Genomic DNA, 106,657 nt, shown 5'->3' with positions numbered 1-106,657 from the left:
TCGTGCCGCCTTGGCCCAGCACGATCTCAACCTCACGCAGCTTGCCGATGATCTCCTCGGGCTTGTGCTTCTTCGAAGGCATTCGTTGTCCCTTCCTTGGTCCAGACTGTCATAGTCGATGGACCACTCAGAAGGGGGCAGCTCAGGCTGGTGCTGATCTTTCCGCCCAGATTGATCGTCGTCGATGGCGACGGCGTGATCTCGACGTTCAGATAGCCCTGCAGAAAGCGACGCGAGGCATCGTCGTAGAAATAATCGTTGCGCGCGGCAGTCAGCACCAGGCGCGCCTTGAGCAGGCCGTCCAGCCAGACCGGCGAGGAAGCATCCACGACGCTGCGCACCTGGTTGTACGAACCCGCCTGAACCGTCACGTCCACCATCTGGTGGTCCAGCGGTCGCTTCCGTTCCAGGCTGATCGAACCGCCGGGCGACCCCGCGCCGGTGAAGGTGCCCGCCGCCCCGCGCTGGATGGTCACGCTGTCGTAGATCGACAGGTCGTCGAGCACCGAATAGTTGGACGTGAAGTTACCATTGCCGGTAGAGCCGATGAAGATCGGCGATCCCCCGTCGATCTGGACATTGTTGATCTGGAAGCCGCGTGAGAAGAAGTTCGGTCCCTGCGCGGTCTGGACGGAGGAAACGCCAGGCAAGGCGTCGAGGCTGTCGGTAAAGCTGGTGATGACGCGGTCGTCGAGTTGCTGCCGGGTCAGCAGCGACACGGCCTGTGGCGTTTCCTTGAGCGACAGAGGCTGCTTGGACGCGATCGTCGTCGCGTTGGTCGTGTAGCTCCGCGTCCCCTCGGTCGCGATCGGATCGCTGCTGCCATTGGCCCCGGCCGGCGTGCCGCCCGACGACGAACCCGCGCCTGCCGCCGTGACCCGCACCGTCGACAGCATCGTACCGCCGGCCGGACCGGGGATCGGCACGACCAACCACTCGCCCCCGGACGCCACCTTCAGCATCAATCCGGTTCCGTCCAGCGCGATACGGATCGCGGTCTCCGGATCCATCGCGCCGCTGACGGCGGGCGCGGTCTTGCCGCGCACGGACGTCGGATCGAATGTGATGCGCCGCCCGGATTGCGCCGCGATATTGGTCAGCACGCTCTCGAGCGATCCCGACGGCACCCGGAACACGACCCGCGCCGGCGCGGCGATGGCCGGCGCCCCCGCAACAAGCGCCGAGGTCGCGAGACCGAAGACCATTACACGTCGTCTGACATTCCATCTGTCCTGCATCTTGCCCCCCAAGCCGGGGCAGCCGCTCTGACGTTCCGCCCCATATAATCCTTGACGGGCGTCGCCACAAAAGTGTCACCGGTCGGCTAGAATTTATCGGAACGAGCGATGCCATCGCGTTAGGGGCGGGACCCATTGATGTGAGCGTCGCGATCTGATTCAGGCTCCGCAAGGAAACCGTGAATGAGCGACCTGTACGGGTTGACGGATAACCAGATGGCACGTCAGCAGCCGTACTTCCCCAAGAGCCAAGCGCCTATTGGAATGCCCTGATGAACGGGAAGTCTCTGTAGAGCTTCCCGTCCCATGGAGTGCTACAGCAACGTCTGAGGCTATGCCGCATCCAGGTCCACGTTCAGCTCGCGCGACCAGACGCGCAGCGCGCGGCATTGACTGACGAAGGTCTTGGCATCCTTGGCCTTGGCGAGGCCGACAAACCCCTCGTCCCGTTCCGTCACCCCGGCAGCATCGAACAGGCTGTTGGCGGCGTCACTGTGACCGATGAATTTGCAATGGGCGAAGGCATCGGCGACGAAGTCCTTGGCCGTTGCATCCTTGGCCAGCAGGGCTGCGCCAGCCTCGGACGACAGGACCGCAACCGCATCGTACAGCACCGAGGGGCCGCCATCGATCTTCTGCTTGGCGGCGATCTTCGTGCCGTCGTCGAGCGTCACGCCGCCGATCTTGGGCGCGACGACCTCCCACAAGGCACCTTCTGCCTCCAGCGCCTTGGTCAAGGCGGCAAACAGATCGGCGCTGCTGCCGTCCGTCAGCAGGATGCCCATCTTGCGCCCTTTGAAGTCTTTGGGGCCGTTGGACAGGATGCTCAGCTTGGCCGAAGGCGGGAGGTCGAGCGTCGGCTTTGCGGCCTTTGCCGGTTCCGGCAGGTCGAGACCCAGCCCATCTGCGACCGTCGCGGCGAGCCCTTCGTCGATCAGGCGCAGATGGGACACGGCGCGCGCGCGGATGTCCACCCGTTCGACCTTGGACAGCTCGAACACCAGCGCATCGCCGATATGCTTCTGCTCGATGGGCTGCTGGCTAATGAAGAACTGCCGCGCCTGGCTGTAATGATCGGCGAAGGTTTCCGCGCGGATTCGCTGCTTGATGCCCTGCACCTCGGCGGGGAAGCTGCGATAGCCGATGGTCGGGTTCTCGCGCGGGCCGCCATCGGGACCCCAGCTGTTCGGCTCGTAATTGGCGCGCCCCTTGGGATTGCGCATCGCCATATGGCCGTCCTGCTGGAAATTCATCACCGGGCAGCGCGGCGCGTTGACCGGGATATGGGTGAAGTTCGGCCCGCCCAGCCGCTTCAACTGCGTATCCAGATACGAGAAGTTGCGCCCGTGCAGCAGCGGGTCGTCGGAGAAGTCGATGCCGGGCACGACATTCTGGGTGCAGAAGGCGACCTGTTCGGTGGCGGCGAAGAAATTGTCGACATTGCGGTTCAGGGTCAGCGTACCGATGATGCGGACCGGCACCTCTTCCTCGGGGATCAGCTTGGTCGAATCGAGATGGTCGAAGGGCAGGCGGTCGGCGGTTTCCTGATCGAACAGCTGGACGCCCAGATCCCATTGCGGAAAGTCGCCGCCTTCGATCGCAGTCCACAGGTCGCGGCGATGGAAATCGGGATCGGCGCCGTTGATCTTGACCGCTTCGTTCCACAGCACCGATTGCAGACCCTGGCGCGGCTTCCAGTGGAACTTGACGAAGGTCGACTTGCCCTCGGCATTCACCAGCCGGAAGCTGTGGACGCCGAAGCCCTCCATGGTGCGGAAGGAACGCGGGATCGTCCGGTCGGACATCTGCCACATGACCATGTGCCATGCCTCGGGGCTCAGGGACGCGAAGTCCCAGTAATTGTCGTGCGCCGACTGGGCCTGCGGAAAGGCGCGGTCGGGTTCCTGCTTTACGGCATGAACCAGATCGGGGAACTTGATCGGGTCTTGGATGAAGAAGACGGGAATGTTGTTGCCGACAATGTCCCAATTGCCCTGTTTGGTATAGAATTTGACCGCGAAACCGCGCACGTCGCGCGCCAGGTCCATCGACCCCTTGTTGCCCGCGACCGTGGAGAAGCGGACGAACACCTCGGTCTGTTGGCCGACCGTGCTCAGCACGTCGGCGCGGGTGTAATCGGCCAGGCTGTCGGTCAGCTCGAACACGCCGTGCGCGCCATAGCCGCGCGCATGGACCACCCGCTCGGGGATGCGTTCATGGTCGAAATGGAAGATCTTCTCGCGCAGGATGAAGTCTTCGAGCAGTGTCGGTCCGCGCTCGCCTGCGCGCAGGCTGTTCTGGTCATCCGCAATCGGGACGCCCTGTTGGGTCGTCATCGTGCGGTCGGCATCCTGGGTGGTCTGGTGGGTTTCGCCGCCATGGCCCTGGGGCTCGGCATAATGGGTCGGCGTGTCCGATCCGGCAGGAAGAGCAGAGGCGCTGGCAGGCGTCTCTCCCTTTGTCTGCCCCGCGCGGGATTTGGTCTTGTCGGCCATGATGCTGCCTTCCGTCGTTGAGGGATATCAGCCCTCCCAACGCACGGCTCACGCAATCGTCCGCCTGCTAAATGGTTGATATTGATTAAGGCTTATCGGGTGCGCCTGTCGTACGCATGCGGAATTGATCTGGATCGGTCGTGCCAGGTCGCCAAGCATGGGAGAATGATTCTGGACGAGGACATCCCCGTGATCATCTGTGTTCCGGCACGAAACGAGGCCGCCTTGCTCCCCGCGTTGCTGTCGGCGATCGCTGGACAGTCGGTCGACGGAAACGGTCTGCACCTGTGTCTCTATCTAGATGACTGTCGGGACGGCAGCATGGCCATGGTCGACGGGATGCGCGCCGCTTTGCCGTTCGGACTGACCCTGTCGCAGGGCCCCATGGATACCGAGCCTAATGCAGGCGCGGCCCGCCGCACGGCGCTGGCCATGGGCCTGGAGCGTCTGGCGGGCGGCGAGGGGCTGTTGTTCACGACCGACGCCGACAGCATCCCGCATCGGGATTGGATCGCCGCGGGCCGCCGGGCCCTGCAGGAGGCGGATGTGGTGGCGGGGCGTGTCCTTCGCCTCGATGCCGCCCGCGATCCCCGGCAGTGCCGCATCGAGCGCTATTATGATCGGCTCCACCAATATCGGCGCCTTGTCGACCCGGTGCCATGGGAGGCGCGGGATACCCATCATTTCGGTGGTGGCGCCAACATAGCGGCCCATGCCTCTGCCTATCGCGCGATCGGCGGGTTCCTGCCGCTGTCGTCCGGCGAAGATGCCCGGTTTCTCGATGACTCGGCGCGGGCCGGTTTTCGCGTCCGCCGCGACGGGGCGATGGCGGTCGACACATCCTCCCGGCGCGACGGACGGGCCGGCGGGGGCCTTGCCGACATGTTGCGGGCGCTGGATCATGGCGAATTGCCCTGCATGCCCGACCCGCGCGGATCGGCATGGCAATGGCACGCACAGGCGGCCGCGCGACGCAGCTTCATGATGATAGATCAGCGCGATGTCCGCATGACGCTGGGACGAAGTCTGGGGTTGACGGCGGACCATGTGCTGGGCGTTGCGCGCGATTGTCCCAATGGCGAGGCGTTCGCCATGCGTATCGTCCCCGCACCCATGGCCTATGATGCCATGGTGTCGCTGGCGACAGCGGAAGATATTCTGCGTGAACTGGAAAGCCGGTGGTGCGAGGTCGCGGCATGACGACGATGGCCGATCAACTGCGAAGCGCGATCGCTACTTCCGGCTGGGCCGAAAATCCGCCAGGCCATCCGCAGACGGGGGACGAGCTGATCGCGCTGTTGGCGGGTCTATACGCGATCGGCCGCCGCGACCTGCCGCTTGCCCGCCTGGTCGAGGGGCATGTCGATGCCGTGCAGATCGTCCGGCGCTATGGCTCGGCCGCGCAGGTCGACCGGCTGGGTCATGGCTTGGCACGCGGCGCGACGTTGGGGGTGTGGAATGCCGGACTGCCTGGGGACGCGCTGCGGTTGGATGACGGGCGGCTGAGCGGCGGCAAAAGCTATGCCTCGGGGGCGGGCGTGCTGAGCCATGCGCTGGTCACGGCGGATACGTCCAGCGGGGTGCAATTGCTTCTCCTCGACCTTGCCCGCGTGCCACCGGCGATCGACACCGATTGGTGGCGAGTGATCGGGATGCAGCGATCCGAAACGCACCAGGTGCTCTGGAATGATGCCCCCGTTACCGACGCGGATCGGATCGGCCAGCCCGACAGCTATGCGCGTGAGCCCTATTTCAGCGGCGGCGCGCTGCGTTTCGTGGCGGTTCACGCAGGCGGCGTGGCGGGCATCTGCGACCTCAGCCGCGATCATCTGGTGAAGACGGGGCGGGCCGACGATCCCTTCCAGGCCGCCCGAATGGCCGAATTGTTCGCACTGGCCGATGGCGCGGCCGCCATCGTACGGCGGACGGCGCGGCTGTGGTTCGAGGATGCCGAAGGAGGGGACGAGCCGCGCCTGTCACGGGTGGCGGCGGCCCGACTGGCGGTGGCCGATGCGGCCGAACGCGCGATGGTCGTCGCGCGCGAGGCGGTGGGGCTGGCTGGCCAGTTCCACAGCCATCCACTCTCGGCCATGCTCAGCGATCTGGCGGTCTATCTCCGCCAGCCGGCCCCGGACGCCCAAAGGCTCCGTGTCGGTCATGCGGTTCGACAGGGTCTGTTGGTGCCCGGCTTGTGACGTTGGATCTCAAAGCCGTTCGCCGCGCGGTCGTCGTTGCGCCCCATCCCGATGACGAGATCATCGGCGCCGCTGGTCTGATACAGGCCCTACGAAGGCAGGGCAGTATGGTCCGGGTCATCGTGGTCAGCAACGGCGCTGCCTCGCATCCGAATAGTGGGGCATGGCCCCCCGAACGACTGATCGCGGCGCGTCGGCAGGAAAGTCTGTCGGCGCTCCGCCGTCTGGGTGTGACGCGTCAGCATGTGACCTTCCTGGGGCTGCCCGATGGCAATCTTTCCGCCGAAACGCTGCTATGCCGTCGGCGGCTAAGCCAGGCGATCCGTCGGGGCCGTGGTTTGGACATGGTCGTCGGCCCCGCCATGACCGACGCCCATCCCGATCACCGGGCCGTCGCGGCGGCGCTTCGGGATACTCGGTTCGCCGGACGACGCATGACCTATCAGGTCTGGCCGCCACATCGTGCGAGGATTGCCCGATGCCGAACCGTTTCGCTGGCGGGCGGGGTGGCGGCGAAGCGATCGCTGATCCGGATGCATCGCACCCAATTGGGCGCGATCACCGATGATCCTCAGGGCTTTGCGATCGCACGCCATGAACTCGCGGTCTTCGCGCACCCGGTCGAACAGTTCGCCCAGGACGCGCGATGAGGCCTATCGACCTCACCGATTTTGCCGAGAAATTCGCGGCCAACGACGACCCCTGGCGGACCTATTCCGACCGGGACGAGGCCGTGAAGCGTACGGCGATCCTGCACGCGCTTGGCCCAGGCCCCCTCGGCCGGGTTCTGGAATTGGGAAGCGGCAACGGATCGAACAGTCGCGCGATCGCCGCGCGTGCCCTGCGGCTCGATGCGACGGAGGGAACGGCCGAGGGGACGATACTCACGGCCGATGCCATCGCAGGGCGGCGTCGCGCGAGGGCGATCCAACTGGCCCTGCCGGCGCGGCTCCCCCGGAGGGAGTATGACGCGATCGTGATCGCCGAACTCCTCTACTATCTCCCGCCGCAAGCCATGAAGTCCGTCGCCCTGCGTGTTGCCCAGGCGCTGCGATCGGGCGGGCGGCTGGTGCTCGCGCATCACCGCATCGACTATTATGACTTCGTGCAGCATGCCGAGACTATACAGCAACGCTTTCTTGATCTGACCGGCCTGTCCTGGCGGACAGATACGATGCGGCGCAAAAGACGATGGCATGTGATTGTCGCACGTCTGGTTTGCCAGTCCCACCCCGGCGGCTAGCACACCTGTGGCCATCATTATCCTGCATCCGAGCGGTAGAAATTTAAGGGATGCGTCCGATAGCTCCCCTGACCGAGTGGCAGGAATCCGGCATCTATAATTACAGTGTCGAACGGCCGCATATGTTTCAAGTGGAATGTGATTGGACTGATCGTACTTGTTTTCCGGTAATCGCGAGTTCTGTTAAAACATAACGGTGATCAACCTCACATAATCGAGAAGGTTGATGGTCCCGAGGTATGCAGGCATTATTCGGTAGAGTAATGATAAATTCCGACTGCTTAGGCCAGATCGCATATGCGTTCCAAGTGCCATCAGTTAAGGGTCGACAAGGCCTTAGCCAAATAGTCGACGTCGCTCGCCGAGTTGAACAAGGACGGCGTTACCCGGACACATGCTCCGTTGGCTGCCCCTGTTCGATGAACGGTGAAGATGCGATGCTGTTCAAGCAGTCGCTGGGAAATGGCGGCGTTCGCCTGCGAGCTGGTTATCCCCTGGACCCGGAACGACGTGATCGCGCCATGCAAGGTCGGGTCGTCCGGCGTCAGTATCTCGATGCCGGGGATCGCCCGCACCTGTCGGACCCAGCGGTCGCGAAGCGCGCGCAGCCGTGCGGCGCGAGCGGCACGGTCGATCCGATGCTGAAAGGCGAGCGCGGCGGGGACGGTGAGCCAGGAGGCGTAATCGAGCGTGCCGGTATGGATGCGGGCCATGACGGTGTCGGGGCCGCTCGCGTCTTCGGCGGGATCGCGGTCGATGCGGGACAGGGCGCCTTTGCGGATATGGAGGATGCCGATGCCGAGCGGCGCGCCGAGCCATTTGTGGCCGTTCAACCCGACGAAATCGCAATCGAGGTCGGGCAGCGCGAAGTCGAGCTGCTGCCAACTGTGCGCTGCGTCGACGATGACGTCTATGCCGCGGGCGCGGGCCATCGCCGCGATCTCGCGGACCGGGATCACCAGGCCGGTCCGGTGGCTTAGATGGGTAAGAAGGATGAGCTTCAGCCGTGGTTCGTCGGCCATCGCCTGCGCATAGGCGTCGATCAGGCTGGCGCATGTTGCGGGTTCGGGCAGCGCGATGCGGCGAACGCGGACGCCACGCCGCGGCCCCAGGCTCTCCATGCACGCCTGCATGCTGTCATAGTCGAGGTCGGCGTACAGGATCGCATCGCCTGCGGTCAGACGATTGTAGCCGAGGATCAGCGCCTTCAGCGCCTCGGTCGCGTTGCGCGTGAAGGTGATCTCATCCGCTGGCACGCCCAGTTCCGCCGCGACGGCGATACGGGCGGTAGCGAGATCGGCGAGCATGCCGCGGCGCGCATAATAGCTGGTATCGCGGTTCACGCGCGCGACGGCCTGTTCGTATGCGCTGCGGACGGGACGGGGCATCGCGCCCCAATTGCCGTTTTCGAGTTGGATGACGTCCTGTGGCACGTCATACTCCGCCGCGACCGTCGCCCAGAACGCCTCGTCGTCCGGGGCGGGATGCGCGGGCGCGCCGGCGCGCGCAGGCAGGGGGAGGGTAGCGGCCATCCCGCCAGCCAGAAGCGCGCGCCGGTCGATCATCAGAAGCTCAACCCAAGCCGGACATAGTACCGGCCACCGTCGGTGTCATAGGGTGCGTTTCGCGAATAGATCAGGCCACGGTTCGCCTGATTGGTCGCTTTCGCCGGATAGGTATTGAAGACGTTTTCGGTGCCGCCACGGATCGAGATGTTCGGCGTCACGCGATAGGTGAGCGAGGCGTCGAACAGCGCGAGGCCGCCGAAGCGCTGGAACAACTCGCCGGTCGCATTGCCCGTCACGTCGGTCCAGGGCCCGTAATAACGACCGCGCAGCATCACACCGACCCGACCGATATCGTAGCCGAGCGTGCCGGTCGCATTGTGCTGGGGCAGCCGTTCCTGGAAGATGCGGCGTTGCGTGTCGTTGGCGATCGCCGCGCTCGTTCCGCTACGGACGGTGGTGCGGTTGTAGTTATAGGCCAGCGTCGCGCTGGCCCGACCGCCGCCCAGGGTACGGGCATAGCTGACGACGACATCGACACCCCGTGTCCGGGTGTTGAAGTCGTTGGTAAAGTAGCTGATCGAGGTGAAGCGGTTGGGATTGGCGAAGCCCGCCGGGATGGGAATCGTCGCCGACTGGCTGAAGCGGTCGTCAACGTCGATCTGATAGAGATCGACCGTCGCCCCCAGCCCGATATTCGTCTGCGCGACGAGCCCGGCGCTGATGTTGCGCGACGTTTCGGGCCGCAGCGGCTTGGCACCCAGCGCGACCGCGAGCGGGTCGGTGGGCGCCAGGCGGCCCTGGTTGAAGACCTGCAGGGTCCGGGTGTCGAGGCCCTGGCTCACCACCCGCGTGTTGAGCTGGGCCGGGGTCGGCGCCCGGAAGCCGGTGGAATAGGTGCCGCGCAGCGCGAGCCATTCGACCGGCTCGACCCGCCCGGAGAATTTATAGGTGAACTTGTCGCCGAAGCTCGAAAAATCCTCGTAGCGACCTGCCGCGCCGAGGGCGAGCATCGTAACCGGACGCCATGTGAGATCGACATAACCCGCGTTGCTCGTCTGCTTGAAGTTGCCTGCCTGTTGCGGCCCGAAGCCAGGGAATCCGTTGGCGTTCGGGGCAAGACCGGTGGCCGCGCCCGCCCCGATCGCATAGGAGGCCGGATCGCCAACGCCGACCGCGTAGCGCTCGATCCGCCGTTCGCCGCCGAACGCGATGTTGAGCGGTTCGATACCACCGATGGGCAAACGATAGACGAAGTCGGCGTTGAGGTTCGTCTCACGCTGCGTCAGGCGACCGAGGTAGAAGCTGGTCGGGCTGGTCGGCCCCAGGGATGCGTTGAGCGTTTCGGCGATCGTATAGTCGATGCGGCTGCGGCCGGCGGAGGCGCTAAGGTCGTAGCTTAGCGCCTCCGACAGATCGCCGCGCAGGCCGCTGACGAGTTGCAGGTCGGCGAACTGCGTGCCGAAGCGCGGCGTGAAGCCGGCCGGATAGATGCTGCGGAAGCTGAAACCAGGGAAGGCGCTGCTGGCGTTGTAGACGCTGCCGGTATTGCTGGGGTTTCGCCAGTTGAAATCGGTGATCCCTTCGCCCTGCTGCACCGTGCCGAAGGCGTAGATGGTCGCGGTCTCGGCGAGGTCGTAATGCATGTCGACGGCGCCGCGGACGCGCTCTTCGTCGGGTTGTCCCCAGCGCTGCACCGGGTTTCGGACCGCGAGCGTCGGGTTCGCGGCCTGGAACGCGGCGGCGTCGGGACGCTGGCGGGTGCGCGAGGTAGCCTCTCCGTGCTCGAACTGACCGGTGAAGACGATCGCGCCCTTGTCTCCGAGCGCGACGCCACCGCGTGCGCCGGACTGGTAGTTGTTGCCGTCACCGGCATAATATTGGCTGAACTGACCAAATGCCTCCATCCCCGGCTGGTCGTCGAGGATGATGTTGATGACGCCGGCGATCGCGTCCGAGCCATATTGGGCCGACGCGCCGTCGCGAAGCACCTCGATGCGCTTGATCGCGAGGGTGGGGATGCTGGCGAGATCGGGGGCCTGTGCGCCGCGCGTTCCCAGCAGTGCCGAGCGGTGATAGCGCTTGCCGTTGACGAGGACGAGCGTCTGGTCGGCGGACAGGCCGCGCAGCGTCGCCGGACGCACGAACGCTTGTCCGTCGGCGGCGGGCAGGCGCTGGACGTTGAACGACGGCAGGAGCTGCGCCAGCGCGTTGTTGAGATCGCCCGATACGGCAGAGCGCACCAGGGCTTCTGGCAGCACGTCGACTGGGGCCAGCGTATCGAACTGGGTGCGCCCACGTTCCCGCGTGCCGGTCACGACGACATCGTCTCCACCGGCGGCATCCGGTGTCACCTGGCTGACCGGCGAATTGGCTTGGGGCGCGACGGCCTGCGCCGAAACGGCAGGCGCGAACAGAACGTGCAGCGCCGCAACGGCGCTGGCGGTAGCGAATTTCATGATGACACATTCCCTGAAGGGCCGCTCTCTCGGCGCCTGTTGGCCGCGCTAGAGCAGCTTTGTTGCAGTGCCGTTGAGTTTCGAATGCAAGGGCGAGTCAGGTCGATGACCGTTTTGTGTCACCTCCAAACGGTAGCCTAAGTGGCGATGCGAAGATTGGTGACCTTTGGGCCAGCAAATACAGCCAGTCGCTATGGGCCGCCTCATTACTCCCCTTATTGGAAGCGGGCCGTGCGTCCGGCTCCATCGGGACATGAACCAACGTCGGATGTGGTACTGCGGAAAATCGTCTCGAATGACCGCATCTCGGTCGTTCGCGACGGCTTGGACACCTGATGCGTGGCGCTTGAGCAGTTGTCCGCCTGTACCCCTTGCTGCGCAACTTGCCGACAGACGGGTTGCGAAGTGGATCAAGATCAATGGTTTGGAGCGACGAGGAAATAGGTCGGAAATCCTGTCTTCCTGATGCCGACCCTAAAATCTGCAACACTGAAGGTGAAGTGGTCGTAATCTTCCGAGATTGGACGTCATACACAGGAAAGGGTGGCCGTGTCGTCCGGTTCGACATGATTTCAACCGGACTGAAGCTCGAAGCCGTATGAATCAGCCGCTCTGGGCAATTTGCCGTAACGTGCGCCGGTCGCAGGCGCACAACTGTTCGCAAAGCGTCGATCGGACATTGCACTCTTCGACATGATGATCGCCAGCTACGGCGCCATCGGGCCATACCGGCTTGACCGCTGCCGATTAATTGCTGGCGGGCGACGCGTGACAGGCGTGAGGCCGGAAACGGGGTTTGTGCCTGCACGGATTTGGTGTGCTAGAGGCCCGGCTATGTCGAAATCCCACACGAACGCCGGTACCGTCACGATCGATGGCGTTGCCTATGATTGGCACCTGCACAGCGAACCCCACCAGTCGGATGACGAGGGGTGGAAGGGCATGACGATTGCGCTGCTCCAGCAGGACGCCAAGCGCGAAGCCTTGGTCGAATTTCCCCCGCCCAAGCGGCTGTTGAAGGGATTGCCGCGTGGTCGGCTCCAGCTCGATGACGCGACGATCGCGCGCTGCGTGCGCTCCGCGCTGTCGGCGGGATGGGAACCCATGTCGCGCGGCAGGCCGGTCGTGGTCATGGTCGACGCCCAGGGCAACTGATCCGTGCGGCGGCTGTCGGCCCGACAACCGCATTGGCGATTTGCCTTGTCAGAGACGGTGGTGCGGTCCAATTTCGTCTTCAGATGAAGACGTCACCCATTTCCGACGAATATGCCCGCGGACGACGCGATGGATTGCGTCTCGCCCTGTCGATCCTCGAAGCGGAGGAAGCCAAGTGGGAAGCGCTGCTCGGCGAGAGCCCCTCGTGGCGGACGAATGCGATGCGTGTCATCCGCCACAAGGCGTATCAGGTCGCGCGCAAACGCGTGCAGACGGCACTTCATCGCTTGCGGCCGAAATCGGAGTCCGCATTGCCGAGCGAAGTCGCACAGAGGATCGACCAAGCCGGCTTGTAGGCCAATCCGTCATGTTCCTGCGCCGAGACAGGGAAACGACATGAAATTGTACGGCGTACCGGCTTGGGGCTCGGCGATCGTCGAGGCGATGCTGGCGTTGGTCGGTCAGTCCTATCACTTCGTCGATGTCGAAGGCTTTGATCGGCCGGGCGAAGCGCAGGACAGGCTGGCAAGGGTCAATCCGCTGCGGCAGGTTCCGGCGCTGGTGCTGGACGATGGCGACGTGCTGACCGAGACCGCCGCGATCGCCCTGTGGCTGGCGGATCGTCATGCGGGGTTGGCGCCTTCGCCAGGGAGGGTCGAACATCGCCGGTTCCTGCGCCTGCTGATCTGGATCGTGGCGAACGTCTATCCGACCTTCACCTATGGCGATTACCCCGAGCGTTGGGCACCTTCGGCACAGGACGAACTAACCGGTGCCACAAATGTCCATCGCGAGCGCCTCTATCGCTGGCTCGAGGAGCAAATTGTCGGCCCCTATGTGCTGGGGGAGCAGGCGTCCGTCCTGGATTGCTATGCTGCGGTGATGATCGACTGGCGTCCGGGCCGCGAGTGGTTCGCTGGCAACACGCCGAGATTGTTCGCTGCGGCCAGGCTGATGCGGCGGGATCCCAGGCTGGCGGCGGTCATGGCGCGCAACAGGCTGACGGTCGATTGATGGTCGCTTGTCGCCACCCGCTTCGACCGACGCCCTACCGCCCTTCTTTCCGTCTTCGCCCTCGCCGGAACCGGCATCTTCCGGCTGTTTTCGACGAGCCCCGAACCTAGAACACCACCACCGAGCGGATGCTTTCACCGGCATGCATCAGGTCGAAGCCCTTGTTGATATCCTCCAGGTCGAGGACATGGGTGATCATCGGGTCAATCTCGATCTTGTTGTTCATGTACCAGTCGACGATCTTGGGCACGTCGGTCCGGCCCTTGGCGCCGCCAAAGGCCGATCCCCTCCAGACGCGGCCGGTGACCAGCTGGAACGGCCGGGTGCTGACTTCCTTGCCCGCCTCGGCCACGCCGATGACGATCGATTCGCCCCAGCCGCGATGGCACGCCTCCAGGGCGGTGCGCATCACCTGCGTGTTGCCGGTGCAGTCGAAGGTGTAGTCCGCACCGCCATCGGTCAGCGCCACCAGATGCTGGACGAGGTCGCCCTCGACCTTGGACGGATTGACGAAATGGGTCATGCCGAAGCGGCGACCCCATTCCTCCTTGGCGTCGTTCAGGTCGACGCCGACGATCATGTCCGCGCCCACCATCCGCGCGCCCTGGATGACGTTCAGGCCGATGCCGCCAAGGCCGAAGACGATCACGTTCGATCCCGGGGTCACCTTCGCCGTCTTCACCACCGCGCCGACACCCGTCGTCACGCCGCAGCCGATATAGCAGCTCGACTGGAAAGGCGCGTCCTCGCGGATCTTGGCGACCGCGATTTCGGGCAGGACGGTGAAGTTCGAGAAGGTCGAGCAGCCCATATAATGGAAGATCGGCTGGCCCTTATAGCTGAACCGCGTCGTGCCGTCGGGCATCAGCCCTTTCCCTTGCGTCGCGCGGATCGCGGTGCATAGGTTCGTCTTGCCCGACAGGCACGACTTACACTGGCGGCATTCGGGCGTGTAGAGCGGGATGACGTGATCGCCGGGCTTCACGCTCGTCACGCCCGCGCCCACCTCACGCACGATGCCGGCGCCCTCATGGCCGAGCACGCTGGGAAAGATCCCCTCGCTGTCCAGACCGTCGAGCGTATAGGCGTCGGTGTGGCAGATGCCGGTCGCCATGATCTCGACCAGGACCTCGCCCGCCTTTGGGCCTTCCAGATCGAGTTCGACGATTTCGAGCGGCTTCTTCGCTTCGAAGGCGACGGCGGCGCGGGTCTTCACGACAGCAAATACTCCAGTGGTAAAAAATTGGGTCGGCGGGGAAGGGAAGGGACCGCAGTGCGATCCCTTGCCCGGGGTCAGAAGCGAACAGTGCCTTCCACGCCGAACGTCCTGGGCAGGGCCCGGACCAGATAGCCCGCGCCGGTGATCCCTTCATTGGGATAGCCGCCCGGAAAATAGAGCTTGTTCGACAGGTTCTTGCCCCACACCGAAAGGGTGTAGCGATCCGTCACATAGCTGATGCGGCTGTTGAAGACCCAGTAATCGCCTTCGCCGTTGGTGTATTGGCCGGTGCCGAGGTTCTTCAGGACACCGCGGCTATAGTCCTTGAAGGAGTCATAATAGAAGCGTCCCGAATAGGCGGTGTCGCCATGGACCTTGATCTTGCCGTCCCCGAGATCCGCCGCATCCCAGTCGAAGCCCAGATTGATCGAGGATGTCGGTGCGTAGGGGAAGGGGTTGCCGCCCACGCTGACGCTGCCCGCGCCCGACTGGACGCACGACCCTTTCTGTGCCGGATACAAACCGCTGAGGTTCAGGGCCGCGCAGGTCGCCTGATCGAAGTCCGCATATTTGCTGTCCAGCAGGCCGAGCGACGCGCTCAGCGTCAGGCGGTCGGTGGCAGCGAATTCGACAGCCAGTTCCAGGCCCTTCATCGTGCCGTCCAGCGTGATGATATTTGCGGTCACGCTCTGATCGACGACCTGGCTCTGCTGGTTCTTATAGTCGTAATAGAAGAAGCTGCCATTGACCTGTAGCCGGTTGTCGAGGAAGCGGGTCTTGAACCCGACCTCATAGGCGTTCACCTCCTCCGGCTTGACGAAATAGACCTGCGGCGAACTGATATAGGCCAGGCCGTTGAACGTCCCGGCGCGATAGCCGCGACTATAGCTGGCATAGAGCATGACGCCGTCCACCGGCTTCCAGTCCAGGATGGCGCGTCCCGATAGGCGGCTGGTCTTGCCGTCCTTGTTGATGCCGCCGGGCATGGTTCCCCCGGTTGCCGGGATCACCACCGCACCGGCCTCGTTATAGACCGGCGCCAGGAAATAGGGCGCGCCATAGGCCGATACGGGGAGCATCCGTGCATTGCCCGCATCGTCATAATAGGTGGTGATGCCATCGCGATATTTGGTGGTATCGGTGGTGTAGCGCAGGCCTGCGGTGAATTTCACCGTCGGCGTGATTTCATAGCTGCCTTCGCCATAGACCGCCCAGCTTTCGCGTTCCTGCCGGAAATGCTGCTTCCCGAAAATGCCGGTCGGCACCGAACCGGCGGACAGCGCCGTTCCGTTAAAACCGCCCGCCGGGTTGAACCATGTCGCGGGCAGGCCGACGGCCGCACGCACGTCGCTCAGCAGGTTGAAAATGTCGATCGCGTTGTTCGACGTCACCGAATCCCAGCCAAAATAGGCACCGCCGATCATCTTGAACGGGCCGCTGCTATAGTCGAGCCGCAGATCCTGATTGAAGGCCTTGAAATCCGACCGATAGCCATTGGAACAGAGGCGAAGCGGGCTGCTGTCGCAATCGGTCTGCGTCTGGAGATAGAGGCCGGAATCATAGCCGGTGATCGAGGTGAGGTTGAGCCTGCTGGCGAGGTCGGCCTTCACCGTCAACACGGCGCCTTCGGTGCGGGTGACGGCGCGGCCGACAGTATCCTGTTCGATCTCGGTATCCGACAGGCCCGCCCGGCTGTAGCTGCTCGGCAGCAGACCCGCACCCTTGGAACCCAGCGCCCGGAACAGCGGCGATAGGATGAAATTGGGGTTTTCATAGTCGAACAGGCCCGGGTTGGACTTGTAGGGACCAGCGCCGATCGAGGCCGCCGCGCCCCCGGTCGATTTGGACGCATAGCCCTTCAGCGTGATGTCGATCGTGTCGACCGGCTTGAAGCGCATCGTGCCCCGAAACGCATAGCTCTCATCGCCGCCAGGATCGCGACCCGTCGCGAAATTGCGACCGGATGCGCCTCCCGCCGCCGTCTTGTTCAGGCCGGCGGGCATTAGATTATGAATATAGGGATCCATTTTGACATAGGTGCCCGCAATGCGGATACCGAACCGGTCTTCGACGGGCGTCAGTTCGATCGCACCTTCGAAATTGCGGCGGTTGTAATTGGCGTAGCCAGCCGTCAGATAGCCATTGTCGCCCTTCAGGGCGGGCTTGCGGGTGATGAAGTTGATCGCACCGCCCGTCGTGTTGCGACCATAAAGCGTACCCTGGGGCCCGCGCACCACTTCGACCTGGTTCAGGTCATAGAGCTGCTGTCCCTGGCTCGCCCGGAAAGTCTGGTAGACCTCGTCGACATAGACGCCGACCGGCGATGCCGCGCTCGCGCTGAGTTCGGTGCCGACACCGATACCGCGCAGGGTAAAATTGGGCTGCTGTGAACCATAAGCCGACGACACCTGGAGATTGGGCATCGAGCCGTTCAGGTCCGATGTGTCGAACACGCCCTGGTTGGCGAGTTCCGACGAGGAAATGGCCGACACGGCAACGGGAACGTCCTGGAGGTTCTCCGCGCGCTTGGTGGCGGTCACGACGATCTCTTCCAGTCCCCCGGCCTGCGTCTGTGTCTTGCTCGCATCCTGTGCGAATGCCGGCATCGCGATGCTTGTCGCGATGGCGAGAATGCTGATGCCCCCGACCCTTTTCATGTGAAGCTCCCTGATACGGTCACTGCATCTGAGTGCATTGGTGACCCGTTGCGCCTGGGCATCAGCAGTCTGGGGTAACGGGGTGCGTGTATCCTGTCGCCAAAGCCCCGAACGCTGGTGCCAGGGCTCAAGGTGCCAGATATCTGCCCCTCTTCTTAGGACCTGTTCGCCGCTTTTTTATGGAGCCAGTTCAGCTTTGCCCCTGTTCCATCGCGCGTAGCATGAAGCGTTGTATCTTGCCGCTGGGGGTTTTCGGCAGTTGCGGCAGGAACGCGATCAGCCGGGGATAGGCGTGGGCGGACAGCCGCGTTTTGACATGCGCTTTCAGGGCGTCGGCCAGCGCTGGCGTCGGCGCAAATCCCGCATTCAGGACGATGAACGCCTTGACCAGTTCGGTGCGTTCCGGGTCGGGTACGCCGATGACGGCGGCCTCCATCACGGCGGGATGTTCGATCAGTGCACTTTCCACATCGAAGGGGCCGATGCGATAGCCCGATGAGGTGATCACATCGTCGGCGCGTGCGATGAAACTGACGCTGCCGTCCGGCCCGAGTTCCACCGTATCCCCCGTCCGGTAATAGCCGTCACGGATGGCGGGGGTGGGTTGTTGCCAATATCCCTCGAACCACGAGAGGGGGGACCGGGTGATGTCGATGGCCAGTTCGCCCGGCTCGTCGACGCCCCGTTCGCGGCCGTCCTCATCCAGCACGGCGACCCGGTAGCCAGGCATCGCGACACCGGCCGAACCGATACGGACGGCGTGCGATAGGCCATGATGGTTGTTCACCACCATGCCCGTTTCTGTCTGGCCGTAATGATCGTGCACCGGCACGGCGAGTTGGGCGTCGAACCACCGGATGACTTCGGGGTTCAGCGGTTCGCCCGCGCTGCTGACGACGCGCAGCATGCCCCTTGCCTTCGCGGCCGCCGCGCCGCCTTCCGCCATCAACAGGCGATACGCGGTGGGCGAGCCAGCGAGGTTCGTGACGCCGAGCCGGGCGATGAGATCGAAGGCGGTCTCGGCGGAGAAGACGCCATCATGCAGGATCGTCGCCCGGCCCAGCAGCAGCGGCCCGGTGATCCCGTAATAGAGTCCATAGGCCCAGCCCGGATCCGCGATATTCCAGAAACGGTCCTCCGCTCGCAGGTCTATCGCCCAGCGCATATAGGCACCGATCGCGATCAGCGCCTTCAGCGGGACGCCCACGCCTTTGGGAAGGCCAGTGGACCCCGATGTGGACATCATGAGGAAGAGGTCGTCGCCCGTTCGCATGACCGGCACGAAATCGGTCGACATCGCGGCGACCTCCGCCCGGAAATCGATGTCGCCAGCCATGAGCGCATCTTCCGGCGTTCGGACGACCGCGATCGGTGGACATTGTGCGATGTCGGTCAGCTTGGCGCGATTAACGCTGTCCGTCACGACCAGCGCGGCGCGGCTGAGACCCAGCCGATGCGCGATCGCCTTGGGCCCGAAGGCGGTGAACAGGGGCTGATAGGTCGCTCCGATCCGCCAGACGCCCAGGATCGTCGCGACCAGCTCGAGCCTTCGCGGCAACAGACCCGCTACGACGTCGCCGGGCTGGACGCCGTGCGCCGCCAGCATATGCGCCACCCGCGCCGACAGGTCGCGCAACGCGGCGAAGCCATGGTCATGGCGTGTGCCATCCGCCGCGATCGTGACAAGCGCCACATCGTCGCTATCGGCATAGCGGTCGCAGCATTCGACACAGGCGTTGATACCGCCCGAAAGACATCCCAAAAGCCGCGCTCGCTCGCGTTCGATGCAAAATTCCTTGACCGCCTTCCCGTAGTCGGGGACGGCGGCCGATGCCGGTATGCCGGTCATGCGTTCGATCCTCTCCACGATCACGCCGCATTGATGCGGTCTATCGTACGTCCCACCCTTATTGTTGAATCTCCGCTGCGCCCGGCGGGTGGAGGCGGCGGTTTGTATCAGGTCCCTGCGGACGGAGTTAGCCGGACCGGAGTGGCGGCCCCCGGAAGATACCGCCACCCGTCACTGCGGTTTCGGCGTTATTCGGGCAGCACGTCCTTCGTGATGACCCACAGCTTTTTCGAGAAGGGGCCTTTGGACGTCCATGTGATGTGCATGCCGGCAGACAGGCCGATCGTATCGCCAGCCTTGAAATTATGCACCTTGCCGGTGTCGGTTTCGACCACCTCGACCTCGCCTTCGAGAAGCAGGATCGTCTCGTCACCCAGCACGCCGGTATAGGGTGTTTTGAGCGCGCCCTTTTCGTCGACATCGCTGCCGGCGATGCCCTTTCCCGAGCGCCACACGCCGCTCATCATCGTGCCGGTCGAACCGCTGGAGCGCAGGAAATAGAGCTCGCCCGCGACCAGGGGGCCTTCGGCGGGTTCGACGAAATGATATTCCAGCCAGTCGGCGGGATTGTCGCTGGTATGCGCGATCAGCAGATCCTGGGGCGGGTTGCCCGTCGGTTCGCTGCCGTTCCAGATGCACCACCATTTCTTGAACGACGGCCCCTCGATCTCCCACTGCACCTCCAGCCCCTTGGGCGCGTTGATGATCGACCCGGGACCGACCTTGTAGCGCTTGCCGGTGGAAAGGACGGTGAGCACGGCAGTGCCGTCGATCACGCAGGCGACCTCGTCGCCCAGGGGCGAGGAATAGACGAGGGTATGCGACCCGTCCGCCGTCGCGCCCGGCGCGGTGGGGCCGGTGCGCCAGAAGCCGGCCGAGAGCGATCCCGCCATACCCTCGGGCCGGGTCACCACATATTCGCCGTGCACCTGTGTACCGAAGCGGGGCTCGACCCATTCGAACGGCTGCCATTTCTCATTGGGTTCGTTCTGCACGCCGCCATGAACCGCGTAACGCGGCAATTCCTGCACCTGCGCCGCCAACTGCGTTGCCATGCCACATCTCCCTTGAACGAGATTGAACCGTAACCGGCCGATCGCGAAAACCATTCGGTTCCCCCCGAACGTCGACCAGGCTTCACTATCAGAGCATCACGACCGACGGCCTAGCGCCATCCCTGGTCTTTTTGATGGGTCCAGATAACCGCACTTCACCGTCTTTCCCCCGATCACGCTTCCAGGGACGGGGTGGTCAGCGAAATGGTTTCCGCGAGCAGCGGCACGTCCTTGAACACGGCAAAGCTGCTGGGCGTGTTCGGCATGACGGGGAAGTTGAAATCGCACTGGGGGCAGGGTTCGGCGAGAACCTTCTGCTCTTCCTGCAGCTCGAACGCCTTGTCCTCGACCAGCCCGCAATTGGGGCATACGCGAAGAAGGCGCGTGTTGGTCAGCTCGAAATTGGTGATGATGTCTTCCATGATCGCACCACGCGCCGCCCAGGCCTTGGCGTGCTTGTGGTAGGTCGCCTGGTGCCAGTCCTTGAGCGCCGCGCGGTTCACCCAAAAGCTGACCTCGTTGAACCAGGTCGGGTCTTCCGGATGAACCCACCAGGTCAGGTGAAGGAAGCCGGGCAGCTTCATGAGGTGATTGCGCGTGTCGGCGAAAATGACCTTGAACTTCTCGTATCCGTCCGGGCTGGAAAAGCGCACGCGCTGCATACTGAGATAGATGGACATGGGATTCTCCGCTGAATGAGTCCAGCCCGATAAGCTGTGCGGTCAGGATGAAGAGCGACTTGGTCAGTCGGTAGGGCCAGCATGGCGGAAGATGATGGTGCCAGATGCCGATGGCTCTATCATTGGCGCGACCGTGCGATAGGATCGGGGCGGATAGGGTAGCGAAGGCACGCCTGACGATGACGATGAACCTGATCATTCGTATCGACCGCGAAGACGAGCGATCGCTGCAGGTGCAGATTTACGAGGCGGTGCGCGATCAGATCCTGCAAGGCACGTTGGCCGCGGGCAAGCGGCTACCCTCGACGCGCAGCATGTCGGACCAACTGGGCATCGCCCGCAACACGGTGACGCTGGCCTATGAACGCCTCGCCGCGGAGGATTATATCACCTCGCGGGCCAAGGCGGGCATCTTCGTCAATGATCGCTTGCCCGACGCGACCGTCCTGCTGCGCAACGGCCATTCCTCCGTTCAGCCGAGCCGCAAGCGACTGCGTTTGGGAAAGAATCCCAGCTTTTCCGGGCGGGCGCCCAGGCTGTGGCACGAAAAGCGCTCGCGGCCGCAGTTCGATTTCTTTGTCGGACGACCGCGCCCCGACAGTTTCCCGACCAGTTTCTGGCAACGCACGATCGCGCGGCACCTCGCTTATGCGCATGGCATCCAGACCGAATATGGCGATCCGCGCGGACTGGCGGCATTGCGCGAGGCGATTGCGGCGCATCTGGGCGAGACGCGCGGGATAGAGGCCAGCCCCGATCAGATCATGGTCACGTCCGGTATCCAGGGCGCGCTCAACCTGCTCGCCCGGATTTTCATCACCGACCGTTCGGGGGCCAGCGTAGCGGTCGAGAATCCCTGCTATCAGGGGGCGGCGTTCGTCTTGGGCAGCTATGGTGCCAGCATCCGACCCATTGATGTCGACGAACAGGGGATCGTCGTCTCGCAACTCGAAAGCTTCATGGGCAATCTCGTCTATGTGACGCCGTCCCACCAGTTTCCGACCGGCTGCACGCTCAGCCTCGACCGCCGCCTGCACCTTCTCGACTGGGCCTATCAGACGGGCAGCTATGTCATCGAGGATGATTATGACAGCGACTTCCGTTACGATGGACCGCCGCTGACCGCGCTCGCCGGATTGGATCGCAGGGGCCACGTCATCTATCTCGGCACCTTCTCCAAGTCGATCGGCGCGGGGTTGAGGGTGGGCTATGCGGTCATGCCGCGCCATCTTCTCGATCAGGCGCGACTGGTGAAGACATTGACCGATCATGGCGCGCCATGGCTGGAACAGGCGGTGATCGCGGACTTCCTGAAGGAAGGCGCCTTTCTCCGCCACCTGCGCCGCATCCGCCGGTCCTATATGGGCGCGCGAGATCAGGTGATCCGGTCGATCGAAGAGCATTTTCCCGGCGGCGCGCTGATGGGGCGCGAATGCGGTATGCATATGATGTGGACGCTACCGCCTGATCTGCCGTCCGCGAACGACATGCAGCGCATCGCGCTGAATTGCGGCGTCGGTCTTTATCCATTCGCGGGCGCGGCGACGCAGGAATATGGCAATCCCGGCCGTTTTCGCGAACGCTCGCTGGTGCTCGGTTATACCGGGCTGACGGAAGAGGCGATCCGCGAAGCCTTTACCCGGGTCGCCACCGTGGTCGGTCAGCGCCGTTAGGCCGCTCGAACTGGTACCAACATTAAGGCCGGATTTGGCTCTAGGGGATGGGCCGAAGGGTTCTTAGCCTTCCTGAAAATCATCGACGTTCCTTTCGCCAAGTTGGCCGACGTCTACGACAATGCAGGAGGATGGGATATGCCTGGTTACCGGCTTCTGATCGACGGTCGATTGGTCGATGGCGCGGATGGGATGGAGGTCATCAACCCCGCGACCGAGGAGGTGCTGGCCCGATGCCCGCGCGCCTCGGCAGGGCAGCTGGACGAAGCGGTCGGGGCGGCGAAGCGGGCCTTTCCGGCTTGGGCGAAGACCCCGATCGCGGAACGACGCGCGCTGATCCTCGACCTTGCCGATTGCATGGATGTTCATGCCGAGAGCCTGGCGCGTCTGCTGACGCAGGAGCAGGGCAAGCCTTTGAGCGAGGCCACGGCCGAGATCGCCTATAGCATCGCTTTCATCCGCCAACTCGCGACCCATGACCTGCCGGTCGGGCTACTGGAGGACAGTGACAGCCGCCGGGTCGAACGGCATCGTCGCCCGCTGGGGGTGGTCGGCGCGATCATTCCCTGGAACTTCCCGGTGCTGATCGTCGCCTTCAAACTGCCTTTGGCGCTGCTGGCGGGGAATACTTTGGTCATCAAGCCGGCACCGACCACGCCCTTGTCGACGCTGCGCCTGGGCGAGATGATGGCCGGGATCTTCCCGCCGGGCGTGGTCAACATCATCACCGATCAGAACGATCTGGGCACCCGTCTGACGACGCATCCCGATATCGCGAAGATCAGCTTCACCGGATCGACCGCCACCGGTCGCAAGGTGATGGAGAGCGCGGCGGCGTCGATCAAGCGCCTGACCCTGGAACTGGGCGGCAACGATGCGGCGATCGTCCTGCCCGATGCCGACCCGGTGGAGGCGGCGACGGGCATCTTCGGCGGCGCGTTCCTGAACGCCGGACAGGTCTGCATCGCCATCAAGCGCGTCTATGCCCATGCCGACATCTACGATGCGCTCTGCGCGGAACTGGCCAGGCTCGCGGAAGAAGCCATTGTCGACGACGGGCTGAAGCAGGGCGCCCAGATCGGGCCGCTCCAGAACCGGGCGCAATATGACAAGGTGAAGGCCATCATCGAAGCGGCGCGATCAGACGGCACGATCATCGCCGGGGGCGAAGTGCTGGACCGGCCGGGCTATTTCATCCGGCCGACCATCGTGCGCGACATCAGCGACGGGGCGCGCCTGGTGGACGAGGAACAGTTCGGCCCCGTGCTTCCCGTCATCCGCTATGACGATCCCGAAGAGGCGCTGGCCCGCGCCAATGCATCCGAGATGGGCTTAGGCGGCTCGATCTGGTCGTCCGACCGCGATGCGGCGCATGATCTGGCCATGCGCATGGAGGCGGGCACGGTCTGGATCAACAAACATCTCGATTTCGGCCCCACCATGCCGTTCGGCGGCGCGAAACAATCGGGACTGGGTGTCGAGTTCGCGGAAGAGGGCTTCCACGAGTTCACCCAGATTCATGTCATTAATGAAGCCAAGGACTGACCGGCCGCCGCAACTATGATCCCGGCGAATGAATACCTTTTGAATGGAACGATCCTGTATTCGGCAAGCCGCGCATGGCTGATCGCCGGGCGTCGAGCAGGATCGTGTTCGTGAACCGTAACGGGCTGCGCCGTGGCCGACGCAGCCCATTGCACTACGCGATTTGCGGACCGGGCCGCGGGTCGATCGCCAGCACGAGACGGCGTTGGCCGGTCGCACTGATCGGCGGCGAGCGGTGGAGAATGGTGGGCGGGTCGAGCAGCAATCGACCCTTGAACACGCCTACCGCGCCGGTCGGGACTTCGCACACCGCATCGGCGGCATCGGCGCGGCACCACTGGGTGCCGGGTCCGACATAGCTGCACAGCAGCCGCAGCGTGACAAAGTCGGCATGGAAACGGCGGCAGGCATCGGTTTCGACCACCTCCAGCCGCAGCCGCAACCGATCCTCGCCGGTCAGGGCGGCATGGCGCCGCACCAGCAGCCCGATATCCGCGGCGAGCAGCGTGGCGACCGGATCGGTATAGCCGGCTTCGGCAAGTGCGACCTCAATCGCATCGTCGACGACGAGGTCGAGCGATACATCGTCGACCGTGTCCAGGTCGAGCGATGCCAGTGCGATGCGCAACGCATCGGGCAGCGATCGCCACCATATGGCCAAGGCGGCGTCGGGTCGGGCAATGGCGTCGAGCGAACCGCGATCCTCGCCGAACGCGACGACATCATCGAGCATGGCGAGGCTCATTCCGCCGCCTCCAATCGGCGCTCGCCCCAGGCCGGGAACGGATCGCGCAGGCCCGTCCAGAGCGCCGGGGTAAAGGCTGTGGCGGGTACGAGGCAGCCGTCCAGCCGCGCGCGTATGCGCGCCTCGTCCATGCCGATGCCGATGAACACCAGCTCCTGCCGCCGGTCGCCCCAGATCATGTCCCAGTGCCTGGCCACGAATTCCTCGAACCGGCCATCGTCGGGCCATTGATGCTTGGGGATGGAGGCCCACCAACGGCCCATGCGTGCGGTTTCGGTCTGGCTGCCCGCCACCGCCAGCTCGCCCACCCAATCGGGCCTGGTGGCGAGCCAGAAATGCCCCTTGGCACGCACCACATGGTCGAGCCCGCCGTCGGTCAGAAAGGCATGGAATTTCGCCGGATCGAACGGTGCCCGTGCGCGATAGACAAAGCTCTCGATACCATATTCGTCGGTCTCGGGCTGGTGATGGGCATAGCCGTACAATTCCTTGGCCCAGAGCGGATGGCGCGACGCCTTCTCCTCGTCGAACAGCCCGGTGGCGAGCACCAGGTCGAGATCGACGCGGGAATGGTCGGCCGCCACGATGACCGCATCGGCGTTGAGGCTGGCGACCAGCTTCTTCACGACGGCCAGCTGGTCGGCCGACACCGACGATGCCTTGTTGACGATCACCACATCGGCGAACTCGATCTGCTCGACCAGCAGGCCGACCAGGCTGCGCGTATCGTCCTCGCCCATGGTTTCGCCGCGATCGGCCAGGAAGTCCTGGCTGGAATAATCGGCGAGCAGGTTCACCGCATCGACCACCGTGACCATCGTGTCGAGCCGCGCCACATCGCCGAGCGACGCGCCGGCCTCGTCGCGGAACGAGAAGGTCGTGGCGACGGGCAGCGGTTCGGAAATGCCGGTGCTCTCGATGACCAGATAATCGAACCGCCCAGCCTCGGCGAGCGTCCGCACCTCCGCCAGCAGGTCGTCGCGCAGCGTGCAGCAGATGCAGCCATTGGTCATCTCGACCAGCGCCTCCTCCGAGCGCGACAGGGCCGCCTCTCCGCCGCGCACCAAGTCGGCGTCGATATTGACCTCGGACATGTCGTTGACGATCACCGCCACCCGTCGCCCTTCGCGATTGGCCAGGATGTGATTGAGCAGCGTCGTCTTTCCGGCCCCCAGGAAACCGGACAGCACCGTCACCGGCAAACGAGAGTCGTGCAGGGAATGGCTTGCCATGTCTGTCATCCAATGAGATACGTTACAACATAACATAACCATGAGTTTCAGCCGATGTCCAGTAGCTCCCCGATCATGGGCGATCGCCCGTCCCGCTGGCTCGACGGGGTCGCGGTGACCGCCTCGGTCCTGTGTCTGATCCATTGCCTTGTCCTGCCCGCGATCCTGGTGGCGCTGCCGGTGCTGGCGACCATGTTGGCGGTGCCCGAAAGTTTTCACGCGCTGGCCTTTGCGCTCGCGCTGCCGACCAGCGTGCTGGCGATGACGCTTGGCCATCGGCGGCACGGGTTGCCATGGCCTTTGGTTGCCGCCGGGATCGGGCTGACGCTACTCGGCATCGGCGCGTTCGTGATCGACTCGGAAACGGTGGAACGCGCGATCAGCAGCATGGGCGCGGTCCTGCTGGCGGTGGCCCATGTCGGCAACTGGCAGGCCCTGTCGCACCGGGCACCCTGGCGCCCCGTCTGTCCGATGGAGGAGCACCCATGAGCGGCATTCTGGCGGAAGCGGACGCGCGCATTCCCGTATCGGTGCTGACCGGCTTCCTGGGCAGCGGCAAGACGACCGTCCTCAACCATCTCGTTCGCTCGCCGGGCATGGCGCGGGCGCTGGTGATCATCAACGAATTCGGGGCGGTCGGACTCGATCATGATCTGGTCGCCCGCTCGAACGAGGATATGGTGGTCGAGATGATGGGCGGATGCCTGTGCTGCACCATCCGCGGCGACCTGTCGCGCACGCTGCGCGACGCGCCGTGGCGGTTCGCGCGGGATGGGCAGTGCTGGTTCGATCGGGTGGTGATCGAGACGACCGGGCTGGCCGATCCGGCCCCGATCCTCCACACCCTCATGACCGATCCGCGTTTGGCGGCGCTCTACCGGCTCGACGCGGTGATCGCGACGGTGGACGCCGCGACCGGCATGGCGACGTTCGATGCGCAGCCCGAAGCGCTGAAGCAGGCGGCGGTCGCCGACCGGCTGCTCCTGACCAAGACCGATCTGGTCGACGCGGCAGGGCAGGGCGCGATCCTCGGCCGGTTGGCGGCGCTCAACCCCGCCACGCCGGTCATCGCCGTGACCGACGGCGCGGTCGATCCGGCGCTGCTGTTCGATGTCGGATTATGGGATCCCGCGAGCAAGAACGAGGATGTGCGCCGCTGGTTGGCGGAGGAAGCCCATTACGCAGGGCATCATCACCACCATCATCACGACGTGAATCGGCATGACGACGGCATCCGCGCGACCTGTCTGACCTTCGACACGCCGCTGGACCCACTGGCTTTCGAGCGGTGGCTGGGGCTGCTCACGATGTTCAGGGGCGCCGATGTGCTGCGGATAAAGGGGATCGTGAACCTGGCGGGGCATGACGCACCCGTGATCGTCCACGGCGTGCAGCATGTCTTCCATCCGCCGATCGAGCTGGAGCGGTGGCCATCGGAGGACCGGCGCACGCGGATGGTGTTCATCACCCGCCGGATCGACCCCGAAGAACTGCGCGGCACGCTGGCGCTGATGACGATGGGGCTGAGCGACGTGCAGCTGGAGGGCCTGATCGAGCGCGTCGCTGCCGACCTTCCGGCCTGATCCGCCACGCCGCTGCCTTTTCCCGTCGTCGCACTGGTGAATGGATCTGCACCATTCGCGCCGGGAACGCTCGCCGGGGTTCGCCTCACAAGACCTCTTTGTCCCGCTAGTCGGGAGGAAGCCTCAAAAACAAGGATCAATAGACATGTTCACCGAAGACATGGTCCACAAAGCCTTGCAGACCTGGTGCGACAATGTGGTCGCCGTCGGCAAGGCCCATTCCGCGGGCGGCGATCCGCGTGCCGTCGCGGCGCAGGTGCTGGACGACCATTATGATTATGACGCTGGCAAGGTGCTGTTCAAGCCGACCCTGACCTTCGGCACCCGAACCTTCCGACCGACGAAGGACGGCGCGCTGGCCTATTTCGTGGGGGGGAGCGACGAATTTCCCGATGACAAGGGCTTCAAGCTGAAGCCCTGGGTGAAGGTATGGTACAGCAAGGAGGATTTCATCCTGCACGGTGATCTGGCGATCGTGCAGTGCAACGTGCATTTCATCGGTCAGGACGACAGTCATATCTTCGTGAACAAGAGCTTTGTGTTCAAGGAATGCGAGGATGGCAAGGTGCGCATCATCCTTCATCAGTCGTCATTGCCCTATCAGCCCTGATCGGCAGGAGGCGGGCTGTCGGGGCCGGAGTTCAGACAGCTGTATGTTTGGCTGACCTGTCCTCTCACCGCTTTCCCCATCGCTATGCGGCGTGGACAAGTGCCAAATATCTGTTCCTGACCGGAGCTGGCACTTGACCTGCGGCATGGGAATGACGGCCCCCCTCCCAAGCGACGCCGTTGTCGGCCGCCATAGTCGCTCAATGTGCCACTTCTGCTCGAAGCGTGATGGATCGTCGCTTTGCCGGCCATGACGGAACAGGCCGCGATCAATAAAATGCTGTCGACTCGCAATAGCATTTTATGTACTGGGCCTGGCTATGACGGGGCAGGAGATAGACCAAGCTGCTGCTGATATGGCCAAGCGCAGCGCGGCCCGTACATCACGCATGACCCTCATGCGGCGTTCGTGATGGACCGAATCGGGCGCATTCTCGCACTCTTCGCCAGTCAGCGTCGTCGGCTGATCGCCGAGGCGACGCGGCTGACGGGCGATAAGGCATCGGCGGAGGATGTCGTTCAGGAGGCCTGGATCCGCATGTCGCAAAGGGCCACGGAAATGACCAGCGACGCGCCGGCCGGCTATGTGCGCCAGGTCGTGCGTAACCTGGCGTTGGACGAGTATCGACAACGGCGGCGGCGGGAGCAGTTGATGACGCTGGACCCCGGCGACGATCCCGAGGTGCCGGACGGCGAGGCTGTCGGTGTCGACCGGGTGCTGATGGCGCGGCAGGAACTGACGCTGGTGACGGCCGAACTGGCGCGGATGCCGTCCCGGATGCGTCGTGCGGTCGAGCTTCATCGGGTATCCGGCGCCCCACTGCGGGAGATTGCCGCCGAACTGGGCGTGTCGGTCACCACCGCCCATGGGCTGGTGACACAAGGTGTGGAGCGGTGCCGCAAATGCCTGGAACCGAGGCGGCATTGATCGACAATCTGAAAAATGGGTCGCGCCGTTCGTCATGTCTCCATGAAGCGCTGAGGTGGGGGACGGGATGATCGCGGACGCAGATTGTCGGCGCGAGGCGCTGGACTGGATGATCCTTTTGCAGGAGCGGCCGGACGATGCCGAAATGCGGGCGCGCTTCTGGCAGTGGCGGCAGGCGGCGGCGTGCGAGGCGGCATGGCGGGAGCTGGATCATGTCGGCGATGTGCTCCGCCAGGCCTGTGAGGTTTGCCCTGCGTCGCCCCCCTATGCGCTGCGCCGCTGGAAGAGCGCACTGCCTGTCGCGATGGCGACCTGTGTCGCGGCGATCTTCGTTGCGCAGGCCGTGCTGCCGATTGCCCGGGCTGATTTCGCGACCGGGACGGCCGATATACGCAGGGTCAGACTGGCCGATGGCAGTCGCGTTACGCTGGCGCCCGACAGCGCGATCGCGCTCGATGGGGCGCGGCAGGTCAGGGTGTTGCGTGGCACCGGCTTTTTCGAGGTCCGGCACGATGCCGCTCACCCGTTCCGCGTCACTGCGGGGGAGGCGGTGGCGACCGACCTGGGCACCGCCTTCGAGGTTCGGCGCGATGGTGAAAGCGCACACATCGCGGTGCGGGAAGGACGCGTGCGCGCTTCCTGTGAGCATGGCGCGGTTGATCCGAGCGATATGCAGCAGGGCGACATAGCGGAACTGGACTGCGCGACGCGCCGTGTCCGGAAATCGTCCGCTCCGCTATCGATGATAGCAAGCTGGACGCAAGGCCAGCTCATCATGGTCGATCGCCCCTTGGGTGAGGTGGTGGCGGCGCTGCGACCATGGCATCGCGGGCTGCTTCTGGCGCGCGGGAGCGGCATGGCGCGCCACGTCACAGGCGTGTACGACCTCCGTCATCCCGACCGGGCCTTGGCCGCTATTCGCCGGGCGCATGGCGCGGCGGTATGGCAGGTCACGCCCTGGATTACCGTCGTCACGGCTGATTGAGCGGTCTTTTTCGCCATCCGATAAAAAATCCCGAAAAATCCCATGCGGCGTTCGTCTACCCAGTGAATGAGAATGATGCGCAATAGCATAAATGTCATTCTGACGATCGGGGGACGACGTGACGAACGGTTATCCGGAATTTCGGGGGCACAGGCTTCGGTGTAAGGGCATGGCGCTGGCGACGCTGCTGACGGCCTCGTCGCTTGCGGGGCTGATGGCGCCGCTGACGGCACAGGCCCAGCAGACAAGTGTCAGCTTCGGCATCGCGGCGCAGCCGCTGGGCGATGCGCTGGCCCAGTTCGCGCAGCAGGCCCATCTGCAACTGAGCGTCGACGCGACGCTGGTGGCGGGGAAGCGCTCGCCGGGCGTGACGGGGCGGATGGACCGGGCGCGGGCGCTCGACCGGCTGCTGGCGGGAAGCGGCCTCGACTGGCGGGTCGCGGACGGCGTGCTGACGGTCCGGCGGGCGCCGGTGCAGGCCCCGGCCGGAGCGCAGAAGGGGCCGCTTGTCACCGACGCCTTGCAGGTGGAGGGCGAGGCCGCCCCGCGCGACCTGGCCGAAGCCCGCGCCCAGCGTGGCCATGACACGGTCTTCGATGCCGATTTTTCCAGCGGTTACAAGGACCGGGCCGAGATCGAGCGCTACAAGGGCGTCACCACTTCCGACCTGCTGACCGGCATGGTCAATGTGCTGAGCGGCGACGCGCGCAACAGCGGCGCGCTCGACCCCAGCATTCGGGGTATCCAGGGGCCGGGGCGCGTGCCCGTCGTGATCGACGGCACCGAACAGGCGCTGACCGTGTGGCGCGGCTATAACGGCGCGAGCAACCGCTCCTATGTCGACCCCAATCTGATCTCGGGCCTTCAGGTGCTGCGGGGGCCGAGCGACCGGGGCAACATCCGCAGTTCGACCGGCGGCACGGTCGTCATCAATACGCTGGACGCGGACGATGTGCTGCGTCCCGGCCGGACGTTCGGGCTGGACCTGCGGCTGGAGGGCGGCAACAACTCCACCGATCCGCGCCTGCCGACACTGCTGACCGGCCGCGACTATCGCACCGTGCCGGGCTTTCCGCAAAGCTCGCCCAGCTTCGCGCTGCGCGATCCCTCGCTGGTGATCGTCCCCCGTACCCGTGAGGACAACCAGTTCTTCTCGCTGGGCGACCGTGCGGTGCGGGTCGCGGGGGCGCTGCGGATCGCGGGGCTCGATCTGTTCGGCGCCTATGCGTATCGCGAACGCGGCAATTATTTCTCCGGCACAAGCGAGCCGGAATATTATGAGCAGAGCCAGCTCCCCTCGAACACCCTCAACCGTATTCGTCGCATGGCCCTGGCCTTCGCGCCGGGCAGCGAGGTGCCCAACACCTCCAGCGATCTGGAATCCGTTCTTCTGAAGGCGACCTGGCACATCGCCGACGACCAATATCTGCTGGTCAGCCTGCGCGACAGCGTGACGCGCTATGGCGAGATCATGCCGTCGCGCATCCTGATCGATAAAGGCAATGTCCAATGGCCGCTCAGCAAGGTCCACGCCCGCGCCTATAATGCCGAGTATAAGTGGCAGCCGGACAGCCGCTGGATCGACCTGAAGGCCAATCTCTGGGCCACCGACACACGGAGCGACACCTATAATTCGGGCGGCATGCCCAATTTCGCGACCTTCGCCGATCCGATCATCATCGACAATGCCCGCGCCAATGCGATGAACGATCGCTATGGCATCAACGCCAGCAATACCCTGCGCCTCGGCTCGACTTTCGACCTGATGCTGAGCGGCAATTGGCAGCATGAAAAGCTGGCGTCGCAGGACATCTACAATCCTGCGAATTTCCAGGGCTGGCGGCAATTCCCGCGCGCCGGACGGCGCGAGGAATTCCTGGTCCGGCTGGACGGCGAGTGGCGGCCGACCAGCTTCCTGAAGCTGAACGCGGGGGTCAGCTATGCCGGTTACTGGGCGGTCGACGATTTCGCGCGGAGCCAGATCGCCAAGGGAAATGCGAACCTGAATTCGACCGTCTATCGCGGTTATGAATCCTACTTCAATGTCTCGGGCACGGGCGAGGCGTTCTTCGACCGATATTGGCGCGCGGCTCTGACCGGGTTACCGACCGAGGACGTCACTCAGTTCATCGCGATGATGCTGCCCGACTATCTCGCAAGCCCCTATGAACTCTCCTGGGAGGAAGCCGGGCCGGTCTGGCGACCCGATGCGCAGGGGCGCTACTCCCGCGCCGGCAATCCCTGCCTGAACGGGTCGCTCAACAGTGTCGCCGGCAATGACGGAACCTGCCGTCTGCAGAGTATCGTCGAGGTCGTTCCGATCACCGCGCTGCGCCGGTCGGATCACCGCTGGGCCCCCAGCCTGTCCGCCACCGTCTATGCCGACGAACACATGCGAGCCTATGCCCGCTATATCGAGACGTGGCGCTTCCCGAGCATGTTTGAGAGCACGCTGGGCTTCTCCGCATCGTTCAACCCTCTGGTGCAACTTCAGCCGGAGCACGCCAAATTATACGAGGTCGGGCTCGTCCGCGACCTGCGCAGCCTGTTGCATCTGAACCGAGAGGATCAGCGCGCCGACATCAAGCTGACCTTCTATCGCAACCACATCGCCAATGTGGTCGAACGGTCGACCAACCTGCAGTTCAGCAATATCCGGGCGCAGACGATCGCCGGGATCGAGGCGGAGGCGCGGGTCGATACCGGCGGCTTCTATACGCAACTCGGCGCCGCGTTCATGACCACCAACCGGGTCTGCGACGAAAGCGCCGCCGCGCTCGCCGACACGAAGAACGGCAGTGTCCCGGATTGCGTCAAATATGGCTTTCCGGACGGCTTCCTGCTGACCCAGGCGACGCCCGAACAGACCGTCAACTGGACGGTGGGTGGCCGCTTCTTCGAGAGGAGATTGGAGCTGGGCGGGCGGCTGACCTATTATAGCCGTTACAACAATCCCTTCTTCGAAAAGATCGCGAGCCTGCCGCGCGAGCAGCAGCTCGACGTCTATTCGCTCAACATACCGTTCAGTTGGGGCGCGATCGTCACCGCAGACGCCTATGTCCGCTACCGGCTGAACGACCGCTTCTCGGCCGAGCTGGTCGGGACCAACCTGAACGATCGTTATTATGCGGACCCGCTCACCCGTTCGATGATGCCTGCCCCAGGGCGCACGGTTCGGCTGAGCCTGACGGGCCGCTTCTGATGACCCCGAAATTCGACCCCGTCGCCAATGTCCTTCCTGAAAGCCGGACCTGGGCGGCGGGGCCGGATCGATGCGCCCGAAGCAATCGGGCGCACACCACCGCAGGAGTAATAGCATGACCTCCATCAAGATGAAGACCATCCTTCTCGCCGGCCTCGCCATGGTCCTGACGTCCGGGACGGCGCAGGCCCAGTTTGCGGGCGGGTCGAGCGACACGAGCAAGGTGACCGTGGGTGCCAGCGACGTGAATGGCGGCCCCCATGTGGCGGGCCGCGCCGGCATCGGTGTGCCGGGCACCAACGTGCGGCGCGTCGACTTCCAGGGGCTCAGCCTCTACGCGCTTCCCGACCTGAACGGCGTGCGCCACCTCAACATGGCGACCAGCGATACCGCCGATCACAGCAGCTATGGCGATTTCCGCTTCGCCCAGGTCGGCTCGGCCGATCTATGGATCGGCGAATGGTCGCAGACGGGCAACGCCTCGGCGGGCGATCATACCGTCTATTATGTCGGCAATACCAGCGGCACGACCGTCCCGACCAGCGGCACCGCGACCTATGCGGTCAAGGGCATCAGCGATTATGCAAACAAGGGCGTGCTGACCGGCACGCTGACCGCCAATTTCGGTTCCGGCACCTCGGGCACGCTGAGCGGTAGCCTGGCCAATGCCTCGACCGGCGCGGGCGTTAACATCGGTACGGCGCGGATCATCGGGGCCAGCTTCTCGGGCAATGGCGCCGTCGCCACCCAGTCGGGCGGCACGGTCGCGTCAGGTGGCGCGGTGAGCGGTCGCTTCTTCGGCGCTGATGCGGCGGCGCTGGCCGGCACCGTCAGGTTCGACGGTGCCCGTCAGCACGACACCGCCTTCGGCGGCACGAAGAACTGACGAGAAGGGCCGGGCTCCCGTCTCTCCCTTGCGGGAGCCCGGTTCCGCCACGATCATGATGCGCCATACGCCTATCCTCCCTTTGTCGACGCTCGCCATGCTGGTGCTGGCCGCACCCGCCGCGTCGCAGAGCGCGCGCAACGACGATAATCGCCTGCGGCTCGACCCCGGCATAGACCGTCGGGTCACCACGCAGGAGCGCGAGGCGATCGACGGTGCCGAGCCGCCCGACCGCATCACCCTCGACGGACAGGTCTATTCGGTCGGCAACACTCCCGACGATCTCGGCCGCGCGCTGTACCAGTCGGTCGCGCGCAAGAACTGGGTCGATGTCCGCCGCTTCCTGCCGCGCTACCGGGCGCTGCCCCGGCCGGACCCGATGCTGGTCGCCTGGGCCTTGGGCGGCCTCGCGCGCAGCGAGGGCCGGTTGGGCGAGGCCGAACGCCACTATCTCGACCTGCTCGCGATCCAGCCCGACTTCCTCCCCGGCCGCTTGGAACTCGGTCGCGTGTTGTTCGAGGATCGCAAGGACCGCGAGGCGACGCGCCTGTTTCGCGCCATTCGCGACGAACTGGCGGGGCAAGGCGCCCAGGCCGCCGGGGTCCGCGGGACCGTCGCCACCTTCCTCTCCGTGCTCCATCGGCGGAACGGTTGGCAGGGCATGATCGCGATCGGACCCGGCTATGGCAGCAATCTCAACCAAAGCTCGGCCAGTCGGACCTGCCTGTTGACCGGCGAGAACGGCCTATGCCTGATCGACCGCACGCTGCCGCCCGCCATCGCTTCGATCGGCCTGAATATAGAGGGCAATGTCAGCCGCCGGATCGCGCTCAGAGGGCATGGCGGCGTGCTGGCGCGCGCCTTTGTCTATGGCGATCTCTGGCCGGGCCATGGGGCCTTCAACCAGGCGACGCTGAGCGCGCAGATCGGCTTTGACCATCAGACCGCGCGGCACAGCCTGACCCTGTCGCCGACCTTCGACCTGTCGAGCTTCGGCGACCGGCTGCTCTTCACCGCGCCGGGGCTGCGTGCCGAGGCGATGGTCACGCCGTCACCCGCCACCGCGCTGCGTCTGGAGGTGGCGCGCCGCGTCTTCGATTATCGCCGCGACTTCGCCGATCTGGACGGCCCGCTGACCGAAGCGAGCCTGACCGGCTGGCTCTCGCAGCCCGGCGGCTGGACGCTGTTCGCCGGCCTGGAGGTCGGAGACAAGGGGGCAGGGGCGCTCGCCAATGCCTATCGCCATATGGGGGCGCGGCTGGGCGTGGTGCACGGTTTTGGCGACTGGGGCGAGTTGTCCCTGATCGGCTCGGTCCGGCAACGCGATTATCGTGCCTATAGCGAACTATTGGCGGCCAGACGCCATGACGGCGAGACGAACCTGACCGCCGTGCTGCGCCTGCCCAGGCTGCGCCTCGCCGGGCTGACCCCCAACATCCTCCTTCAGCATAATCGGGTGAAGAGCAATGTCGACTGGCTCTATTCCTTCCGTCGAAACGCGGCGAGCTTTCGGCTGGAACATGCATTCTGACGACCTGCGATCCGGCTATCGCCAGCCGGCACAGGCGCGGGCGTTCGGAACGGCGGCGCTGGCCGCTGGCGGGGCGCTGGCGGCGCTGTTGCTGAGCATCCGGCTATTCTCCCCGCCGGTCCCGGCCATGGATGCGGGGCGGACGGTGGTGTTCGTCGTGGAGTCCATCCCGCTCACCCGGTCGAATCCGCGGCCGCCCGATCCGGTCGTTGAGCCCCAGCCGCCTGCACCAAAGCCGCCGATGGCCGTGGCGATGACATCCGCTCCGACCATGGCCGCGCCGGTCGCCGTCAACAGCCCCCCAGCGTCGATTGCGTCGCCCTCCGCCGCTGCGTCGGCGCCGGTGCTGGCCCACTCCGTCGCCGCGCAGCCGGTGGAAAGCCCGACAAGACCCGCCCCCGTCGCCTCCGAAGCGGCCGCAGCGGACTGGCGGGCGCGGCTGCTAGGGCATCTCAAACGCTATCGTCGCTATCCGCGCCAGGCGGAGGCGGCGCGGCAACAAGGCATCGCGCGGGTGGCCATCACCCTGCGCCGCTCGGGCGAGGTGATCGCGGTCGAGCTGGTCCATGGCAGCGGCTATCCGCTGCTCGACATGGAGGCGCGGACGACGGTGCGTCGGGCCTCTCCGCTGCCGACCGTCGATGACGCCGTTCCCGGCGATCCGGTGACCATAGAGGTGCCGATCGACTTCGCCTTGCGCCGCTGAACCGTCTGCTCACCAAAGGGATTTCGCCATGACCTCCATCGCCTCTCACACGGCTTCCGGTTCTGCTGCGGTCGCTTCCACCCGAGCCCTCTCGCGCTCCCAGCGGCTGATGCAGGCGACCCGCAGCGCGCATGACCGGCTGGACGACCGGATCATCTCTGCCGGGCCGTTTCAGACACGCGATCACTATGTCCGGTTGCTGACGATGCAATATCGTTTCCATCGAGCGATCGACGGACTCTATATCCGCGCTCTTCCCCTTCCTGCCTCGCTGGACCTGCCCGCCCGGCGGCGGTTGGAGCGGGTACGGCAGGACCTTTGCGATCTGGGTAGATCGCCACCCGTGGATGAAGACCGGGCGCCGTTCGACGCCAGCCGGATCGACTCGGCCGCCGCCATCGGATGGTTGTGGGTCGCGGAGGGATCGACGCTCGGCGCGGCATCGCTCCTGAAACGGGCGGCGGCGCTGGGGCTTGGCGAGGGGTTCGGCGCGCGCCATCTCGCCGGTCATCCCGAAGGGCGCGGCCGCTATTGGAAGGATTTTACCCGCGCGGTCGATGCGCTGAACCTGGATCAGACGGACGACGCCTTGATGCTCAATGGTGCGCGAGACGCCTTCGCGCATGTCCGGCGACTGGCTGATGCCAGCTTTGCGTAACGCCGGTGGGAATGGGCGGCTGAAGCGGTTTGCGCGGGTCGGCTGGTTGTCGCTGGGGATCTTCTGCGTCGCGCTGGGGATCGTCGGCGCGCTGTTGCCGCTGATGCCGACGACCATCTTCCTGATCCTGGCGGCGGCGTGTTTCGCCCGTTCCTCGCCGCGCCTGGAGCGATGGTTGCTGGACCATCCGCGCTGCGGCCCCACCCTTCGCGCGTGGCGACGCGATGGGGCGATGAGCCGCCGCGCCAAGGCGATGGCTGTCGGCGGTATGGCGACGGGCTATGCCATCTTCTTCACGGTCGCGGATCCGCCCGTCGGCGTATTTGTCGTCGCAGCGCTCATCATGTCGGCCTGCGCCGTTTACATTTATACCCGCCCGGTGACCGGTAACAAAGCTGCGGCCGGACGTGGTGCATGACCTGGAACGCTGCGGGCCCAAAGTCGCATTGTTCGGTGACGTCCTTTCCCATGGGCCGCATGGTACCGCCGAAGTCTGGGCAGACGCACGGTTTGTCATGCACAAATAATCGGACAGCGGTTTACGGCATGGCCTTGCCGCATCCCGTACCCGGGTAGCGGTCGGCATCGCCGCAGTCGCGGCGTCCACCTCGTGCTCTTCAGGACCGCGTTCCAGTTGGTCGGCCTGGTGCGTCAGTTTCTCCGACGACCCGATTGGATGCTGGTAGCCACCCTCTCGAGCAGCCCGCCAAGGACGCCGACATCGCCGCCGCACCACATGAAGACGGAGCTGGCCGGGTCTGTCATAGCCGATCGAATTTGTCCGGTGCATCGGCGATGCCTGACCAGGGTATGTTTCAACGATGCGGATGGCCTGGAACGGTGCCGTGGCTACGATGGCGCCGGATCCTGCAAGAGGTGTTTGGTTCAAGAGCCGCGACATGCGTCAGCGATATTCGGTAGTCACGCGCAGCCAGCTGCGACGGGTATGGCTGGCTGAAGCGCGAACGCCGATTTCGGTCTACATACAGGTGGCTAGCGCTGAGATGGCATCCGCGGTCGTCGTCGTGACGTTGAACCGCATATGGGTGTTGGCGCGTTTGGGCGCGAAGAAATGCGAGCCGGGTGCGGTCAGGAAACCCTGCTGGAGCATGCCCTTTGCTATGTCGGTCCCGTCCTTGAGGGTGCCGAGGTCGGCCCACAGGAACATCCCGCCAGAGGTCGGCGCGACCGTACAGGATATCGCCGCCAGAGCGTGACGGACCGTCGTGGTGTGTCGGGCCAGGCCCGTACGAATACGCTCGCATCGCCGGCGATAGGACCCGTCGCTGAGAAAACGATAAAGGGTGCGTTCCTGGATCAGCATGTTGTTGAGACCCTGAACCGGACGGAACAGTCGCAACATCCCCATTCTGGCTTCGTTCGCGACGATATAGCCGGGGCCGACTTCGGGCGCCAGGATATGGGACGATCCGCCGACATGGATCACATGCTCCAACTGGTCGAGCACGATCAACGGCACACCCGACCGGCCACCCGGCGCCGCCAGATCGGCATAGCTCGCGTCGTCGACCAATGTCATCTCGAACTCGGCGGCGATCTCGAGCAGCTTGCGAGCCTTGTGCAGGGAAATCGAACTGCCCGTCGGATTCTGCAGCACCGATGTCATGATGAACATGGTCGGGCGATACCGCTCACACAGCAGTCGCAGGACGTCCAGGTCGGGGCCATCGGCCGCGCGGGGAATACGCATGATTTCCGCCCCCTGGGCCAGCAGGACCGATGTGTGGATGAACGAGGCCGGATCCTCGATCAGCACCATCGAACGCTGCCGGATGAAGGCCCGGACGATAAGGCTCAATCCCGCGACGCAGCCGGGAACCGTCATGATCGACGGAAGCGGCGCGTCGACCCCGTCGATCCGCAGCTTGTTCTGCAACTCCTGACGCAGGGGCATATACCCGGCCGGATCGCCGTAACTGCCCAAGCGATAGCCGCTGGATGCCACCCCCCGGACGACCCGGTGCAGTTCGTCGATCGAACCGTCGTCATGCAGCAGCACGCCGCTGCCTGGACAGCGCTCGGGCGGCAGGCTCGAGTGGATGAGCTGGAACGGCTCGAGGTTCACGGCCGGCCGGGGCACCGCTTCGCGAAACGGCGCGACAGGCGGGGCCGCGACGTAGAAGCCGGCCCCACGACGGGCATAGATATGGCCGCCCGCAATCAGCTTGTCATAACCGCGCTGTACGGTGTCCCGACTGACGCCATGCTGTGCGGCCATCGCCCGGATCGAGGGCAGCCGCTGATCGGCGATCAGTTCCCCGTCGTTGATCCGACGGGCGACGGCACGCACGATGCGTTCCACCTGGCCGCCCTCGGCCTCCGTCGGCTCGGGGGCGGGCGGTTCATCGAAATTGTCCTTGTCATTCCGGTAGGACAGGCTGCTCATAATTTCTGACTTTGGCCTGAAGTCAAATCGTCGGCAATCGGTAATGTCGACGCATGGGTACATCCTTTCCATTTATTGCGCTTATCGCCGCTTCGATGGGTGGTTTGATAACGTCGCCGGCCCAACGCGTTGCGGTCACGCAGCCCCCGGCCAAGCCATCCGCTGCCCAGCGGCCGGCCATTACGGACCCGATCACGCGATTTACGCTGCCCAACGGCCTGAAGGTCGTCGTCCAGACCAACAAGCGCGTACCGCTCGTCACGGCGGCACTGGTGTACAATGTCGGATCGAAGGACGAAAAGTCGGGCCAGCACGGCTACGCCCATCTGTTCGAGCATCTGATGCTCGACGGCAGCGAGCATTGGAACCAGAATGCGCTGAAGTCCCTGCGGGATCTTGGGGCATCGGATTACAACGCGGCCACCAACCAGGATACGACCCGCTTCTACGAGACGTTCCCGACCGCCGCGCTGGAGCGCGTGCTGTTTCTCGAAGCGGACCGCATGGGCTTTATCGGCGCGGCGCTGACGCCCGAGCGCATCAAGCGTGAGGTCGGCGTCGTGCTGAACGAAAAGCGGCTGCGCGCCGCTCAGCCGGACGGCACCACGGACGCCATCACCTTTGCCGACCTTTATCCCGCCGACCATCCCTATCACCACAGCACCATCGGGGAAGAGGCCGACCTGAACGCCGTGACCGTCGATACGGCCCGGCAGTGGTTCGACACCTATTACGGCCCGTCGAACGTCACGCTCATCCTGGCGGGCGACGTGACCGGCGAACAGGCGCGGCCGCTGGTCGAGAAATATTTCGGTGGCCTCGCCCCGCGCCTGCCGCTCGATCGGCTGTTGACGCGCAGCGTGCCGCTCGCCGGTCCGGTCCGGCGCGAAGTCTATCGGACGGTGCCGAAGGGGCGGATCTATGCGACCTATATCGCGCCGCCCCAGGGATCGCCGGACATCGCGTCCTTCGACCTGACCGCGCAGATCGTTGCGGCGGGCACGCGGTCGCGGCTCAATCGGCGGCTGGTCGAGGAACTGGGCATCGCGACCTCCGCTTTCGTGACCTTCGACGAGGGGCGATTGTCGAGCCGGATGGGTTTCGTGGTCGACGGGATTCCCGCCGATCAGATGGCACGGGCGGAAGCGGAGATCGACGCGGTCATCGCGCGCTACGCGGCGGAAGGGCCTACGCCCGACGAGGTGGAGGCGGCGCGGGCGTCACGCATCCAATATCTGATGGGATTGCAGGCAACGACGGCGGGCAAGGCCTTCCTGCTGGCACGCGCCGCCGGACAGACGACCGATCCCGATTATGCCGAGACGTATCTGCGCGAGTTGCGCAATGCCACGCCCGAGAGCGTCCGCGAGGCGGTCGCGCCGGTCTATGGCAGCCCGGGCTATCGGCTGATCGCGCGGCCGAAACCGAAATTGCAGTCGATGTCGGGCGGCTACAATCTGACGCAGGGGCCACCGCCCATGGGGACGATGGCGCCGATCGCCTTTCCGGCGGTGGAGCAGACGCAGCTTTCCAACGGGCTGAAGGTCGTCCTGGTACCGCGCGCCGAGGCCATGACCGATGTCGTGCGCCTGCGCTTCGACGATGCCGGTCTTGCCGGCGTGTCACGCGATGTCGCGCCGGTCGCGTTCGACCTGCTGACCGCAAAGGGCGCCACGCCGGACCAGCGTGCCCGCGCCGAACGGGCGGAGCGGCTGAACGGCTGGATCGGCAGTGCGCTCGACCTCGACCATTCCGATGTGACGATGGGTTGGAACGCGGCGGATCTGGCGGGCGGCGTGGCGCTGCTCGGCGACCTGCTGACGAAGCCCGACCTGACGCCGGAGACGGTCGCCGCGCTGAAAAAGGCCCGGATCGACCAGCTGAGCGCGGCACAGTCCAATGGCAATGCCATGGCCGATAGGGCGCTCTATTCGGCGCTCTATGGCGACGGCCACCCTTATGCCCGCCCGCTGTCGTCGGCGACGGACATCGCGGCGGTGCAGGCGATCGATCCCGCTGCCCTTCGCGAATGGTATCGGGGCCATGTGCGCCCCGACCATGCAACGCTGTACGTCGCGGCGCGCACCGATATGGCGACCCTGCGACCGTTGCTGGAAAAGGCGCTGGCATCGTGGGTCGCGCGCGGACCGGCGGTGCCCGCACCGATCATCCCGCCCGCACGGGGCACGCCGACGCCGTCGATCACGATCATCGACAAGCCGGGTGCATCACAGACCTATATCCTTGCCGGCCGCATCCTGCCGCGGGCGGATCGTCCCGACAGCTTCGAAGCGACGGCCGCCATGGCGGCGAACGAAGTCTATGGCGGCAACTCGTCTGCGCGGATCGCGAGCAACCTGCGGGTCGACAAGGGCTGGACCTATGGCATCGGGTCGGGGCTCTACAATACCCGTGGGGAGAGGCGCTGGATCCTGGCCGGTACGGTCGACCGCGATCACAGCGGCGATTCGGTGGCGGAACTCATCCGGGAGATGCGGAGCCTCAACAGCGACCGTCCGCCCGAGCAGGCGGAGCTCGACCGGATCGTGTCCGCCGCCGCGAACCAGAACGCCGCCAAGCTGGAGGGGGACGGCGATCTTCTGGCGGCCATGGCCGACGCGCAGTCGGCAAAGCTGCCATATGACGATGTCGTGCGGCAGCCGGACCGGTTGCGCGCGCTCAAACTGGACCAACTCGACGCCGGCGCGGGGCCGTTGGCCAATCCGGACGACGTGCACTGGGTCCTGGTCGGCGACTGGCAGCGCATTCGCGACCAGTTCGCGAAGCTGAAGCTGGGAACGCCGGTCGTCGTCCCGCTGGGGCGATGACACCGATGCCGCCCGGCATGCCGGGCGACCGAATTTCTATCAGAAGGGGGATGGAATCATGAGGAAACACCATATCGCGACCGCCAGCCTGCTGGCACTGACCACCATCATCGCGCCGGGGACGGCATTCGCGCAGGCGAAAACCCATTCGCAGCCGGCGTTGCCGCTGAGCGAGGCCTTGCAGCGGATTGCGGCGGAATGGGGCAAGCCGCTCAATATCGATCCGGATGCTGTAAAGGGCATTATCGCGCGACCGGTCAAGAACGCACAGTCGGAACGCGATGCGGTCGCTCAGGCGACCCGGGGGTTGCCGGTCGCCGTCGCCGTCGACGATGCAGGCATCATCACGATCATGAACGACGTGATCGTAACCGCCCGCCCCAATGAGGCGGAAACCAGCGTGATCGTGCGCGGCGCCACCAGCTCGTCGCGCCTCGGCCAGTCGCTGCGCGACCAGGCGCGCAACACCCAGGTCATTTCGGCCAAGCTGATGGAACAGCAACAGGTGCAGACGATCGCCGAAGCGCTGGCCAATGCGGGCGGCGTCGTCGTCAACACCGCCACGGTCCAGGGCGGCGTCGGCTATTCGGTGCGCGGCTTTTCGTCGCAGGGCGCAGTCAACGGCCTGCCCTCGGCATCGAACTCCAGCTTCGCCGCCGGCACTACCCAGTCGCTCGCGAATGTCGAACGGATCGAGGTGCTGAAGGGCCCTGACGGCATCCTGCTGGGAGGCGACAATCTGGGCGGCACGATCAACATCGTGACGAAGAAGCCGAACGCCGAGGAACGCCTGTACGTGTCGATGGATACCGGATCGTTCGGCCTGATCCGCGGCACCCTCGACGCCAATCGCCCGCTCTCCGACGACAAGCGCTTCAGCGCCCGCATCATCGCCACGGCCGCGACCGCCGACCATAATTTCGGTGGCTATCGCGGTGACCAGGACTATCTGTTCGCGCCCTCTCTGCGCTTCAAGAACGCGACGACCGACATCATCGTCTCGGCGACGCTGGGCACGCAGTTGTTCGGCATGGTGCCCTATACGCTCTACAACATCACGACGAAGCAGCCGTTCGACCTGCCGGGCGGGCGCCGACTGGTCGGCGGCCCGGATCAGGGGGTGCGGATCGGCACCACCCAGTTCAATGGCGAGATCACCCAGAAGCTGACCGACTGGCTGACGGTCGTCGGCCGCTACCAGCATCAGAACGTGACCTTCAACCTTCAGCAATATTCGCCGTTCGCGGTGCTGAACAACAACGGCCTGCTGCTATTGTCGACCAGCGGCGTACGCCAGAAGTCGAACGGCGACGCGCTCGACACCTTCGCCCGGATCTCGTTCAATACGGGCAGCGTGACCCATAAGCTGGTCGCGGGGTATACGGACGTCAGCCAGACCGTGAATGCGCTCTATTCCAGCGATGGGGGCATGTTCCCCTATAATTTCCTGCAACAACCGCCCGCCACGTTGCGGCCGCTGGCGATCAAATTCGGCGGCGAAACGTCCAGCCTCGATTTCCATCAGCGCGGCTATTATGGCCAGTATCTCGTCGGCTTTGGGCCGATCCACCTTCTGGCCGGCGTGCGCCACACCGATCTGGACATCTCCGGCGTCATCACCGGCACCCGCCCCAGCACGTCCCGCAACAAGGTGGGATCGACGGTTCCCAATTACGGAGCGGTGGTCGACATCACGGAGAATTTCTCGGTCTTCGGCACGCTCGCCTACGGCTATGTCCCGGTCACCACACTCGACCGGTTCGGCAATCGCCTGCCCGACCAGCGGTCGCGTAACGCCGAAACCGGCGTGAAATGGGATCTGTTCCACAAGCGGATGCTGATCAACGCATCCTGGTTCAGCCTGCGTCAGAGCAATCTGCTCGATCGTGATCCGGTCAATCCGGCGTTCAGCATCGCGGTGCCCGGCCAGTTGGGTCGGGGGATCGACCTCAACGTCTCGGGCGAACCGCTGCGCGGCCTGACGCTGACCGGCGCGTTCACCCGCACCGACTATAGCTACCTGAAGCCGTCGACGGGGATCGGCAGCGTCGTCGCCGCGCAACCGCGCGACATCTACAATCTGTACGCGTCCTATGTGCACCGCATCGCCGACCAGACGAAGGCGGGGCTTGGCGCCGGCTTCTCGGGTCGGTCGAGTTCCTTCATCGACACGCGCGGCCTCTACACCATCCCGGCTGCGTGGCAGGCGAACCTGAACGGCTTCCTGTCGATCGGACGGCTGGACCTGAACATCGGCGTGCGCAACCTGTTCGACCGTCAAAATTACAACCCGACACGTGCCACCAGCTATGTTCCGCTTGGCGAGCCGCGCACCTGGCGGCTTACGGTCGGCTATCGCTTCTTCTGATCCAGGACTTACTGCCGATGATGCCGCAACCCACGCAAACCGGGGAGGTCCGTCGCGAGACGGGCCTCGCCCCACCCCAGGCCGCGACTGCCCGCTGGCGCGATGCCTGGCGGCTGGTCAGCCGCTACTGGACGTCGCCGGACTGGAAGTTCGCGTGGTTCGCGCTGGTCGTGCTGCTGTTCTTCCAGTTCGGCGCGGCTTTCATCCTACTGCGGACCAATCAGTGGCAGCGCCATTTCTTCGACGCGATCGAGCAGCGCGACCAGGCCCAACTGCTGCCGCTCCTGATCGTCTTCCTCGGCATCATGGCGATGCAGGTCGCGATGATCGTGACCGAGAATCTGATCGACGGCCTGTTGTCGATCCGGTGGCGGACGTTCCTGACGCGCGACTATCTCGACCGCTGGATGCGCCGCAACCGTTATGCGGAGATCGAGCGGTTGCGGATCATCGACAATCCCGACCAGCGGATCGCCGAAGACCTGAACAACATCACCGCAGCCGTCGGCATGTCGATCGGCGCGCTGCATATCGCCCTCCGGCTGCTCGGCGCGATCGTCAGCGGCGTCACCTTCGCCATGATCCTGCTCGAAACGGCACCGCCGATCCGCTTCTCACTGGGCGGCACGGCCTTCTCCATTCCCGGCAGCACGGTATGGTATGCGGTCGGTTATGCCCTGATCGGATCGTATCTGACCGCGAAGATCGGTCAGCCCTTTGTCCGCGCGATGATGCGCCAGCAGCACCGCGAGGCGGATTTCCGCGCAGGGCTGATCCACGTCCGGCGCAATGCCCCGCAGATCGGCCTGGCCGACGCGGTCGCGACCGAGCGGCAGGCGCTGGAGCGATCCTTCGACGCGGTGCGCCTGAACTTTCGCTCGGTCATCTACAGCTCGCTGGGCCTGACCGCGGCCGGCAGCGTCTATGACCGGCTGGGCACGGTGGTGCCGCTGTTCATCATGGTGCCGACCTATTTCACGGGGGGCATGTCCTTCGGGCAGCTGATGGCGGGACAACAGGCCTTCAGCCAGTTGGGTATGCAGCTCGGCTATTTCGTGAAGAGCTATCAGCTGATCGGTCAGCAGGTCAGCTATTTCAACCGTATCAGGGGATTGGACGACGCGCTCAACGCTGCGCGACCGGCCGGTATCGCCGTCGGGGCGGGCACGGCACCCGGCATCGTCCTGGCGACCGAAGGATTGGCGCTCCACCGTCCGCATGGCGAGGCGATGGTGACCATCGGCGACTGGTCCGTCCGCGCGGGCGAACGCTGGGCGCTGTGCGGCGCTTCGGGCACCGGCAAGTCGACGCTGATCCGTGCGCTCGCCGGGCTTTGGCCGGACGGCCAGGGCCGCGTCGCGCTGGCGAACGACAGTCGCGCCATGTTCGTCCCGCAGCGGCTCTACCTGCCGCTGGGGACGCTCAAGGCGGCGATCTGCTTCCCCGATGCGGCAACCGATCATGACGATGGCGAGGTCCGGGCTCTGCTGCACCGCGTGCGGCTGGATCATCTGGCCGACGACGTCCACGCCCTGCGCCTGTGGCAGGAGGAACTGTCCCCCGGCGAGCAGCAGCGCATCGCGCTCGCCCGCATCCTGCTCCATCGCCCGGATGTCGTGGTCCTCGACGAAGCGACCAGCGCGCTGGATGCCGACAATGCGCGGCACTTCTATGACAGCGTTGCCGAGGCCCTGCCGCGGTCGACGGTCATCAGCGTGCTCCATGACGCGGGGTTGCTGGCGCGCCACACGCACATCCTCACCTTCGCCGATGGCCGGGCCCATGCCGCCGCCATCGAAACATCGACAGGGCGCGGCTGAGGTCGCGTCGCGGACGGCGCGATCGGTGCCGCAAAGGATCACAACTGTAATGGCTTACAAGGTTACCGACGTCACCGGCATGGACTTTGCGGATATGACCGCGCAGCAGGGAATGACCCTGTTCGACCTCTGGTCGCCAGACTGTGCACCGTGCCGGGCGCTCGCGCCGATCCTCGACGATCTGGCGAATGATTTTGCGGGCGAGGTGCGTATCTGCAAGGCCGATATCGCGGCCGACACCGGACTGGGGGAGCGGTTCGCCGTGCGGGCGTTACCGACGCTGGCCCTGTACCGCGATGGGGCGGAGGTCGATCGGATCATCGGGTTCCGATCGCGGGCCGATCTGACCAGCTGGCTCGAGCGGCATCTGTGACCGGCGCATTCACCGGGGATCCCGCAGTCAAGGCCGAACTGCTCGATCGGCTGACGACCCATGCGGCGAACGGGACGCTGCGTTTCGGGGTGACGGCATGGGACGGGCAGGGGGGAACGCCGCTCGGCGTCTCGACCCAGGGCGGCGACGTTGCCGACTATGCGGCGCGCTTCGGCTATCCGCTGGCCCTGGCGGGCCTGCTCGATCCGATGACGGCCTATGCCGCGCCAGACCGGGCGGTCGATACGGCCCTGGCATGGGTGACCGCCGTGGACGTGGGCGCGGACCTTTCGGCGGTGCCCGAACGGATCGTCCACGACCTCCTGGAGGCGATGGAGGCGGATCGGCTGGCCGCTGCCTATCATGCAGAGCTGCGGCAATTGTACCGGGCGGAAATGTCCGGCACCCCGCCGACACGACGCGACTGGGCGGACTTGCGCAACCGGATCGCCCAGGCGACCGAGGAGGAGCCACCAACCAGTGACGTGCGGACCGCCTTGACGGCCTGCGTCACCGCGTGCTGGCCGCTTGCAACCAGCAGCTCGGTTCTGCCCACGCTGTTCTCGGTCTGGTTCAGGGACGTCAACCGACGGCCCGACCCGGAATTCTGCGATGCGTCGCGCGAGCTGGCCTACGCCAAACTGGACGAGATCTACCAGGAAACCCAGCCGCTGCGGGACACCGGGCAGAGTGTCGACATTCCGGCCTTGTTCCGGACCCGTGACCCGACGCTCGCCGCCGCGTTCGAGGGGCAGCTGGCACGCTCCAATGCCCGCTATCGGGCCCGCGCCCAGACCGTGCCCGACCTGGTGTTGGCGCATCTTGCGTCGCCCGGCGCCTGATCCCGACGAACATTCTTCACAGGACAAGTCATGACCCATCCCCTCGCGGACGCGACGACGCTGCCCCCCTTCGCCGCTCTCACTCCGGAGGCGATCGGACCCGCCGTCTCGGCGGTGATCGCGGACCGGAACGCGACCGTCGAAGCCCTGCTTGCGACCAGGCCAGCAAGCTTTGCCGACGCATGGCTGCCGCTCGAGCGCAGCAATGTTGCGATCGACGCCTTATGGTCGGCCGTGTCGCATCTGCAGGCGGTGGCGGACACCCCCGCCCTGCGCGAGGCGCATGATGCCGGGCAGGTGAAGCTGGTCGAGGCGAACATGCGCATCCAGCAGAATCGCGACCTCCACGACCTCTATGTGAGGCTCGCGGCCACCGCCGACTTCGCGTCCCTGCCGCAGGCGGACCGTGCGGCGGTGGAGCGGGCGATCCGCAACGCGACCCTGGCCGGTGTCGCGCTTTCGCCCGAGGCGCGGGCGCGCTTTGCCGAAATCTCGGTCGAACTCGCGGCGCTGTCCAATGGCTTCGCCAGCGCCGTGCTCGACGCGACGGCCGCGTGGAGCGAGCATGTGACCGACGAGGCGATGCTCGCCGGTCTCTCGCACAGTGACAAGGCGATGCTTGCCGCCTCGGCTCGGATGCAGGGGCTGGATGGCTGGCTGGTCACGCTTCAGCAGCCCAGCGTATCGGCGATCCTGACCTTTGCCGAGAATCGCGGCCTGCGCGAACGGGTCTATGCCGCCTTCAATACTCGCGCGTCCGATCAGGGGCCCGATGCCGGTCGGTTCGACAATAGCGATCGGATCGGACGCATCGTCGCGCTTCGGCGGGAGGGCGCCAATCTGCTGGGCTTTGCGGATTCGGTCGAATGGTCGCTGGCGACGAAGATGGCGCCTGATGCCGCAGCGGTGCTAACCTTCCTGCGCGATCTCGGCGCCCGCGCGCGGCCCTTTGCAGAAGCCGAAATGGCGACGCTGCGCGATTTCGCCGCGACCGAATTGGGGCTGGAAGACCTGCAACCCTGGGACATCGGCTTCGCATCCGATCGCTTGCGGGCACAGCGCCATGCCATCGACGAGGCAGAGGTGCGCGCCTATTTTCCCGTCGATCGCGTCCTTACCGGCTGGCACGGCTTGATCGAGCAGCTCTACGGCGTCCGCTTCGTCCGGCGCGAAGACGTCGCCCTGGCGCATCCCGACAGCTGCTATTTCGATGCGGTCGACGAGGATGGCCGGGTCTTTGCGGGCCTGTATGTCGATCTTCATGCACGGCCGGGCAAGCGGGGCGGCGCCTGGATGGCCGGAGCGCGACCGCGGGTGAACGACGGCAATATGCGCCAGGTGCCGGTCGCCTATATGACCTGCAATTTCTCGCCCGCCAGCGCCGACGCGCCCGCGCTGCTGTCGCATCGCGAGGTCATCACGCTGCTGCACGAAACGGGACATTGCCTGCACCATCTGTTCACCGAGGTGGATCGTCCCGCCATCGCCGGCACGTCCGGGGTGGAATGGGACGCGATCGAACTGCCCAGCCAGTTGATGGAGGACTTCGCCTGGGATCAGGGCGTGCTGACCGGCATGTCCGGCCATCATGTCACCGGCGCGCCTTTGCCGTCCGACCTGTTCGACCGCATGCTCGCCGCGCGTCATTTCCAGTCGGGCATGGCGCTCGTCCGCCAGATCGAATTTGCCCTGTTCGACCTGCTCCTCCATCTGGGCACGCTGGGCGACGATCCCATCACGGTGATCGAGGCCGCGCGCGATGAGGTCGCCGTCATCCGCCCGCCCGCATGGCACCGCTTCCCGCACGCATTCCTTCACATCTTCGCGATGAATTATGCATCGGGCTATTACAGCTATCTGTGGGCGGAGGTGCTGGCCGCCGATGGCTTTGCGAAGTTCGCCGACGCCGGCATCGTCGATCGCGCGACCGGGAAGGCGTTCCGTGCCGAAGTGCTGGCGCGTGGCGCGACCCGTCCGGCAGCCGAGAGCTTTCGGGCCTTTCGCGGTCGCGATGCCGATCTCTCTGGTCTGCTGGTGCGTCGCGGGCTGGCGAAATCGCCAAGCGCATAGATATTCGCATCGTCCAAGGCCTTCAGCGTAAGGCCGACCACCCGTTGTTCGTTGCGGGTTCCCTTCAGGTCCGCCAATGCGTCCATCAGTGCCGAAGCCTTTTCCGGGAAAATGCCGAGCGGGCGAGGTCCGGACTCGGTCAGGATGACCCGGATGTGCTGCGACGCACCGGAAATCCCGTAACGTTCGGCTGCCGCGGCGATTTCGGTCAGCTCAGCGGCAAGTTCCACGCCCGTGATCCCGCCAGCGATGATCGCCACGGTCAATGGCTTGCCCGGCACTGGCCGCCATGATGGCGCGCAACAGCCTGACCATCGGTTGACGCCCGATCTTGGTCGCCATGCCGTGCCAGCCCGTCCTCGCGGCAAGTGACAAGCATCGGCCAAATGGCGATTGGGCGCTCTGGCAATGCACCGCTGCGATCGGGAGATTGATCCAATCTGCGTTGTTCCTCGGTGCAGCACTGGCGGCGGACCGGTCGATCGGTAGACGGTGCGCCGGGACTTTAAAGGGTCCGGCCAATCCAATCTGCGACCAAGCCTGATTTATGCGTTCAACCAGTCAATGGTTATCTCGCCCCTATGCCCTTCCGGAGCCAGCGTGGCGCGGAGGGCTTCCAGCAGGGGCGGCAGCGCCTGGGTGAAGGCATAGGGCGGATTGACGATGAAGAGGCCCGCGCCATTATAAATGCCCGGCTCGTCAGCATCGTACAGCCAATGCTCGACGACCAGGAATTTCGGGATGCCGAGCCGGCGCAACTGGGCCTTCCACTGCTGATGCGTAGTGCGGTCTTTAAGCGGATACCAGATGACCGTCACGCCATGCGCCCATTTGCGGTAAGCCGCGGCGAGGGTGGTGACAATGCGGGCGCGCTCGTCGGTTTGCTCATAGGGGGGATCGACCACCACGACGCCGCGCGGCGTCCGGGTCGGGAGCATCGCCAGCCACAGCTCATAGGCATCGCGCTCATGAACGGCCGCCGGCGTACCGCGCATCGCGCCGCGCAGGGCGCGCGCGTCCTCGGGATGCTTTTCGTTGAGGATCAACACGTCCTGCTCGCGCAGAAGCTGGGCCAGGAACTGCGGCGAGCCTGGGTAGAGGCGCGGCTCGCCGCCGTCATTCACGGCCCGTACGGCGGCGCGGTAATCGTCCAGCAAGGGGTTCGTGTCGGCAAAGGCGCGCACCACGCCCTGGGTGGCTTCGCCCGTGCGTTGCGCCTGCTCGCCGCCAAGGTCGTAGAGCCCGCAGCCGGCATGGGTGTCGATCAGGGTCAACGCGCCCGGCTTCTGCTGCAAGGCCCGGACAAGGGCGATCAGCAGGCCGTGCTTCACGACATCGGCGCTGTTGCCCGCGTGGAAGGAATGGCGATAATTCATGGCGATCCAAAACCCTGCCGATTGGCCTTTGTAGGAGCTGGCCGCATGGCGTCACAGCCTCTTCGAGCGCCGTCTCAAACCAGTTTTCGCGGTCGGCGGCAACCGGGACGGCCCTGATCCGCCAGCCGGGCGGCGTCAGCGGTCGCGTATCCCGCCACTCGCCTTGCCTAAGGGTACAGCCTCCTCGAACTGGCCCGGCGCGATCCCGGCGACGGACCAGTCGCCGATCGACCAGCGGACCAGCCGCAGCGTGGGCAATCCGACCGCCGCCGTCATGCGGCGCACCTGCCGGTTGCGCCCTTCGCGTATGGTGATCTTCAGCCAGTTGTCGGGAATGGCCTTGCGCTGGCGTATCGGCGGATCGCGCAGCCACAGGTCCGGCGCGTCTATCCGCGCGACATCGGCGGGCAGGGTCATGCCATCCTTGAGCACCACGCCCTGTCGCAAGCGTTCCAGGTCCGGTTCCTGCGGATCGCCCTCGACCTGAACGAGATAGGTTTTTGGCATCTTGAAACGGGGATCGGCGATGCGCGCCTGCAGCCGCCCGTCATCGCACAACAGCAACAAGCCTTCGCTATCCCGATCGAGCCGTCCGGCGGGATAGACGCCCTTCACGGCTATGAAGTCCGACAAGGTCGACCGCACCGTCGGCGATCCGCGGTCGGTGAATTGCGATAGGACTCCGAAGGGTTTGTTGAACAGGAGCAGCCGAGCCATGGGGCGCTCATAGCGTTCGGCTGCCGTCCTGTCTGCACCGGGCGGTTGGCGAGCCCTGGGCCCCCGATTTCCGGAAGAATACGGGATGGGCTCCGATGTTTCGAAGTCCATCCCGTTCCTGCTTCGATCAGAGCTTCAGGCTGATGCCCGCGAAGAAGGTCCGCCCCAGCGCGTCATAGACGTTGGGGAAGGTATTGGCCGAGTTCGCCCCGCTGCTCCCTGCCGAGCCGCCGACGATCGGCGGATTGATGTTGAACAGGTTGCTGACGCCCAGGCGGAAGGTGTATTGCTTGTTCACGTTGAAGCTGATGTTCGTATCGAAATACGAATAGGACGGGATGTGGCTGACCAGGATCGGGGTCCCGGCATCCGCGCCGACCGGCCCGATATAGCGCCACCGGCCCTCGATCGCGACATCACCCAGGTCGAACACCGCCGAGGCCTGGTGCTTCCAGCGCGGGATCGGATTGATCGACACCGCAGCACAGCTGTTGCCGAACTTTCCGGCGCAGTTGATCGGGGTCGCCTGTGCACCCAGGTTGAACCTATACTGGTCGACATAGGTGCCCGCCATGCTCAGCGTCAGGCTGGTGTCGCCCTTCAGATGGAAACGATAGTCGGCCGACACGTCGATCCCGCTGGTGTTCAGCGTGGCGACGTTGATCAACTGCTCGGTCACGCCCGGGAACTGCCCGTTCGCGTTGGGAGAGCCGGAGAGCTGACCCGAGATATTGTTGCGGACGATCATGCTGCAATAGGACGATATGTTGTTGTTAAAGCACTGGTTAACGATGTCCTGCGAGCCATCGGACGCGATGTAGTTGTTGACCTTCATCCGGTAGTAATCGACCGTGACGTTCAGGCCGGGGACGAAGCGCGGCGAGAACACTGCGCCTGCGGTCAGCGTATTGGCGGTTTCCGGCCGCAGGGCGGGATTGCCACCGGCGTTGATGTTGGTCTGGTTGGCGGTCACGTCCTGGATAACGCCCGAATTGACCAGATTCGCGGGCGCGCCCTGGGCGATGCACTTGGCGGCCAGCGTGGCATTGCCCTGCGGACGGCCATTGGCGCACGGATCCGTCGCCAGCACGTCCGTTCCGGCCTGGGTGATCGGGCTGTTCAACTCGGCGATGTTGGGATCGCGCGTGGCGCGATTGAAGATGGCGCGGAAGCGCAGGCCCTCGATCGGGCTCCAGTCGCCGCCGAGCTTGTACGTCACTGCGTTCAATCGGTTGCGGCCCGCCACCGTGTTGTTGGTATAGGCCGAGTAGCGCACGCCACCCTCGAAGTTCAGCGCGCGGATGAACGGCCGGTCGGTGACCAGCGGCATCTGCAACTCGCCGTAAACTTCCTTGACGTTGAACGACGCGTCGGGAACCGCCGTGCCCTGTCCGTAATAGATCAGGTTGCCCGAGCCGTAATTGGCATCGACCGACTGGCTGCCTGTCTCGCTGCGATACTCCGCGCCCAGCGCGATCGCGGCGGGTTTGTCGGCCAGCGGGCTTTGCAGGAAGTTCAGGTCGCCCGACAGATTGCCGCCGGTGACGAACTGGGTGTAGCGATTATCCTGGGCGCCATTGGCGGTGATGAACGCCAGCGCCGCCGACGAGATCGGCTGGCTGGTGAACAGGTTGACGGGCACACAGCCATTGGCCGGATTGACGCAGACCGGCGTGCCGTTCGGCCCGACCGTCGCGTTGATCGCCTGGGCGGTCTTGTTATAGTCGAGGTCGTTGAGCAGCGCTTCGTGCCGCTTCGCCAGGCCATATTGGGCGAACACGTCATAGTGGAAGCTGTCGGCGAAATCGCCGCGCAGGCCCATGATGCCGAAATAGGTGTCGTTGGTGAACTCCTGGATACGGCCACCCGTCTCGGTCACACGGCGACGGATGCCGACATTGGCGGTGCCGTCGGCATTCAGGTTCTGCGGATCGCCGAAGATCAGTGCCGAATTGGTAGCGTTCAAAAAGGGATTGCTCGGCGAGATCGTGAAGTTGAAACCGGCCGTCGCGGTCGGTGCCAGGATCGCGGTAACGTCGCTGCGCGTGTAGCTGCCGCGTGCATAGAGCTCGGCCGCGTCGGAGAATTTGTAACTGGCCAGCGCGGTCGCATTGTACCGCTCCAGCGGCACCTGCAGGTAATTGGCGGGGTTGAAGTTATAGGCTTTGTAATAGGGCACGAAATTGTCGGTGCCGCCCGGCTGGCTGCCGTCGTTGATCTGATAGCGGCCCGAATTGATGTCGATCACCGTCGGCGTTGCGTTGCTCGAGCCGCTGGGCTTCAGATTGGCGTCGAGATTCTGCGCGGAATAGCCGCGGGCCGACTGATAGACGCCGTCGCGCTTGGTATATTGCCCCGCGATGACGAAGTGACCGGCCCCGTCATTGCCGAACTTCAGGCCCGCGGCCGCGCCCAGATTATATTGCGCGGCATCGCCATAGCCGGTGACTTGCGAGCTGGCATCGGCGCGAACGCCCTCCAGCTTGTCGTCCAGCACGAAATTGACCACGCCGGAGATCGCATCGGCGCCGTAAACGGCGGAGGCGCCGCCCGTCAGCACATCGACCCGCTTGATGAGGACGGTCGGGATCGCGTTGATATCGACCGCGCCGCCGATGTCGGAGGGCACCATGCGGCGCCCGTCGACCAGTACGAGCGTGCGCTTGGGTCCCAGGCCCCTGAGGTCGATGGTGGCGGTGCCGCCATTGCCGTTGTTGGTCGTGCCGGTCGTCGCGGGCACGAATTGCGGCGACGAGGACAGATAGGATTCGGCCGTGACGGTATTGGTGGCCTGCAACTCGCCTGCGCTGATCGTCGCGACCGGACTGCTGCTTTGAAGGTCGGGGCGTTGGATGCGCGAGCCCGTCACCACGATATCGCTCGTGGCCGATGGGGGCGTGGGGTCGGCCGTGGCCTGACCCTGAACCGTCTGCGCCGATGCCGGATTGGCCAACAGGGCCGCACCAAGGCCTATCCCGGCCAAGGCGGACGAGCGCAGGCTGGTCCCGGTACGCAACAGGCGGCGGGCGGATGTGATATTGATGCTCATGACGCGATCCTTACTCTGCCGAGGCGCGGTGCGATCCCGTCCTCAGGCCAAAATCCAGTCCTCGGCCATGGCTGGCCCGAGAAACATGGCGTAATAAAATCGCCACACCCCGCTTCTGTAAATTTAAGGAATTTTCATGCGCATCTATTTGAAGAGATGTGGCGCATTTGGCACGGTCGAGGGCAATCGTGAAATATAGATGCGCGCAATGATACTTGGCCGTATCAAATATGTTGTCTTGTGAGGTAACGACAATTGCATAAAAGCTTCATGAAATAATTTTAACGTATTTAGATGCGTATTCTGATTTTTCCTGTTCATCTTTCGCGGATCGTCTCGGTTATACGCCAGAGACAATGCTGATCGACGCGGCCTGATCTTCGGCGTGCCGAGCTGGCGTTTCCCGGCAAACGGCATGGCAGGTGCGGGACTGCACCGTTTGGCAGGCATCACACTTATATCGCGGTGGCCGTCCCTATGCTGGCCGCAACACGGTGGCGAGACGCGTGTCAGGGCAAGACTGGCCGCCCGTCCTGGCAGCCGCTTACCAATTCCCGATGACAGGAAAGCCGGGGCCGGTCGCGCCCCGTCGCCGTGTTCGGGATCAGCGTCGCCGATAGAATGAGTGAGGCGAGGCAAAAGGCAAGAAGTCGCATGATCGTCCTGTTGTCGATCGGGTTCGGACGGGCTGGCGTCGTGAGACGGATGACGTCGGCGAGACCGCGTCGCCATGCCGAGGCGTGGGGCATGAGGCGGAAGCGCCTGGGCGGATGCATCGTCATCGGCTTCCCGTCCTGCGACCCCGGCAGGACTGGGGCGTCGCGGTGGCCTTGATCTGGCCATAGGGGCTTTCCGCCACATCCGCGTCGGCCAGCCCCTTCAGGCGCTGCACCCGTTCCGCACGTCGCTCGAGATAGCGATCCCGCCGGGCGGCATAGGGATCGGCCTGCTGGCGCATCTCGGCCAGTTCCTCGTCCATCTCGGCGCGACGGTCGATCGTACGGAAGATGTTGCTGGCGATGATATAGGCGCGGTTGCGGAAAGGGCCGCCGATCGCGACCGGCGACACGATACCGTCGACCGCGCCGCCGACCAGATCGCGCAGCGTCGTCGGCCCGATCAGGGGCGCGAACAGATAGGGGCCCGGCTTGACGCCGTAGAAGCCCAGCGTGTCCGAAAAGCCGTTCGGGCGCCGGGGAAGGTTGAACGGGCATCGCCGGGCGACGTCCATGACGCCCGCCAGCCCGATCGTCGAGTTGATCGCGAACCGCCCCACGGTTTCCGCCGCCTTGCCGAATTTATGCTGCAGCACGAAGTTGGCGAAGGCCACCGGCTCGCGCAGATTGGCGAAGAAATTGCGCAGCCCGCTGCGGATCGGCGCCGGCGTGGCCTGTTTATAGGCCAGGGAAACCGGCGCCACGACGGCATTGTCGACCTGTTCGGTCAGTTCGAAGGACATGGCGTTCATCGACCGCAGGGGATCGTCGGCGCTGCGTCGGCTTGCGACGACGATGAACTCGGCCCCGTCACCGGGCGTGGTGACGGTGGCGGCTGGGGCGTCAGCCTTTGGTGGCTCGAAGGCCTGGACGCGCTCGATCGTGATCGCCACGCTGTCCCCGTCGAAATCCGACGCCCGGAGTATCGGTTCTCCGGCCGGGAGGGGCGAGACGGCCAGCGCGGCCAGCAGGGAGAACGCGATCAAGACGAAATTCCTGACGGGGTCGTGATGGGAGCGACGGTCGGGACGGAAATCGCTCTATGCAGCCGATTGACCATGGGATGATGCCTATGACGCCGGTGATGTGAGCAGCGACTGGAAGCAAGCGTTGTCCACTGCCGATCGGCGCTGGGTGGATAGCGTCGTGCTCGCAATCGTCATCGGCCGGTCCTGTGCAGCGAGGTCGCGCCCGCTCGCGTCCTTCGATACAAGGACGTTGCCGAAGCTGTGCGACCTCAGTCCCGGTCGGCGGTTTTTTACGGTTTCCTCGTCCCGAGACGTCACAGTCTGCAAATTCTCCGTCGCCCGCGTCTGGGACGGGCGAACTTGGGGGAGGGCGACCCTACCAGGCGCCCGCCAGCAGCGGGATTTCCTCGATCAGGAAATCGATCCAGGCGCGGGTCTTGGCCAGGGGGTGGCGGGTCGGATGCGTCACCGCGAAGACGCCGTCCAGATCGGCCAGCGGCTCGGCCAGCGTCACCTCGACCAGATCGCCGCGATCCAGCGCCGGCTGCGCGATGAAGCGCGGGCCATAGACCAGCCCCTGGCCCGCCACCGCCGCCACTACCAGCGCCTCGCCATTATTCGCATAGAGCGATCCCTGCACCGATACCCGCCTGCCGCCGTCCGTGCCGAACCGCCAGGCGGTAGCCCCGGTCAGCTCGTTCAAGGTGAAGCCCAGACAGACATGCTCGGCCAGATCCTCCACCCGCTCCGGCGTGCCATATCGCGCCAGATAGGCGGGGGCGGCGCAGATCGCGAGCCGCATGGGGGCAAGTCGCCGCGCGACCAGGCTGCTGTCCGCCAGTCGACCGATGCGGATTGCCATATCCCAGCGTTCCTCGACCAGATCGACATAACGATCGCCCAGGCCCAGTTCGATGGTGACGCCGGGATGCCGCTCGCGAAACGCCGCGGCGAGCCGGGCGACATGCATCGTCCCGAACGTCATCGGCGCGCTGACGCGCAACAACCCCTCGACCTTTCGCGATGAGGCGGATGCATCCGCATCGGCCTCCGCCAGATCCATCAGGATACGCTCTGCCCGCGCCAGATAGGCCGTCCCCGCCTCGGTCAGGACCAGCCGCCTGGTCGTCCGGGTGACGAGCGTCGTGCCCAGTCGCGCCTCCAGCGCGTCGAGATGTCGCCCGGCCATGGTCGGTGACATGCCCATCTGTCGCCCGGCCGCCGAAAGGCCGCCGCTGCGAATGGCGCGGACGAAAAGCTCGATGCTCGTCAATCGGTCCATGATTTTACACCAAGAGTAGAAAGTGAAGTTCCGAATGCGCCTATTATCATCGACGCGGAGCGATGCCATCTGATGTTTCGAAAGGACGACCGATGCGACAGCCCAGCTTTTTCATTCCCCATGGCGGTGGACCCTGCTTTTTCATGGAGGATCCCGCAGGCATCTGGACCGGCATGGCGGCGTTCCTGCGCGACCTGCCCACCAGCCTGCCCAAACGGCCGGGTGCCGTCCTGGTTGTCTCCGGTCATTGGGAGACGGAGGGCTTCGCCTTTACGGGGGCGGAGCGGCCGTCGCTGCTCTACGACTATTATAACTTCCCGCCCCACACCTATGAGCTGCGCTATGACGCGCCGGGCGCGCCCGCGCTGGCGGCGCGGGCGGCGGGGCTGCTGCGCGATGCGGGTTTCGTCGCGACGGTCGACCCCGAGCGGGGGCTCGATCACGGCGTCTTCATCCCCCTGAAGGTCGCGCTGCCCGATGCGGCGATCCCGGTGGTCGAGATGTCGGTCGACCGGGCGCTGGACCCCGCCCAGCATGTCGCGGCGGGCCAGGCGCTGGCGGCGCTGCGCGACGAGGGCGTGCTGATCCTCGGCTCGGGCATGAGTTTCCACAATATGCGCGGCTATGGCGATCCGCGCTTCACCGCGCCGAGCGAAGCCTTTGATGCCTGGCTGGACGCGGCGGTGTCGCGCCCGGGGCCGGAGCGGGCGGCGGCGCTGTCGAACTGGGAAGGCGCACCCGCCGCGCGCATCGCCCATCCCAAGGCCGAGCATCTGCTGCCGCTGATGGTCGCGGCCGGTGCAGCCGATGGTCCCGGCACGCGCGTCTATCACGAAAACGTCCTGAAAACGGCGATCTCGGGCTTCCGCTTCGATTGATCGCCAGCCGTAATTTCAAACCATGAGGAGCATGAATATGAGCATGGAAACGGATCTTGGCCTGCCGCAGGACCTGGCCGCCTTTGTCGGCCACCACTTCATCTACACCTACGCCAATGGGTGGCGGTATGAATAGTATGCGCGCAACGCGACGACCTGCGACTATCGCATCCACCAGGGGCTGGTCGGCGGTCGCTGGGTCACGCACCAAGCGATGAACCTCGTCCAATTGGCCCCCGGCATGTACAAGGCCGACTGGCACGAGCCGACCGGCACCTGTGTCAGCCTGTACTTCGATATCGAGCGGCGGCTGATCCACGGGACTATCTTCTTTCCGCAATGGATAGCGGGCGAGGGGCAGCATCCCGAAAAGACGATCTGCCATCAGAACGACTTCATCCCCGACATGGAGCGGTTCCGCGACGAAGGGCCGGCCTACCCCTATGTCGTCATCGGCGAGTTCGCGAAGATCACGTTCATGGAACAGCGCGGCCCCGACAATGACGCGGTCATCGACGCCGCGCCGGGCCAATTGCCCGACGGCTTTCTCGACCGGACGAACTGAGCCGATACCCGCCCGCCGTCCCCGCCGGGTCAGCGATCGCCGACCAGATCGGCCCAGTTCAGGTCGAACCGCGCCAGATATTTGCGCAGGCGATCGGCGTCGTTGGTCGAGGTGCGCTGGCGGCGGGAGGCGGCGAACAGGGTGCGTCCGGCGTCGGACAGGGACCGGCTCGCGCGACACGTCGCAACGACATGCGCCAGTTGGACCCGATCGAACGGGTCCAGCGCGTCCAACTGCTCGGTTGACAGCAGATCGGCGAGTACATCGGGCGCGTCCGCCCCGCCCGTCCATAGGCGCTTGAGCCGTGCGATCTCAGCGGTGACGCAGTCGACATTGATCCGCCCCGACGGGCTGAACGTCGCCATCCGCGTGACGCTGGCGGCGAGATCGCGGAAATTGCCGGGCCAGCGCGCCTCGGCGCTCGTCGCGAAGGTGAGATAATGGTCGCGCGCTTCCTTGTTGAAGGTGATGCGGTCGCCCTCCCGCTCGGCGTGGCGATCGAGTTCATAGTCGAGATTGGGCGCGATATCCTCGCGACGCTCGGCAAGACCTGGCAGGGCGAAGGTCCAGAGGTTCAGCCGGGCATAAAGATCGTCGCGGAACGTACCTGCCGCCACACCGGCGGCCAGGTCGCGGTTGGTGCCGGCAATCAGCTGGAAATCGCTCTCCACCTCCTTGTCGGCGCCCACGGGGAGGAAGCGCTTGTCCTCGATCGCACGCAGGATCATCGCCTGTTCGTCAAGGCCGAGTTCGCCGATCTCGTCGAGGAACAGCACGCCAGTGTCCGCCGTGCGCAGCAGCCCGGCACGGTCCGCAGCGGCGCCGGTGAAGGCGCCCTTGCGGTGGCCGAACAGGGCCGACATCGCGCTGTCGCCCTTCAGCGTCGCGCAGTTCACCTCGACCAGCGGCCCCTTCACCTGTCGCTTGACCCGTTTCAACTCATAGATGCGCCGGGCGAGCTGGCTCTTGCCCGCGCCGGTGGGTCCCATGAGCAACAAGGGCGCGCGGCTGCGGACGGCGACCTGCTCGATCTCGTCGATCATCGCATTGAAGGCCGCGTTGCGCGTGTCGATGCCCGATTTCAGGACGCTGGCGCTCTCGGCGCTGTCGGCAGCAAAGCGCGTGGCGATGCTGTCGTAGCGGGACAGGTCCAGGTCGATGACGTTCCACGTCCCAGCCGCGCCACCAGCCCCACGGGCCGGCTGCGTCTGGAGCAGGCGGCCGGGCAGATAATGCGCCTCGGTCAGCAGGAAGAGGCAAATCTGCGCGACATGGGTGCCGGTCGTGATGTGGACCAGATAATCCTCCGCCTCCGGATCGAACGGATAGGCGCGGGCGAGGTCGAGCAGCTTGCCATAGACCTCCTCGAAATCCCACGGATCGGCGAAGTCCAGGATGCGCGGTTCGACCTGCGTCTCCGGCGAGACCGAGGCGATGTCCTCCACGATATAGTCGGCCAGCCGCTGGTGCTGGGTACCGTGCAACAGGACCAGCCGGTCGACCCGCAAATCCTCATGCATGGTCAGGCCCACGGTCGGCCGCCACTTGGTCCAGCGCGAGGGGCCGAACTTGCTCGCATCGAGCGTGGAGCCGAGAAAGCCGAAAACGACGGTTGGGCGCATGACGATACTATGGGATAAGATGCGATCCTTGTCGATCAGGATCGGCGGATCGCGCTAGTCCGCCACGGTCTTGGCGGCACAGAAGAAAATACGGTTTATTCCAGGAGTTGATGTGATTTCGGCGCGTCGTCAGCCTGTTTGGCACGCTTCTGGCTAAGCCTGGCATGTCGGATCGCATGACATGGAACGATCCGATGGGCGGCAGGGGCGGTCGGAATGGGCCGACCGCCCTGAAAGCCGACAGGGCTTAGCGTTGCGGGCACGGCCAGCCGCCCTGACCAGTTTTGAAGGGAGTTGGACGATGGCCAACAAGGGATTGTTCGCAAATGTCGTGGTGCGATGGATGCCCCGCGCCGATGCGGTGAACCGGGAAGGGGCGGCGGCCTATGCCTATGGCCCGCAGGCGAAGCTTGCCCAACTGGCCGCGACCGGCACGCTGGCCGACAGCGTCTTTGCCGGTGCCGAGCAGCATCTGGCCGAGGCGCTCGCCGCTGCGCGAGACTGCGACCCGGACTTTGTGGCCAGGGCGGCGGTCTATGCGCGCCGGGGGGGAGCGATGAAGGACATGCCCGCCTTGCTCGCGGCTTATCTGACGGTCGCGGAGCCCGACCTGGCGGTGAAGGTGTTCGGTCATGTGATCGACACTGGGCGGATGTTGCGCAGCTATGTGCAGATCCTGCGGTCCGGGCAGGTCGGGCGGTCGTCGCTGGGCACCCGGCCCAAGCGTCTGGTGACGCAGTGGCTGGAGCGGGCGTCGATGCGCGACCTGATGGCGGCGGCGACCGGCAAGGATCCGAGCCTGGCCGACATCGTCCGCATGGTCCACCCTCGGCCCGCCGATGCGACGCGTCGCGCTTTCTATGGCTGGCTGCTCGGCAAGCCCTATGACCTCGCTGCGCTGCCAGTCGAGATCGCGGCGTTCGAGGCGTGGAAGCGCGATCTCACGTTGCCGCTGCCGCCGGTGCCGTTCCAATGGCTGACCGCCTTTCCGCTGAACGCGGAGCAATGGGGCGCGCTGGCGCTGGACATGGGCTGGCAGGCGCTTCGGATCAATCTCAACACGCTGGCGCGCCACGGGGCGTTCGGCGTGGCGGGCGTGACCGAGGCGGCGGCTGCGCGGCTGGCGGTGCCGGGACCGGGCGTGCTGCCCTATCAGCTGCTGGTCGCCTTGCGATCGGTGGGGGAGGGCGTGCCGCTCGCGGTGCAGGCGGCGCTGGAAACCGCGCTGGAGGCGTCGCTGGCGAGTGTGCCGGTGGTGCCGGGCCATGTCGTGGTCTGCCCCGACGTTTCGGGCTCGATGGGGTCGCCGGTCACCGGCTATCGCAAGGGCGCGACGACGAAGGTGGCGTGCGTCGACGTGGCGGCGCTGGTCGCCTCGGCGGTGCTGCGGACCAATGGCCAGGCGCGTGTCCTGCCGTTCGCGTTCGACGTCGTTGATCTCGCACTGGACCCGCACGCCAGGCTTGCCGCCAATGCCGCGCGGCTGGCGGCGGTGTGCGGCGGCGGGACGGCGGTGTCGGCACCGCTCGCTCGGCTCAACCGCGAGCGGGCGAAGGTCGATCTGGTCGTCATCGTCTCGGACAATCAGTCCTGGGTCGATGAAAGCCGGCACGGCGCGACGGCGACGATGCGCGAATGGGATCGGCTGAAGCGTCGCAACCCGAACGCTCGGCTGGTCTGTGTCGACATCCAGCCGCACGGAACCACCCAGGCGACGGGGCGGCCGGAGATATTGAATGTCGGAGGATTCTCCGACGCGGTATTCGATACGATCGCGCGCTTCGCCCGAGGCGAGGTGCGCGACTGGGTCGGGATCGTCAACGAAACGGAAGTTTGAAGGAAGGCCGTGGCGAATGCCGGTGGGACTACATTCCAGGACAGACCGGAGAGTAGAGCGCCCGGGCAACCGGGAGATGCGGGTTCAAATCCCGCCATGGGAGTGTAGCTCAAGGTCGCGCAACGTCTCGCCACTTCTCGTCGCCACGGCCCATTTCCACACGGCGAATGCCGATGGGACTACATTCGGGATGCCAGCCACCCGGTTCATGACCGGGCGCGTGTCTCATCATCCCCTCGTCGCCGTGACCCATCAATACGCTGGCAAATGCCTGTGGGACTACATCGGTAGAGGCCGAAAGGCCGAGCGGTTCGAATCCGCACCGGGGCGACCCGGATGTCCCGCAAACCCTCGTTGCCAGCACCGGATCTTACAAGGAGGTCGTCATGACCGAAGCGATGTTCGAATTTACCCAGGTGCCCGGCGGCGTGCCGATCAAGGCCTGGACGCGGGGCGTGCCGGTCGAGGACGGCGCGCGGGCGCAATTGGCGCGGGCGGCGCAGATGCCGTTCATCTTCAAGCATGTCGCCGCCATGCCCGACGTCCATATCGGCATCGGCGCGACCGTGGGGTCGGTGATCCCGACCAAGGGCGCGGTCATTCCGGCGGCGGTCGGGGTTGATATCGGCTGCGGCATGATGGCGGCGCGCACCTCGCTAATGGCGAGCGACCTTCCCGACCATCTGGAGGGTGTGCGCTCGGCGATCGAGCAGGCGGTACCGCATGGCCGCAGCGTCGGGCGTGGCAAGCGCGACAATGGGAGTTGGGGCTCGCCGCCGCCCGCGATCGTCTCGGCCTGGGCGACGCTCGTCCAGCGCTTTGACCGGATCTGCGAGAAGCACCCGCGGCTCAAGAACACGAACAACCTCGTGCATCTGGGGACGCTGGGCACCGGCAACCACTTTGTCGAGCTGTGCCTCGATGAAGAAGCGCGGGTGTGGGTGATGCTGCACTCCGGGTCGCGCGGCGTCGGCAACGCGATCGGCACCTTCTTCATCGAGCTGGCCAAGCAGGACATGCGCAAATGGCACCTGAACCTGCCCGACGAGGATCTGGCGTACTTCCCGGAAGGGACCGACCATTTCGACGATTATGTCGAGGCGGTCGGCTGGGCGCAGGATTATGCGGCGCTCAACCGGCGGATGATGATGACCAACGTCATCGCCGCGATGCGCAAGGTGACGCCCAAGCCGTTCGAGGCGGAGTTGGAGGCGGTCAATTGCCACCACAATTACGTCACGCGCGAAAACCACTTCGGCGAGAACGTGCTGGTGACCCGCAAAGGCGCGGTGCGGGCGGCGAAGGGCGTGATGGGGATCATCCCCGGATCGATGGGCGCCAAGTCGTTCATCGTCCGTGGGCTCGGCAACCCGGACTCGTTCGATAGCTGCAGCCACGGCGCGGGTCGGGTGATGAGCCGGACGGCGGCCAAGAAGCTGGTGACGCTCGACGAGCATATCGCCGACACCGCCGGCGTCGAATGCCGCAAGGACGAGGGCGTGATCGACGAGACGCCCAAGGCCTATAAGCCGATCGAAGCTGTGATGGCCGCCCAGGCCGATCTGGTGGAGATCGTCCACACGTTGAAACAGGTGGTGTGCGTCAAAGGGTGAGATAGCCCTTGGCGACGCACACCAGCCACGCCGAAAGTAAAAGATGATGACGATGACCATCGCCGACCCGATCGGTGCGAGTGTCCGCGCTGAGGTGGAGGCCCGTTTGCGAGCGATCGAGGAGGAGCAAGATGTCCGCTTCCTGCTGGCCATCGAGTCCGGCTCGCGGGCCTGGGGCTTTCCCTCGCCCGACAGTGATTACGACATTCGTTTCGTCTATGTCCGGCGGCGCGACTGGTATCTGTCGCTCACGCCGGGGCGCGATGTGATCGAGACGCCGATCATGGACGAGATCGACCTGAATGGCTGGGACATCCGCAAGGCGCTGGCGCTGCTGCTCAAGTCCAATGCGGTCATCGGCGAGTGGATCGAAAGCCCGATCCGCTATCGCCCCGACCATCCGGTCGTCACGCGGCTGGCGGCGCTGGCGGACGCGGTGCTCGATCCTCGGGCGCTGGCGCATCACTATGCCAGCCTGGGCCGTCATGCCGCCGATCGGTGGCTAAACGGCGAGGGGCCGGTGGCGGTGAAGAGATATTTCTACGCGCTGCGTCCGGCCCTGGCGATCCGTTGCCTGCGCCGCGCGCCCGAGCGTCGACCGCCGATGAACCTGCAGGCGCTGATCGCGGCCAGCGACGTGCCCGCCGCGCTCGCGGAGGACATTGCGCGGCTGGTCGAGGCCAAGCGCCTGACCAACGAGCGGAGCAACGCGATGCGGGTGCCCGCGCTCGATAGGATGATCCGCGACGAGCTGGCGCGGGTTGGTGAGGTGCCCGCACGTCGTGCCGATCCTGCACTGGTGGCAAAGGCAGAGGCCCTGTTTCTGGAACTGGTGAACACATGATCGAGATCGACGGATCGGAAGGAGAGGGCGGGGGACAGGTCGTGCGCAATGCGTGCGCGCTGTCGCTCGTCACCGGGGGGCCTGTCCGCATCACGAATGTCCGGGCCAAGCGATCGAAGCCGGGGTTGATGCGTCAGCATGTCACCGCGATCGAGGCGGCGTGTGCGATCGGCAGCGCGACCTGTGAAGGATTGGTCGTCGGGTCGTCCGAGCTGACCTTCCGTCCCGGTCGGGTGACGGCGGGCGACTATCGCTTCTCGGTCGGGACGGCGGGATCGACCGGGCTGGTGTTGCAGACCGTCCTGATGCCCTTGCTGCTCGCCGACGGCCCGTCGCGGCTGGTGCTGGAGGGCGGGACCCACAACATGCTGGCCCCGCCGTTCGAGTTCATCGAGCGCTGCTTCTTGCCGATCGTCCGGCGGATGGGCGGGCAGGTCGAGGCGCGGCTGGTCCGGCATGGCTTCTACCCGCGCGGCGGCGGGCGGATCGAGGTGGATATCACCCCTGGCCCGCTCCGGCCGGTCGAGTGCATGGCGCGGGGCGATGGGCTGGGCGTGTCCGCCTGCGCTTTGTTCGCCGGGTTGCCCATGCCGATCGCCGAACGCGAGATCGCGTTGGTGCGCAAGGCGTTCGACTGGTCGGAGCGCGAATGCTTCATGCGCGAACTGCCGATCGATCAGGGGCCGGGCAACATCCTGCTGCTGGAGGCGCGGTTCGAGCATGTCACCGAGATCGTGAGCGGTTTCGCGCAACTGGGCGTGACGGCGGAGCGGGTCGCCAGGATCGCGGTGGGGCGGATGCGCGGTTATCTAGCGTGCGAGGCCTTTGCCGGGCCGTATCTCGCCGACCAGCTGTTGTTGCCCATGGCGCTGGCGGGTGGCGGCGTGTTCACCACCGTCAAGCCGAGCGAACATGCGCACACGGCGGCGATGGTGATCGAGCGCTTCACCGGGCGGCGGACCCGGTTCGAACAGCAGCTGGGAGGGGCGCATCGGGTGACGATCGCCTGAGCGACCGCCGACTATATCGCTCCACCCCGGCGGGAGGCCGGGGTGGAGTTGTCCGTCGCGCCATGGCCTTGTCGACCCAGGCGACCGCCCTACGCCGTCGCACCGCCGTCGATGTTGAGCGTGGTGCCGGTGATGTAGCTGGCATCCGGCCCGGCGAGGAAAGCGACCGCGCCAGCGATCTCCTCGACCGTGCCGTATCGACCGAGGGGGATCGCTTGCAGTATCTGTCCCGCAAATTCGCTGTCGGCCGGGTTCATGTCGGTGTCGATCGGGCCTGGCTGGACCGTATTGACCAGGATGCCGCGCGGGGCCAGGTCCTTGGCCCAGCCGCGCGCCAGTGCCGCCACCGCCGCCTTGGTCGCGCTGTAGACCGTGGTGGCGGGGAAGGCCATCTCGCCCGAAATGCTGCCGATCAGGATGATCCGCCCACCGTCGCGAAGATGCGGCAGGGCGGCGCGCGTGCCGACATGCAGGCCCTTCACATTGACGGCGAACTGGCGATCATAGGTCTCGTCGCTGTCCTCCGCGACGGTCGAAAACTCGGCCACCCCGGCATTGTGGACGAGGATGTCGATCCCGCCCAGGGCGCTGGCAGCCTGTTCGACGCCTGCCCGCTGCGAGGCCGGATCGGCGGCATTGGCCTGAAAGGCGAAGGCGGTGCCGCCCGCGCTCTCGATCGCCGCCACGGTGGCGTCCGCAGCCGCCTTGTTCCCGGCATAGGTGATCGCCACGGTTGCGCCATCGGCCGCCAGCCGCTTGGCGATGGCCGCACCGATGCCGCGCGATCCGCCGGTGACGAGTGCTGTCTTGCGTGCGAGTGACATGTGCATTCTCCAAATCTGGCCCGCGATCACGGCATCGTGCGCCGTCGGCAGGCGGGAGATGGGGTGACGTTTCAACAGTTCAATAATACCGAACTATTAAATTCACCATGGTGCCCTATATTCGTCTCATGGCCCGCTTTACCCATCCCCGGCTGGAGGACGTTCCGCTCGATCTGGCGCTGCACGCGCTGGCCGATCCCAATCGGCTGGGCATGGTGGCGCGGTTGGCTGCGACCGAGCGTCTGCGCTGCACCGATGCGGCGCCGTGCGAGTCCATCCCGAAGAGCACGCTGTCCAACCACCTGAAGCTGCTGCGCGCGGCGGGGCTGATCGAGACGACGCAGGCGGGGCGTGAGATGATCAACACGCTGCGCCGCGCCGAATTCGACCGGCGCTTTCCGGGTCTGCTCGACGCGGTCCTGGCCAACCGGCTCGCCTGATCGGCGACCGGGGTGGAGTCGCCATTCAGCAATCCAAACTTCTTCCCCTCGCCCCTCTATGAGGGGAGAGGGTCTTTGCATAGCAAAGGCCTAGTCGGAGCTGGGTGAGGGGTGTGCGCCCGCCTCCGCGAGCGCGCGAGCCTTGCGGCTCGCTCAACCCCTCACCCAAGCTGCGCTAGCCAGCAGGCTGGCAAGCTTCGTTAACCCTCTCCCCTGCCGAGGGGAGAGGGAACGTTAAATGTCGATCCGCCCTAACGCCCGCATCATGTGACCCTCAGCGTTCACGCGACACCAGCGCCATGCTATCGCCGCCCGCGCATCATCAGGGGCGGGACGGAGCTGACGCGAAATGGCCAAGGAACACGAATATCGCTGCCGTATCGACTGGACCGGCAATCGTGGCGACGGCACCCGGACCTATCGCGGCTATGACCGGACCTGGAACGTCGCGACGCCCGGCAAGCCGATCATCCCTTGTTCCAACGATCCCATCCTGGGCGGTGACCCTGGCCTGCCCAATCCCGAAGACCTGCTGCTGGCCTCGCTGTCCGCCTGTCACATGCTCTGGTATCTGCACCTCGCAAGCAATGCGAAGATCGTGGTCCATGGCTATACGGACGATCCGCTGGCCGTGGGAGAGGTTCATCCCGACGGTTCGGGCCAGTTCCTGCGCGCTACCCTGCGGCCGAAGGTCGTCGTGGCCCCCGGCACCGATGTGGTGACGGCCGAGGCGCTTCACCACGAAGTCCACCGCTATTGCTTCATCGCCCGTTCGGTGAACTTCCCCGTCGCTTATGCGCCGACGTTCGAGATACTGGAGGCCTGAGGCGAGGGGTCAGGGCTCCAGGCCCAGGGCCGCGCGGTCGGCGGTGGCGGCGGCGAGTTCGGCGCGCGCCGCTGCGATGCGGGCCTGCGCGTCGATCAGGCGCACCCGCGCGTCGTTTGCCGTCTCCTCGCGCTGGTTGACCAGGAAGAAGTCGCTCGACCCCAGCTCGAACCGCCGCCGCTCGGCCGCCGCGAGCCGCTCGGCCAGCTGGCGTTCCTGCTCGGCGATCGTCGCGAGCTGTTCGGTCGCGCCGACATTGATCGTGATGCCCTCCACCTCGACCGCGATCTGATCGCGCAGGAAGCGGCCACGCGCGGCCAGGGCGTCGATCTCGGCCTGCGCCTCGACGATCTTGCCCTTGGCCGCCCGGTTCTGCAGCGGCATGGAAAAGCGAAAGCCGATTGCGGTCTCGAGCGGGGTGCGCGAGGCGCCGCCGAGCCCCACCGGACCGACGTCCTTGGCCATCTCGCCGCGCAGGTCGAGCCGGGGGCGCAGGTCGTTCTGCGCCAGCGCTAGCCGCGCCGCGCCCTGGTCGATCCGCGCCAGCAGCATCTGCAGGTCGGGACGCCGCGTCTGGAAATCCTCGCCCGCTCGGGCGGATACCCCGGCCAGCGCGCTTGCATCGGCGGGCAGGCGCTCCGGCCCGACCAGCAGCGGGTCGCCATTCGCGTCGCGGAAATAGAGCGACAGGGCGTTGGCCGCCGCCCGGAAATCGCCCTCGGCCCGCACCACCAGGGCGCGGCGACGGACGAGATTCTGGTCGTTCTCGGCCAGCAATATGTCGGCGCGCGCGCCGAGCTCGACCTGGCGGGCCAGGCCGCCGCGGCGGCTTTCCGACAGCTGGAGCAGATCGCGATAGGCGCGCAGGCGCAGGCCCGCTGCGACCCAGTTCTGATAGGCGTCGATCGCGCGCCGCTGAACGCCGATCGCCACCGCCTCCCGCTCGAACCGGGCGATGTCGATGTCGCCCGACGCTAGGGTCCGGCGCGTCCGCCGCTCGTCCACCAACCGGTCGCGCAGCAGCGAATAGAGTGCGCCGACCTTCACCTCGCCTAGGCGGTTGGTGTAATTCTTGTCCTCATAAACGGGAAACTGGCCCCGGCTGACCCGGTAGTCGCCATAGAGATAGCCGCCATTGTCACTCAGCGGCCGGGTAACGCCCGCCGACGCGACGGTCCCGTCATAATAGCCGAGTGTCCTCGAGCGCCCCTCCGCGTCGAATACGGTGTCGAAAGCGCCGCTGGCGGTCAGCGCCTTGCCCTCGGCGCTCCGGATCTTGGCCAGCGCCTCGACGATCTGCGGCGCGGCGCGGGCGGAGGCGCGCAGCACCTCGTCCAGCGTGAGCGGGGCCGAACTGGCGGGCGCCGGTATGGGCACCGGGTTCGCCCGGATGCGCTGTGCGTCCGCAGGCGGGGTGAGCAGCGGCGCCACGATCAACGCCGGGACCAGCAGGAACGAGCGGATCATTTCAGCTTACCCGCCTTGGCCGCGATCTTCTTGTCGTCGTCCTTGCTGCTATCCTTCTCGGCGTTCTTGTCCGTCGCGCTCTGGTCGAACTCCAGCGGGAAGTCGTTCAGCTGGCGCCAGAGTTCGTAACCGACCGTCACGGTCTCGCCCTGGACCCAGCCCTGGACCTTGCCGCCCAGCCGGACGAAGCGGCGCTCCGGCCAGGCGGGCTTGCCGGGCATCGGCTCGACCAGGATGCGGAACAGCCCCTGGGCATTGGCATTGGGGTCTATCGTGCGGACGCGCCCGTCGAAAAAGCCGTAGGCGACCGAGGGCCAGCCGCTGAACTGGATCGCGGGCCACCCCTCGAACTCCAGCCGGACCGGCCGACCGGGGCGCAGCAGCGGCACGTCGCGACCGTCGATCAGCAGCTCGACCGCGCGCTCGACCTGCTCGGGCGCGACCACGGCCAGGAGGGTGCCGGCCGAGACATAGGCGCCGCCCGCCGCGGCATTCAGATTCTGGATGCGGCCGTCGCGGGGCGCGCGGACCAGCTGCGCCGACTGGCGATTGAGCTGCACCTCGATCCGGTTCAGCTTGGCCCGCGATTCCGCCAGCTTCGCGCCGGAGTCCGCGACCTTGATCTGCGCCTGTTCGTAATCGCGGCGCGAGGCGAGCCCTTCGGAATAGAGCTGGCGCGTCCGGTTGACGTCGATCTGGGCGACCGACTGCGACTGGCGGACGGAGGCGATTTCGGCCTCCACCTGCGCACGCTCGGCGGCGAGGCGGGAGAGGAGGTTGGGGTCGAGATCGACGATCCGGGCGATCGGGTCGCCGCGCCGGATTTGCTGGCCGTCATGGACATACCAGCGCTCGACCCGGCCCGGCACCAGCGCGGTCACATCCTGTGCCCGGTCCTGCGGATCGAGCGAGACGACCTGGCCACGCCCCTGCGCCGTCTGCAGCCATGGCACGAAAAACAGGATGAAGATCGCCGCCGCGATACCGACCGTCACGATCCACGCGACGGCGGCGGCGACGCGGGGCGGGCGCAGCGAGGCGAGGGTGCGGAAATGGGCGAGATGTTCAGGCGGATGCGACATCGGCGTCCTCCCGGTTGATGGCGGCCCGAAGCTCGGCGAGCTGCGCGAAGCGGCGCTGCTCGGTCATGCCAAGATGGAGATAGCCGTCCAGTACCACGTCCTCGGGACGGCCGGTGCACAGCAGCACGGTCGTACCCCGCGTCTTCAGGGCCTTCAGCGCCGCCACCAGCCGCTCGGGCGGCAACAGGTCGTAGAGCTGGCCCAGCAGCAGCAGCTTGGGGCCGACGAGCAGCGCGTTGGCAAGTTTCAGCGCCATGGTCTCGCCGACGCTCAGCGGATGGCCGGACGAGCCGAGGAGCGTGTCCAGTCCCTTGGGCAGGCTGGCCAGCCGCCGTTCCAGGCCGACCGTCGCCAGCGCGCGCATCGCGTCCTCCGCCATCTCGCCCGAGGCCAGGCGGAGATATTCGCGGATCGTAACCTCCACGATGGTCGAGCGGTCCAGCACCGTGACGTCCGAGCGCAGCCGATACATGTCGAACGCGCCCAGATCGCCACCCCCGATCCGGATCAGGCCGCGATCGGGCAGGGCGTGCCGCTTCAGCAGCATGGCCAGCCGCCGCTCTGCCCCCGGCTCGGCTACGGTGACGAGTTGTTCGCCGGTGACCAGGGTCAGGTTGTAGCGCGCATCGTCGAAGACGACGTCGGTCAGCTTCACCGACCCGTCTCGCGGTCCGTTCTCGCCGCGCACATCGGGCTCCTGCGGAATGGCGAAGAGCAGCGACAGCTCCTCCGAGCTGGCGATCAGGTCGTAAAAGGTGTCGAGATACATGCCCAGCTGCGAAATGCCGTAAAAGACGCCCGACAGGATCAGCTCGGCCGCCACCAGCTGGCCCAGCGACAATTGGCCGCGCAGGATCAACATACCGCCGAGCAGCAGAAGGCCCGCGCTGGCAAAGGCATAGATCAGCAGGAAGGCGACGGTCTGTGCGAACTGGTAGCGGAAATAGCGGCGATGGGTGCCGACATAATCGGCCGTCACCGCCTCCGAACGGACCATCGCGAAGTCGAGATGGCGCGAGGATTTGTAGAAGCCGTTCGATCCGCCGACGCTTTCCAGCCAGCGGGCGGCATTGTGCTTGGCATGGCTGAGCGCGACGGCGCCGGTGATCGCGCCCCGCCGCCACAACAACCACACCAGCAGCAGCGCGGCCACCAGCACCACGTTGAACGCCAGGAAGACGGGATGATAAAAGCTCGTGATGGTCAGCCCGATCGCCGCCTGCAGGACAATGGTGAAGGCCCCGATGACCAGGCTGGGAATGGATTTCTGGACCACCACCAGGTCAAAGAAGCGGTTGAACAGATCGCCGCGATTGCCATCGGCGAAAAACGGGTCCTGTGCATGGACCGCACGGGTCGTGACCTCCGCCACCACCCGTGCGAACAGGCGGCGCTCGAACGCGGCCATGATCCATACCCGAAGCGCGCTGAGTGCGGCCACCATCAGCAGGAGCAGAAGCAGTACGCCGGACAGCGCCCAGAGCGGCGCGGGCATGGCGGTATTGGCCACGCTGTTGATCAGCAACTGAACCGAGATGGGTGTGGCCAGGGCCAACAGGCTGATCGCGATGGTATAGACGATCCCTAGCCGCACATAGGCCGCATCCGGCCCTATGATCTGCGAGAGCCAACCTACCGCATCCCGAAATCCAAGTCGTTGCGCTGCCAAAACATTCCCCTATGTGCGCAGGCAGCAGCCATCGCGGCATGCGACGCTGTTCCAGCCCAGCTGTTACTTCCTCGCCCGCTCATCATGATGATTAATTCATGTGTATGTCATGTAACTGCATATCATCTTTCGTGCCAATCGGATTTTTGGTGCCGCGGCTATAGGATCGTCCTATAGGGTGACATGCCCACGCTGCGTCAGCTCGAATATCTGGTGACGATCGCGGACACCGGGTCTTTCGCGCTCGCCGCACGGGTCGGCCATGTGTCGCAGCCGACCCTGAGCCAGCAGATCCGGGCGCTGGAGGAACGGCTGGGCGCCAAGCTGTTCGAGCGGAGCACGACGGGGGCGGTGTTGACGCCGGTGGGGCGGAGCATCGTGGCGACGGCGCGGCGCATGTTGCGCGATGCCAGCGATATCGTCGCGCTGGCCGCCGGGGCCGCCGACAACAGCCTGACGGGGACGTTGCGGCTGGGCACCACGCCGACGCTCGGCCCCTATCTGTTGTCGCCGATCATCGCCGAACTGCACCGCATGGCACCGCAGTTGCGCCTGCACGTGCGGGAGGGGATACCCGACGAACAGGTGCTGGAGCTGTCGCGGGGCGAAATCGACGTGCTGCTCGGGCCCTTGCCGATGACGGGCGACGACCTGACGATCGAGCCGTTGTTCCGCGAGCCGCTGCATCTGGTGGCGGCGCTCGATCACCCGATCGACACAGGCGCGGAGACGACGCGCGCGATGCTGGCGGGAAGCGCGCTGCTGACGCTCGATCCGCGGCATCACCTGGCGCGGCAGGCGGCCGAGGTGGCCGAGCAATATGGCATGACGATCGCGCCCGATTATTACGGCACCAGCCTGGAAAGCCTGCACCAGATGGTGGCGAGCGGTCTGGGTCTGGCGCTGCTGCCCAGCCTGTATCTGCGATCCGAGGCCGGCGGCCGGGCGGGCCTGAAGATCCTGCCTGTCCAGGGTTGGCGTGCGCATCGGTCCATCGCCATCGCGTGGCGCCGACAGTCCCCGATGGGCGCGGCCTTCAGCCTGATTGCCGAGCATGTCCAAGGCTGTGCACGTCGGTTGCTGGCCTGATCGCGGCGCGGCGCGCCGTCAGTAGATGTCGCGGCAATAGCGGCCCGCCGCCGCCAGATCCTCCAGCCGCTGGTCGCCCAAGATCGTGCGGAGCGCGGCGTCGACCTCGCTCGCCATGCCCGCCAGACTGCCGCAGACATAGATGGCGGCGCCACGGTCGATCCAGGCCGTCACCGCGTCGGCATTCTCCGCGACCAGATGCTGGACATAGCGCCCGCAATCCGCATCGCGCGAAAAGGCCAGATCGGCCCGGACCAGAATGCCCGCCTTTCGGGCCGCGTCCAGTTCGTTTGCGAATGGTCGGTCGGTCTGCCGCGAGCGCTCGCCATAGAGCAGCCAGCAGGATGCGCCGTCCTCTGCGTGGCGGTATCGCAGATGCGCCATCAGCCCGGCGATCCCGGTGCCGTTGCCGATCAGGATCAGCGGGATCGCCGGATCGGGCGGCGGCGCGAAGCCCGGATTGTCACGGACGCGCATCCTGACCGTCGCGCCGATCGGCGCGGTCGCGGTCAGCCAGCCCGAACCGATGCCCGGATGGCCATCGGCGGCAGGGGCCTGTCGCACCAGCAATTCGACGATACCGGATGTGGGGATCGAGGCGACCGAATAGTCCCGGTGTCCCAGCGGTAGCGTGGGCAGGCTGCCATCCTCCGGCAGGACATGGTCGCGCCAGGCCTCGCGCTGGGCGGCATCGGCGGTCCGCCCGGTAGCGGCCAGCCACCGATCGACCCGCGCCGGATCGTGGCGCGGCATCACCTCGGCGATCGCGCCGGGCGTCCAGCCCATGGGCCGGGGCGGCTTCAGCAGGATGCGGTACATGGCGGCGCCCAGACTGCCGGGATTGACATGGGTGCGGGCGATCAGCGTCCAGGCTTCATAGTCGGCGGGCGTCCAGTCGGGCTGGATCGCGTGGCCGGCCAGCGCGGCGAGTTGCTGTTGCCAGTGACGCTCGGCATCGTGGTCGTCGCCATCGACATCGACCCGGTCGAACAGCCGCCGCCCGCCGCTCGCATGAAGCCAAGCGTCGAGCCGGTGGCCGAAGGCGCAGAAATCGGGATACTCCCGGTCGCCCAGCGCCAGCACGGCATAATCGAGACCGGCAAGGTCGATCGGCGCCGCCATCATCTGCGCCTCGAAACGCCGCGCCCGGTCCGGCGCGTGACCCTCGCCATAGGTCGACGCCACGAACAACGCCCGTCGGGCCTGTCGCAGCGTCTCGGCGTCGAGTCCGGCCAGGGGGCGCACGACGGCACCTCGAAAGGCGGCGGCACTCAGCCGGGCGAGGCGTTCGGCATTGCCGGTCTGCGAGGCGTGGACGACCAGCAGTCCTTCGCCCCCTGGGCCGGTCTCCGGCATGGGGCTGGCGGCGATGGCGGCGAGCGCGCGCTTGGTCCGGCGCCGCGCGACATAGAGGAGCAGCCCGGTCACCGTGAACAGCGGCATGGCCAGGCTGGTCAGCAGCATCACGACCCGGCCCGGCCATCCGAAGAACGCGCCGGTGTGGAGCGCATAGAAATTGCCCGCGATCACCTCGCCGATACGACGGGCGGCATAGCGGTCCGCCTTGACCAGCGCGCCGCTGTCCGCGTCGAAGCGCAGCTCGTCGGTCATCCGGTCGAACCGGGCGCCCTGGGGCAGGACGCGCATCACGACGGGTCCATCGCCGCGGGGCAGGGTGATGGCGACACGGTCGTACCGCGCGCCGTCGCTTCGCTGGAAGGCGGCCCAGGCGGGGGCCAGGGGCAGGGTCACGACGGGGCCGTCGGGGCGCTTCTCGCCCGCGCCCGCCTTGCCGGTCAAGACATAGCGGGCGCCCTGCCTATACCAGTCATAGGACCAGGTGAGCCCCGTCAACGCGCTGAGCAGATAGAACAGGACCACCCAGCCGCCCACGACCGCATGGAGCGCGCGGTACAGGTTGCGGCCGCTCTTGCGCAGGTCGAGGACGAACCAGGCGCGCCAGTCGAGCGGGCGTCTGGGCCAGCGTAGATAGAGGCCGGACAGTGCGAAGAAGATCAGCGACAGGGCGGCGAAGGCGGTAATCTGTCGACCGATGCCGTTGGGGCCGCCGGGTAGCGCCAGCCAGCGATGCAGGTCCATGACGGTGCGGAAGAGGGTCTCTCCCGCAGGATGGCCGAGGATCACGCCGGTACGCGGATCGACGAAGACATGTTCGCCGCGCCGCTGGCCCTTGGGTGCGGCCAGCGTCGCCTCGGCGGCAAGGTTCGGATCGCGCTGGAGCACGATCTGCGATACCGCCGTGCCGCCACGCTGTCGCGACACTGCCGCGATCAGCGCATCGGGGGCGAGCGCGGGCGCCGGGGAAGGGGTCAGGGTCACGACGCCGGGGCTCAGCGCCGCCATGATCTCGTCCTCGAAGCTCATCAGCGCGCCGGTTACGCCCATCATCGCCAGGACGAGCCCCGCCGTGATGCCGAGGAACCAGTGGATCTGGAACAGGATCCGACGCGTCATGCATGGGGCTCCGGGGCAAGTGCGCGCAAGGGGAGGGCAAGGTGCGGCCGCATCAGAAAGCGAAGCTCATCGTGCCGATCGCCCGGCGCGGGTCGCCGATCGCGACGCCATATTGGTTGACCGCCGAGGTATAATAGGTGCGGTCGAAGATGTTCTTCAGGTTGAACTGGAACGTCACCCGGCGCCCGGCCAGTTGCGTGTCATAGGTGACGAAGGCATCGGCCACGACATAGGAGGCGAGCCAGAAGCTGTTGGCATCGTCCCCAGGCCGCCGCGCGACATAGCGCCCGCCGCCGCCCAGCCGCAGCCGGTCCTCGCCCGCAATGGCACCCACATCATAGGCCGCCGATAGCGAGGCGGTGTGCGGCGCGACATTGGCGAGCTGGTTGCCCGCGAACACCGGATCGTCGACGGTCCGCGCATGGGTATAGGCATAGCTGCCGATCAAGCTGAGCGTGCGCGTCACCTGGCCCGCGACGTCCAACTCCACCCCGCGCGAGATCGCACGGCCAGCGGTGCGATAGTCGGTCAGGGCGGTCGCTGGATTGAACTGCGACACCAGTACGTTGCGCTTGTCGATATCGTACAGCGCCAGCGTCGCGGTGACGCGGTCGGGCATGTCGAGCTTGGCCCCGACCTCGAACGAGCGTCCCCGCTCCGGCGCGAAGGTCGAGGTGATGGTAACGCCGCTGGCCAGTGGCGCGATGGTCGAGGTCGGCTTCAGCGAGCGGGTATAGCCGCCATAGAGCGACAGCGTGTCGGTCGCGCGCCAGACCAGCCCGGCCTGGGGTACGAACTCCCAGCCGTCCAGATCGGTGTTGGCGGTAAAGGGCCGCCCGCGCCCCGCCCGCTGGTCGAACCCGACCAGCCGTCCGCCCGCCGTCACGATCCAGCGCTCGCCGAGATGGATCGCATCCTGGCCGAACAGCGAGTAGTTGTGGAGCCGGTCGGTCTGGTCGCTGTCGGACGGCGACACGGTGGTCGGAAACGGCTCGCGTCCATAAACGGGGCGCAGATAGCTGAAGGTGGTGGCGGTCGCCTGGCGGATCAGGTCGCGGCGATAATAGCGGCGATACTCGCCTTCCACGCCCAGGATGATCTGGTGCCGCACCCCCAGCGCCTCGACCTGGCCGTCGAGATAGGCCTGGACATAGGCATCGGTGCTGAGCGACCCGACCGTCGCGTCGTTGCGGCGGGTCAGCGTGCCGCGCGCGGTGTTCACCGCCGTCACCCGCAGCTGTCCGGCGTCATAGTGTTCGCTGTTGAAGCTCGCCGCCAGATGCGCCGTCCATGTGTCGTCCAGCCGGTGGTCGAGCGCCAGCTGGACCAGGTGGCTGTCGCCGAACATCCGATTGTTGCGATCGTCCAGCCGCTCGCGACGCGGCACCGCCAGCGGCGTCATCGTCCGGGGATCGAGCACGGTCCCCCGGTCGAAGGGCGTGTCGAACCGGCGATATTCATACCACAGCACCGCCTGGGTGGTGCCGCCATACCAGCCGAGCGAAGGCGCGATCAGCGTGTCGCGCCGCTCGCCGAAATTGCGCCAATAATCCTCGTCCTGATGATCGAGCACCAGCCGCCCGGCCAGATTGCCGGCGATCGGCCCGGTCAGGTCGGCCATCGCCTCCAGCCCGGTGCGCGATGCGGCATAGGCTGATCCGGTCAGCGCGACGGTCAGATGCGGGTCGAGCAGCGGTTTCTTTGCGACGGTGTTGATGACCCCGCCGGGATCCATGATGCCGTAGAGCAGCGAGGCGGGGCCCTTCAGCACCTCGACGCTCTGGGTCGCGGCGTTGAAAGCGCGGCCCTGTACCAGCGGCATCCCGTTGCGCATCACCGACCCGTCGCGATTGCCGCCGAAGCCGCGCTTCAACACTGTATCCTGGGTCGCGGCCAGCGTGTTGCCCTGGGTGATGCCGCTGATATTGGCCAGCGCATCGTCCAGGAAGCGCGGACGCTGATCGCGGATCACTTGCGCCGGCACGATGTTGACCGCCTGCGGCGTCTCCAGCGGCCCGGCCGAGGATCGCAGGGTCGAGGCATCGGGGGTCGGCTTGTAGCGGTCGTCGGCGGCTTGGGGCGCAGGCGAGGCACGGCCGGTCACGACGATCTCCTGTCCGGTGCCGTCATTCACCGGCACCCCGTCGGCGGCGTGGGCCGCCGCAGGCATCGCGGACGCGATCGTCAGGCCCGCCGTCAGCAGGCCGGTGGTGATGGTCATCATGGCATTACCCCTTGGCTTCGGGGTGACATACTATAATGATACGTATTCGCAATAGACGATCATGAGGGGCGGGTTTGGGCCGATTGGAATGCAATTCGCCTATTTTCGCCTCTCCACTGGACAGAACCAGCTTTCGGTGCGCGGCGGTTACATGCGCCGCTTCGGCGATGGCGGCGTCACCTCGACCTTCGACGGCGCTCCTCCCGAGGTCACGCCGTTCGTGACCCGCTCCTTCCTTGATCGCAAAGCGGGGACGGTCGATGCGCGCCTGTCGGGCACGCCGGGCCATGGCCTGACCGCCGAGGTTCGCTATGGCGGCGAATATGGTGCCCGCACCACGCTGCACAGCCTGATGGGGCGGCTGAGCGTGGCTTTCTGATCGGATGCCGCCCCATGACGGGGCGGCATCCCTCGTTATCGCTTAGCCTAGACCGTGCACGTCCGGACGGCCTGGGCCAGGGCGGTGAGCGGATCGCCGATGGGCACGAATTCATGCGCGAGATAGCCGGTGAAGCCCAGATCGGCGATGCTCCTGGCGACCGCGGGCCAGTTCACCTCCTGCGTGTCGTCCAGATTATGGCGACCGGGCACCCCGCCGGTGTGGAAATGGCCGATCCAGGCGATGTTCTTGCGGATGGTGGCGATCAGGTCGCCCTCCATGATCTGCATGTGATAGATGTCGTAGAGCAGCTTCACGTGCGGCGAGTTCACCTCCCGCATGACCCGCGCGCCCCATTCGGTATGGTCGGCCATGTAATCGGCATGATCGCGCTTGCTGTTGAGCAGCTCGACACAGATGGTGACGCCGTGATCCTCGGCGATACGCTTCACGCGGTTCAGCCCGAGGACGGTGTTGGCGGCGCCTTCCTCGTCCGACAGCCCGCGCCGATTGCCCGAAAAGGCGATGACGTTGGGCACGCCTGCCCGCGCCGCCTGGGGGATGCCGGTGCGAAAGGCCTGTTCGATGGCGGCATGGTTCTCCCGCTGGTTCAGGCCATTGGCGATGGTCACAATGTCGGCCGCATAGCCCATGGTGCAGCGCAGGCCGTAGCGACGCGGAACCTCATATTCGGCGGGTTGCAACAGGTCGATTCCCTGCAGGCCCATCTTCGCGGCGGCGGCGCATAACGCGTCGAGCGGTATGTCCTGATAGCACCAGCGGCTGACCGCCTGCTTCAACCGGCCGGCGGGAGAGGGCGGGGCGGCCATCCCGGCCGCAGCCCAGCTTGCGAGGGAAGACCCGATGAGATGGCGCCGGTTGATCATGATCCCAGCGTAATCGAGCAGGCCTTCCGCGCAAGCCGGTTCGGCGCGCCGTTACAGATGCAGGTCGAACCCGACGCCGAAGGTCTGCGGATCGCCCAGGATTCCCTGGATGCCGTCGGGCCGCCGATATTGCAGATAATCCTCGGCCAGCAGGTTGCGGGCAAAGGCGAACACGTCCCATCGGCCCGCATCATAAGCCAGCCGGGCATTGACGACCGTTCGACCGGACAAGCGGCTCCGCGCCTGGGCGGTGCCGATATCGGTATAGACGGCACTGCGATAATTGGCGTTCACATTGCCGCTGATCGCACCGAACCGCCCGTTGATCCCGCCCGCCAGCGTCCAACGCGGGGCATAGGGGAATTCCGATCCGGCCAGGTTGATATTGCTGGTCGCGCCGCCGGGCAGGTTGAAATCGTCGAATTTGGTACGGACATGGCCGACCGAGCCATAGGCATCGAAATGGCGGTCGATCTTGCCCTGTAGCTCCAACTCGCCGCCATAGAGGTGCGAACGGCCCGCATTGACCGTGTTATAGTCATAGGCATTCAGGCCGAAAAACGCCGTCGTCTGCTGATCGCGCCAGTCGACGTAAAAGACATTGGCATTGACCGTCAGCTTGCCGCCGAACCAGCGCGAACGGAGCGAGCCTTCGTAATTCCAGCTATATTCCGGATTATAGGGGACCAGCGTCGCACGCGCCGGATTCTGGCTGGACCCGCCCGAGCGATAGGCGCGCTGGACGGTGAAGGCCGTGGTCAGGTTGGGCGTCCAGTCCATGCTGATCCCCGCCTTCGGCAGAAAGGCGTCGAAGCTGCGCGAATTGCTGGCGCGTGCGGAACCGGCCTGGGCGACAAGGCCCAACACGCCGCGATTGATCGCCGTCACCGCCAGGTTGAGCGGCGTTCCGATGGCGCCGAAGGCGGTGGGGCTGGGGAGCGTGCCGTTGAAGGTCGCGATCGTCTCCGCCCCATAGACATTGTCCTCATGGTCGTAGCGGAAGCCCGCGAGCAGCGACAGCCGGTCGGTCACGCGCCACCGCCCGTCGCCGAACAGCGCGGCGTTGCGGACCAGTTGCGGCTGATCGGCGCGATAGCGGATCGGGATGACCGGCAGCGCGCCGGCATAGGCGGTCGCGATCTGGCTCGCGGCGGTGGCCGGAAAGCCGCCGCTCTGCAGCAGGCTGGTAATCGTGGTGACGGGCGTAGGTATGTTCAGCCGGTTATTGGCCTTCAGCGTTCCCGAACGCCGGTACGCCCAGCCGCCGAGCACGCCGCTCAGCCGCTCGCCGTCATAGTTGAGCCGCAGTTCCTGCGTCCAGGTCCGGTAGACGCTGTCGTTGCTGATGAACTGAAGATCGGCCGCGGTGCCGTCGGCGTCGGTCTGGGCCAGCGTCGCCGAACGGTTGAACGAGGTGACGCCCGACAGGCGCAGGCGCGGCGCGATCTGATAGCCGATATTCAGGACCGCGATGTCGGAGCGGATATAGCCGCGATTGGGCTGGTCGCTGGTCGAGATGCGGTGGTCGTAGAAATCGGGTGTCGTCAGATTGGTATATTCGTACAGATAGCCGCCATCGCGGCGGACCCGGTTATAGCTGGCCTGTACGTCAAGGCCCGGCAGCGCCAGCGGGGTCCAGTGCAGCTTGCCGCGCAAGTTCAGCGTGTGAAGGCTGTCGTCATATCCGCCGCGCGTCACATTGCGGATCAGCCCGCGATCGGCGCGCCGTTCGGCCGACAGACGAAAGCCCAGCTCGTCCTGGATCAGCGGTCCGCCCGCCGCGACCGAGAAGGTCCGTTCGTTGCGGTCCGTCCACAGGACGCGGCCGTCCGCGCTATAGTCCGTTACCGAGGCGTCACGGGTGGTGATGACGATCGCCCCGGCCAGTGCGTTCAGGCCCTGGATGGTCGATTGGGGACCGCGCAGCACTTCGACCTGGGCGATGTCCCACAGGTCGGTCGGGCCGCCGAACAGCGCTTGATGGGGGATGGGGGCGCCGTCGACATAGACGGTCACGGTGTCGCCGTTGCCGCCGCCCGCGATCCCCTGATTGTTGATCCCCCGAATGGTGAACCCTGCCGAGCCATAGGTTTCCGACAGGTTGGCGGTCCGGTTGTAGACGTCCTGGATCGTCTGGATATTTTCCTGTGCGATCCGTTCGGGCGTGGTGACCGCGACGCTGGTCGGCGTTTGCTGAAGCGTGCGGTTCGACTTCTCACCGGTGACGATGATGTCGTCGGTCACGAGGCACTGATCCGTCGCAGGCGCCTGTTGCGCATGGCCAGGCGTCGCGCCGAGCAGCGCGGCGGTGCACAGCAGATAAGTGGTCGGCTTCATGACTGTCCCCCTAGAGCGAGCGGGGCGTTATCGCGATTCGTAATGCGAATCAATATCACATCGTGGATATGTGTTAGTGTTGGACCAACCGATAGCCCACGGTTCCGGCATCCGCGTCGTAGCGATAGTCATAGCGATTGAGGAAATGCACCCCGGTGTTGACGAAGGGCGGGCGTCTGCCGATTCCGCTCAGCGTGATCGTCGACGGCGCCGCCGGGTCGTTCCGATCCTTGGCGCGAACCGTGAAGCGCATGGCCGGACCGCCTCCGGTCGGCGTCAGGTCGATCCGGATGTGGCTTCCGGTCGGCAGGGTCCGTCCGTCGCCGCCGCGAAGCCGATCGGGCGGCAGCGTCAGGAACATGCCCGTGATACCCGTATCGACCAGCACCGTGCCACAAAGGGGCGGGCGCTCATCGACAGCGATGCAGGCGGGCGGCGCTACCCAGTCCTCGCCATCGGCGCTGCGGCCGAGCTTGACGAGGACGAAGCCCTTGTCGTCGTCGCCCAGCCTTATGCCGCGCCGGGTAATGGTATAGCCATGGGGCAGGCCGGCGGGTTCGGCGATGGTGAGCAGCGGATTGCGGTCGGGCGTCGCCTCGGGCTGCCCGTCATGGCGGCGACCAAAGCCGATGCCGAACATGGCGACATGCGCCGGATGGGCCTTGGGCGTGCAGCGCCGGGCGGTCGGCGTGCAGGCGATGTCGTCCACCGCCAGGATGGGCATGGAACGGGTGACGATACCACCTGATCGGCCCTGTACGACCAGGGCGGCCATGACCCAGCGACCGCGCATGATCCGCCCCGAACTGGAATAGGTGAGAACACCTGGACCCAGCATGGGCAGACGATCAAGATCGGGGATCGCCGATGCCGACAACAACACGCCGGTCGAGCCCGTATCGACAACCGCCGAGCGCAGCGGACCGCCAACGACACCCACGGCCAGCCTGGGAACATCCGTCAGCGGCTCGTCCCCACTCGGCGCATTCAGGAAAGACAGTTGGACCGCCGGTGACGCGGTCGTGCCGATCGACGGCGCGCCGGCCAGCGCCGACGACAGGGCGAGCAGGATGCGAACCATGGCACCAATATGGACCGCAAAACGCGCCGAAAGACCAGTGTCCATCAAAGCGTCGGGACGAGCCGGCCCGGTCAACGCAATCTTTAATCCTCGTGCGCTAGGTATCCGGCAAATTCATGAGCGGATAGGGCGCGGGGATCCATTGACGAGTATGTCTGACTACGATCGTTTCCTCGGGCACCAGTCTGTCCAGCCATTGGAAGACGCGATCGCGGCGGCCGAGCGCATCGCCGCTCTGGAGCGGACGGTAGCCGATTTGCAGGATCGGCTGTCCGAGACGGAAGTCCGCTATCGCCACATCTGCGAACTCGGCCGTCAAATCACCTGGATGAGCGATCGCGATGGAAACATGATCGAGATCCAGCCCCGGTGGGAGGCGCTGACCGGGTTGAGCATACAGGACAGCCTGGGCCAGGGCTGGGCCGCGGCGGTCTATTCCGAGGATGTCGAGCGGATCGGCGCCCTCTGGTCCGATGCGCGTGTGGGCGAGGGGGCCTTCGACGCCGATTTCCGGTTGGTCACCCGGGACGGTAGCGTCCGCTGGTTCCATGTCAGCACCGCAGCGAGCAAGGCGCCCGACGGGACGGTCCTGTGCTGGCACGGTGCGCTGGAGGACATCCACGAGCGGCGATTGGCCGAGGATGCGCTCCGTACCAGCGAGGCGCTGACCCGCAGCGTGCTGGAAAGCACCACGGATCTGGTCATCGTTCTGGACAGCGACTGGCGCATCACATTCATGAACGCGCAGGGTGCTGCGTTCATCCACCGGTTCCGTAACGGCGCGGTCGGCGACTGTTTCTGGGATCTCCATAGCGAATATCGCGGTTCCGAATATGAATTGCGCTACCGAGAGGCGATCGACACGGGTAAGCCCGTCCAGTTCGAATCCTACGTGCCGCATGCCGACATGTGGCTTCACATCAACGCCTGCCCGATGGGTGACGGGCTTGCGATATTCTTCCACGACACGACCGAGGCGCGCCGGGCCAGCGACGCCCTGGTCGAACTGGCGCATCAGGACCCGCTGACCGGCCTGGCGAACCGGGCGGTCTTCAGCGAGGCGCTGAAGCTGGCATTTGAAATGCGGGCGGAGCGGGAGACCCATATCCTCCTCCTGGACCTCGATCAGTTCAAGGAGATCAACGACACGCTCGGCCATTCGGTGGGCGACGAACTGCTCAACGCGGTGGCGACCAGGCTGAGCGCGGCCCTGGGCGATGGCGACGTGCTGGCGCGCCTGGGCGGCGACGAGTTCGCGGTGGTGCACGTCCCCAGCCCGAATGGGCGCAGCGCCGAGGCCCTGGCCAAGGCATTGATGGACTGCCTGAACCCGTCCTTCATCGTCGACGGGGTCACGATCAAGCTGGCCGCGAGCATCGGCATCGCCGCGTCCTCGCCCGACCACGCATCGGACAATGATCTCTTCAAGGCGGCCGATATTGCCCTGTACCGCGCCAAGGAGTCCGGACGCGGCGTGATCCGTCTGTTCGACACGCCGATGGCGGAGCGGGTACAGGCGCGCCAGTCGCTCCGCCAGGACCTGGAAGCTGCCCTGGGACGTGACGAGCTTCGCCTCGTCTATCAGCCGATCATGGACATCGCGACCGGGCAGTTCGCGGGTGCGGAGGCGTTGATCCGCTGGCGCCATCCCGTGCGCGGGGATGTCTCGCCCCTGGAGTTCATCTCGCTCGCCGAGGAAACGGGCCTGATCGTGCCGATCGGAAACTGGGTTCTGACCGAAGCATGTCGGGAAGCGGCGTCCTGGTCCGGCGACCGGACCGTTGCCGTCAACCTGTCGCCGGTGCAGATCCGGGACGAGTGCCTGCCGGGCCGGGTCGCGACCTCGCTGTCGGAGGCCGGCCTTGCCGCGAACCGGCTGGAACTGGAGATCACCGAATCGGTCCTGCTGCATGACAGCGAGCGTAACCAGGCCTTGCTTCACGCGCTCCACGGCCTGGGCGTGCGCATCGCGCTCGACGATTTCGGGACCGGCTATTCCTCGCTATCCTATCTGCGGCATTTCCCGTTCGACAAGCTGAAGCTCGATCGCTGCTTCGTCGGCGATCTCGGCCATTCGCGCCAGTCCCAGGCGATCGCGCGGGCGGCGGGGGAAATGGGGCAGGCCTTTGGCATGACGACCACGGCGGAAGGGGTCGAGACCGCCGAGCAGCTGGAATGGCTGCGCGCCAATGGCTGGGCGCAGGCGCAAGGATGGCATACCGGCCGCCCGATGGAGGCTGGCGCCATCCGTGACCTGTTCGCCCGTGCCGCCTGGCCGACCGTCAATATGGCGGGGCCACACGGGCCCGCTGTTCGCGTGCGGCCCCGGTCCACCATGCCAGGTCGTCGGCGAAACGCGGAAAGGCGCGTGTAAGCGCCGCACCGCCATCGCCGACCGGCTTGCCCTCGGCATCCAGCGCCCGGCCGATCCCGCCGACCGCCAGCGTGCTGGAGACGACGACCATGCCCATCTCGCTCAGCGTGCCGTGCCAGGCGACGCTGGCATGGGCGCCCGCCAGGCGTCCCGCCGAATAGCTGGCTATCGCGGCGGGGCGCTAGAACCACTCTTCCAGGAAATGGTCGGTCAGGTTCTTCAGGCCCGGCTGCTGCCCCCAATTATATTCGCCGGTAACGAAGACGAAGGCATCGGCCGCCCGGATCTTGCCCGCCAGCGCCTCCAGCGCGGGCGGCGCTTCCCCGGCCGGATATTCCTTGTACATCCGGTCGAGCATCGGCAGCCCGACCGCCTTGGCGTCGATCAGCTCGGCATCCGCCCCGCGTTCGCCAAAGGCGCGGACCAGATAATCGGCCAGCCTGATCCCCTGCCGGTCGGACCGGTAGGAGCCGTAGAAGATCAATATCCTGTCGGCCATCACGCCACTCCGGTTTTCGCCTCTAGGCTCTCGCCTCAGGCGCGGGTCGTCGCGATATAGCGCGACACATTGTCGGCCAGGACGGTGAGCGGCACATTGCCGCCATCGACCACGGCTTGATCGAAATCGCGCAGGTCGTAGCGGGCACCGAGCGCCGCCTGGGCGCGGGTGCGCTGCGCCACAATCTCGGCGCGACCGACCTCGTAACCACAGGCCTGGCCGGGCCAGGAACAATAGCGGTCCACCTCGCTCACCGCATTGCTGCGCGGCAGGCCGGTGGCCGCGATGAACTCGCTCAGCGCCCGGTCGCGCGACCAGCCGATCGCATGGATACCGGTGTCGACGATCAGCCGCACCGCGCGCCACGCCAGCCCCATCAGATAGCCCAGCCGCCCGGCCGGATCGTCGGCATACATGCCCAGCTCGTCGGCCAGCTGCTCGGCATAGAGCGCCCAGCCCTCCGAATAGGCGTTGAACGCCAGGATCGAGCGGATCAGCGGCAGCTTCTGCGCATATTCGCCCTGCCAGACATGGCCCGGGATCCCCTCATGATAGACCAGATCGGGGATGGTGACGCGGTTATGGATCGTCGGGTCGCCCAGATTGACCCATATCTTGCCGGGCTCGCGCCCGTCGATCGTGCCCGGACCGCCATAAGCGGCGGGCGCGCCGGCTTCCTGGGCCAGCGGCATGCGCCGGATCTCAAGATGGCCGCGCGCCAGGTGGCGGAACGCCTGGGGCAGGCGCGGACGGATCGCGTCGATCTTCGCCTGCATATAGGCGAAGATCTCGCGGCGGCCTTCGTCATTGTCGGGAAAGCCGATGCCGGGGCGACGCTGATAGGCGATGGCGCGCTCGGCGACGCTGCCCTCGGTCAGCCCGGCCTTGCGCAGGATGACGTCCATCTGCGCCTGAAGGTCGGCCAGGCGCGCACGGCCCATCTGGTGCAGCTCGGTCGGGCTGCGGCGCGTGGTCGTGCCCGCGCGCAGGCCCCAGCCATACCATTCGGGACCGTGGGGGCGGGCGCCGAGGCCCGCTGCATCGCTCGCCACCGCCCGCTGGGCGCGCAGCTCGACCAGCTGGCGTTCGAGCGCGGGCACGATGGCCGAGCTTGCGATCCGCTGCGCGCGGTTCGCCCAGTCGCCGGGGATCGCCTTGGTCTTGCGGGCGAGCGGACCGACCAGCGGGCCGTCGGGCTTGGCGGCCTCGGCGATGGTGCGCGTCATTCCGGTGATCGTCTTGTCGAGCAGGAAGGAGGGCGGCACCAGGCCCAGTTGACGGGCTTCGCGGATCCGCACCGTCTCGCCATCCAGCTGCTCGGGCATCGCGGCTAGGCGCGCGAGATAGGCCTCGGCATCGGTCGCGTTGCGGACCGGCTGGTCGCCGTCCAGCGTCTGCGGCACGTCCAGCCACGCCCCGACATTCTGGATGACGCCGTAAGGCGTATTGCGCCAGTCGCCGATCGTCGCCACGCCGTAGGGCAGCGCCATGCCGTCCAATGCCGTGCGAAAGGCGGTTTCGACCACGGCGACGCTGGTCGCGGTAGAGGGATCGAGCCCGCCGCGCGGCAGACCGGCCAGTTCCTTCAGCGACCGGGTCAGGAAAGCCTGCCGTGCCGCCACGCCCGCAGGCGAGCGATCCTCCAGCCGCCGCCGCAGATCGGCATGGGTCCCTTCGTCCACGCCCAGCGTCGTGGCCCGCTCCGGTACCAGCGGCAACAATCCCCAGGCGATCCGGTCGAGCATTGCGCCCGCATCGGTGGGCGGTACGGCGGCGTGAAGTGCGGTGGTCGTGGTCAGCGCGGTGGCGGCGACCAGGGTGTCGCGGCGGGAAAAGAAATGCGTCATGCCCGATAGATGACCGTCCGCCCGCCGCGCGTCAAATGCCCCGTCGGGCCTTTATGGAAAGCCCTTGCCACCATGCGCGCCGACGGCGGTGCCGGTCGAGAAGGTGGCCTCGCCCGAGGCGAGCGCGACGTAGAGCGAGGCGAGTTCGGCGGGCTGGCCTGCCCGGCCGAGCGAGGTGTCCTGTCCGAACTCGTGCAGCTTGCCAGGCAATTGGCCACCCGCGACCTGAAGCGGAGTCCAGATCGGGCCGGGCGACACCGCATTTACCCGAATACCCTTCTTGGCGAGCTGCTTGGCCATGCCGCGCGTCAGGTTCTGGATCGCGGCCTTGGTCGAGGCATAGTCGATCAGGTCTTCCCCCGGATCATAGCTGTTCTGCGAGATGGTGTTGATGATGACCGACCCGGGCGGCATCGACGGGATCGCGGCCTTGGAAAAGCGGAACACATGGAAGACGTTGGTTTCATAGGTGCGGACGAACTGTTCGTCGCTGATCTCCATGATGTCCGCCTTGGACTGTTGATAGGCGGCGTTGTTGACCAGCAGGTCCAGCCCGCCCATCTGCGCGATCGCCTTGCGCACCACATCCTCGCAGGCCTTTTGCGTGCGGATGTCGGCGGGGAGCAGCACCGCCTTGCGCCCCGCCTGACGGATCAGGTCGGCGACCTCGCGCGCGTCGGGCTCTTCGCTGGGATAATAGTTGATCGCGACATCCGCCCCCTCGCGCGCAAAGGCGATGGCGGCGGCCCGGCCGATGCCGCTGTCCCCGCCGGTGAGCAGCGCCCGGCGCCCGGTCAGCTTGCCCGAACCGCGATAGCTCGTCTCGCCATGATCGGGGCGCGGCGTCATCTTGCTGGCGAGTGCGGGCCAGGGTTGCCGCTGTTCGGGAAAGGGCGTGCGGGTATAGGCGTCGCGCGGATCCCGCAGGCTGGGCACCGGCGTCGGAGCGGTGGCCGCTTGGCTCAGCGCCGCCCCGGGCGCCGCCGCCGCCGCGATCCCGAGAGCCGCGCCGCCCAGCACGCTGCGGCGGGAGGTGTCGACGTCGCTCATGATCCGGTCCTTCGATGCTAACCAACGGATGACGTTGGGAATATCCTGACCAAACCACGGAGTGGCAAAGACGATCCGCCCGGTGGCGGCTTTTCGCTGTTCGCCGGCGCTGGGGTGGGGGCGACATGGCGGAAGAGGTGGGATTCGAACCCACGGATGGCTTGCACCATCGCCGGTTTTCAAGACCGGTGCCTTAAACCGCTCGGCCACTCTTCCGGATCGGCGGACAGCGCCTGTACGCCAAGGGCGTGACGGAATCCACATGGATTTGCGGGGCCCGCGCCGCTTCGTTTGCGCGGCTGGTCGTGCCTGTGTTGCGGTGGTGCGAGGTTCCGGGGCGGGCGCGGCTATGGCACACAGGGCGTCATGTGGGGGACAATTACCCGGCGCGTCATGCGCCTCGGCATTATTTCGAGCCTGGCTTTGCTGGTCGGCAGCGTTCCGGCCCAGGCGCAGGACGAGGCCGGTTTCCAAAGCTATCTGCAGCAGGTGCGCGGGACTGCGCTGGCGCAGGGCGTGAGCCGTTCGACGCTGGACGCGGTGCTGCCGACGCTGACGCTCAACGCGCGGGTGATCGAGCTGGATCGCCGCCAGCCGGGCGGGCCTGCCAATAGCGGCTTCAGCCCCTTCGCCCCCTATAAGGCCGCGCATGTCGATGCCGCGCGGATCGGGCGGGGGCGCAGCAAATATCTGGCGCAGCGCCCGCGCCTGACCCGGATCGAGCGCGAGACGGGCGTGCCGGAGTCCATCATGGTCGCCATTTGGGGGCATGAAACCAACTATGGTTCGTACACCGGCAATTTCGACCTGCTCCGCTCGCTCGCCAGCCTGGCCTATGAGGGGCGGCGGCGGCCCTTGTTCGAGGGGGAGTTCATCGCCGCGCTCAAGATGATGGACCGCGGCGTCACCCGCGAGCAGCTGAAGGGCAGTTGGGCCGGGGCGACCGGCAATCCGCAATTCCTGCCCTCCATCTATCTGCGCCTTGCCCGTGACGGCGATGGTGACGGGCGGGCGGACATCTGGAATAGCGAGGCCGATACCCTGGCCTCGATCGGCAATTACTTCGCCAATGCCGGGTGGCGGCCGGGCCAGCCCTGGGGCTTTGCGGTGACGGTGCCCGCCGGGTTCGACCAGTCGATGGTGCGCAACCGGCTGGTCAGCCCTCGCTGCCCGCGCGTGTTCGAGCGGCATAGCGGCTGGCGGACCATGGCCGAGTGGCGCGCGCTGGGCATCGTGCCGCAGGGCACGGCCTGGCCCGACGACCGGGTGTTGGCCACGCTGATGGAGCCGGACGGGCCGGGCGCGACCGCCTATCTGCTGACCGGCAATTACCGCGTCATCCTGGATTATAATTGCTCGAACTTCTACGCTCTGTCGGTGGGATTGCTGGCCGATGCGATTGCGGGCTGAGCTGGTCGCGCTGCTTGCCGCATTGGCGGCGACGCCCGTGGCGGCAGCGACCGACGCGGCGCCGCCCGCGCGCTACGGCCATTATGACGCGACAGGTCGGGCGAGCTGGTATGGCCACGAGTTGGCCGGTCGCCGTACCGCTACCGGCAAACGCTTCGACCCGGACGATGTGATGATCGCGCATCGTACCCTGCCGCTGGAATCCATGGTCGAGGTGACCGATGTCGATACCGGCCGCACGATCATCGCACGAGTCGGCGACCGGGGGCCGGGGCGTGCCGACCGGGTGGCGGACCTGTCGCTGGGCGCGGCGCGGCTGCTCGGCACCAACCGGCGCGCGGTGGCCCATATCCGGCTGCGCGCGCTGAGCCCCGGCGCAGACCGCCCCGGCCTGATCCTGGCTGGCGCGACGGCGGTGGCCCCGATCGCCAAGCCGATCGTGCTCGACCCGCAGGCGCATTACCGTGTCCAGCTTGCCAGCTTCTCCAGCCGCCCGCGCGCCCAGGCGCTGGCCCGCCGCTTCGACGCCCGGATCGTTGCCGCCGGTCGCCTCTGGCGGGTGGAGAGGACGGGAATGAATGCCGAATCCGCCAAAGCCCTGCGTGACGCGGCGGCTCAGGCGGGCTATGACGACGCCCGCATCCTGCATCAGGATTGACCTCTCGGCTCCCTTTGGTCACGGAACATCCATGAAGACCCTGTACGCATCTTTTGCCGCTCCGCTCGCCCTGGTCGCGCTCGCCCACCCCTCGGTCGCCGCTGCGCCGCAGTTCGATACGCCCGCGCCGGTCGCCTTCATGAAGGACCTGTCCTCCGGCGCGATCCTGTTCCAGCGGGACGCCGACCGCCGGATGCCCCCGGCGTCGATGGCCAAGATGATGACGGTTTATGTCGCCTTCGACCTGGTCAAGAAGGGCCAGCTGAAGCTGACCGACATGGTCACGGTGCAGCCGGAGACGTGGAAGAAGTGGCACGGGCCGCAGGCGGGCTCGACCATGTTCCTGTCGCCGAACGAGCAGGTCAGCGTCGCCAACCTGCTATACGGTATCGTCACCCTGTCGGGTAACGACGCCTGTGTCGTGCTGGCCGAGCATATCGCGGGCACCGAGCAGAATTTCGTCGAGCGGATGAACCGCACCGCCCAACAGATCGGGCTGAAGAACAGCCATTTCGGTACCGCAAACGGCTGGCCCGATGGCGGCGTGACCTATGTGACGGCGCGTGATCTGGCCGATCTGGCGCAGCACACGATCGAGGACTTCCCGCAGCTTTACAAGCAGTTCTATTCCCGCCGCGATTTCTCATGGGGCAAGACGATGGGCGGCAACGCCATCACCCAGGCGAACCGCGACCCGCTGCTGGGTCGGGTCGCGGGGGCCGATGGCCTGAAGACCGGTCACACCGAGGAAGCGGGTTATGGCTTCACCGGCTCGGCCGAGCAGAATGGCCGCCGTCTGGTCATGGTCATGGCCGGGCTGAACAGCTTCGGCGCGCGGGCCGAGGAATCGGTCAAGTTCATGAACTGGGGCTTCCGCGCATGGCAGGCCAAGCCGGTGGTGGCGCAGGGCAAGAAGGTCGCCGATGCCGAGGTCCAGATGGGATCCTCGACCAAGGTCGGCCTGATCGCGCCGCGCCAGCTGACCGTCACGCTGCCCGCCGGGCTCGATCCCGCGATCAGCGCCAAGGTCGTCTATCAGGGCCCGATCAAGGCGCCGATCAAGGCGGGCCAGCACATTGCCGACCTGGTCGTCAGCTCGCCCGACATGCCCGCACAGCGCCTGCCGCTGGTAGCGGACAAGGATGTGAGCGAGGCGGGCTTCTTCGGCCGCGCCTGGGCCGGACTGACCTCGCTCTTCGGCTGATCGCGCCATGAACCTGCCGGTCGGCAATGACGCGGCCCAGGCCGCCTTTGCCGCCGCGCTGGGCGGTGCCAAGCTGCATCACGCCTGGTTGATTGCCGGGCCGGAGGGCGTGGGCAAGGCGCGTTTCGCGCGCGCGGCGGCCACCCGGCTGCTGGCACGGGCGAGTGGGGCGGGGGGGCTGCCGCCCGGGCTGGCGGTGCCGGAGGATCACCCGACCGCCAGGCTGATGGCGGCGGGATCGCATCCCGATTTCCGGGTGATGGCCCGCCTGCCCAAGGATGCGGAAAAGCCCGACCAAGATCTGGCGCGCTCGATCACCATCGCGCAGGTCCGCACCCTGCAACCCATGTTCGCGACCGCGCCCGCCATGGGGCCGGCGCGCGTCGTGCTGATCGACGCGATCGACGATTTGGAGCGGGGCGGGGCGAATGCGCTCCTGAAAAATCTGGAAGAACCGCCCGCGGGCACGGTGTTCCTGCTGGTCAGCCATGCGCCCGGGCGGTTGCTGCCGACGATCCGGTCGCGCTGTCGGTTGCTACGGTTCGAGCGGCTGTCGGATGGCGACGTCGCGCGGGTGCTGCGCCAGCAATTGCCCGAAGCGGAGGAGGACGAGATCGCCTCGCTGGTCGCGGTGGCGGACGGTGCGCCGGGGCGGGCGCTGCGCTTTGCCGGGCTCAATATCGCAGGGCTCGATAGCGCGATCGCGCGGATCGCGGAGACGGGCGATCCGGGCAATGCGGAGCGGGTGAAGCTGGCCAAGGCGCTGGCGGGCAAAGCGTCGCAGGCGCGGTACGAGGCTTTTCTCGACCGGGTGCCTGCGTTTATCGCGGGGCGGGCGCGTGGACGGTCGGGGCCGGGGTTGAAGGTGGCGCTGGACGCCTATGCCGCCGCGCAGGATCTGGCGGGGGCGGCGCGCGGGCTATCGCTCGATGCGCAGGGGACGGTGTTCGAGATGGCGGGGATCATCGCGACGTTGCGGTGAGTGATTCCCTTGGGCTTCGACTTCGCTCAGCCTGAACGGCTGGTGGGAAAAGCCCTTGCCCCCAAACCCCGTTCAGGCTGAGCGAAGTCGAAGCCCATGCCCCACCGCCCGCCAAATGGGCCTTACAGCCCGACCCGCTCGAAATGCCCCGGCGCAAAACCTTCGATCGCCAGCGTGGTGATCCGTTCCGCCACGGCTTCCGGCGCCTTCACCGAAGCGGGGTCTTCCCCCGGATAGGCCTTGGCCCGCATCTGCGTCCGCGTCGCGCCGGGATCGACGATCGCGGTGCGGATCGCGCTGATGTCCGCGGTCTCGTCGCCATATGCCCCGAGCAGCGTCTCGAACGCCGCCTTGGAGGCGCCGTAAGCCCCCCAATAAGCCCGTGGCTTGCGGCCGACCGACGACGTCACGCCGATCACCCGCGCGCCCGGCGACCGCCGCAACATCGGGTCGAAGGCAGAAATGAGCGCGGCCTGTGCACTGACGTTCAGGGTCAGGACGCGCGCAAACTCCTTGGCGTCGATCGCTGGCACGGCGGCCAGCGACCCCAGCATCGCGGCGTTCAGGACCATCACGTCCAGCGCCTGCCAACGCTCGCCGATCGCCGATGCCAGACGACCGATCGACTCGTTCTCGGCCAGGTCGAGCGGCGCGATGGTGGCCGAGCCGCCTGCGTTGAAGATGGTCTCCTCGACCTCTTCCAGCCCCTTGGGTGTCCGCGCGGTCAGGACGACATGCGCACCTTGCGCCGCCAGTGCGATGGCGGTCGCCGCGCCGATGCCTCGGCTCGCCCCGGTGACGAGTGCCAGCTTGCCGTCGAGCGCACCCGCCATCAGGCGACCCGCTCGGCCAGCATCGCGAACTGGTCGACCGACGCGGTCTCGTCATGGTCGGTCAGTGTCGTCGGATAGTCGCCGGTGAAGCAGGCGTCGCAATAGCTGGGCTTGTCGCCGCGCGCCGCGTTCAGCGCCTTGTACAGCCCCTCGATCGACACGAAGGACAGGCTGTCGGCATGGATGAAATCGGTCATCCCGCCCAGGTCCAGCTTGGCCGCGAGCAGCTTGGCACGCTCGGGTGTGTCGACGCCGTAGAAGCAGGAGTGGCGCGTCGGCGGCGATGCGATGCGCATATGGACTTCCGCCGCCCCAGCCTCGCGCATCATCTGCACGATCTTGAGGCTGGTGGTGCCGCGCACGATCGAGTCGTCGATCAGGACGATCTTCTTGCCCTGGATCAGCGCGCGATTGGCATTGTGCTTCAGCTTGACGCCCAGATGGCGGACCTTGTCGCCCGGCTGGATGAAGGTGCGGCCGACATAATGCGAGCGGATGATGCCCAGCTCGAACGGAATGCCCGACGCCTGCGCATAGCCGATCGCGGCGGGGACGCCCGAATCGGGAACAGGGATGACCAGATCGGCGTCGACCGGCGCTTCATAGGCCAGCTGCGCGCCGATTTCCTTGCGGACCGAATAGACCGACTGGTCACCCGCGATCGAATCGGGGCGGCTGAAATACACCCATTCGAAGATGCACGGGCGGGCATCGACGGCCTGGAACGGGTGGATCGAGCGAATCTCGGTGCCCTGCACGATGACCAGCTCGCCGGGTTCGACCGCGCGTTCGAAGGTCGCGCCGCACACGTCGAGCGCCACCGTCTCCGAGGCGAAGATCACCGCGCCGTCCAGGCGGCCCATGACCAGCGGCCGGATGCCCAGCGGATCGCGGCAGGCGATCATGCCCTCGGGCGTCATCACGATCAGCGAATAGGCGCCCTCGACCTGCTTCAGCGCGTCGATGAAACGGTCGAGCAGGGTGCGGTAATTGGACGTCGCGACCAAGTGGATGATCGTCTCGGTATCGCTGGTCGACTGGAAGATCGAACCGCGACGGACGAGTTCGCGACGCAGCTTCATCGCGTTCGAGATATTGCCGTTATGCGCGATGGCGAAGCCGCCGGTCGACAGGTCGGCATAAAGCGGCTGGACGTTGCGCAGCGCGGTCTCGCCGGTGGTCGAATAACGGACATGGCCGCAGGCGACATCGCCCGGCAGGCCACGGATCACGTCGTCGCGATCGAAATTGCCCGCGACATGGCCCATGGCGCGGTGGGTGTGGAACAGGGCGCCGTCGAAGCTGGTGATCCCCGCCGCTTCCTGCCCGCGATGCTGGAGCGCGTGGAGGCCGAGCGCGGTCAGCGCGGCCGCGCCATCGGCGCCGGACACGCCGAAAATGCCGCATTCCTCGCGGAGTTTGTCGTCGTCAAAGGGGTTGGTGGTCAGCATGGGAGAGGCGCTCGCAACGTTCGCAACTAAGGGGCAGACGGGGCGCATATAGGAATGTGATCTGCGTTTGTCGCCTGTTTGTCATCATGCGCCGGATCATTTTCGCCGGGGTGGCGTTTCGGGTCCGAAAGCAGGAGATGCCACATGGCACGCGATCACGGGTCCCAGATCAAGGACGATGGGCTGTACGAGGAGTTGCGCAAGCAGGGCCAGTCCAAGGAGAAGGCCGCCCGCATCGCCAATGCGAAAGCCAAGGGCACGCTGGAGCATCGCTCGACCCATCTGGAAGACCGGACCAAGGACGACCTGATGAAGGAAGCCCGCAAGATCGGGATCGAGGGGCGGTCCAAGATGAGCAAGGCGGAGTTGATCGAGGCGATTCGTGGCCATGGCTGATCGTGCCTGATGGAAGGAAATGCCCCTCCACCATCGCTGGCGCGATGGTCGCCTCCCCAGGTGAGCTTGGTGAGGAAAAGGCCAAGTCCTTCCCATCTTTGATGGGGAGGGGGATCGGTGCGATGCGGTGGTGGAGGGGTAAGCCCCGTTCGTAACGGATGACTTTGGCCGCATTCCGCTTTAACCGCTACCCATGGCCGATCACCGCGACACCGGGCTGACGCTCGACCCGAAATATGATGCCAACGGACTGCTGACCGCGATCGCGACGGACCGCGCGAGCGGCGAGTTGCTGATGGTCGCGCATATGAATGCCGAGGCGCTGGCAGCCACCCGGACCACCGGCGAAGCGCATTTTTGGTCGCGAAGCCGGGGACGGCTTTGGAAAAAGGGCGAAAGCTCGGGCAATGTCCTGCGCGTGATCGAAATGCGGATCGACTGCGACCAAGATGCGCTGTGGTTGATCTGCGAAGCCGCCGGGCCCGCCTGTCATACCGGCGCACGCAGCTGCTTCTTTCGCCGGATCGAAGGCGACGGGCTGGCGCCGGTCGCGTGACAAGACGGGCGTTGACGCTCGCCGTCGCGTTCATGCTGGTCGGATGCGGACCGGGCGGCGATAATGTCGACAATTCGGCAGGCGAGCGTCTGGAGACCGCGAGCATCGCGGCCGGGCTCGTGGCCGATCCGGCCGTCGTCCCGCTCGACGGTGTCTGGTCGCGCGATACCGACCGGATGTGCATCCTGCCACGCTCCGATGACAAGAGCGATTCGGTGCGGCGTATCGGGGTCGTCCTGGATTATGGCGAGGGGCAGGGCTGCGTCGCCTCCGGCACGTTGGAACGGACCGGACCGGCGTTGAAGGTCACGCTCGGCCAGTGTCGCTTCACCGCGCGATTCGATGGCGACAGCATCCAGTTCCCGGCCGGGCTGCCCACGGCGTGCAACAGCCTGTGTACCGGCCGCGCCACGCTGTCGGCGCTGATCGTCGAGCGGGTCAGCGCGTCGGTGGCGGAGGCGCGGACGTTGCGCAGTCCCGGCGGCAAGGCGCTTTGCGTCGATTGACGTTCACGTAAACGGCATCTAATTTAGGCCGCCATGACCAAGGTCGCCGCCTCCGCCGAACCGCTGCCCCGCGCCGATCGCGACGATTATTCGATCACCGAGCTGTGCGCCGAGTTTGGCGTCACCGCGCGGGCGCTGCGCTTCTATGAGGATGAAGGGCTGATCTCGCCCGAGCGGCGGGGGACGCAGCGCATCTATTCGCAGCGGGACCGGGCGCGTCTCGCCTGGATCCTGCGGGGCAAGCGGGTCGGGTTCAGCCTGGCCGATATCCGTGAGATGATCGACCTTTACGATCTGGGCGATGGCCGCCGTCAGCAGCGCGAAGTGACGCTAGCCCGGTGTCAGGCGAAGATCGACGCGCTCCACGCCCAGAAGCGGGATATAGATGCCGCGATCGCGGAGTTGACCGATTTTGTGGCGCTGGTGGAGACGCACCGGGATTGACCGGTGTTGTCGCGTGGCCTTCGACTTCGCTCAGGCTGAACGGAGGCGTGGCTATGCGCTCAGCTCTTTACCGACTTTGTCTCAACGCCCGTTCAGCCTGAGCGAAGTCGAAGGCCACGCCGCGTGACCCGTCCCAAAAACGTAGATCACTCGCCCGCAGGTTTCGTGTCCGGCACGGCGCTGGCCCGCCGCACGCCACCCAGTTCACCGGGCGTGGGCGTCGCGGTTGGCTGCGGCGCGGCGCTCAGTCCGGGCTGGGGAGGGACGATGGTCAGCGTCTGGCGCTTCATGCATCGCCCACTTGGGCTGGCCGGATAGAATTTGCAGTTCCACAGCGTGCGCTCAAGCCCCGCGCCCATATCGCGCAGATAGCTGAAGGCCATCGTCTCCATCTGAACCTGGGTAAGCGGCACCGTTTGCGGCACCGGTGCTTCTCGCCACATCATGACGGTGCAATGCTTGCGCTCGCCGCACAGGGTCAGCGCATAGGCAGGAAAGCCCTCCGGCGTCAGCCCTGCGGGCAGGGCGACCAGGAACATGTCGGGATCGCTCGCCAAAGGCGCAGCGGCGCCGGTCGCCACGCCCGCCTCCGCCAGCGCTGCCCCCGCCTGATCGGTGGCGTTCGTCCCGGCACTATGCGCGGGCGAGAAGGGCGCCAGCTGGGCGATCACCGGCTCGCCTGGAACCAGATGCCGGTTGAACGCGGGCGGCGTGCCCCACCACCCGGACCAGCGGAAGAACAAATGGCTGCCGACCCGCGCGACCTTGTCCAGGCTCGCCTGCCAATAGGGGACGACCCAGTCGGTGTGATAATGGGTCGCATGGCCCACGGCCCGGAAGACCTTGCCGTTCAGCGCCATGGCGGCGATTTCCCGCGCACGGGCCCAGGCGGCCTCGGGCGGCTGCCATTTGGTCAGTGCGCCGTCGCAGCTGAAGGTGAACTGGCACCCCGTCGATCGCTCCTGCCCCTCGAAGACCACGCCGCACACCGTCTTGGGAAAGGCGGGATGGCGCAGGCGGTTGAGCACGACCTGGGCGACCGCCTGCTCGCCCTTGGCATCGTCACCCGCTTCGTACAGCACCCCCGCGGCCAGACAGTCGAGCGCGCGCGCCTTGTCCTCGGCCGACGCGCGATAGACGAAGGGGAGGGCCGCCGGATTGGGATCGGTGGAGAAGGGGACGCCTTCGTTATACGCCCGTGCCTCGTCCGGGGTCATGTCGATGAAGGACACGGGTTCGACCGGAGGCAGTTCGGCGGGTGGCACGACGCGCGGGGCCTGTCGGAGCCGTTTGATCGCGGCGCGGTGGGCCTTGGGAATGGCGGGGGCGTTCGCCACGAGCAGTGCCGGTACGACGCTGGCCGTACCGGCGATGACGAACAGCGCCGCGCGGATGCCGCCGCGCGGCCGGGACACGTCGCTCACTGTTCGGGCAGGAAATCCGGGACCGACAGGTAACGCTCGCCCGTGTCATAGTTGAAGCCGAGCACGCGGACGCCCTCGGGCAGGTCGGGCAGCTTCTGCAGGATCGCCGCCAGCGTTGCGCCCGACGAGATGCCGACCAGCAGCCCCTCTTCGCGAGCGGAGCGCCGCGCCATGTCCTTGGCGACATTGGCGTCGACCTCGATCACCCCGTCGATCGCCTGGGTGTGGAGATTGGCGGGGATGAAGCCCGCGCCGATGCCCTGGATCGGGTGCGGACCCGGCTGGCCGCCCTGGATGACCGGCGAGGCGGCCGGCTCGACCGCATAGACCTTCAGCTGCGGCCATTCCTTCTTCAACGTCTCGGCGACGCCGGTGATATGGCCGCCGGTGCCGACGCCGGTGATGATGACGTCGATCGGCGAATCGCGGAAGTCGTTCAGGATTTCCTGCGCGGTCGTGCGGACATGCACGTCGATATTCGCCGGATTCTCGAACTGCTGCGGCATCCAGGCGCCCGGCGTCTCGCGCACGATCTCCAGCGCGCGCTCGATCGCGCCCTTCATGCCCTTTTCGCGCGGCGTCAGGTCGAAGGTCGCGCCGTAGGCCAGCATCAACCGGCGGCGCTCGATCGACATGGATTCGGGCATCACCAGGATCAGCTTGTACCCCTTGACCGCCGCGACCATCGCCAGGCCGACGCCGGTATTGCCGCTGGTCGGCTCGACGATGGTGCCGCCCGGCTTCAACTCGCCGCTGGCCTCGGCCGCCTCGATCATGGCGAGCGCGATTCGGTCCTTGATCGACCCGCCGGGGTTGGAGCGCTCGGACTTGATCCAGACCTCCGATCCGGGGAACAGCCGCTGGATCTTCACATGCGGCGTGTTGCCGATCGTTTCCAGGATGGTGTTGGCCTTCATGGCTTGGCTTCTCCGTGGGTTGGTTCGGTTTCTAGGATCTCAGGAGGGTCAAAGGTTCGCGCGCGCCGGAGTTCCGGGAACAGCCGCGACCAGAGCAGCGTGACGACGATCGCCGCACAGCCGCCGAACACCACCGCGCCAACGGGGCCGAGAAACGAGGCCGTGAGCCCGCTTTCAAACTCACCCAGTTCGTTGGAGGCGGAGATGGTCAGCTGCGACACCGCGCTCACCCGTCCGCGCATTGCATCGGGGGTGTGCAGTTGGATCAGAGACTGGCGGACATAGACCGACACCATGTCGACACCCCCTGCAACGACGAGCGCGGCGAAGCTCAGCGGAAACGAAGTCGAGAGCCCGAAGACCAGTACCGCCACGGCGAAACCACCGCTGGCGATCAGCATCTTCAACCCGACATCGTTCTTCATCGGCCGGAACGAAAACCAGATCGAAGTGGTGACGGCACCGATTCCCATACCGGCGGCCAGGAAGCCCAGGCCGTGTGCACCGACTGCAGGACATCGCGTGCGTAGATCGGCAGCAGCGCGGTCGCCCCGGCCAGCAGTACCACGAACAGGTCGAGCGTGATCGCGGCGAGAACCAAGCGATTCTGCCGGACGTAGCGGAAGCCATCAAGGATGCGTGCCAGTGGGCGGCGATCCTTCTGCACCGCCGGCTGCGGCACCGGTCGCATCGTGAGGATCGTCGCGAGCGCGATCCCGAACAGCGCTGTGATCGTTGCATAGGCGACGTGCGGATGAATAGCGTAAAGGATGCCACCCACGCTCGGGCCCGCAATGGCACCCAGTTGCCACGCGGTGGAGGATACGGCAATCGCGGTCGGCAGGCTCTCGCGCGGGACCAGATTTGGTGCGAGCGCCGAATAGGCGGGACCGGAGAACGCACGGGCGACGCCGACCATCACGGCTGCGGCAAACAGCGCTGGTAGCGTCAGCATATCCAGATAGGTCAGCGTGCCAAGCATCGCCGCAACGAGGACGAGCAGCGCGGTCGTCGTCCGCACGATCCATCGCCGGTCGACCGCGTCGGCGACGAGGCCGGTAACGGGGGTCAGCAGAAACAGGGGCACGAATTGCGCCGCACCGATCATTCCGAGTAGGAACGCGGCTTGGCGGATGTCCATCGTCTGGCGGGCGAGGCTATAGACCTGCCAACCGATGACGATCGCCAATGCGGTCTGTGCGATCGTGCCGGACAGGCGCGACAGCCAGTAGCTGCGGAAATTGGCGATGCGGAACGGGTGTTTGGGGCTATCCATGATCGGGATGCGTTGTAGGCCGTGGTTCGGCGACAAGGCAACCAAGGCAAAGCTTGTTCCCCGCAAATTTCCCCTGTCGAACTGGGAATTTCGCAACCCAAAAATGCTGCATTGCAGTAATTGCAATGGGGGAATTGAGTTTCATGACAAAGCGCGCCAATAGGCGTCCATCCTTCCCTAACGGAAACAAAGGTGTTCCCGACTGTGGCAAAAGCTCCAAGCCGTACCAGCGAGCCCCCCATTCCCAATCGGGAGCGTCCCGCCGAACCGCAGCCGTTCCAAGCGACCAAGGAACAGCTGCTGGATTTCTACAAGCAGATGCTCCTGATCCGCCGCTTCGAAGAAAAGGCGGGTCAGCTTTATGGCCTGGGCCTGATCGGCGGTTTCTGCCACCTCTATATCGGCCAGGAGGCCGTGGCGGTGGGTCTGCAGTCGGCGCTCGACGGTGACAAGGACTCGGTCATCACCGGCTATCGCGACCATGGCCATATGCTGGCGTACGGCATCGACCCCAAGGTCATCATGGCCGAGCTTACGGGGCGTGCCGCCGGCATCTCCAAGGGCAAGGGCGGGTCGATGCACATGTTCTCGACCGAGCATAAATTCTATGGCGGCCACGGCATCGTGGGCGCGCAGGTGTCGCTGGGCACAGGCCTGGCGTTCGGGCACAAGTACAGCAATGACGGCGGCGTCTGCCTCGCCTATTTCGGCGATGGTGCGGCCAATCAGGGCCAGGTGTACGAGAGCTTCAACATGGCCGAGCTGTGGAAGCTCCCGATCATCTTCGTGATCGAGAACAACCAGTACGCCATGGGCACCGCGGTCAACCGTGCCTCGTCCGAGGATCAGCTGTATCGCCGCGGCGAGAGCTTCCGCATCCCCGGCATCCAGGTCGACGGTATGGACGTGCTGGCGTGCCGTGGCGCAGCCGAAGAGGCGCTGGCCTGGGTCCGCGCGGGCAAGGGTCCGGTCATCCTCGAGATGAAGACCTATCGCTATCGCGGTCACTCCATGTCCGACCCCGCCAAGTATCGCAGCCGCGAGGAAGTGCAGGGCGTGCGCGACAAGTCCGACCCGATCGATCACGTCAAGAAGCTGCTCGAAGCGCAGGGCGTGACCGAGGCCGATCTGAAGGTTCTGGAGCAGGACATCCGCAAGCAGGTCAATGAAGCGGCCGATTTCGCCGAACAGACCCCCGAGCCCGATGTGGCTGAACTCTACACTGAAGTGCTGGTGGAGCGTTACTAAGATGGCGATCGAAATCAAGATGCCGGCCCTTTCCCCGACGATGGAAGAGGGCACGCTCGCCAAGTGGCTGGTGAAGGAAGGCGATACGGTCAAGTCCGGCGACATCATGGCCGAGATCGAGACCGACAAGGCGACGATGGAATTCGAAGCCGTCGATGAGGGCGTGATCGCCAAGATCATCGTCGCCGAGGGCACCGACAATGTGAAGGTCGGCACCGCCATCGCGCTGCTGGCCGAAGAGGGCGAGGACGTTGCCTCCGCCGCTGCTTCGGGCAGCCGTTCGGGCGAGGCCGCCAACGCCGCGCCGAAGAACGAGGCGACCGACCAGAGCGCCCCGCCGATGCCGGAAGGTGCTGCTGCCGCCGAGCAGGAAAGCGGCACGCAGAAGCTGGTCGCTGCCGCCGAGCAGGAGGCGCCTGCCTCGCCAGAAATCCCGGAAGGCACCGAGATGGTCAAGCTCACCGTCCGCGAAGCGCTGCGCGACGCGATGGCCGAGGAAATGCGCGCCGACGACCGCGTCTTCGTGATGGGCGAGGAAGTCGCCCAGTATCAGGGCGCGTACAAGGTGACGCAGGGTCTGCTGGACGAGTTCGGCGATCGTCGCGTCATCGACACGCCGATCACCGAATATGGCTTTGCCGGTGTCGGCACCGGTGCCGCCATGGGGGGCCTGCGTCCGGTCATCGAGTTCATGACGTTCAACTTCGCCATGCAGGCGATCGACCACATCATCAACTCGGCCGCCAAGACCAACTATATGTCCGGTGGCCAGATGCGCTGCCCGATCGTGTTCCGTGGTCCCAATGGTGCCGCCAGCCGTGTCGGCGCGCAGCACTCGCAGAACTATGGCCCTTGGTATGCGAGCGTCCCCGGCCTGATCGTGATCGCGCCCTATGACGCGGCCGATGCGAAGGGCCTGCTAAAGGCGGCGATCCGTTCGGAAGACCCGGTCGTGTTCCTCGAGAACGAGCTGATGTACGGTCGTTCGTTCGACGTGCCCAAGCTCGATGATTTCGTCCTGCCGATCGGCAAGGCGCGGATCATGCGCGAGGGCAAGGACGTGACGCTCGTCTCCTACTCGATCGGCGTGGGCGTCGCGCTCGAAGCCGCCGAGAAGCTGGCCGCCGAGGGCATCGATGCGGAGGTCATCGACCTGCGCACCCTGCGTCCGCTCGACACCAAGACCGTGCTGAAGTCGCTCGCCAAGACCAATCGCCTGGTCGTGGTCGAGGAAGGCTGGCCGACATGCTCGATCGCCTCGGAAATCACCGCCGTCGTGATGGAAGAAGGGTTCGACGACCTCGACGCGCCGGTGCTGCGCGTGACCAACGAGGACGTGCCGCTGCCTTATGCCGCCAACCTCGAAAAGCTGGCGCTGGTCGACGCGAACAAGGTCGTCGCGGCGGTTAAGAAGGTGACCTATCGCGGCTAAGCGGCGGGTTGCGTTATGATTTGATGGGGGCCTTCCGGGAAACCGGGAGGCCCTTTTTCGTGAGGGCCATCCGTGCAAAGGGCAGGGGATGACCGACGCCCCCGCTACCCCGACGCCCCCGCCCGCCATCGAGGCGGTGATGCGCGAACAAGCGCTGGCGGTGGGCTATGCGCCCGCATCGGCGCGGGAGGGGTTTGCGGCGCTGCTCGATCTCGACCATCAGCTCGCCTCGATCCTGCAAAGCACGACCGAGCCGATGATCGGCCAGATGCGGCTGACCTGGTGGTATGAAGCGCTGGAAAAGCTCGACCGGGAGCCTGCCCCTGCGCATCCGGTGTTGCAGCGGCTGGCGGCGTCGGTGCTGCCCGGTGGCGTGCGGGGGGCGGATCTGGCGCCGATGATCGAGGGGTGGGAAGCGCTGCTCGATGACGGCGAGCCGCTGGACGACGAACGGGTGGCGCTTCACGGGAAGGCGCGGGGCGGGGTGTTGTTCGCGTCCATCGGGCGGTTGCTGGGTGGCGAGAGGTGGGAACCTCTCGGGATCGCCTGGGCGAAGGCCGATCTTGCCGGGCATATCAGCGACAAGGTGTTGTCGGATCGAATCGGTGTGCAGGCCCTGGGCGAGTTGGCCACCGCGCTGTCGCCGAAGCGGGCGCGGGGGGCGCGGGGGTTGAGCGGCTTGGGCGTCCTGGCCCGAGAGGGTCTGCGCCACCCGGACCGCCTGCCGGGCCATCCCCTCCGCGCGGCGCGGCTGGCGTGGCATGGTTTGACGGGGCGCTGACGCCGTTCGCATCAAGACGGGGCCGTACCCCGGCGAAGGCCGGTCCAGTTGCGCTGCCCTATCGACGGCGCAGGACTTTTGCTTCCCCCGCCGATCCGTGGCGCCCCACAGGCTGCGCAGACACTGGACCTCGGCCTTCGCCGGGGTACACCCTGTGTCGGGAGCGGCTTACCAAAATCCCGTTCAGCCTGAGCGAAGTCGAAGGCCAAGGGAATGACCTTGCCGCCCGCGCACAACTCCGGTTAACCATAAGCCCGTCTGACGGGGGAGACGGAACCGATGTGGCGCTATCTGGCCGGTGGGTTGGGCACGCTTGTGCTGGTGGGGGCGGGGCTGTTCCTGTGGGGCAGCCGACCCGACACACCATCCCCGCTCCCCGCCGCCAGCGCGGCGACCGCATCGACCCCGCAAACCGCCGAAGACGACGCGCCCCTTCCTGAAGCCTCAGCCAAGACCCGCGAGCAGAAGCGTTTCGACCGCTACGATAAGGATCGCAACGGCACGATCACCCGCGAGGAATATCTCGCCGCGCGGCGCAAGGCTTACGCCAAGCTGGACCGCGACGGCGACGGCAAGCTGTCCTTCGACGAATTGGCGATCAAGGCCACGACCAAGTTCACCACCGCCGACCGCGACAGGTCGGGCACGATGAACGCGGCCGAGTTCGCCACCACCGCCGTCAAGCGTCGACCGGCTCGGGCGAACTGTCCGCCGGCGCGAACGGCACCGGCTGAGGCACCGGAGGCGGCCCCGGCGGAAGAGAGTTGAGCCAGCCGGGCAGGGCCTCGCGCGCGCGGTCGGTGTACATCTTCTTGCGATCGGCTTTTTTCGTCCGGCCGGGAATGGGCGGAAATAGGCCGAAATTGACGTTCATCGGCTGATAGGTCTCGGCCTCCGCCAGGCCGGTGATATGGCCGAGCAGCGCGCCCAGCGCCGTCTCGACCGGCGGCGGCGCGATGGTCTTTCCCGTAAGCTCGGCCGCGGCGAACCGCCCGGCGAGCAGGCCGATCGCGGCGCTCTCGATATAGCCCTCGCACCCCGTGATCTGGCCCGCGAAACGCAGATTCGGCCGCGACCTCAGCCGCAGCGTGGCGTCGAGCAGTTCGGGCGAGCGGATGAAGGTGTTGCGGTGAAGCCCGCCAAGCCGCGCGAACTCGGCCTTTTCCAGACCCGGAATGGTGCGGAAGATGCGGATCTGCTCGGCATATTTCAGCTTGGTCTGGAAACCGACGATGTTCCACAGCGTGCCCGCCGCATTGTCCTGCCGCAACTGGACGACGGCATAGGGCCAGCGCCCGGTGCGCGGATCGTCGAGCCCGACGCCCTTCATCGGCCCGAAGCGCAGCGTGTCGACGCCGCGCTCGGCCATGACCTCGACCGGCATACAGCCATCGAAATAGGGGGTGCTCTTCTCCCACTCGCGGAACTCGGTCTTCTCGCCGTCGAGCAGTGCCTGATGGAAGGCCAGATACTGGTCCTTGTCCATCGGGCAGTTGATGTAATCCTTGCCCGTCCCCTTGTTCCAGCGGCTCTGGAACCAGGCCACGTCCATGTCGATCGATTCGCGGTGAACGATGGGCGCGATCGCGTCGAAGAAAGCCAGCGCCTCCGCGCCGGTCGCCTCGCCGATGCCGCCCGCCAGCGACGGTGCTGTCAGCGGGCCGGTGGCGATGATCGCAGGTCCCTCGGGAAGCGCGTCGATCCGCTCGCGCACGATGGTGATGTTGGGATGCGCGGCAAGCGCCGCCGTCACCCCGCCCGAAAAGCCTTCCCGGTCGACCGCCAGCGCCGAGCCCGCGGGTACGGCGTGGACATCGCCCTTGGCCATGATGATCGAGCCCAGCGCGCGCATCTCCTGATGCAGCAGCCCGACCGCGTTGGAGGTCGCGTCGTCCGACCGGAAGGAGTTGGAGCAGACCAGCTCGGCCAGGTCGCCGCCATGATGGGCGGGGGTCGTATCCGCACCGCCACGCATTTCGGACAGGCGCACTTTCAGCCCGGCCTCGGCGAGCTGCCACGCGGCCTCCGAGCCCGCAAGTCCGCCGCCGATCACATGAATGTCATAAGTCATCGCGATGCCTTAAACCCGGAAGGCCCCGGTTGGAAGGACTTGGCGGAGGCAGGCCGGCTCCCCAACTCGGGTGCATGACCACCATATTCACCATCGGCTATGAGGGCGCGACCGTCGACGGCTTTCTGGCGACGCTGAAAACGGCCGGGGTGTCGCGGCTGATCGACGTCCGAGCGCTGCCGCTGTCGCGGCGGCCGGGCTTTTCCAAGTCGCCGCTCGCCGCGGCGTTGAAGGAGGTCGGGATCGACTATGTCCATCTGAAGGATCTGGGCACCCCGAAACGCGG

General features: G+C 65.9%; 82 protein-coding genes, 1 tRNA gene and 4 pseudogenes (1 of these 87 running past the window's edge). 50 read left to right on the top strand and 37 right to left on the bottom strand.

Translation table 11 applies throughout. The features are described 5' to 3' along the window. Window positions 1–431: 431 nt before the first annotated feature. Window positions 432–896 (bottom strand): annotated as a pseudogene (locus tag QZ546_RS06660) (TonB-dependent receptor plug domain-containing protein); the annotation flags it as partial. Window positions 897–1,570: 674 nt separating this feature from the next. After that, complete coding sequence (locus QZ546_RS06655) at window positions 1,571–3,733, bottom strand: catalase (RefSeq protein WP_294235801.1); 2,163 nt, start codon at window positions 3,731–3,733, stop codon at window positions 1,571–1,573. Between the two features lie 165 nt (window positions 3,734–3,898). Here QZ546_RS06655 and QZ546_RS06650 point away from each other — a divergent pair, with 165 nt between their 5' ends. Genes QZ546_RS06650 through QZ546_RS06635 form a run of 4 tightly spaced genes read left to right on the top strand, consistent with a single transcriptional unit; the run spans window position 3,899 to window position 7,171 of the window. Continuing rightward, window positions 3,899–4,933: a glycosyltransferase family 2 protein gene (locus tag QZ546_RS06650; protein WP_294235800.1), complete on the top strand. Its 1,035-nt coding sequence runs from the start codon at window positions 3,899–3,901 to the stop codon at window positions 4,931–4,933. Beyond that, complete coding sequence (locus tag QZ546_RS06645) at window positions 4,930–5,928, top strand: acyl-CoA dehydrogenase (protein WP_294235799.1); 999 nt, start codon at window positions 4,930–4,932, stop codon at window positions 5,926–5,928. Before QZ546_RS06650 ends, QZ546_RS06645 begins: the two co-directional genes overlap by 4 nt. Next, window positions 5,925–6,578 (top strand): PIG-L family deacetylase, encoded by a 654-nt coding sequence (locus QZ546_RS06640; RefSeq protein ID WP_294235798.1) that lies wholly within the window; start codon window positions 5,925–5,927, stop codon window positions 6,576–6,578. Before QZ546_RS06645 ends, QZ546_RS06640 begins: the two co-directional genes overlap by 4 nt. Then, the gene (locus QZ546_RS06635; RefSeq protein WP_294235797.1) at window positions 6,575–7,171 is read left to right on the top strand and encodes an SAM-dependent methyltransferase; all 597 of its coding nucleotides are present in this window, start codon (window positions 6,575–6,577) and stop codon (window positions 7,169–7,171) included. The genes QZ546_RS06640 and QZ546_RS06635 overlap by 4 nt, the downstream gene beginning before the upstream one ends. A gap of 314 nt (window positions 7,172–7,485) precedes the next feature. On the opposite strand, the gene QZ546_RS06630 is transcribed toward QZ546_RS06635, so the two are convergent. Together QZ546_RS06630 and QZ546_RS06625 are read right to left on the bottom strand one after the other, a co-directional pair. Next, window positions 7,486–8,736, bottom strand: a complete 1,251-nt coding sequence (locus tag QZ546_RS06630) for an aminotransferase class V-fold PLP-dependent enzyme (RefSeq protein WP_294235796.1) — start codon at window positions 8,734–8,736, stop codon at window positions 7,486–7,488. Beyond that, window positions 8,736–11,135, bottom strand: a complete 2,400-nt coding sequence (locus tag QZ546_RS06625) for a TonB-dependent receptor (protein WP_294235795.1) — start codon at window positions 11,133–11,135, stop codon at window positions 8,736–8,738. Before QZ546_RS06625 ends, QZ546_RS06630 begins: the two co-directional genes overlap by 1 nt. An 834-nt stretch (window positions 11,136–11,969) precedes the next feature. Here QZ546_RS06625 and QZ546_RS06620 point away from each other — a divergent pair. The 3 genes from QZ546_RS06620 to QZ546_RS06610 all read left to right on the top strand — a co-directional run bounded on the left by QZ546_RS06620 (window position 11,970) and on the right by QZ546_RS06610 (window position 13,304). Then, window positions 11,970–12,290: a hypothetical protein gene (locus QZ546_RS06620; RefSeq protein WP_294235794.1), complete on the top strand. Its 321-nt coding sequence runs from the start codon at window positions 11,970–11,972 to the stop codon at window positions 12,288–12,290. Window positions 12,291–12,424: 134 nt separating this feature from the next. Beyond that, window positions 12,425–12,646: a hypothetical protein gene (locus QZ546_RS06615; RefSeq protein WP_294235793.1), complete on the top strand. Its 222-nt coding sequence runs from the start codon at window positions 12,425–12,427 to the stop codon at window positions 12,644–12,646. 40 nt (window positions 12,647–12,686) lie between these two features. After that, window positions 12,687–13,304, top strand: coding sequence for a glutathione S-transferase family protein (locus QZ546_RS06610; protein ID WP_294235792.1), 618 nt, complete (start codon window positions 12,687–12,689; stop codon window positions 13,302–13,304). 106 nt (window positions 13,305–13,410) lie between these two features. Here the strand turns inward: QZ546_RS06610 and QZ546_RS06605 are convergent, their stop codons facing one another. The 5 genes from QZ546_RS06605 to QZ546_RS06585 all read right to left on the bottom strand — a co-directional run bounded on the left by QZ546_RS06605 (window position 13,411) and on the right by QZ546_RS06585 (window position 20,764). After that, complete coding sequence (locus QZ546_RS06605; RefSeq protein WP_294235791.1) at window positions 13,411–14,520, bottom strand: S-(hydroxymethyl)glutathione dehydrogenase/class III alcohol dehydrogenase; 1,110 nt, start codon at window positions 14,518–14,520, stop codon at window positions 13,411–13,413. A gap of 77 nt (window positions 14,521–14,597) precedes the next feature. Continuing rightward, window positions 14,598–17,180 carry a TonB-dependent receptor gene (locus QZ546_RS06600; RefSeq protein WP_294235790.1) on the bottom strand — a complete coding sequence of 861 codons (2,583 nt, stop codon included), beginning with the start codon at window positions 17,178–17,180 and terminating at the stop codon, window positions 14,598–14,600. A 190-nt stretch (window positions 17,181–17,370) separates the two neighbouring features. Then, window positions 17,371–19,029: an AMP-binding protein gene (locus QZ546_RS06595; RefSeq protein WP_294235789.1), complete on the bottom strand. Its 1,659-nt coding sequence runs from the start codon at window positions 19,027–19,029 to the stop codon at window positions 17,371–17,373. 188 nt (window positions 19,030–19,217) lie between these two features. Continuing rightward, complete coding sequence (locus QZ546_RS06590) at window positions 19,218–20,084, bottom strand: cupin domain-containing protein (protein WP_294235788.1); 867 nt, start codon at window positions 20,082–20,084, stop codon at window positions 19,218–19,220. Between the two features lie 173 nt (window positions 20,085–20,257). After that, window positions 20,258–20,764, bottom strand: a complete 507-nt coding sequence (locus QZ546_RS06585; protein ID WP_294235787.1) for an antibiotic biosynthesis monooxygenase — start codon at window positions 20,762–20,764, stop codon at window positions 20,258–20,260. Window positions 20,765–20,949: 185 nt separating this feature from the next. Here QZ546_RS06585 and QZ546_RS06580 point away from each other — a divergent pair, with 185 nt between their 5' ends. After that, window positions 20,950–22,437, top strand: a complete 1,488-nt coding sequence (locus tag QZ546_RS06580; protein ID WP_294235786.1) for a PLP-dependent aminotransferase family protein — start codon at window positions 20,950–20,952, stop codon at window positions 22,435–22,437. Between the two features lie 138 nt (window positions 22,438–22,575). After that, window positions 22,576–23,982 carry an aldehyde dehydrogenase family protein gene (locus QZ546_RS06575; protein WP_294235785.1) on the top strand — a complete coding sequence of 469 codons (1,407 nt, stop codon included), beginning with the start codon at window positions 22,576–22,578 and terminating at the stop codon, window positions 23,980–23,982. 154 nt (window positions 23,983–24,136) lie between these two features. On the opposite strand, the gene QZ546_RS06570 is transcribed toward QZ546_RS06575, so the two are convergent. Together QZ546_RS06570 and QZ546_RS06565 are read right to left on the bottom strand one after the other, a co-directional pair. Continuing rightward, window positions 24,137–24,727 carry a DUF1826 domain-containing protein gene (locus QZ546_RS06570; RefSeq protein WP_294235784.1) on the bottom strand — a complete coding sequence of 197 codons (591 nt, stop codon included), beginning with the start codon at window positions 24,725–24,727 and terminating at the stop codon, window positions 24,137–24,139. Beyond that, window positions 24,724–25,959: a GTP-binding protein gene (locus QZ546_RS06565; protein ID WP_294235783.1), complete on the bottom strand. Its 1,236-nt coding sequence runs from the start codon at window positions 25,957–25,959 to the stop codon at window positions 24,724–24,726. The genes QZ546_RS06570 and QZ546_RS06565 overlap by 4 nt, the downstream gene beginning before the upstream one ends. A 54-nt stretch (window positions 25,960–26,013) precedes the next feature. Here QZ546_RS06565 and QZ546_RS06560 point away from each other — a divergent pair, with 54 nt between their 5' ends. The 11 genes from QZ546_RS06560 to QZ546_RS06510 all read left to right on the top strand — a co-directional run bounded on the left by QZ546_RS06560 (window position 26,014) and on the right by QZ546_RS06510 (window position 37,465). Next, on the top strand, window positions 26,014–26,448 hold the full coding sequence (locus tag QZ546_RS06560; protein WP_294235782.1) for a MerC domain-containing protein: 435 nt from the start codon (window positions 26,014–26,016) through the stop codon (window positions 26,446–26,448). Continuing rightward, a complete protein-coding gene (locus QZ546_RS06555) occupies window positions 26,445–27,542 on the top strand; it encodes a GTP-binding protein (RefSeq protein WP_294235781.1) in 1,098 nt (365 codons plus the stop codon). Before QZ546_RS06560 ends, QZ546_RS06555 begins: the two co-directional genes overlap by 4 nt. Window positions 27,543–27,582: 40 nt before the next feature. Beyond that, complete coding sequence (locus tag QZ546_RS06550) at window positions 27,583–28,152, top strand: hypothetical protein (protein WP_294235780.1); 570 nt, start codon at window positions 27,583–27,585, stop codon at window positions 28,150–28,152. Window positions 28,153–28,563: 411 nt separating this feature from the next. Next, complete coding sequence (locus tag QZ546_RS06545) at window positions 28,564–29,079, top strand: sigma-70 family RNA polymerase sigma factor (RefSeq protein WP_294235805.1); 516 nt, start codon at window positions 28,564–28,566, stop codon at window positions 29,077–29,079. 67 nt (window positions 29,080–29,146) lie between these two features. Further along, complete coding sequence (locus tag QZ546_RS06540) at window positions 29,147–30,064, top strand: FecR family protein (RefSeq protein WP_294235779.1); 918 nt, start codon at window positions 29,147–29,149, stop codon at window positions 30,062–30,064. Window positions 30,065–30,182: 118 nt separating this feature from the next. After that, window positions 30,183–33,266 (top strand): TonB-dependent receptor, encoded by a 3,084-nt coding sequence (locus tag QZ546_RS06535; protein ID WP_294235778.1) that lies wholly within the window; start codon window positions 30,183–30,185, stop codon window positions 33,264–33,266. Window positions 33,267–33,381: 115 nt separating this feature from the next. Next, entirely contained in the window at window positions 33,382–34,152 is a 771-nt protein-coding gene (locus QZ546_RS06530; RefSeq protein ID WP_294235777.1) for a Slam-dependent surface lipoprotein, read from the top strand. A 55-nt stretch (window positions 34,153–34,207) separates the two neighbouring features. Continuing rightward, on the top strand, window positions 34,208–35,683 hold the full coding sequence (locus QZ546_RS06525; protein ID WP_294235776.1) for a surface lipoprotein assembly modifier: 1,476 nt from the start codon (window positions 34,208–34,210) through the stop codon (window positions 35,681–35,683). Next, window positions 35,673–36,389 carry an energy transducer TonB gene (locus tag QZ546_RS06520; RefSeq protein WP_294235775.1) on the top strand — a complete coding sequence of 239 codons (717 nt, stop codon included), beginning with the start codon at window positions 35,673–35,675 and terminating at the stop codon, window positions 36,387–36,389. The genes QZ546_RS06525 and QZ546_RS06520 overlap by 11 nt, the downstream gene beginning before the upstream one ends. Window positions 36,390–36,498: 109 nt before the next feature. Beyond that, on the top strand, window positions 36,499–37,047 hold the full coding sequence (locus QZ546_RS06515) for a biliverdin-producing heme oxygenase (RefSeq protein ID WP_294235774.1): 549 nt from the start codon (window positions 36,499–36,501) through the stop codon (window positions 37,045–37,047). Then, the gene (locus tag QZ546_RS06510) at window positions 37,031–37,465 is read left to right on the top strand and encodes a YbaN family protein (protein WP_294235773.1); all 435 of its coding nucleotides are present in this window, start codon (window positions 37,031–37,033) and stop codon (window positions 37,463–37,465) included. The genes QZ546_RS06515 and QZ546_RS06510 overlap by 17 nt, the downstream gene beginning before the upstream one ends. A gap of 561 nt (window positions 37,466–38,026) precedes the next feature. Here QZ546_RS06510 and QZ546_RS06505 read toward each other — a convergent pair. Next, complete coding sequence (locus tag QZ546_RS06505; protein ID WP_294235772.1) at window positions 38,027–39,454, bottom strand: PLP-dependent aminotransferase family protein; 1,428 nt, start codon at window positions 39,452–39,454, stop codon at window positions 38,027–38,029. Window positions 39,455–39,549: 95 nt separating this feature from the next. Here QZ546_RS06505 and QZ546_RS06500 point away from each other — a divergent pair, with 95 nt between their 5' ends. The 6 genes from QZ546_RS06500 to QZ546_RS06475 are packed head-to-tail and all read left to right on the top strand — an operon-like array spanning window position 39,550 to window position 49,755. After that, window positions 39,550–42,282, top strand: a complete 2,733-nt coding sequence (locus QZ546_RS06500) for a pitrilysin family protein (RefSeq protein WP_294235771.1) — start codon at window positions 39,550–39,552, stop codon at window positions 42,280–42,282. Window positions 42,283–42,340: 58 nt separating this feature from the next. Then, window positions 42,341–44,650, top strand: coding sequence for a TonB-dependent receptor (locus tag QZ546_RS06495; RefSeq protein WP_294235770.1), 2,310 nt, complete (start codon window positions 42,341–42,343; stop codon window positions 44,648–44,650). A gap of 17 nt (window positions 44,651–44,667) precedes the next feature. Beyond that, window positions 44,668–46,470 (top strand): ABC transporter ATP-binding protein/permease, encoded by a 1,803-nt coding sequence (locus QZ546_RS06490; RefSeq protein WP_294235769.1) that lies wholly within the window; start codon window positions 44,668–44,670, stop codon window positions 46,468–46,470. 49 nt (window positions 46,471–46,519) lie between these two features. Further along, window positions 46,520–46,843, top strand: coding sequence for a thioredoxin domain-containing protein (locus tag QZ546_RS06485; RefSeq protein ID WP_294235768.1), 324 nt, complete (start codon window positions 46,520–46,522; stop codon window positions 46,841–46,843). Continuing rightward, window positions 46,840–47,685, top strand: coding sequence for a hypothetical protein (locus tag QZ546_RS06480; RefSeq protein ID WP_294235767.1), 846 nt, complete (start codon window positions 46,840–46,842; stop codon window positions 47,683–47,685). The genes QZ546_RS06485 and QZ546_RS06480 overlap by 4 nt, the downstream gene beginning before the upstream one ends. A gap of 30 nt (window positions 47,686–47,715) precedes the next feature. Then, the gene (locus QZ546_RS06475) at window positions 47,716–49,755 is read left to right on the top strand and encodes a M3 family metallopeptidase (RefSeq protein ID WP_294235766.1); all 2,040 of its coding nucleotides are present in this window, start codon (window positions 47,716–47,718) and stop codon (window positions 49,753–49,755) included. 545 nt (window positions 49,756–50,300) lie between these two features. Here QZ546_RS06475 and QZ546_RS06470 read toward each other — a convergent pair. From QZ546_RS06470 to QZ546_RS06450, 5 genes are all read right to left on the bottom strand, one after another. Continuing rightward, window positions 50,301–51,131 (bottom strand): 23S rRNA (adenine(2030)-N(6))-methyltransferase RlmJ, encoded by an 831-nt coding sequence (locus QZ546_RS06470; protein ID WP_294235765.1) that lies wholly within the window; start codon window positions 51,129–51,131, stop codon window positions 50,301–50,303. Window positions 51,132–51,266: 135 nt separating this feature from the next. Further along, a complete protein-coding gene (locus tag QZ546_RS06465) occupies window positions 51,267–51,848 on the bottom strand; it encodes a pseudouridine synthase (protein ID WP_294235764.1) in 582 nt (193 codons plus the stop codon). A 127-nt stretch (window positions 51,849–51,975) separates the two neighbouring features. Further along, window positions 51,976–54,897 carry a TonB-dependent receptor gene (locus QZ546_RS06460; protein WP_294235763.1) on the bottom strand — a complete coding sequence of 974 codons (2,922 nt, stop codon included), beginning with the start codon at window positions 54,895–54,897 and terminating at the stop codon, window positions 51,976–51,978. Between the two features lie 778 nt (window positions 54,898–55,675). Further along, window positions 55,676–56,599: a VacJ family lipoprotein gene (locus tag QZ546_RS06455; RefSeq protein WP_294235762.1), complete on the bottom strand. Its 924-nt coding sequence runs from the start codon at window positions 56,597–56,599 to the stop codon at window positions 55,676–55,678. A gap of 358 nt (window positions 56,600–56,957) precedes the next feature. Beyond that, window positions 56,958–57,863 (bottom strand): LysR family transcriptional regulator, encoded by a 906-nt coding sequence (locus QZ546_RS06450; RefSeq protein WP_294235761.1) that lies wholly within the window; start codon window positions 57,861–57,863, stop codon window positions 56,958–56,960. Window positions 57,864–57,955: 92 nt separating this feature from the next. Between QZ546_RS06450 and QZ546_RS06445 the strand changes: the two genes are divergently transcribed. Both QZ546_RS06445 and QZ546_RS06440 read left to right on the top strand, forming a co-directional pair. Then, window positions 57,956–58,741 carry a class III extradiol ring-cleavage dioxygenase gene (locus tag QZ546_RS06445; RefSeq protein WP_294235760.1) on the top strand — a complete coding sequence of 262 codons (786 nt, stop codon included), beginning with the start codon at window positions 57,956–57,958 and terminating at the stop codon, window positions 58,739–58,741. A gap of 22 nt (window positions 58,742–58,763) precedes the next feature. Then, a pseudogene (locus QZ546_RS06440) lies at window positions 58,764–59,306 on the top strand (phenolic acid decarboxylase). 29 nt (window positions 59,307–59,335) lie between these two features. Here QZ546_RS06440 and rtcR read toward each other — a convergent pair. Continuing rightward, window positions 59,336–60,928: an RNA repair transcriptional activator RtcR gene (gene rtcR / locus QZ546_RS06435; protein ID WP_294235759.1), complete on the bottom strand. Its 1,593-nt coding sequence runs from the start codon at window positions 60,926–60,928 to the stop codon at window positions 59,336–59,338. Window positions 60,929–61,229: 301 nt separating this feature from the next. On the opposite strand from rtcR, the gene QZ546_RS06430 reads away from it, so the two are divergent. The 4 genes from QZ546_RS06430 (at window position 61,230) to rtcA (ending at window position 66,232) form a co-directional block, all read left to right on the top strand. Beyond that, window positions 61,230–62,765 (top strand): RNA-binding protein, encoded by a 1,536-nt coding sequence (locus QZ546_RS06430; RefSeq protein WP_294235758.1) that lies wholly within the window; start codon window positions 61,230–61,232, stop codon window positions 62,763–62,765. Between the two features lie 386 nt (window positions 62,766–63,151). Further along, a complete protein-coding gene (locus QZ546_RS06425) occupies window positions 63,152–64,378 on the top strand; it encodes an RtcB family protein (protein ID WP_294235757.1) in 1,227 nt (408 codons plus the stop codon). Window positions 64,379–64,430: 52 nt separating this feature from the next. Continuing rightward, on the top strand, window positions 64,431–65,222 hold the full coding sequence (locus tag QZ546_RS06420; protein WP_294235756.1) for a nucleotidyltransferase domain-containing protein: 792 nt from the start codon (window positions 64,431–64,433) through the stop codon (window positions 65,220–65,222). Next, window positions 65,219–66,232 (top strand): RNA 3'-terminal phosphate cyclase, encoded by a 1,014-nt coding sequence (gene rtcA, locus QZ546_RS06415; RefSeq protein WP_294235755.1) that lies wholly within the window; start codon window positions 65,219–65,221, stop codon window positions 66,230–66,232. The genes QZ546_RS06420 and rtcA overlap by 4 nt, the downstream gene beginning before the upstream one ends. An 89-nt stretch (window positions 66,233–66,321) precedes the next feature. Here rtcA and QZ546_RS06410 read toward each other — a convergent pair whose 3' ends face one another. After that, a complete protein-coding gene (locus tag QZ546_RS06410) occupies window positions 66,322–67,056 on the bottom strand; it encodes an SDR family oxidoreductase (protein ID WP_294235754.1) in 735 nt (244 codons plus the stop codon). Window positions 67,057–67,184: 128 nt separating this feature from the next. Between QZ546_RS06410 and QZ546_RS06405 the strand changes: the two genes are divergently transcribed. Next, the gene (locus tag QZ546_RS06405) at window positions 67,185–67,496 is read left to right on the top strand and encodes an ArsR/SmtB family transcription factor (protein WP_367113519.1); all 312 of its coding nucleotides are present in this window, start codon (window positions 67,185–67,187) and stop codon (window positions 67,494–67,496) included. A 349-nt stretch (window positions 67,497–67,845) separates the two neighbouring features. Next, complete coding sequence (locus QZ546_RS06400) at window positions 67,846–68,322, top strand: OsmC family protein (RefSeq protein ID WP_294235752.1); 477 nt, start codon at window positions 67,846–67,848, stop codon at window positions 68,320–68,322. Between the two features lie 9 nt (window positions 68,323–68,331). On the opposite strand, the gene QZ546_RS06395 is transcribed toward QZ546_RS06400, so the two are convergent. Genes QZ546_RS06395 through QZ546_RS06385 form a run of 3 tightly spaced genes read right to left on the bottom strand, consistent with a single transcriptional unit; the run spans window position 68,332 to window position 72,540 of the window. Continuing rightward, window positions 68,332–69,789 carry a TolC family protein gene (locus QZ546_RS06395; protein WP_294235751.1) on the bottom strand — a complete coding sequence of 486 codons (1,458 nt, stop codon included), beginning with the start codon at window positions 69,787–69,789 and terminating at the stop codon, window positions 68,332–68,334. Then, on the bottom strand, window positions 69,786–70,871 hold the full coding sequence (locus QZ546_RS06390; protein WP_294235750.1) for an HlyD family efflux transporter periplasmic adaptor subunit: 1,086 nt from the start codon (window positions 70,869–70,871) through the stop codon (window positions 69,786–69,788). Before QZ546_RS06390 ends, QZ546_RS06395 begins: the two co-directional genes overlap by 4 nt. Beyond that, the gene (locus tag QZ546_RS06385) at window positions 70,855–72,540 is read right to left on the bottom strand and encodes an ABC transporter ATP-binding protein (RefSeq protein ID WP_294235749.1); all 1,686 of its coding nucleotides are present in this window, start codon (window positions 72,538–72,540) and stop codon (window positions 70,855–70,857) included. The genes QZ546_RS06390 and QZ546_RS06385 overlap by 17 nt, the downstream gene beginning before the upstream one ends. A 183-nt stretch (window positions 72,541–72,723) precedes the next feature. On the opposite strand from QZ546_RS06385, the gene QZ546_RS06380 reads away from it, so the two are divergent. Next, window positions 72,724–73,629, top strand: a complete 906-nt coding sequence (locus tag QZ546_RS06380) for a hydrogen peroxide-inducible genes activator (RefSeq protein WP_294235748.1) — start codon at window positions 72,724–72,726, stop codon at window positions 73,627–73,629. A gap of 18 nt (window positions 73,630–73,647) precedes the next feature. Here the strand turns inward: QZ546_RS06380 and QZ546_RS06375 are convergent, their stop codons facing one another. Then, a complete protein-coding gene (locus QZ546_RS06375) occupies window positions 73,648–76,104 on the bottom strand; it encodes a sulfite reductase flavoprotein subunit alpha (protein ID WP_294235747.1) in 2,457 nt (818 codons plus the stop codon). 52 nt (window positions 76,105–76,156) lie between these two features. Further along, entirely contained in the window at window positions 76,157–78,328 is a 2,172-nt protein-coding gene (locus QZ546_RS06370) for a TonB-dependent siderophore receptor (protein WP_294235746.1), read from the bottom strand. Window positions 78,329–78,416: 88 nt separating this feature from the next. Between QZ546_RS06370 and QZ546_RS06365 the strand changes: the two genes are divergently transcribed. Continuing rightward, window positions 78,417–78,707 carry a hypothetical protein gene (locus tag QZ546_RS06365; RefSeq protein ID WP_294235745.1) on the top strand — a complete coding sequence of 97 codons (291 nt, stop codon included), beginning with the start codon at window positions 78,417–78,419 and terminating at the stop codon, window positions 78,705–78,707. Between the two features lie 47 nt (window positions 78,708–78,754). Here QZ546_RS06365 and QZ546_RS06360 read toward each other — a convergent pair whose 3' ends face one another. The 3 genes from QZ546_RS06360 to QZ546_RS06350 all read right to left on the bottom strand — a co-directional run bounded on the left by QZ546_RS06360 (window position 78,755) and on the right by QZ546_RS06350 (window position 83,057). After that, window positions 78,755–79,537, bottom strand: a complete 783-nt coding sequence (locus tag QZ546_RS06360; protein WP_294235744.1) for a TIM barrel protein — start codon at window positions 79,535–79,537, stop codon at window positions 78,755–78,757. Window positions 79,538–79,645: 108 nt separating this feature from the next. Beyond that, window positions 79,646–81,931: a TonB-dependent receptor gene (locus QZ546_RS06355; RefSeq protein ID WP_294235743.1), complete on the bottom strand. Its 2,286-nt coding sequence runs from the start codon at window positions 81,929–81,931 to the stop codon at window positions 79,646–79,648. A 73-nt stretch (window positions 81,932–82,004) separates the two neighbouring features. After that, window positions 82,005–83,057: a hypothetical protein gene (locus QZ546_RS06350; protein ID WP_294235742.1), complete on the bottom strand. Its 1,053-nt coding sequence runs from the start codon at window positions 83,055–83,057 to the stop codon at window positions 82,005–82,007. A gap of 106 nt (window positions 83,058–83,163) precedes the next feature. Between QZ546_RS06350 and QZ546_RS06345 the strand changes: the two genes are divergently transcribed. Then, entirely contained in the window at window positions 83,164–85,386 is a 2,223-nt protein-coding gene (locus QZ546_RS06345; RefSeq protein WP_294235741.1) for an EAL domain-containing protein, read from the top strand. Here QZ546_RS06345 and QZ546_RS06340 read toward each other — a convergent pair. The 4 genes and pseudogenes from QZ546_RS06340 to QZ546_RS06325 form a co-directional block, all read right to left on the bottom strand. Continuing rightward, window positions 85,295–85,885, bottom strand: a pseudogene (locus tag QZ546_RS06340) (NADPH-dependent FMN reductase). The gene QZ546_RS06345 and the pseudogene QZ546_RS06340 sit on opposite strands and share 92 nt — an antisense overlap. 35 nt (window positions 85,886–85,920) lie before the next feature. After that, complete coding sequence (locus tag QZ546_RS06335) at window positions 85,921–87,732, bottom strand: DUF885 family protein (RefSeq protein WP_294235740.1); 1,812 nt, start codon at window positions 87,730–87,732, stop codon at window positions 85,921–85,923. 51 nt (window positions 87,733–87,783) lie between these two features. Continuing rightward, a complete protein-coding gene (locus QZ546_RS06330) occupies window positions 87,784–88,782 on the bottom strand; it encodes an SDR family oxidoreductase (protein ID WP_294235739.1) in 999 nt (332 codons plus the stop codon). A 126-nt stretch (window positions 88,783–88,908) separates the two neighbouring features. Further along, window positions 88,909–88,998, bottom strand: a tRNA-Ser gene (locus tag QZ546_RS06325). A gap of 177 nt (window positions 88,999–89,175) precedes the next feature. On the opposite strand from QZ546_RS06325, the gene QZ546_RS06320 reads away from it, so the two are divergent. The 4 genes from QZ546_RS06320 to QZ546_RS06305 are packed head-to-tail and all read left to right on the top strand — an operon-like array spanning window position 89,176 to window position 93,036. Beyond that, window positions 89,176–90,192, top strand: coding sequence for a lytic transglycosylase domain-containing protein (locus tag QZ546_RS06320; RefSeq protein ID WP_294235738.1), 1,017 nt, complete (start codon window positions 89,176–89,178; stop codon window positions 90,190–90,192). Further along, window positions 90,176–90,850 carry a septal ring lytic transglycosylase RlpA family protein gene (locus QZ546_RS06315; protein WP_294235737.1) on the top strand — a complete coding sequence of 225 codons (675 nt, stop codon included), beginning with the start codon at window positions 90,176–90,178 and terminating at the stop codon, window positions 90,848–90,850. The genes QZ546_RS06320 and QZ546_RS06315 overlap by 17 nt, the downstream gene beginning before the upstream one ends. A gap of 31 nt (window positions 90,851–90,881) precedes the next feature. Beyond that, entirely contained in the window at window positions 90,882–92,054 is a 1,173-nt protein-coding gene (locus QZ546_RS06310; RefSeq protein WP_294235736.1) for a D-alanyl-D-alanine carboxypeptidase family protein, read from the top strand. A gap of 7 nt (window positions 92,055–92,061) precedes the next feature. Next, window positions 92,062–93,036 (top strand): AAA family ATPase, encoded by a 975-nt coding sequence (locus QZ546_RS06305; RefSeq protein ID WP_294235735.1) that lies wholly within the window; start codon window positions 92,062–92,064, stop codon window positions 93,034–93,036. 122 nt (window positions 93,037–93,158) lie between these two features. On the opposite strand, the gene QZ546_RS06300 is transcribed toward QZ546_RS06305, so the two are convergent. Continuing rightward, window positions 93,159–93,869: an SDR family NAD(P)-dependent oxidoreductase gene (locus tag QZ546_RS06300; protein ID WP_294235734.1), complete on the bottom strand. Its 711-nt coding sequence runs from the start codon at window positions 93,867–93,869 to the stop codon at window positions 93,159–93,161. Further along, on the bottom strand, window positions 93,869–95,320 hold the full coding sequence (purF, locus tag QZ546_RS06295; RefSeq protein ID WP_294235733.1) for an amidophosphoribosyltransferase: 1,452 nt from the start codon (window positions 95,318–95,320) through the stop codon (window positions 93,869–93,871). Before purF ends, QZ546_RS06300 begins: the two co-directional genes overlap by 1 nt. A 144-nt stretch (window positions 95,321–95,464) precedes the next feature. On the opposite strand from purF, the gene QZ546_RS06290 reads away from it, so the two are divergent. The 4 genes from QZ546_RS06290 (at window position 95,465) to QZ546_RS06275 (ending at window position 97,222) form a co-directional block, all read left to right on the top strand. Next, entirely contained in the window at window positions 95,465–95,716 is a 252-nt protein-coding gene (locus QZ546_RS06290; RefSeq protein WP_294235732.1) for a Rho termination factor N-terminal domain-containing protein, read from the top strand. A 193-nt stretch (window positions 95,717–95,909) separates the two neighbouring features. Continuing rightward, window positions 95,910–96,272 (top strand): phosphoribosyl-AMP cyclohydrolase, encoded by a 363-nt coding sequence (gene hisI / locus QZ546_RS06285; RefSeq protein ID WP_294235731.1) that lies wholly within the window; start codon window positions 95,910–95,912, stop codon window positions 96,270–96,272. 11 nt (window positions 96,273–96,283) lie between these two features. Then, window positions 96,284–96,778 carry a hypothetical protein gene (locus QZ546_RS06280; RefSeq protein WP_294235730.1) on the top strand — a complete coding sequence of 165 codons (495 nt, stop codon included), beginning with the start codon at window positions 96,284–96,286 and terminating at the stop codon, window positions 96,776–96,778. A 33-nt stretch (window positions 96,779–96,811) separates the two neighbouring features. Continuing rightward, a complete protein-coding gene (locus QZ546_RS06275; protein ID WP_294235729.1) occupies window positions 96,812–97,222 on the top strand; it encodes a MerR family DNA-binding transcriptional regulator in 411 nt (136 codons plus the stop codon). 146 nt (window positions 97,223–97,368) lie between these two features. Here the strand turns inward: QZ546_RS06275 and QZ546_RS06270 are convergent, their stop codons facing one another. From QZ546_RS06270 to QZ546_RS06260, 3 genes and pseudogenes are all read right to left on the bottom strand, one after another. Next, window positions 97,369–98,637, bottom strand: coding sequence for a cell wall hydrolase (locus QZ546_RS06270; protein WP_294235728.1), 1,269 nt, complete (start codon window positions 98,635–98,637; stop codon window positions 97,369–97,371). 5 nt (window positions 98,638–98,642) lie between these two features. Beyond that, window positions 98,643–99,563: a cysteine synthase A gene (gene cysK / locus QZ546_RS06265; RefSeq protein WP_294235727.1), complete on the bottom strand. Its 921-nt coding sequence runs from the start codon at window positions 99,561–99,563 to the stop codon at window positions 98,643–98,645. Continuing rightward, a pseudogene (locus QZ546_RS06260) lies at window positions 99,560–100,839 on the bottom strand (MFS transporter). The gene cysK and the pseudogene QZ546_RS06260 overlap by 4 nt, the downstream one beginning before the upstream one ends. Before the next feature lie 204 nt (window positions 100,840–101,043). Between QZ546_RS06260 and pdhA the strand changes: the two are divergent. From pdhA to QZ546_RS06240, 4 genes are all read left to right on the top strand, one after another. Next, the gene (gene pdhA, locus QZ546_RS06255) at window positions 101,044–102,087 is read left to right on the top strand and encodes a pyruvate dehydrogenase (acetyl-transferring) E1 component subunit alpha (RefSeq protein ID WP_294235726.1); all 1,044 of its coding nucleotides are present in this window, start codon (window positions 101,044–101,046) and stop codon (window positions 102,085–102,087) included. Window position 102,088: 1 nt separating this feature from the next. Next, a complete protein-coding gene (locus QZ546_RS06250) occupies window positions 102,089–103,519 on the top strand; it encodes a pyruvate dehydrogenase complex E1 component subunit beta (RefSeq protein WP_294235725.1) in 1,431 nt (476 codons plus the stop codon). Between the two features lie 88 nt (window positions 103,520–103,607). Further along, on the top strand, window positions 103,608–104,300 hold the full coding sequence (locus QZ546_RS06245) for a squalene/phytoene synthase family protein (RefSeq protein ID WP_294235724.1): 693 nt from the start codon (window positions 103,608–103,610) through the stop codon (window positions 104,298–104,300). Window positions 104,301–104,579: 279 nt separating this feature from the next. Continuing rightward, entirely contained in the window at window positions 104,580–105,068 is a 489-nt protein-coding gene (locus QZ546_RS06240; protein ID WP_294235723.1) for an EF-hand domain-containing protein, read from the top strand. Here QZ546_RS06240 and trmFO read toward each other — a convergent pair. Continuing rightward, window positions 104,980–106,371: a methylenetetrahydrofolate--tRNA-(uracil(54)-C(5))-methyltransferase (FADH(2)-oxidizing) TrmFO gene (gene trmFO / locus QZ546_RS06235; protein ID WP_294235722.1), complete on the bottom strand. Its 1,392-nt coding sequence runs from the start codon at window positions 106,369–106,371 to the stop codon at window positions 104,980–104,982. The two genes, QZ546_RS06240 and trmFO, sit on opposite strands and share 89 nt — an antisense overlap. Before the next feature lie 74 nt (window positions 106,372–106,445). Here trmFO and QZ546_RS06230 point away from each other — a divergent pair, with 74 nt between their 5' ends. Beyond that, on the top strand, window positions 106,446–106,657 hold the 5' end (the start) of the coding sequence (locus QZ546_RS06230; protein ID WP_294235721.1) for a DUF488 family protein. The gene runs 223 nt beyond the window's last position; the window shows 212 of its 435 coding nt (coding positions 1–212); it begins with the start codon at window positions 106,446–106,448; the stop codon falls past the right edge of the window.

The sequence above is a fragment of the uncultured Sphingomonas sp. genome, assembly GCF_913062585.1.
GTDB lineage: Bacteria > Pseudomonadota > Alphaproteobacteria > Sphingomonadales > Sphingomonadaceae > Sphingomonas.
This window is presented reverse-complemented; position numbering and strand designations above follow the sequence as displayed.

What these genes read in the sequence shown, in the direction of transcription:
- QZ546_RS06655 (WP_294235801.1), bottom strand. Translation starts at nt 3,733, where the DNA reads ATGGCCGACAAGACCAAATCCCGCGCGGGGCAGACAAAGGGAGAGACG.
- QZ546_RS06650 (WP_294235800.1), top strand. Translation starts at nt 3,899, where the DNA reads ATGATTCTGGACGAGGACATCCCCGTGATCATCTGTGTTCCGGCACGA.
- QZ546_RS06645 (WP_294235799.1), top strand. Translation starts at nt 4,930, where the DNA reads ATGACGACGATGGCCGATCAACTGCGAAGCGCGATCGCTACTTCCGGC.
- QZ546_RS06635 (WP_294235797.1), top strand. Translation starts at nt 6,575, where the DNA reads ATGAGGCCTATCGACCTCACCGATTTTGCCGAGAAATTCGCGGCCAAC.
- QZ546_RS06630 (WP_294235796.1), bottom strand. Translation starts at nt 8,736, where the DNA reads ATGATCGACCGGCGCGCGCTTCTGGCTGGCGGGATGGCCGCTACCCTC.
- QZ546_RS06625 (WP_294235795.1), bottom strand. Translation starts at nt 11,135, where the DNA reads ATGAAATTCGCTACCGCCAGCGCCGTTGCGGCGCTGCACGTTCTGTTC.
- QZ546_RS06620 (WP_294235794.1), top strand. Translation starts at nt 11,970, where the DNA reads ATGTCGAAATCCCACACGAACGCCGGTACCGTCACGATCGATGGCGTT.
- QZ546_RS06610 (WP_294235792.1), top strand. Translation starts at nt 12,687, where the DNA reads ATGAAATTGTACGGCGTACCGGCTTGGGGCTCGGCGATCGTCGAGGCG.
- QZ546_RS06600 (WP_294235790.1), bottom strand. Translation starts at nt 17,180, where the DNA reads ATGAAAAGGGTCGGGGGCATCAGCATTCTCGCCATCGCGACAAGCATC.
- QZ546_RS06595 (WP_294235789.1), bottom strand. Translation starts at nt 19,029, where the DNA reads ATGACCGGCATACCGGCATCGGCCGCCGTCCCCGACTACGGGAAGGCG.
- QZ546_RS06590 (WP_294235788.1), bottom strand. Translation starts at nt 20,084, where the DNA reads ATGGCAACGCAGTTGGCGGCGCAGGTGCAGGAATTGCCGCGTTACGCG.
- QZ546_RS06585 (WP_294235787.1), bottom strand. Translation starts at nt 20,764, where the DNA reads ATGTCCATCTATCTCAGTATGCAGCGCGTGCGCTTTTCCAGCCCGGAC.
- QZ546_RS06580 (WP_294235786.1), top strand. Translation starts at nt 20,950, where the DNA reads ATGAACCTGATCATTCGTATCGACCGCGAAGACGAGCGATCGCTGCAG.
- QZ546_RS06575 (WP_294235785.1), top strand. Translation starts at nt 22,576, where the DNA reads ATGCCTGGTTACCGGCTTCTGATCGACGGTCGATTGGTCGATGGCGCG.
- QZ546_RS06570 (WP_294235784.1), bottom strand. Translation starts at nt 24,727, where the DNA reads ATGAGCCTCGCCATGCTCGATGATGTCGTCGCGTTCGGCGAGGATCGC.
- QZ546_RS06565 (WP_294235783.1), bottom strand. Translation starts at nt 25,959, where the DNA reads ATGGCAAGCCATTCCCTGCACGACTCTCGTTTGCCGGTGACGGTGCTG.
- QZ546_RS06560 (WP_294235782.1), top strand. Translation starts at nt 26,014, where the DNA reads ATGTCCAGTAGCTCCCCGATCATGGGCGATCGCCCGTCCCGCTGGCTC.
- QZ546_RS06555 (WP_294235781.1), top strand. Translation starts at nt 26,445, where the DNA reads ATGAGCGGCATTCTGGCGGAAGCGGACGCGCGCATTCCCGTATCGGTG.
- QZ546_RS06550 (WP_294235780.1), top strand. Translation starts at nt 27,583, where the DNA reads ATGGATCTGCACCATTCGCGCCGGGAACGCTCGCCGGGGTTCGCCTCA.
- QZ546_RS06545 (WP_294235805.1), top strand. Translation starts at nt 28,564, where the DNA reads ATGGACCGAATCGGGCGCATTCTCGCACTCTTCGCCAGTCAGCGTCGT.
- QZ546_RS06540 (WP_294235779.1), top strand. Translation starts at nt 29,147, where the DNA reads ATGATCGCGGACGCAGATTGTCGGCGCGAGGCGCTGGACTGGATGATC.
- QZ546_RS06530 (WP_294235777.1), top strand. Translation starts at nt 33,382, where the DNA reads ATGACCTCCATCAAGATGAAGACCATCCTTCTCGCCGGCCTCGCCATG.
- QZ546_RS06525 (WP_294235776.1), top strand. Translation starts at nt 34,208, where the DNA reads ATGATGCGCCATACGCCTATCCTCCCTTTGTCGACGCTCGCCATGCTG.
- QZ546_RS06520 (WP_294235775.1), top strand. Translation starts at nt 35,673, where the DNA reads ATGCATTCTGACGACCTGCGATCCGGCTATCGCCAGCCGGCACAGGCG.
- QZ546_RS06515 (WP_294235774.1), top strand. Translation starts at nt 36,499, where the DNA reads ATGCAGGCGACCCGCAGCGCGCATGACCGGCTGGACGACCGGATCATC.
- QZ546_RS06510 (WP_294235773.1), top strand. Translation starts at nt 37,031, where the DNA reads ATGCCAGCTTTGCGTAACGCCGGTGGGAATGGGCGGCTGAAGCGGTTT.
- QZ546_RS06505 (WP_294235772.1), bottom strand. Translation starts at nt 39,454, where the DNA reads ATGAGCAGCCTGTCCTACCGGAATGACAAGGACAATTTCGATGAACCG.
- QZ546_RS06500 (WP_294235771.1), top strand. Translation starts at nt 39,550, where the DNA reads ATGGGTGGTTTGATAACGTCGCCGGCCCAACGCGTTGCGGTCACGCAG.
- QZ546_RS06495 (WP_294235770.1), top strand. Translation starts at nt 42,341, where the DNA reads ATGAGGAAACACCATATCGCGACCGCCAGCCTGCTGGCACTGACCACC.
- QZ546_RS06490 (WP_294235769.1), top strand. Translation starts at nt 44,668, where the DNA reads ATGATGCCGCAACCCACGCAAACCGGGGAGGTCCGTCGCGAGACGGGC.
- QZ546_RS06485 (WP_294235768.1), top strand. Translation starts at nt 46,520, where the DNA reads ATGGCTTACAAGGTTACCGACGTCACCGGCATGGACTTTGCGGATATG.
- QZ546_RS06475 (WP_294235766.1), top strand. Translation starts at nt 47,716, where the DNA reads ATGACCCATCCCCTCGCGGACGCGACGACGCTGCCCCCCTTCGCCGCT.
- QZ546_RS06470 (WP_294235765.1), bottom strand. Translation starts at nt 51,131, where the DNA reads ATGAATTATCGCCATTCCTTCCACGCGGGCAACAGCGCCGATGTCGTG.
- QZ546_RS06465 (WP_294235764.1), bottom strand. Translation starts at nt 51,848, where the DNA reads ATGGCTCGGCTGCTCCTGTTCAACAAACCCTTCGGAGTCCTATCGCAA.
- QZ546_RS06460 (WP_294235763.1), bottom strand. Translation starts at nt 54,897, where the DNA reads ATGAGCATCAATATCACATCCGCCCGCCGCCTGTTGCGTACCGGGACC.
- QZ546_RS06450 (WP_294235761.1), bottom strand. Translation starts at nt 57,863, where the DNA reads ATGGACCGATTGACGAGCATCGAGCTTTTCGTCCGCGCCATTCGCAGC.
- QZ546_RS06445 (WP_294235760.1), top strand. Translation starts at nt 57,956, where the DNA reads ATGCGACAGCCCAGCTTTTTCATTCCCCATGGCGGTGGACCCTGCTTT.
- rtcR (WP_294235759.1), bottom strand. Translation starts at nt 60,928, where the DNA reads ATGCGCCCAACCGTCGTTTTCGGCTTTCTCGGCTCCACGCTCGATGCG.
- QZ546_RS06430 (WP_294235758.1), top strand. Translation starts at nt 61,230, where the DNA reads ATGGCCAACAAGGGATTGTTCGCAAATGTCGTGGTGCGATGGATGCCC.
- QZ546_RS06425 (WP_294235757.1), top strand. Translation starts at nt 63,152, where the DNA reads ATGACCGAAGCGATGTTCGAATTTACCCAGGTGCCCGGCGGCGTGCCG.
- QZ546_RS06420 (WP_294235756.1), top strand. Translation starts at nt 64,431, where the DNA reads ATGACCATCGCCGACCCGATCGGTGCGAGTGTCCGCGCTGAGGTGGAG.
- rtcA (WP_294235755.1), top strand. Translation starts at nt 65,219, where the DNA reads ATGATCGAGATCGACGGATCGGAAGGAGAGGGCGGGGGACAGGTCGTG.
- QZ546_RS06410 (WP_294235754.1), bottom strand. Translation starts at nt 67,056, where the DNA reads ATGTCACTCGCACGCAAGACAGCACTCGTCACCGGCGGATCGCGCGGC.
- QZ546_RS06405 (WP_367113519.1), top strand. Translation starts at nt 67,185, where the DNA reads ATGGCCCGCTTTACCCATCCCCGGCTGGAGGACGTTCCGCTCGATCTG.
- QZ546_RS06400 (WP_294235752.1), top strand. Translation starts at nt 67,846, where the DNA reads ATGGCCAAGGAACACGAATATCGCTGCCGTATCGACTGGACCGGCAAT.
- QZ546_RS06395 (WP_294235751.1), bottom strand. Translation starts at nt 69,789, where the DNA reads ATGATCCGCTCGTTCCTGCTGGTCCCGGCGTTGATCGTGGCGCCGCTG.
- QZ546_RS06390 (WP_294235750.1), bottom strand. Translation starts at nt 70,871, where the DNA reads ATGTCGCATCCGCCTGAACATCTCGCCCATTTCCGCACCCTCGCCTCG.
- QZ546_RS06380 (WP_294235748.1), top strand. Translation starts at nt 72,724, where the DNA reads ATGCCCACGCTGCGTCAGCTCGAATATCTGGTGACGATCGCGGACACC.
- QZ546_RS06375 (WP_294235747.1), bottom strand. Translation starts at nt 76,104, where the DNA reads ATGACGCGTCGGATCCTGTTCCAGATCCACTGGTTCCTCGGCATCACG.
- QZ546_RS06370 (WP_294235746.1), bottom strand. Translation starts at nt 78,328, where the DNA reads ATGATGACCATCACCACCGGCCTGCTGACGGCGGGCCTGACGATCGCG.
- QZ546_RS06365 (WP_294235745.1), top strand. Translation starts at nt 78,417, where the DNA reads ATGCAATTCGCCTATTTTCGCCTCTCCACTGGACAGAACCAGCTTTCG.
- QZ546_RS06360 (WP_294235744.1), bottom strand. Translation starts at nt 79,537, where the DNA reads ATGGCCGCCCCGCCCTCTCCCGCCGGCCGGTTGAAGCAGGCGGTCAGC.
- QZ546_RS06355 (WP_294235743.1), bottom strand. Translation starts at nt 81,931, where the DNA reads ATGAAGCCGACCACTTATCTGCTGTGCACCGCCGCGCTGCTCGGCGCG.
- QZ546_RS06350 (WP_294235742.1), bottom strand. Translation starts at nt 83,057, where the DNA reads ATGGACACTGGTCTTTCGGCGCGTTTTGCGGTCCATATTGGTGCCATG.
- QZ546_RS06345 (WP_294235741.1), top strand. Translation starts at nt 83,164, where the DNA reads ATGTCTGACTACGATCGTTTCCTCGGGCACCAGTCTGTCCAGCCATTG.
- QZ546_RS06335 (WP_294235740.1), bottom strand. Translation starts at nt 87,732, where the DNA reads ATGACGCATTTCTTTTCCCGCCGCGACACCCTGGTCGCCGCCACCGCG.
- QZ546_RS06330 (WP_294235739.1), bottom strand. Translation starts at nt 88,782, where the DNA reads ATGAGCGACGTCGACACCTCCCGCCGCAGCGTGCTGGGCGGCGCGGCT.
- QZ546_RS06320 (WP_294235738.1), top strand. Translation starts at nt 89,176, where the DNA reads ATGCGCCTCGGCATTATTTCGAGCCTGGCTTTGCTGGTCGGCAGCGTT.
- QZ546_RS06315 (WP_294235737.1), top strand. Translation starts at nt 90,176, where the DNA reads ATGCGATTGCGGGCTGAGCTGGTCGCGCTGCTTGCCGCATTGGCGGCG.
- QZ546_RS06310 (WP_294235736.1), top strand. Translation starts at nt 90,882, where the DNA reads ATGAAGACCCTGTACGCATCTTTTGCCGCTCCGCTCGCCCTGGTCGCG.
- QZ546_RS06305 (WP_294235735.1), top strand. Translation starts at nt 92,062, where the DNA reads ATGAACCTGCCGGTCGGCAATGACGCGGCCCAGGCCGCCTTTGCCGCC.
- QZ546_RS06300 (WP_294235734.1), bottom strand. Translation starts at nt 93,869, where the DNA reads ATGGCGGGTGCGCTCGACGGCAAGCTGGCACTCGTCACCGGGGCGAGC.
- purF (WP_294235733.1), bottom strand. Translation starts at nt 95,320, where the DNA reads ATGCTGACCACCAACCCCTTTGACGACGACAAACTCCGCGAGGAATGC.
- QZ546_RS06290 (WP_294235732.1), top strand. Translation starts at nt 95,465, where the DNA reads ATGGCACGCGATCACGGGTCCCAGATCAAGGACGATGGGCTGTACGAG.
- hisI (WP_294235731.1), top strand. Translation starts at nt 95,910, where the DNA reads ATGGCCGATCACCGCGACACCGGGCTGACGCTCGACCCGAAATATGAT.
- QZ546_RS06275 (WP_294235729.1), top strand. Translation starts at nt 96,812, where the DNA reads ATGACCAAGGTCGCCGCCTCCGCCGAACCGCTGCCCCGCGCCGATCGC.
- cysK (WP_294235727.1), bottom strand. Translation starts at nt 99,563, where the DNA reads ATGAAGGCCAACACCATCCTGGAAACGATCGGCAACACGCCGCATGTG.
- QZ546_RS06250 (WP_294235725.1), top strand. Translation starts at nt 102,089, where the DNA reads ATGGCGATCGAAATCAAGATGCCGGCCCTTTCCCCGACGATGGAAGAG.
- QZ546_RS06245 (WP_294235724.1), top strand. Translation starts at nt 103,608, where the DNA reads ATGACCGACGCCCCCGCTACCCCGACGCCCCCGCCCGCCATCGAGGCG.
- QZ546_RS06240 (WP_294235723.1), top strand. Translation starts at nt 104,580, where the DNA reads ATGTGGCGCTATCTGGCCGGTGGGTTGGGCACGCTTGTGCTGGTGGGG.
- trmFO (WP_294235722.1), bottom strand. Translation starts at nt 106,371, where the DNA reads ATGACTTATGACATTCATGTGATCGGCGGCGGACTTGCGGGCTCGGAG.